The organism is Microbacterium martis, assembly GCF_047246685.1.
In the GTDB taxonomy this organism is placed as follows: domain Bacteria; phylum Actinomycetota; class Actinomycetes; order Actinomycetales; family Microbacteriaceae; genus Microbacterium.
On the sequence record NZ_JBFOKT010000002.1, the window covers coordinates 683230 to 796895 of the forward strand.

Annotated in this window: 109 protein-coding genes (2 of these 109 only partly in view); 79 read left to right on the plus strand and 30 right to left on the minus strand. The window is 70.1% G+C overall.

Going from position 1 to position 113666, the window contains the following annotated elements; genetic code table 11:
• From AB3M90_RS11220 to AB3M90_RS11320, 21 genes are all read left to right on the plus strand, one after another.
• Positions 1-476: the 3' end of an iron-containing alcohol dehydrogenase gene (locus tag AB3M90_RS11220; protein WP_412952023.1), read on the plus strand. The gene continues 715 nt to the left of window position 1, outside the view; the window shows 476 of its 1191 coding nt (coding positions 716-1191); its start codon lies beyond the left edge, outside the window; the stop codon is at positions 474-476.
• Between the two features lie 44 nt (positions 477-520).
• Entirely contained in the window at positions 521-655 is a 135-nt protein-coding gene (mpaA1, locus tag AB3M90_RS11225; RefSeq protein ID WP_412952024.1) for an MpaA1 family daptide-type RiPP, read from the plus strand.
• A 48-nt stretch (positions 656-703) separates the two neighbouring features.
• Positions 704-826, plus strand: a complete 123-nt coding sequence (locus AB3M90_RS11230; RefSeq protein ID WP_412952025.1) for a daptide-type RiPP — start codon at positions 704-706, stop codon at positions 824-826.
• Between the two features lie 55 nt (positions 827-881).
• Entirely contained in the window at positions 882-1007 is a 126-nt protein-coding gene (locus tag AB3M90_RS11235; protein WP_412952026.1) for a hypothetical protein, read from the plus strand.
• A gap of 58 nt (positions 1008-1065) precedes the next feature.
• Positions 1066-1857 carry a daptide-type RiPP biosynthesis methyltransferase gene (mpaM, locus tag AB3M90_RS11240; RefSeq protein WP_412952027.1) on the plus strand — a complete coding sequence of 264 codons (792 nt, stop codon included), beginning with the start codon at positions 1066-1068 and terminating at the stop codon, positions 1855-1857.
• Complete coding sequence (mpaP, locus tag AB3M90_RS11245; protein WP_412952028.1) at positions 1854-3575, plus strand: daptide biosynthesis intramembrane metalloprotease; 1722 nt, start codon at positions 1854-1856, stop codon at positions 3573-3575. The genes mpaM and mpaP overlap by 4 nt, the downstream gene beginning before the upstream one ends.
• Entirely contained in the window at positions 3572-4408 is an 837-nt protein-coding gene (locus tag AB3M90_RS11250; RefSeq protein ID WP_412952029.1) for a hypothetical protein, read from the plus strand. The genes mpaP and AB3M90_RS11250 overlap by 4 nt, the downstream gene beginning before the upstream one ends.
• 18 nt (positions 4409-4426) lie before the next feature.
• On the plus strand, positions 4427-5152 hold the full coding sequence (locus AB3M90_RS11255) for an ABC transporter ATP-binding protein (RefSeq protein ID WP_412952030.1): 726 nt from the start codon (positions 4427-4429) through the stop codon (positions 5150-5152).
• Positions 5149-5889: a hypothetical protein gene (locus tag AB3M90_RS11260; protein WP_412952031.1), complete on the plus strand. Its 741-nt coding sequence runs from the start codon at positions 5149-5151 to the stop codon at positions 5887-5889. The genes AB3M90_RS11255 and AB3M90_RS11260 overlap by 4 nt, the downstream gene beginning before the upstream one ends.
• On the plus strand, positions 5886-6602 hold the full coding sequence (locus tag AB3M90_RS11265) for a hypothetical protein (RefSeq protein WP_412952032.1): 717 nt from the start codon (positions 5886-5888) through the stop codon (positions 6600-6602). The genes AB3M90_RS11260 and AB3M90_RS11265 overlap by 4 nt, the downstream gene beginning before the upstream one ends.
• A gap of 39 nt (positions 6603-6641) precedes the next feature.
• A complete protein-coding gene (locus AB3M90_RS11270; protein ID WP_412952033.1) occupies positions 6642-7589 on the plus strand; it encodes an NAD(P)-dependent oxidoreductase in 948 nt (315 codons plus the stop codon).
• Positions 7586-8053, plus strand: coding sequence for a heme-degrading domain-containing protein (locus AB3M90_RS11275; protein ID WP_412952034.1), 468 nt, complete (start codon positions 7586-7588; stop codon positions 8051-8053). Before AB3M90_RS11270 ends, AB3M90_RS11275 begins: the two co-directional genes overlap by 4 nt.
• A 79-nt stretch (positions 8054-8132) precedes the next feature.
• Positions 8133-9122, plus strand: a complete 990-nt coding sequence (locus AB3M90_RS11280; RefSeq protein WP_412952035.1) for an aldo/keto reductase — start codon at positions 8133-8135, stop codon at positions 9120-9122.
• A 538-nt stretch (positions 9123-9660) separates the two neighbouring features.
• Positions 9661-19065: a hypothetical protein gene (locus tag AB3M90_RS11285; RefSeq protein WP_412952036.1), complete on the plus strand. Its 9405-nt coding sequence runs from the start codon at positions 9661-9663 to the stop codon at positions 19063-19065.
• A gap of 239 nt (positions 19066-19304) precedes the next feature.
• Complete coding sequence (locus AB3M90_RS11290; protein WP_412952037.1) at positions 19305-20954, plus strand: RecQ family ATP-dependent DNA helicase; 1650 nt, start codon at positions 19305-19307, stop codon at positions 20952-20954.
• Positions 20955-21073: 119 nt separating this feature from the next.
• A complete protein-coding gene (locus AB3M90_RS11295) occupies positions 21074-21655 on the plus strand; it encodes a helix-turn-helix domain-containing protein (protein ID WP_412952038.1) in 582 nt (193 codons plus the stop codon).
• A 38-nt stretch (positions 21656-21693) separates the two neighbouring features.
• Positions 21694-22794 (plus strand): ABC transporter substrate-binding protein, encoded by a 1101-nt coding sequence (locus tag AB3M90_RS11300; protein ID WP_412952039.1) that lies wholly within the window; start codon positions 21694-21696, stop codon positions 22792-22794.
• A gap of 43 nt (positions 22795-22837) precedes the next feature.
• The gene (locus tag AB3M90_RS11305; protein ID WP_412952040.1) at positions 22838-24181 is read left to right on the plus strand and encodes an amidohydrolase family protein; all 1344 of its coding nucleotides are present in this window, start codon (positions 22838-22840) and stop codon (positions 24179-24181) included.
• Positions 24178-24939, plus strand: coding sequence for an ABC transporter ATP-binding protein (locus tag AB3M90_RS11310; protein ID WP_412952041.1), 762 nt, complete (start codon positions 24178-24180; stop codon positions 24937-24939). The genes AB3M90_RS11305 and AB3M90_RS11310 overlap by 4 nt, the downstream gene beginning before the upstream one ends.
• Entirely contained in the window at positions 24936-25760 is an 825-nt protein-coding gene (locus AB3M90_RS11315; RefSeq protein WP_412952042.1) for an ABC transporter permease, read from the plus strand. Before AB3M90_RS11310 ends, AB3M90_RS11315 begins: the two co-directional genes overlap by 4 nt.
• A 13-nt stretch (positions 25761-25773) precedes the next feature.
• Positions 25774-26847, plus strand: a complete 1074-nt coding sequence (locus AB3M90_RS11320) for an aldo/keto reductase (protein WP_412952043.1) — start codon at positions 25774-25776, stop codon at positions 26845-26847.
• 64 nt (positions 26848-26911) lie between these two features.
• Here AB3M90_RS11320 and AB3M90_RS11325 read toward each other — a convergent pair whose 3' ends face one another.
• Together AB3M90_RS11325 and AB3M90_RS11330 are read right to left on the minus strand one after the other, a co-directional pair.
• Positions 26912-27691: a Pr6Pr family membrane protein gene (locus AB3M90_RS11325; protein ID WP_412952044.1), complete on the minus strand. Its 780-nt coding sequence runs from the start codon at positions 27689-27691 to the stop codon at positions 26912-26914.
• Between the two features lie 234 nt (positions 27692-27925).
• Positions 27926-28615, minus strand: a complete 690-nt coding sequence (locus AB3M90_RS11330) for an aspartate/glutamate racemase family protein (RefSeq protein ID WP_412952045.1) — start codon at positions 28613-28615, stop codon at positions 27926-27928.
• A gap of 215 nt (positions 28616-28830) precedes the next feature.
• Between AB3M90_RS11330 and AB3M90_RS11335 the strand changes: the two genes are divergently transcribed.
• From AB3M90_RS11335 to AB3M90_RS11360, 6 genes are all read left to right on the plus strand, one after another.
• The gene (locus AB3M90_RS11335) at positions 28831-29889 is read left to right on the plus strand and encodes an ABC transporter permease (protein WP_412952046.1); all 1059 of its coding nucleotides are present in this window, start codon (positions 28831-28833) and stop codon (positions 29887-29889) included.
• Complete coding sequence (locus AB3M90_RS11340) at positions 29886-30695, plus strand: ATP-binding cassette domain-containing protein (protein WP_412952047.1); 810 nt, start codon at positions 29886-29888, stop codon at positions 30693-30695. The genes AB3M90_RS11335 and AB3M90_RS11340 overlap by 4 nt, the downstream gene beginning before the upstream one ends.
• Before the next feature lie 40 nt (positions 30696-30735).
• Positions 30736-31701, plus strand: a complete 966-nt coding sequence (locus AB3M90_RS11345; protein ID WP_412952048.1) for a sugar ABC transporter substrate-binding protein — start codon at positions 30736-30738, stop codon at positions 31699-31701.
• Positions 31702-31774: 73 nt separating this feature from the next.
• Positions 31775-32212, plus strand: a complete 438-nt coding sequence (locus tag AB3M90_RS11350) for a hypothetical protein (protein WP_412952049.1) — start codon at positions 31775-31777, stop codon at positions 32210-32212.
• The gene (locus AB3M90_RS11355) at positions 32209-32937 is read left to right on the plus strand and encodes an SDR family NAD(P)-dependent oxidoreductase (protein ID WP_412952050.1); all 729 of its coding nucleotides are present in this window, start codon (positions 32209-32211) and stop codon (positions 32935-32937) included. Before AB3M90_RS11350 ends, AB3M90_RS11355 begins: the two co-directional genes overlap by 4 nt.
• An 11-nt stretch (positions 32938-32948) precedes the next feature.
• Positions 32949-33743 carry an SDR family oxidoreductase gene (locus AB3M90_RS11360; RefSeq protein WP_412952051.1) on the plus strand — a complete coding sequence of 265 codons (795 nt, stop codon included), beginning with the start codon at positions 32949-32951 and terminating at the stop codon, positions 33741-33743.
• 27 nt (positions 33744-33770) lie between these two features.
• On the opposite strand, the gene AB3M90_RS11365 is transcribed toward AB3M90_RS11360, so the two are convergent.
• Entirely contained in the window at positions 33771-34652 is an 882-nt protein-coding gene (locus AB3M90_RS11365) for an SMP-30/gluconolactonase/LRE family protein (RefSeq protein ID WP_412952052.1), read from the minus strand.
• A gap of 52 nt (positions 34653-34704) precedes the next feature.
• Between AB3M90_RS11365 and AB3M90_RS11370 the strand changes: the two genes are divergently transcribed.
• The 11 genes from AB3M90_RS11370 (at position 34705) to AB3M90_RS11420 (ending at position 45149) form a co-directional block, all read left to right on the plus strand.
• Positions 34705-35484 carry an SDR family NAD(P)-dependent oxidoreductase gene (locus AB3M90_RS11370; protein ID WP_412952053.1) on the plus strand — a complete coding sequence of 260 codons (780 nt, stop codon included), beginning with the start codon at positions 34705-34707 and terminating at the stop codon, positions 35482-35484.
• 75 nt (positions 35485-35559) lie between these two features.
• Positions 35560-36591, plus strand: coding sequence for a phosphoglycerate dehydrogenase (locus AB3M90_RS11375; RefSeq protein WP_412952054.1), 1032 nt, complete (start codon positions 35560-35562; stop codon positions 36589-36591).
• The gene (locus tag AB3M90_RS11380) at positions 36584-37318 is read left to right on the plus strand and encodes an HpcH/HpaI aldolase family protein (RefSeq protein ID WP_412952055.1); all 735 of its coding nucleotides are present in this window, start codon (positions 36584-36586) and stop codon (positions 37316-37318) included. The genes AB3M90_RS11375 and AB3M90_RS11380 overlap by 8 nt, the downstream gene beginning before the upstream one ends.
• On the plus strand, positions 37315-39189 hold the full coding sequence (gene iolD / locus AB3M90_RS11385) for a 3D-(3,5/4)-trihydroxycyclohexane-1,2-dione acylhydrolase (decyclizing) (protein ID WP_412952056.1): 1875 nt from the start codon (positions 37315-37317) through the stop codon (positions 39187-39189). The genes AB3M90_RS11380 and iolD overlap by 4 nt, the downstream gene beginning before the upstream one ends.
• Positions 39189-40070, plus strand: a complete 882-nt coding sequence (locus AB3M90_RS11390; protein ID WP_412952057.1) for a TIM barrel protein — start codon at positions 39189-39191, stop codon at positions 40068-40070. The genes iolD and AB3M90_RS11390 overlap by 1 nt, the downstream gene beginning before the upstream one ends.
• 56 nt (positions 40071-40126) lie before the next feature.
• Positions 40127-41452, plus strand: a complete 1326-nt coding sequence (gene hisD / locus AB3M90_RS11395; protein WP_412952058.1) for a histidinol dehydrogenase — start codon at positions 40127-40129, stop codon at positions 41450-41452.
• The gene (locus AB3M90_RS11400) at positions 41449-42237 is read left to right on the plus strand and encodes an SDR family NAD(P)-dependent oxidoreductase (protein ID WP_412952059.1); all 789 of its coding nucleotides are present in this window, start codon (positions 41449-41451) and stop codon (positions 42235-42237) included. Before hisD ends, AB3M90_RS11400 begins: the two co-directional genes overlap by 4 nt.
• A 1-nt stretch (position 42238) precedes the next feature.
• Positions 42239-43348, plus strand: coding sequence for a Gfo/Idh/MocA family protein (locus tag AB3M90_RS11405; RefSeq protein ID WP_412952060.1), 1110 nt, complete (start codon positions 42239-42241; stop codon positions 43346-43348).
• Between the two features lie 54 nt (positions 43349-43402).
• Complete coding sequence (locus AB3M90_RS11410) at positions 43403-44125, plus strand: FadR/GntR family transcriptional regulator (RefSeq protein WP_412952061.1); 723 nt, start codon at positions 43403-43405, stop codon at positions 44123-44125.
• A 350-nt stretch (positions 44126-44475) separates the two neighbouring features.
• Positions 44476-44721 (plus strand): hypothetical protein, encoded by a 246-nt coding sequence (locus AB3M90_RS11415; RefSeq protein WP_412952062.1) that lies wholly within the window; start codon positions 44476-44478, stop codon positions 44719-44721.
• Positions 44718-45149 (plus strand): hypothetical protein, encoded by a 432-nt coding sequence (locus AB3M90_RS11420; protein ID WP_412952063.1) that lies wholly within the window; start codon positions 44718-44720, stop codon positions 45147-45149. Before AB3M90_RS11415 ends, AB3M90_RS11420 begins: the two co-directional genes overlap by 4 nt.
• A gap of 156 nt (positions 45150-45305) precedes the next feature.
• On the opposite strand, the gene AB3M90_RS11425 is transcribed toward AB3M90_RS11420, so the two are convergent.
• Positions 45306-46490 carry an alcohol dehydrogenase catalytic domain-containing protein gene (locus AB3M90_RS11425; protein WP_412952064.1) on the minus strand — a complete coding sequence of 395 codons (1185 nt, stop codon included), beginning with the start codon at positions 46488-46490 and terminating at the stop codon, positions 45306-45308.
• Between the two features lie 186 nt (positions 46491-46676).
• Between AB3M90_RS11425 and AB3M90_RS11430 the strand changes: the two genes are divergently transcribed.
• Positions 46677-47111 carry an SRPBCC family protein gene (locus tag AB3M90_RS11430; protein WP_412952065.1) on the plus strand — a complete coding sequence of 145 codons (435 nt, stop codon included), beginning with the start codon at positions 46677-46679 and terminating at the stop codon, positions 47109-47111.
• Positions 47112-47120: 9 nt separating this feature from the next.
• Here the strand turns inward: AB3M90_RS11430 and AB3M90_RS11435 are convergent, their stop codons facing one another.
• Complete coding sequence (locus tag AB3M90_RS11435; RefSeq protein WP_412952714.1) at positions 47121-47942, minus strand: shikimate 5-dehydrogenase; 822 nt, start codon at positions 47940-47942, stop codon at positions 47121-47123.
• A 535-nt stretch (positions 47943-48477) separates the two neighbouring features.
• On the opposite strand from AB3M90_RS11435, the gene AB3M90_RS11440 reads away from it, so the two are divergent.
• Positions 48478-48684: a cold-shock protein gene (locus AB3M90_RS11440; RefSeq protein ID WP_175987918.1), complete on the plus strand. Its 207-nt coding sequence runs from the start codon at positions 48478-48480 to the stop codon at positions 48682-48684.
• Between the two features lie 92 nt (positions 48685-48776).
• Here AB3M90_RS11440 and AB3M90_RS11445 read toward each other — a convergent pair whose 3' ends face one another.
• Positions 48777-49442 (minus strand): HAD hydrolase-like protein, encoded by a 666-nt coding sequence (locus tag AB3M90_RS11445; protein ID WP_412952066.1) that lies wholly within the window; start codon positions 49440-49442, stop codon positions 48777-48779.
• Between the two features lie 144 nt (positions 49443-49586).
• On the opposite strand from AB3M90_RS11445, the gene AB3M90_RS11450 reads away from it, so the two are divergent.
• Complete coding sequence (locus tag AB3M90_RS11450) at positions 49587-49865, plus strand: response regulator (protein WP_412952067.1); 279 nt, start codon at positions 49587-49589, stop codon at positions 49863-49865.
• A 3-nt stretch (positions 49866-49868) separates the two neighbouring features.
• Here the strand turns inward: AB3M90_RS11450 and nucS are convergent, their stop codons facing one another.
• Both nucS and AB3M90_RS11460 read right to left on the minus strand, forming a co-directional pair.
• Complete coding sequence (nucS, locus tag AB3M90_RS11455) at positions 49869-50564, minus strand: endonuclease NucS (RefSeq protein ID WP_412952068.1); 696 nt, start codon at positions 50562-50564, stop codon at positions 49869-49871.
• Positions 50565-50573: 9 nt separating this feature from the next.
• Positions 50574-51800, minus strand: a complete 1227-nt coding sequence (locus tag AB3M90_RS11460) for an MFS transporter (protein ID WP_412952069.1) — start codon at positions 51798-51800, stop codon at positions 50574-50576.
• A 60-nt stretch (positions 51801-51860) separates the two neighbouring features.
• On the opposite strand from AB3M90_RS11460, the gene AB3M90_RS11465 reads away from it, so the two are divergent.
• Positions 51861-52925, plus strand: coding sequence for a LacI family DNA-binding transcriptional regulator (locus AB3M90_RS11465; RefSeq protein WP_412952070.1), 1065 nt, complete (start codon positions 51861-51863; stop codon positions 52923-52925).
• A gap of 51 nt (positions 52926-52976) precedes the next feature.
• Here the strand turns inward: AB3M90_RS11465 and AB3M90_RS11470 are convergent, their stop codons facing one another.
• A complete protein-coding gene (locus AB3M90_RS11470) occupies positions 52977-54476 on the minus strand; it encodes a hypothetical protein (RefSeq protein ID WP_412952071.1) in 1500 nt (499 codons plus the stop codon).
• Positions 54477-54603: 127 nt separating this feature from the next.
• Here AB3M90_RS11470 and AB3M90_RS11475 point away from each other — a divergent pair, with 127 nt between their 5' ends.
• From AB3M90_RS11475 to AB3M90_RS11505, 7 genes are all read left to right on the plus strand, one after another.
• Positions 54604-57561, plus strand: a complete 2958-nt coding sequence (locus AB3M90_RS11475) for a Na+/H+ antiporter subunit A (RefSeq protein ID WP_412952072.1) — start codon at positions 54604-54606, stop codon at positions 57559-57561.
• Positions 57561-58136, plus strand: coding sequence for a Na(+)/H(+) antiporter subunit C (locus AB3M90_RS11480; RefSeq protein ID WP_412952073.1), 576 nt, complete (start codon positions 57561-57563; stop codon positions 58134-58136). The genes AB3M90_RS11475 and AB3M90_RS11480 overlap by 1 nt, the downstream gene beginning before the upstream one ends.
• Positions 58133-59686 (plus strand): Na+/H+ antiporter subunit D, encoded by a 1554-nt coding sequence (locus AB3M90_RS11485; protein WP_412952074.1) that lies wholly within the window; start codon positions 58133-58135, stop codon positions 59684-59686. Before AB3M90_RS11480 ends, AB3M90_RS11485 begins: the two co-directional genes overlap by 4 nt.
• Entirely contained in the window at positions 59683-60276 is a 594-nt protein-coding gene (locus AB3M90_RS11490; protein WP_412952075.1) for a Na+/H+ antiporter subunit E, read from the plus strand. The genes AB3M90_RS11485 and AB3M90_RS11490 overlap by 4 nt, the downstream gene beginning before the upstream one ends.
• A complete protein-coding gene (locus AB3M90_RS11495; RefSeq protein WP_412952076.1) occupies positions 60273-60542 on the plus strand; it encodes an MrpF/PhaF family protein in 270 nt (89 codons plus the stop codon). The genes AB3M90_RS11490 and AB3M90_RS11495 overlap by 4 nt, the downstream gene beginning before the upstream one ends.
• Positions 60539-60928, plus strand: coding sequence for a monovalent cation/H(+) antiporter subunit G (gene mnhG, locus AB3M90_RS11500; protein ID WP_412952077.1), 390 nt, complete (start codon positions 60539-60541; stop codon positions 60926-60928). The genes AB3M90_RS11495 and mnhG overlap by 4 nt, the downstream gene beginning before the upstream one ends.
• 333 nt (positions 60929-61261) lie before the next feature.
• Positions 61262-61438, plus strand: a complete 177-nt coding sequence (locus AB3M90_RS11505; protein WP_412952078.1) for a hypothetical protein — start codon at positions 61262-61264, stop codon at positions 61436-61438.
• Between the two features lie 305 nt (positions 61439-61743).
• Here the strand turns inward: AB3M90_RS11505 and AB3M90_RS11510 are convergent, their stop codons facing one another.
• The 5 genes from AB3M90_RS11510 to AB3M90_RS11530 form a co-directional block, all read right to left on the minus strand.
• Positions 61744-62505 carry an alpha/beta fold hydrolase gene (locus AB3M90_RS11510; protein ID WP_412952079.1) on the minus strand — a complete coding sequence of 254 codons (762 nt, stop codon included), beginning with the start codon at positions 62503-62505 and terminating at the stop codon, positions 61744-61746.
• Between the two features lie 70 nt (positions 62506-62575).
• Complete coding sequence (locus AB3M90_RS11515; protein ID WP_412952080.1) at positions 62576-65248, minus strand: penicillin acylase family protein; 2673 nt, start codon at positions 65246-65248, stop codon at positions 62576-62578.
• 166 nt (positions 65249-65414) lie between these two features.
• Positions 65415-66860, minus strand: coding sequence for an argininosuccinate synthase (gene argG / locus AB3M90_RS11520; RefSeq protein ID WP_412952081.1), 1446 nt, complete (start codon positions 66858-66860; stop codon positions 65415-65417).
• Positions 66861-67010: 150 nt separating this feature from the next.
• Positions 67011-67427 (minus strand): PIN domain-containing protein, encoded by a 417-nt coding sequence (locus tag AB3M90_RS11525; RefSeq protein ID WP_412952082.1) that lies wholly within the window; start codon positions 67425-67427, stop codon positions 67011-67013.
• Complete coding sequence (locus AB3M90_RS11530) at positions 67411-67641, minus strand: AbrB/MazE/SpoVT family DNA-binding domain-containing protein (RefSeq protein ID WP_412952083.1); 231 nt, start codon at positions 67639-67641, stop codon at positions 67411-67413. Before AB3M90_RS11530 ends, AB3M90_RS11525 begins: the two co-directional genes overlap by 17 nt.
• A 98-nt stretch (positions 67642-67739) precedes the next feature.
• Between AB3M90_RS11530 and AB3M90_RS11535 the strand changes: the two genes are divergently transcribed.
• Positions 67740-68447 carry a ZIP family metal transporter gene (locus tag AB3M90_RS11535; RefSeq protein ID WP_412952084.1) on the plus strand — a complete coding sequence of 236 codons (708 nt, stop codon included), beginning with the start codon at positions 67740-67742 and terminating at the stop codon, positions 68445-68447.
• Positions 68448-68539: 92 nt separating this feature from the next.
• On the opposite strand, the gene AB3M90_RS11540 is transcribed toward AB3M90_RS11535, so the two are convergent.
• The 10 genes from AB3M90_RS11540 to AB3M90_RS11585 form a co-directional block, all read right to left on the minus strand.
• Positions 68540-69655: a hypothetical protein gene (locus AB3M90_RS11540; protein WP_412952085.1), complete on the minus strand. Its 1116-nt coding sequence runs from the start codon at positions 69653-69655 to the stop codon at positions 68540-68542.
• Entirely contained in the window at positions 69649-70416 is a 768-nt protein-coding gene (locus AB3M90_RS11545; RefSeq protein WP_412952086.1) for a tetratricopeptide repeat protein, read from the minus strand. Before AB3M90_RS11545 ends, AB3M90_RS11540 begins: the two co-directional genes overlap by 7 nt.
• A complete protein-coding gene (locus AB3M90_RS11550) occupies positions 70413-71606 on the minus strand; it encodes a vWA domain-containing protein (protein ID WP_412952087.1) in 1194 nt (397 codons plus the stop codon). Before AB3M90_RS11550 ends, AB3M90_RS11545 begins: the two co-directional genes overlap by 4 nt.
• Positions 71603-72589, minus strand: a complete 987-nt coding sequence (locus AB3M90_RS11555) for a vWA domain-containing protein (RefSeq protein ID WP_412952088.1) — start codon at positions 72587-72589, stop codon at positions 71603-71605. Before AB3M90_RS11555 ends, AB3M90_RS11550 begins: the two co-directional genes overlap by 4 nt.
• Positions 72580-73071, minus strand: coding sequence for a hypothetical protein (locus AB3M90_RS11560; RefSeq protein ID WP_412952089.1), 492 nt, complete (start codon positions 73069-73071; stop codon positions 72580-72582). Before AB3M90_RS11560 ends, AB3M90_RS11555 begins: the two co-directional genes overlap by 10 nt.
• Positions 73058-73945 (minus strand): DUF58 domain-containing protein, encoded by an 888-nt coding sequence (locus tag AB3M90_RS11565; protein WP_412952090.1) that lies wholly within the window; start codon positions 73943-73945, stop codon positions 73058-73060. The genes AB3M90_RS11560 and AB3M90_RS11565 overlap by 14 nt, the downstream gene beginning before the upstream one ends.
• Before the next feature lie 38 nt (positions 73946-73983).
• Positions 73984-74949: an AAA family ATPase gene (locus AB3M90_RS11570; protein WP_412952717.1), complete on the minus strand. Its 966-nt coding sequence runs from the start codon at positions 74947-74949 to the stop codon at positions 73984-73986.
• A 291-nt stretch (positions 74950-75240) separates the two neighbouring features.
• Positions 75241-76200, minus strand: a complete 960-nt coding sequence (locus tag AB3M90_RS11575; RefSeq protein ID WP_412952091.1) for a DMT family transporter — start codon at positions 76198-76200, stop codon at positions 75241-75243.
• Between the two features lie 115 nt (positions 76201-76315).
• Positions 76316-76975, minus strand: a complete 660-nt coding sequence (locus tag AB3M90_RS11580) for an MIP/aquaporin family protein (protein ID WP_412952092.1) — start codon at positions 76973-76975, stop codon at positions 76316-76318.
• 82 nt (positions 76976-77057) lie between these two features.
• The gene (locus AB3M90_RS11585; protein ID WP_412952093.1) at positions 77058-77789 is read right to left on the minus strand and encodes a Pr6Pr family membrane protein; all 732 of its coding nucleotides are present in this window, start codon (positions 77787-77789) and stop codon (positions 77058-77060) included.
• A 103-nt stretch (positions 77790-77892) separates the two neighbouring features.
• Between AB3M90_RS11585 and AB3M90_RS11590 the strand changes: the two genes are divergently transcribed.
• The 12 genes from AB3M90_RS11590 to AB3M90_RS11645 all read left to right on the plus strand — a co-directional run bounded on the left by AB3M90_RS11590 (position 77893) and on the right by AB3M90_RS11645 (position 90067).
• Entirely contained in the window at positions 77893-80043 is a 2151-nt protein-coding gene (locus AB3M90_RS11590) for an adenylate/guanylate cyclase domain-containing protein (RefSeq protein WP_412952094.1), read from the plus strand.
• 2 nt (positions 80044-80045) lie between these two features.
• On the plus strand, positions 80046-81470 hold the full coding sequence (locus AB3M90_RS11595; protein WP_412952095.1) for a mechanosensitive ion channel domain-containing protein: 1425 nt from the start codon (positions 80046-80048) through the stop codon (positions 81468-81470).
• A gap of 268 nt (positions 81471-81738) precedes the next feature.
• Positions 81739-82401, plus strand: coding sequence for a GntR family transcriptional regulator (locus AB3M90_RS11600; RefSeq protein ID WP_412952096.1), 663 nt, complete (start codon positions 81739-81741; stop codon positions 82399-82401).
• A 62-nt stretch (positions 82402-82463) separates the two neighbouring features.
• Positions 82464-83237 carry an MBL fold metallo-hydrolase gene (locus AB3M90_RS11605; protein ID WP_412952097.1) on the plus strand — a complete coding sequence of 258 codons (774 nt, stop codon included), beginning with the start codon at positions 82464-82466 and terminating at the stop codon, positions 83235-83237.
• A 25-nt stretch (positions 83238-83262) separates the two neighbouring features.
• Positions 83263-84048 (plus strand): NAD-dependent epimerase/dehydratase family protein, encoded by a 786-nt coding sequence (locus AB3M90_RS11610; protein ID WP_412952098.1) that lies wholly within the window; start codon positions 83263-83265, stop codon positions 84046-84048.
• Positions 84045-85034 carry a phosphoglycerate dehydrogenase gene (locus tag AB3M90_RS11615; protein ID WP_412952099.1) on the plus strand — a complete coding sequence of 330 codons (990 nt, stop codon included), beginning with the start codon at positions 84045-84047 and terminating at the stop codon, positions 85032-85034. The genes AB3M90_RS11610 and AB3M90_RS11615 overlap by 4 nt, the downstream gene beginning before the upstream one ends.
• Positions 85031-85837: a hydroxypyruvate isomerase family protein gene (locus AB3M90_RS11620; protein WP_412952100.1), complete on the plus strand. Its 807-nt coding sequence runs from the start codon at positions 85031-85033 to the stop codon at positions 85835-85837. Before AB3M90_RS11615 ends, AB3M90_RS11620 begins: the two co-directional genes overlap by 4 nt.
• Positions 85834-86502, plus strand: a complete 669-nt coding sequence (locus tag AB3M90_RS11625) for a hypothetical protein (RefSeq protein WP_412952101.1) — start codon at positions 85834-85836, stop codon at positions 86500-86502. Before AB3M90_RS11620 ends, AB3M90_RS11625 begins: the two co-directional genes overlap by 4 nt.
• The gene (gene otnK, locus AB3M90_RS11630) at positions 86499-87725 is read left to right on the plus strand and encodes a 3-oxo-tetronate kinase (RefSeq protein ID WP_412952102.1); all 1227 of its coding nucleotides are present in this window, start codon (positions 86499-86501) and stop codon (positions 87723-87725) included. Before AB3M90_RS11625 ends, otnK begins: the two co-directional genes overlap by 4 nt.
• A complete protein-coding gene (locus tag AB3M90_RS11635; protein ID WP_412952103.1) occupies positions 87722-88363 on the plus strand; it encodes a class II aldolase/adducin family protein in 642 nt (213 codons plus the stop codon). Before otnK ends, AB3M90_RS11635 begins: the two co-directional genes overlap by 4 nt.
• Positions 88360-89037 carry a substrate-binding domain-containing protein gene (locus AB3M90_RS11640; protein ID WP_412952104.1) on the plus strand — a complete coding sequence of 226 codons (678 nt, stop codon included), beginning with the start codon at positions 88360-88362 and terminating at the stop codon, positions 89035-89037. The genes AB3M90_RS11635 and AB3M90_RS11640 overlap by 4 nt, the downstream gene beginning before the upstream one ends.
• 43 nt (positions 89038-89080) lie before the next feature.
• Positions 89081-90067, plus strand: a complete 987-nt coding sequence (locus tag AB3M90_RS11645; RefSeq protein ID WP_412952105.1) for a nucleoside hydrolase — start codon at positions 89081-89083, stop codon at positions 90065-90067.
• 8 nt (positions 90068-90075) lie between these two features.
• On the opposite strand, the gene AB3M90_RS11650 is transcribed toward AB3M90_RS11645, so the two are convergent.
• Positions 90076-90522 (minus strand): cytidine/deoxycytidylate deaminase family protein, encoded by a 447-nt coding sequence (locus AB3M90_RS11650; RefSeq protein ID WP_412952106.1) that lies wholly within the window; start codon positions 90520-90522, stop codon positions 90076-90078.
• A 93-nt stretch (positions 90523-90615) separates the two neighbouring features.
• Between AB3M90_RS11650 and AB3M90_RS11655 the strand changes: the two genes are divergently transcribed.
• The 10 genes from AB3M90_RS11655 to AB3M90_RS11700 all read left to right on the plus strand — a co-directional run bounded on the left by AB3M90_RS11655 (position 90616) and on the right by AB3M90_RS11700 (position 100836).
• Positions 90616-91932 carry an MFS transporter gene (locus AB3M90_RS11655; protein ID WP_412952107.1) on the plus strand — a complete coding sequence of 439 codons (1317 nt, stop codon included), beginning with the start codon at positions 90616-90618 and terminating at the stop codon, positions 91930-91932.
• A gap of 58 nt (positions 91933-91990) precedes the next feature.
• Positions 91991-92947, plus strand: a complete 957-nt coding sequence (locus AB3M90_RS11660) for a nucleoside hydrolase (protein WP_412952109.1) — start codon at positions 91991-91993, stop codon at positions 92945-92947.
• A gap of 179 nt (positions 92948-93126) precedes the next feature.
• Entirely contained in the window at positions 93127-94413 is a 1287-nt protein-coding gene (locus tag AB3M90_RS11665) for an adenylosuccinate synthase (protein ID WP_412952111.1), read from the plus strand.
• A gap of 7 nt (positions 94414-94420) precedes the next feature.
• Complete coding sequence (locus AB3M90_RS11670; RefSeq protein ID WP_412952112.1) at positions 94421-95530, plus strand: lactonase family protein; 1110 nt, start codon at positions 94421-94423, stop codon at positions 95528-95530.
• A 95-nt stretch (positions 95531-95625) separates the two neighbouring features.
• A complete protein-coding gene (locus AB3M90_RS11675; RefSeq protein WP_412952114.1) occupies positions 95626-97062 on the plus strand; it encodes a dihydrolipoyl dehydrogenase family protein in 1437 nt (478 codons plus the stop codon).
• A 147-nt stretch (positions 97063-97209) separates the two neighbouring features.
• Positions 97210-97512, plus strand: a complete 303-nt coding sequence (locus AB3M90_RS11680; RefSeq protein WP_412952116.1) for a DUF427 domain-containing protein — start codon at positions 97210-97212, stop codon at positions 97510-97512.
• Positions 97513-97576: 64 nt separating this feature from the next.
• Positions 97577-98464: an ABC transporter ATP-binding protein gene (locus AB3M90_RS11685; RefSeq protein ID WP_412952118.1), complete on the plus strand. Its 888-nt coding sequence runs from the start codon at positions 97577-97579 to the stop codon at positions 98462-98464.
• Positions 98461-99141, plus strand: a complete 681-nt coding sequence (locus tag AB3M90_RS11690; RefSeq protein WP_412952120.1) for an ABC transporter permease — start codon at positions 98461-98463, stop codon at positions 99139-99141. The genes AB3M90_RS11685 and AB3M90_RS11690 overlap by 4 nt, the downstream gene beginning before the upstream one ends.
• Positions 99138-99866, plus strand: coding sequence for an ABC transporter permease (locus AB3M90_RS11695; RefSeq protein ID WP_412952122.1), 729 nt, complete (start codon positions 99138-99140; stop codon positions 99864-99866). Before AB3M90_RS11690 ends, AB3M90_RS11695 begins: the two co-directional genes overlap by 4 nt.
• A gap of 46 nt (positions 99867-99912) precedes the next feature.
• Positions 99913-100836 carry an ABC transporter substrate-binding protein gene (locus AB3M90_RS11700; protein ID WP_412952124.1) on the plus strand — a complete coding sequence of 308 codons (924 nt, stop codon included), beginning with the start codon at positions 99913-99915 and terminating at the stop codon, positions 100834-100836.
• Positions 100837-100954: 118 nt separating this feature from the next.
• Here AB3M90_RS11700 and AB3M90_RS11705 read toward each other — a convergent pair whose 3' ends face one another.
• Positions 100955-102133 (minus strand): AI-2E family transporter, encoded by a 1179-nt coding sequence (locus AB3M90_RS11705; protein ID WP_412952126.1) that lies wholly within the window; start codon positions 102131-102133, stop codon positions 100955-100957.
• Between the two features lie 60 nt (positions 102134-102193).
• Here AB3M90_RS11705 and AB3M90_RS11710 point away from each other — a divergent pair, with 60 nt between their 5' ends.
• On the plus strand, positions 102194-102493 hold the full coding sequence (locus tag AB3M90_RS11710) for a chorismate mutase (protein ID WP_412952128.1): 300 nt from the start codon (positions 102194-102196) through the stop codon (positions 102491-102493).
• Positions 102494-102515: 22 nt separating this feature from the next.
• Entirely contained in the window at positions 102516-103676 is a 1161-nt protein-coding gene (locus AB3M90_RS11715) for an ROK family protein (RefSeq protein WP_412952130.1), read from the plus strand.
• Positions 103677-103721: 45 nt separating this feature from the next.
• On the opposite strand, the gene AB3M90_RS11720 is transcribed toward AB3M90_RS11715, so the two are convergent.
• From AB3M90_RS11720 to AB3M90_RS11730, 3 genes are read right to left on the minus strand one after another with little or no spacing between them, the layout of a single operon-like run.
• Positions 103722-104651, minus strand: coding sequence for a carbohydrate ABC transporter permease (locus AB3M90_RS11720; RefSeq protein WP_412952132.1), 930 nt, complete (start codon positions 104649-104651; stop codon positions 103722-103724).
• A 2-nt stretch (positions 104652-104653) separates the two neighbouring features.
• A complete protein-coding gene (locus AB3M90_RS11725) occupies positions 104654-105622 on the minus strand; it encodes a carbohydrate ABC transporter permease (protein ID WP_412952134.1) in 969 nt (322 codons plus the stop codon).
• Between the two features lie 31 nt (positions 105623-105653).
• Positions 105654-106898 (minus strand): extracellular solute-binding protein, encoded by a 1245-nt coding sequence (locus AB3M90_RS11730; protein WP_412952136.1) that lies wholly within the window; start codon positions 106896-106898, stop codon positions 105654-105656.
• 319 nt (positions 106899-107217) lie between these two features.
• Between AB3M90_RS11730 and AB3M90_RS11735 the strand changes: the two genes are divergently transcribed.
• From AB3M90_RS11735 to AB3M90_RS11755, 5 genes are read left to right on the plus strand one after another with little or no spacing between them, the layout of a single operon-like run.
• Entirely contained in the window at positions 107218-108117 is a 900-nt protein-coding gene (locus AB3M90_RS11735; protein WP_412952138.1) for an SIS domain-containing protein, read from the plus strand.
• A gap of 22 nt (positions 108118-108139) precedes the next feature.
• Positions 108140-109129, plus strand: coding sequence for an ROK family protein (locus AB3M90_RS11740; protein ID WP_412952140.1), 990 nt, complete (start codon positions 108140-108142; stop codon positions 109127-109129).
• On the plus strand, positions 109126-110070 hold the full coding sequence (locus AB3M90_RS11745; protein ID WP_412952142.1) for a 1-phosphofructokinase family hexose kinase: 945 nt from the start codon (positions 109126-109128) through the stop codon (positions 110068-110070). Before AB3M90_RS11740 ends, AB3M90_RS11745 begins: the two co-directional genes overlap by 4 nt.
• Before the next feature lie 10 nt (positions 110071-110080).
• Positions 110081-110938: a class II fructose-bisphosphate aldolase gene (locus AB3M90_RS11750; RefSeq protein WP_412952144.1), complete on the plus strand. Its 858-nt coding sequence runs from the start codon at positions 110081-110083 to the stop codon at positions 110936-110938.
• Positions 110935-111711 carry a DeoR/GlpR family DNA-binding transcription regulator gene (locus AB3M90_RS11755; RefSeq protein WP_412952146.1) on the plus strand — a complete coding sequence of 259 codons (777 nt, stop codon included), beginning with the start codon at positions 110935-110937 and terminating at the stop codon, positions 111709-111711. The genes AB3M90_RS11750 and AB3M90_RS11755 overlap by 4 nt, the downstream gene beginning before the upstream one ends.
• Before the next feature lie 301 nt (positions 111712-112012).
• Here AB3M90_RS11755 and AB3M90_RS11760 read toward each other — a convergent pair whose 3' ends face one another.
• Positions 112013-113666, minus strand: partial view of a CHAT domain-containing protein gene (locus AB3M90_RS11760; RefSeq protein WP_412952148.1) — the 3' portion only. The gene runs 872 nt beyond the window's last position; 1654 of the gene's 2526 nt are visible here — the last part of the coding sequence; the start codon falls outside the window, past its right edge; its stop codon occupies positions 112013-112015.

Consider the following 113666-nt stretch of genomic DNA (forward strand, 5'->3'; position numbering starts at 1 on the left):
CCGGCCTCAGCGGCGGGTTCGACGACGGGCTGCGCGAACGGCTCGCCGTCGCCTCGACCGAGACGCACACCGGATGGGCCCTCACGGGGCGTGCGGCGTACGCCGCCAAGCACTGGTACCTCGCGAACGAGCTCTCGTCGGTCGCACGAGCCGGAAAGGTCCCCGTGACCCTGATGCTGCTGCCGGCGATCTGGCAGCGCATCCTCACCGGAGACACGCGCTGGGGAGACGCCGAGCGCCTGCGCCGGCTGTGGCGGATCATCTCCCTGCGCCTCTCGCTCTCGGCGGATCCCGTGCGAGGAGCGGTCGAGTGGACGGGTTCGTGGGCGATGCCCGACCTGCGCCTCTCCGACGGCGCGATCGTCTCGGCCGCACGCAGCTGCGCCCAGGTGTGGGGCGGTGATCGTCCCGCGCTTCGCGGACTGACGGAGGACGACGTGCTCGACGTCTACACAGCCTCAATCCGAGGGAGCTGACAAGGGTGCGCCCTTGCGGAGAAGAGAGAGGGGGTGAATCGCCAATGCTCGCACAGCCGGAAACCGGATTCGCATTCGAAGAGATCGACGCCGTCGACGCTCCCAGCGCGGACAGCTTCTGGTGGGGGATGTGGTCGGGTCTCGCCGTCGTCACGACGGGCGTGATCATCGCCACGTAGCCGAACCAGATGTTCTGCACGCTGAAGACACCGGAGGGGGGTGAACGGATGGAACTCTCGCAGCAGCTTCGCTTCGAAGAGATCGAGGGCATGGAAGCCCCCGACTCCGACTTCTACGTCGGCTTCAAGCTCGCGATCGTGCTCGGACTCATCGCAGTCGCCGCGACCTGATCGCGCGAGCGGGATCCGTGCGCGAATGCATCCAGAAGACGACAGGAGGTGAAAGATGCAGAAGCAGGAAATGGGCCTCTGGTTCGAGGAAGTCGACGAGGCAGACGCCCCGATGAGCCCCGAGGAATGGGCCTTCAACATCATCACGTTCGGAGCGGCGCTGGTCGCCCTCGCCACGTGATCACCGGTGGGCGATCACCTGGCGTGGTCGCCCACCCACCCCTCGACGAAGGACCATCATGAACGAAAGCGCCTCATCGCGCCTCGCCGCCATCCTGACCGGCGGCGAGCCCCCCGCCGACCTGTACTCGGTCGAGGGATCGCGGCTCTACGAGCGATTCGCCGAGTTCGACGACTCCGAGCAGCGCGAGCTGCTGCGACGCCTCGCCGCCACCGAAGGCGACATCCTCGAGCTCGCGTGCGGCGGCGGTCGCCTCGCACTGCCGTTCCTCGCGCTCGGGCGGCCGGTCGTCGGCATCGACCTGTCGGAGGAGATGATCCGCATCCTCCAGGACCGCTACGACCGGCTGCCGCGCTCCCGTCGCCGCGTTCCCCTCACGGCCGTCGTAGCAGACATGCGGAATTTCGAGCTGAGGCGCCTGTTCGGCGCGATCGTGCTCGCCACGACCTCGATCTTCCTGCTCGACGCCTCCGATCGCGAGCAGCTGTTCGCCGCCGTGCGCCGTCACCTCGCGCCGGGCGGGCTGTTCTTCGTCACCGTCTACGAGTCGTCCCTCGAAGTCGGTGCCTCGTCCACCCGCCTCGTTCCGCTCACCGGCGACGTGCCGGCAGTCGCGCTGCTGAGCGATCAGGTTCGCGAAGACGGCAGAACACGAGAGGTCACCGCGCTGCAGATCTCCCGCGACCACGACGGTGCGCTCGACGTCGCCGCGTTCTCGTCGGTCGTGCACACCGCCTCGAAGGAAGAGCTCGACGACGAACTCGTCCGTGCGGGCTTCACCCACGTCGAATCGATCGCACTCTCGGGCGGCGATGCCGGCGGACTCCGCATCAGGGGATACTCCCTGTGAAGGCGAAGACCCCGGTGGAGCCCGAGATCTCGCTCACCCCGTCGTGGACCGAGCTCCGCCCGCGATTGGCGGACGGGGTCAGCGTCGATGCGCCTCTCACCGACGGAGCGCCCTGGGTGATCGCTGCCGGCGGGGTGCCGCGCGCACGCGTCGGTGCGGACTTCGCCCAGCTCGCCGCGCTCTTCGACGGAGAGCGCACGGTGAAGGAGGCGGTGGAGGAGGCGAACGTCACAGCCGACTCCGCGCAGGCGATCGGCGTGGTCGAGGCGCTCGCGAAAGCCGGACTCCTCCAGGTCGAGGCGGCGGCGGCCGGCCGGGGGAGGCGTCGTCGCCGTGACGACTCCCGATCGCGTCTCACGTTCCGGCCGCCGCTGACGGTGCAGTGGGTGCTCTTCGACCCGGCATCCTTCGCGCGTCGGGTCGCGCGACCCTTCCGATACCGCGCCTTCCGCGTCACGACCGCCGCCGCCGTGGCCGTGCTCCTGGTGCTGGCGACGGCATCGCTCGCGGTCGAGGGGAACGTGATCGTGAGCGCGCTCTCGACACCGGTCTCGCTCGAGCTCTTCGCGTGGCTGATCGGGGCCGTCATCCTCACCGGCTGCGTCCACGAGCTCAGCCATGCGGTCACCCTGGCCGCGCTGGGCGGCCGGCCGACGCGCATGGGGATCATGCTGTTCTATTTCATGCCCGCGTTCTTCTGCGACGTCACCGACGGCTGGCGGATGGGCGCGCGCTGGCGCCGGGCGGCGGTGGCGCTCGCCGGACCGGGCCTGCACCTGCTCCTGGCGAGCGTGGCGTTCGCGGCGCTTCTCCTCCCGGCATCCGCGGAGTTCCGGACGTTCCTCGCGCTCTATGGCGTCGCCTGCCTGGTCGCCGTGGTGGCGAACCTGCTCCCGTTCATCAAGCTCGACGGCTACCTCGCGCTCGTGGCGATCACCGACCGTCCCTACCTCCGGGCGTCCGCGATGGCGGCGACGAGCCGATCCCTCGCGAGGCGGCTCTACGGCGCCGACATCGAACCAGAGGCCCCGCGGGAGCCGGCGGCGATGGCGATCTTCGGCGCGGCCTGCATCCTGTTCCCGATCGCGATGTTCGCGTGGGCGGCGATCCGCCTGCAGCCCGCGTTCGTGGGGATGGGGTCGTGGATGGCGGCGATCTATCTGCTCCTCGTCGTCGCCTTCGTGGCGGTGACGGCGCGTCGGCTGGTGCGGTTCGTGGCGGCCGCGCTTCGGCACGGGGCGCACGTCGGTCGCACGATCCTGGCCTCGGTCGGGGTGCTCGCCGTCGCATCCGCGGCACTGCTCGTTCCGGTGCCGGCCACCGCGCACCTCGGCTTCGTCGCGAGCGACGGGCGTGTGCTCCTCGTCTCGTCGACCGCATCCGCGCTCGAATCGCTGCCGCAGGGCGATCCCGTGCGCCTGTTGTCGAACGGCATCGTGCTGCGCCCCGAGATCGGCACCGCCGAGCTCGCGCCCGGGCCCGCGGAGCCGGCGCGCGTCGACGCCCCGGTCACGGCGCTGGCGCCCGTGTCGATGCCGGATGCCACGGCCGAGGCCTGGGGCACACCCCTCGCACAAGTGGAGTCGACCGGCGCGCTTCCCGCCGGCGGTGCTGCCGAGGTCGGGTTCGAGCGGTCTCTCGCCCTCGGCGCGTACCTCTTCGATCTGCTCCTCCGCGAGCCGTCGCGGGCGATGCTCGAATCGGGAGACGCACGATGACCGCCGCGGCCACCGTCGGCGCCGACGCCGGCCGGCGACTCGCCACCGCCCTCACGCGTGCCTCGTCGCACTTCGAACGGCAGATGGTCGATGCGCCTCTCATCGGGTGGCACGGCCGAACGGGCGGCGTCAGGGTGCAGGACTCGCGGGGAGAGGACGCCTGGCTCCGCGTGGTGGTCGCCCGCCCCGAGCTCGCCCGTGGCGACTGGTGGAACGGCAACGTCGAGGCCTCGGCGATCGACGGCGTGCGACGCCCGGCGGTGCTCGCCTGGCACGAGTGGGCCGAGGGCCCGGTGAGCGTTCGTGCCGAGCTCATGGAGCTGCTTCCCGGGACCGTGTGCTCGCCGACGCCCGAGCTGCACCGCGGCCTCGACCTCGACGATCGCTGGTGGTCGGAGCTCGACGAGGGCCTCGCGCGGCTGGCCGCGCACCCGACCGAGCGCCGGAGCACCACGGCCGAGTCGATCGCGCACCGGAGCCACGTGCTCTTCGGCGCGCGCCATGACCTCTCCGGCGTGGAGTGGACCACCGCCCACGGCGACCTGCACTGGGCCAACCTCTTCGCGCCCGAGTTCGCCCTGCTCGACTGGGAGGCGTGGGGTCTCGCGCCCGCCGGGAGCGACATCGCCGGACTGTACCTGCACTCGCTGCTCGTCCCCGACGTGGCGAACGCGATCCTCGAACGATTCCCCGATGTCTTCGCGTCGACCTCGGGTCGGATCGGGCTCGTCTTCCACGCGTCGCGGATACTGGCGCGTGCCATGGGAGGTGATTACCCCGACCTGATCGACCCCGTCCACGAGGCTGTCCGCCGATTCGCACCACAGACGTAGCAACAAGGGAGACCGGGCGTGAGTACAGACGCTGTCGCTTTCAACGATTTCACCCGAGCCTTCGGGGGCCGGAAGGCCGTCGCAGACCTCACCTTCTCATTCGAGCGAGGCCGCATCGTGGGCCTGCTCGGCCCGAACGGGGCGGGCAAGAGCACGGCGATGCGGGGATTGGTGGGCCTGCTCCGGCCGACCAGCGGTTCGGCAGAGGTGTTCGGCAAGCGCTTCGCCGAGTTGAAGGACCCGGCGCGGACCGTCGGCGTGCACATGGACGGGCTGGGCTTCGAGACCGGCATCACCGGTCGGCGGCACCTCGAGATCCTGTCGATCGCCGCCGGGATGCCGAAGGGCAGGCCGGACGAGCTCCTCGAACTCGTGGGCCTCGAGGGCGAGGGGCACAAGCGGGTCAAGCGCTACTCCACCGGGATGCGGCAGCGCCTCGGCCTCGCCGCGGCACTGGTGGGCGACCCCGAGCTGCTCGTCCTCGACGAGCCGGCGAACGGTCTCGATCCCGAGGGCATCCGCTGGCTCCGCGGGTTCCTCCGAAGCCAGGGCGACGCGGGACGCTCGATCCTCGTGTCGAGTCATCAACTCGGCGAGCTCGAGCAGATCGTCGACGACATCGCCGTTCTGAAGAAGACGCTGCTCTACTTCGGCTCGCTCGCCGGACTGACCGGATCGGGGGAGCACACCCTGGAGGATCGCTACCTCGACCTCGTCGCCGGCGTGAGCGGAGGCGGCCGATGAGTGCGGTGATGCCGCGTCAGCTGAGGTCGGATCTCGTGAAGGCGATGTCGGCGCCGACCCTGATCACGCTGTCGTCGCTGGTGATCGTCGTGCCCGTGCTGATCGTCTTCATGACGGGACTGATCGACCGGCTCCGCTTCGACGACGCCGCGACTGCCACGCAGACCCTCCTCGCGATCGGCGTCTCGGGCGCCCTCGGCTGCGCCTTCTACGGCAGCTATCTCGTCACGCGCGACGAGTACTACCGGGGCATGGACCGCAACTTCCTGATGGCGCCCGCGTCGATCGTCTTCGCGTCGCGGGTCATCGTGGCGGCGATCGTCGGAGCCGGGCTCGCGATCGTCGGGTTCCTGGTGTGGTCGGTGGTGACGGGATTCATCCTGGCCGATCGCGGCGCGTCGTTCGTGTTCTCTCCGGAGGTCGCCGCGCTCGCCCTCGGCGACGTGGTCGCCGGCGCGGTGGCCGCCGTCATCGGATGCAGCGTGGGATGGGTCGTGCGCAACTACTACGTCACCGTGGTGGTGCTCCTCGTGCTTCCGGCCATGGTCGCGCCCCTCATGCTCGACCGCGCCCGCGACGTCGAGCGCTTCCTTCCCGTCGGAGCCGTGGCCGGACTGGGCGGCGTGCAGCTGGACGGCCTCCTGGGCCAGGTCACGGCGGGACTCGTGCTCGTGGGGTGGGCGGCGCTCTTCGTGGCGGTGGCCTGGCTGGTGCTGCGACGTCGGGTGAACGCGTGATGGTCGGCCGCGCGGCGCGGATCGAGGCGATCCGCCTCCTTCGCGATCCCACGTTGGCGGCCTGCGTCGGCATCGCCGTGCTGCCCGTGATCGCGCTGGTGGCCGGCATCCCCGAAGCCGTGCCGCGCGAGCAGCTGGCCGACGCGCTGGAGGGCCCGATGCGCATGTCGCTGCTGGCGAATGTCGCGCTGCTCGGGGCGGCCTTCGGCGCAGTGCGCACGGCGGCCGCGTTCCATGCCGGGGTCGTCGGACGCGATGCCCTGGTGCTGCACGCCGGCCCGCCGTTCTGGACCCGGGTCGTCGCGACGGCGGTCGGCGCCGGCGCGGTGGGCGGGGCCATGGGGGTGTTCGCCCTGCTGGGGACGAGCGTGCTCAACGGACTGCACGTCTTCGGCCCGGCATCCCTCGCGGCTGCGGTCGTGGTCGCGGCCGGCGCCGGCGTCTGGGGCTCGGCCATCGGAGCGCTGGTGCGCTCGCCGCTCGCGGCCCTGCCTATCGCGATCGTGTCGCTGAGCCCCGCGATGTTCCTGTCGACCGTCGTTCCCGACGTCGCGGCGGTACTGCCGCTGAGCAGCGCGCTGCACGCCGCCGGGAGCCCTCTCGGAGACAGCTGGATCGGCCGCGACGGCAGCGCGGCGATCGCCCTGCTCTGGCTGATCGTCGCGCTGGGAGCGGCGTTCCTCACCTACCGGAGGAGATCGCTGCTCGCCTGACCGTCGCGTAGTCTCGCTCACACGAGGAGGCACGCCGGTATGAGCGGACGCACGGTCGGATTCATCGGACTCGGGATCATGGGCGTTCCCATGGCCACCAACCTGGTGGCCGCGGGTGTCGACGTCGTCGTGTGGGCGAGGAACCCCGAGCCGGTGCGGACGCTGACGGATGCCGGCGCCCGAGCGGCCGACGACGCCGCCGGCGTCTTCGCCGTGACCGACACGATCATCCTCATGCTGCGCGACGAACCCGCCGTCGACGCCGTCCTCGGTCGGGGGACCGAGGACTTCGCCGCACGGATCGGCGGTCGCACGATCGTGCAGATGGGGACCTTCACCACCGCGTTCTCCGCGGCGCTCGCCGACGAGGTGACTGCGGCGGGAGGGCGATACGTCGAGGCGCCGGTGTCGGGGTCTCGCGGTCCGGCCGTCGCGGGAACCCTCGTGGCGATGCTGGCCGGCGACGACGACGCGATCTCGTCCGTCGAGCCGCTGATCGACGCGATGTGCGCCCAGCGGTTCCGCTGCGGCCAGGTGCCGTCGGCGCTGTCGATGAAGCTGGCCGTGAACACCTTCCTCATCACGATGGTGACCGGTCTCGCCGAGACCTTCCACTTCGCGGCCCGCACCGGAGCCGACGCCGAGGTGCTGCGCGAGGTGCTGGCGGCGGGGCCCATGGCATCCGTCGTCTCGAACGCGAAGGCGGCGATGCTGCTCGCCGGCGATCTCGCTCCCCAGGCGGCCATCGCCGACGTCGGGAAGAACGCCCGGCTCGTCGAAGACGCCGCGCGGGCGGCCGGGGCGGCGCACCCGCTCATCCGTGCCAGTCGCGAGTTGTACGACGAGGCGATCGCCGACGGACGTGGAGGGCTCGACATGATCGGCGTCATCTCCGCGCTCGAGGCGCGGGCATCGGCGGGCGGCACCGCGACCGGGACGCGACCGTCGCCCGCATCGGACAGCGGGTCGGGAAGAATGACGGGATGAGCACTGACGACTGGCTGGCCCGCCTCGAGGCCGAGCAGACCGACCTCGTCCTCGAGCACTTCGATCGTCGCGATGCGTGGCTGCTCGGCAGCGCCATCGCCGAACGGGCGCTGACCGAGTCGCTGCCGATCGTCGTCGATGTGCGCACGGCATCCGGCATCCTGTTCCACGCCTCGATGCCGGGCGCGACGAGCGACAACGACGAGTGGGTGCGACGGAAGTCGTCGCTCGCCTTCCGTTTCGAGACGAGCAGCGCTCTCCTGGAGGCGCGGGCGGCCGCGGGCGCGCGCGACATGTTCGCCGACGGATGGCTCGATCCTGCCGAGTACGCGCTCGCCGGGGGAGCGGTGCCGGTGCGCGTGCGAGGCGTCGGCGTCGTCGCGATCGCGACCGTCTCGGGTCTACCGTCGGCCGACGATCACGCGGTCGTCGTACAGGCTCTGCGCGGCCTCCGTCAAGCCTGATCCGCTTCTTCGCCGACCGCCGCCCCGCCGTGCGAGGGTGGATCCGACGCGCCTGCCGCGCGGGAGAGGGAGCAGACGGATGCTGGAACCGACCGACGACGTGAGACTGGGGAAGACCGGACTGCGGATCTCACCGGTGGTGCTGGGGTGCATGAGCTTCGGAGCACCCGACCGCGGCACGCACCGCTGGTCGCTCGACGAGGAGAACAGCCGACCGCTCATCCGTCAGGCGCTCGAGGCCGGCATCACGACGTTCGACACCGCCGACGTCTACTCCGACGGCACGAGCGAGGAGTTCGTCGGCCGCGCGCTCGCCGACTTCGCCCAGCGCGACCAGGTCGTCATCGCCACCAAGGTGCACGGGCGCATGGGACCGGGCGCCAACCAGGCCGGTCTCAGCCGGGCGCACATCTTCTCCGCCATCGACGCCAGCCTCCGACGCCTGGGCACCGACCACGTCGACCTCTATCAGATCCACCGCTGGGATCCCGAGACGCCGATCGAAGAGACCATGGAGGCGCTGCACGACGTCGTCCGCTCGGGCAAGGCGCGCTACATCGGCGCGTCGTCGATGTGGACGTGGCAGTTCGCGACGGCGCAGCACACGGCGATCGTCAACGGCTGGACCCCGTTCGTCGCGATGCAGGATCAGTACAACCTGCTGCAGCGCGAGGAGGAGCGGGAGATGCACCCGTACTGCCTCGACACGGGTGTCGGAGTGCTGCCGTGGTCTCCGCTCGCCCGCGGTCGTCTCACCCGGGACTGGGATGCCACGACCGCGCGGACGGCGACCGACGAGTTCGGCGCCACGCTCTACCGCGCCGAGGAGGACTCGAACCGCAGGATCGTCGAGGCTGTCGCCCGAGTCGCCGCCGAACGCGGCGTCTCGCGTGCGCAGGTCGCGCTGGCGTGGGTCGCGCAGCAGTCGGCGGTGACGGCGCCCATCGTCGGCGCGACGACGGCGCAGCACATCGAGGATGCCGTCGCCTCGACCGGCATCCGCCTCGAACGCGAGGAGCTGGCACAGCTCGAGAGCGCCTACACGCCCCGCGAGCCCGAGGGCTTCTGACCCGTCCGCGCCCCGCCCGCCGGCCCCGCTCGCCGGCCCCGCTGGCCGGCCCCGCCGCCCGCGCCTCGCCGGCCGCGGTGGAGGGAGGAACACGCCGGTGAGAGGGGCGAGTTACCGGCGTGTTCCTCCCCTGAGCGCAACGGAGGGGCGGGGTGCGGGCGGGTTACCGGCGTGTTCCTCCCCTGAGCGCAACGGAGGGGCGAGGGTGCGGGCGGGTTACCGGCGTGTTCCTCCCCTGAGCGGCAACGGAGGGGCGGGCGGAGGGACGGGGCGGGCGGAGGGGCGGGGCGGGCGGCCCGGCGGCGGGGGCGCGTGGGCGCGAGGTAAACGACGGATAACATTCGGGTGAATGAGATTGCGCCCGATATACCGGTATCCCTAGAGTGTCCGGTGGGGAGGGACTGCCGGTGCCTTCCGGACGGCCCGAACCGTGCGTGAAATACCGGCATGCGGGTGTGCGACGAGCGCGCCCTTCGCTTCGCCATGTTCGTCGCATTCGCGCTCTCGGGAGCGACTGCTCTCCGACAGGTGGAATTTCATGACCGACGTTCGCCGCGCCAGCGTGACCGCTCCGCGCCTCCGTTCGTTCCTCAGCGCGATGATCGCGACCGTGCTCGTGGCGTCGATGGCGGTGTTCGCGCCGACGGCGGCGTTCGCCGCTCCGCCGACCACCAGCACCGGCGGCGAGTTCACCGGCATCACGGTCGACGTCTCCGGCGGCAGCGTGCTCGCGTCGGGCAGCGGCACCGTGAGCATCGATGCGAGCAATGCCACCACGGGGAACCTCTACAACGCGAGCGCCGTGGCCGTACTTCCCCTCGGGGTGACCTACGTCGCCGGATCGTCCCGGCCCGGGGCGCCCAACGCGGTCGGAGAGCCCGAGATCCGCACCTGGGTGCCCGATCCCGAGTTGCCCGAGCAGACCGTGCAGGTGCTCGTGTGGTCGAACGTCGCCGACCTTCCGCGCGGCGCCGAGCTCGACCTCTCGTTCGACATCGTCGCCGACGACGCGCTGCACCCGGTCGGATCGACCTTCACCGTCGACGCCGGCGTCTACGCGAACGGCAACGAGCGCATCGTCCCGAAGGTGACCATTCCCACCGACGGCCGGGCGCCGATCGTCACCGATGCCTCGGCCGGCGGCGACGACGCCACCGACGTCACCATCGCGGCTCTGCGACTGTCGAAGGTCAACAGCGACGCCGAGGCCGAGGTCTATCGGGGCCCCGACAACGCGACGCGCTACTCCCTCACGGTCGTGACCGCCGCCGAGGCCGGCAGCGACGACGTCATCGTCGTCGACCGCGTTCCCGCCGACTACCAGGTGACCGCCTGCGACCTCGGCGACGCCCGCTTCTCGTGCGACATCGAGATCGTCACCGACGACGGTCAGGTCTTCACGCAGCTGACGTGGAACCTCGGCGCGGTGGGCGCGGGGCAGAGCATCACGCTGACCTACGAGGCGTTCGTCGGTCTGCAGCGGATCACCGCTCCCGACGGCATCCCGAACGGCGCGCCGACCCGCCCGGGCGAGACCGGCAACGGCGTCGACAACACGGCGACGGCGACGGGAACCTACACCGGCGCCGTCGCCCCTGAAGCGACGACCTCGGTGAGCGTCACGGCGCGCGCCGGTGTCCGCGTTCTCGACCTCGGTGTGGTGAAGACCGCCTCGCGCGGAGACTTCTTCGCCGGCGAGATCGTCGACTTCACCCTGCACGTCCGCACCAGCCAGTACGTCACCTCCGACGAGATCGTGCTCACCGACGTCATCCCCGACGGACTCTGCCCGGTCGTCCCCGCGGGCGTGCCGACGAGCGGCACCTGGCCGGCCGACTGCCCGGCGCCCGGTGGGGGAACGGTGACGGGTGGCACGATGACCGCCGCCACCGCGAACGGCGACGGCACGTTCACCGTCACGTTCACGGTCGACGCGTCCGCGCTCGCCGAGGACGAGGATGCCGACATCACCTACGGGGTGTACATGCGCGGCGAGTACCGCGACGGCTCGCGCACCTCGAGCGGCGACGTCTCGAACAACGTGGTCGAGATCGCGGGCGACGTCTCGCCCGCCGCGACCAACACGGTCGACGCCGGTACGGTCGCCTCGACCAACGGCTCGTCCGCCAGCCTCGCCACCGGCTCGCTCTCGATGACGAAGACGGTGTGGACGAACCCCGATCGCCGTCCGATCGTGGCCGCCGGCCCCCTCGACGGCACCGACGTCACCTGCAACTCGGCGCCGGCCGGCGAGTTCGTCGACGCGAACGGTCCCCGCCTGCAGCTCGGCGACCTGGCCTGCTTCCGCATCAGCGTCGACTTCACCGACGGCTCGTCGACGCGCGACGCCATCCTCACCGACTTCCTCCCGGCAGGCACCGAGCTGGTCGAGTGGGGCGACGGCCCGAGCAACGACGTGCTGATCGTCGAGTCGCCCGACGGCGACGCCCAGTGGCTGCTCGGCACGCTCAACGCCAACGGCTCGCGCTACGTGGCCCCGGGCGCCACGCTCGAGATGGACCTGCTCGTGCGCGTGACCGAGGTGCCCGCCGCCGACGAGGCGATCGACATCACCGGCAACCTCGCCAAGCTGCGCTACACCTCCGGTGATGGTCGGGTCATGGCCGCCCGCGACGACGTCGACCTCACCCTGGCGCCCGTCACGCCGCTCGAACTGGCGAAGACCGTCGACGGCAGCTCATCGATCGTCGTGCAGGAGCAGCAGGAGGTCACCTACGCCGTCACGGTGACCCACGCCGGCGACGCGGCCTCGGGCAACGACTACCCGCTCGAGACCGTCGACGTCGCCGACGCCCTGCCCGCCGGATTCGTCTGCGACGACATCTCGTCGACGATCGCCGCTCCGCTGTCGTGCGACGACGACGGTCCGGTCGACGGACGCTCCCAGCTGTCGTGGGCGCTGAGCGGGTCGGCCCTCGGCGCCGACGGCCGGTTCACCCCCGGGGAGACTCTCACCCTCACCTACACGCTCGTGATCCCGGCACCGCTGTCGATCAGCACCGCACACGAGAACACCGCAGCGGTCACGCGTTACACCGCCGCGACGACCGACGGCACGAGCGGAGGCTCCGACCAGGTCGTCTTCTACCCGGCCGAGCGCCTGGGCGCCTTCCCCGCCGAGACCGCGAACGCCCCGACCGCAAGCGACAGCGCCACGGTCGAACTCGGCGACGCCTCGGTCGCCAAGGCCGTCACCCGGACCGGCATCACCGCCGCCGGCAACGACGCGCTGAGCCAGGCGACCATCGGCGAAGAGGTCGACTACGTCTACAGCGTCACGATCCCGGCGCGCACCAGCGTCTTCGGCGGCGTGCTCGACGACGGCCTTCCGCTGGGTGGCCGCCTGCAGACCATCGCCGGTCCGGCGGGCCTCCCGACCGTGTCGGGAGTACCGGCGTCGGACGTCGCAGAGGGCTGCACCGCCGACGCCGCCGAGTTCCGCATCTGCGCCGACGGCACGCTGCTCTTCCCGACGACGTGGACGAACACCGCCGACGCGCCCGTCACCATCTCGGTGACCCTGCCCACGCGCGTGGCCGATGTCGCCGCCAACGTGAACGGCGCCGACATCCCCAACACCGCGCTCTTCCGCAGCTCCGACACCGCCGGCGGCTCGCTGGTCTCGCGCGACACCGCCACCGCCGGCGTGCTCGTCGCCGAGCCCGGCATCAGCGTGGCCAAGACCTCCTCGTCGTCGGTCGTGTCGGGAACGCAGGTCATCTCCTACACCCTCACCGCGCAGAACGCGGCCGGCCGCGCGCCCCTCTACGAGCCCGCGATCGTCGACTGCCTTCCCAACGCCCTCCAGGTGAACACGCTGCCGGCCGGCACGCCGGCCCCCGTCCCCGGCGACGGGACGAACGGATGCCCGACGGGATACTCCGTCCTCGACTTCGCTCTGACGAGCCCCATGCTCGGCGGTACCCAGCAGTCGGTGACCTACAGCGTCACCGTGCCCTCCGCCGCCCCGGCCGGGCAGGCCTACACCAACACGGCGACGCTCCGAGGCTCGTCGCTTCCCGGCACCTCGGCGTTCGAGCGCTCGTACACGGCGACCGCCGACCGCACGGTCACCGTCAACCGCCCGACGGTCGTCAAGACGTCGTCGCAGGGCGTCACGGTCCCCGGTCAAGACGTGACCTGGACGGTCACCGCGACGATCCCGGCGAACACCGAGTACTTCGACGCGACGTTCATCGACGCCCTTCCCGCCGCCCTCGGCCCGGCGGCCGACGGGCGCTGGACGGTCACCTGCGGCGGCGGCGACGCCACGTGGCGGGCCGACTGCCTCCCGGCCCAGTTCCTCCCGGCCGCCGGCGGCTCGCCCAACACGTTCGGCGTGTTCCTCGGCAACATCGCACCGTCGGCGACGAGTCGCACGGTCGTGCTCACGCTGACCACCCTCCTCCCGGCCGGAACGTCGGTGAACGACAACGGGCGGCTCACGAACACCGGCGCCCTGCGATGGAACCGCACCGACAAGGCCGACCCGACGACCACCGGCGCGTCGTGGGACGACGACCAGAGCGCCGTCGCGAGCACGACGGTGCGGCATCCGCTCGTCGGCGTCACCAAGTCGGTGAGCGACACCACGCCCGCGCAGGGTGAGGTCTTCACCTACTCGGTCACCGCGACCGCCAGTGCCGCGCGCACCGTCCCCGCGTTCAACGTCTCGATCGTCGACTCCGTGCCGAACGGCATCGTGGTGCTCGGCGCCGACAACAGCCCCCTCGCGAACGGCGAGAGCACGTCGAGCGGCGGCGTCTGGAACCAGACGGCACGCACGCTGACCTGGACCGTGCCGAGGCTCGACGTCGGCGCCGCGGCATCCGTCACTCGCACCTACCCGGCCCGACTCGCCCCGGCATCCGCCCTCAGCGGCGCGGCGCTGACCAACAGCGTCGCACCCGCCGCCTGGACGTCGCTGGCCACGGCGGGCCGGACGTACGGACCGGGCACGGCCGCGACCGCCGCCGTCACGCCGCAATTCCCGAAGATCGACGCCGGCAAGACCCAGGTCACGCCGTCGAACCCCGTGTACATCGGCGAACCGGTCACCTTCCGCGTCACGATGACCAACGTCGGCGGCGCCACCGCGGCGTCTCTCGATGCGGTCGACACGCTCCCGACGGGCTGGAGCTACGTGCCGGGCAGCGCGACGGTCACGGTGCGCACCGGCGCGCCGGTCGCCACCGCACCCACGATCACGGGCGTCGTGCTCCGCTGGTCCGACGTGGGCGGCGCGAGCGTGAACCTGCAGCCCAACGAGGTCATCGTCATCACCTACCAGGCGGTGGCGGCGGACGACGTCCGCATCGGTCTCGACTATGCGCACCGCAACTCCGTGACGGCGGCGAACGTCGAAGACGCCACCGGAGGCACGACCTACGGCTCGGTGACCGACGGATACATCGGTCGTACGGCCGCGGTCGACGCCCGCATCGCGGCAGCCGACCTCTCAATCACCAAGGTCGCCAACGACGACTTCGTCGCGGGCGCGACGGGCACCTACACCCTCACGGTGCGCAACAACGGTCCCGACCCGGCCGCAGGCGTGCAGGTCGTCGACCAGGCCGATCTGCCCGCCGGCGTCACCCTGCTGGGCGCGACCGGCGCCGGCTGGGCGTGCGATGCTCCCGTCGACGGCGCGCTCTCGTGCGTGCGCTCGGTCACGACCCAGACGCTCGCGGCGGGGGCCACCTGGACCCTCACGGTGAGCGCGGCGATCGCCGCCGACGTCGCCGACGGCACCGAGATCCCGAACAGCGCCACCGTCACCTCGGACACCGAGGACCGCACGCAGGCGAACAACGAGGATGCCGATACGGCGGTCGTGCGCGGAAGCGCCGACCTGTCGATCGTGAAGCGTTCGAGCGACGAGGCCATCGCGGGTGGCGACATCGACTGGTCGATCACCGTCACCAACCTCGGGCCGTCGGTGTCGCGCGGCTCCGACGCCGCCCCGATCGTCATCACCGACGAGCTGCCCGACACGGTCTCGGGCGTCGAGGTCGTCAGCGCGACCGACGGCGTGGACTGCGCGGTGGCCGGCGGCACCCTCACCTGCGAGATCCCGTTCACTCTGGCGGTCGGCGGCTCGGTCGCCGTATCGCTCTCGGGAACGGTGGACTCCGACGTCGCTCCGGGTGCGGAGATCGCCAACACGGCCGTCGTGACCCCGGTCACCACCGACCCGGTCTCCACGAACAACAGCTCGACGAGCGAGACCCCGATCGACGTGGAGGAGGCGCTCACGATCGAGAAGTCGGTCATCGCGCCGGCCGACGGCGACGTCGTTCCGGGCGAGACGATCACCTATCGCATGGTCGTCTCCAACGCCGGGCCGTCGGACGCCCGAGGCGTCAGCGTGCTCGACGCACTGCCGGCGGGTCTGACCTTCGACTCGATCGTCGCCGGTGGCGACGACTGGACCGCCACGACCGAGGGCTCCGGCGTGCGCTTCTCTCTCGACGGCACGGTGCCGGCGGGTGGGTCGGCGCAGTTCGACATCGTCGTCGCGGTCGGCCCGGGCGTCGAAGGCGATGTCACCAACACCGCCGTCGTCTCCTCGACCTGGCGTGCCGATCAGGACACCTCGTCGGCGACGCTCGGCTCGGATGCGATCGCCGACCTCGCCATCGCGAAGTCCATCGACGTGACGCAGATCGTCGCGGGCGCCGCCGATGTGGCGACCTACACCCTCTCCGTCGACAACCTCGGTCCGTCCGACGCGGCAGGGCCGGTCGTGGTGACCGATCTGCTGCCCGCGGGCGTGCGGGTGGCCGATGACGTGCCCGACGAGTGCGACGTGACCGAGGTCAGCGGCCGGCAGCAGGTGCGCTGCGTCGACGCCGACGGCATCGACGTCGCCGACGCGGCCTGGGTGATCGAGATCCCCGTGCTCGTCGACGCGGCCGTCACCGTCGGCACGCTGACGAACACGGCGACCGTCGCCGGTCCGACGGCCGACTCCGACCCGACGAACAACACCGGGTCGATTCCGGTCACGGTGCTGCAGCGCGCGTCGCTCGACGTCAGCAAGCAGGCCGCCGATGCCGCCGTCGCCGGAGGCGACGTCACCTGGACGGTGACGGTCACGAACAACGGCCCGTCCGACGCCCAGACGGTGTCGCTCACCGACGTGCTCGACCCGCGCCTCACCCTGGTGAGCGCCTCGTCGACCACCGACGGCGTGTCGTGCTCGGGCGCGCAGACCCTGGTCTGCTCGCTGGGAGTCGTGCCGGTCGGCGAGTCGGTCGAGATCACCGTCGTCACGACGGTCTCGTCGACGGTCGTGGACGGCGCCGTGATCCCGAACTCCGCGACGGCCACGTCGACGACGATCGACGCGGCCACCGGCCTTCCGGCGACCGATGACGGCGACGACTCCGTGACGATCGGAGCCGAGAGCACCCTCACCCTCACGAAGGACCCCGGCTCGGGGCAGGTCGACGCGGGTGACGTCGCGACCTACGACATCGTCGTCGGCAACGACGGACCCTCGGATGCCGCGGCGCCCGTGACCGTCGTCGACACGCTGCCCGCGGGGCAGACGTTCCTCGCGGCGACGTCGGCGGCGGGACCCGCCGAATGGGACTGCAGCGTGAGCGGCCAGACCGTCACCTGCGTGCTCGAGGCCGACGACGCGCCGGTCTCGCTCACGGCCGGTGCCTCGGCGCCGACGCTGCAGATCGCCGCGACCGTGTCGGCGAGCCTCGCGCCGACGACCCTCACCAACGTCGCCTCGGCCTCGTCGCCCACCTCGGCGACCTCGCCGAGCGACGACGCCGAGATCGACGTCGTCACACGCGCCGACCTCGAGCTGACGAAGTCGCACGTTCCCCAGGCGGATGCCGTCGCGGGACTCGACTTCACATGGAACCTCCGGGTCGAGAACCACGGTCCTTCCGACTCCGTGGCCACCGCCGACGATCCGATCGTCGTGACCGACACGCTCCCCGCGGGTGTGACGCTGGCGTCGTCGCCGACCTCGGGCGGAGCGGACACGGTCTGCTCGGTCACGGGCGACGACGACGGCGAGCAGATCGTGGAGTGCGCGCGCACGACCACGCTGCCCGCCGGTGAGTCGGTGGAGATCGACCTGCACGTGATGCTCGACCAGTCGCTGTCGGGCGACCTCACGAACACGGCCTCGGTCGCACCCGGCCTCACGCCGCAGCCCGACACGCAGGTGTATCCCGACACCGACAGCGACACCGTCGCGATCACCGAGGTGGCCGACCTGGCGCTCGCGAAGGACCTCACCACCGCGACCCTCGTGGCCGGACGAGAGGCCACCTGGACGATCTCGGTGCAGAACCTCGGACCGTCCGACTCGGACGCGACGGCCGATGACCCGATCTCGGTCGTCGACACCCTTCCCGAGGGCGTCGTCGGAGCCACGGCATCCGGCGATGGCTGGGTCTGCGAGCCGATCGACCCCGCGGCCGACGGGCGAGACCGCATCGAGTGCCTGCGCGCGACCACGCTGCCCGTGGGCGCCGCCCCGGTGATCACCGTGACGGGCACCGTGGCCTCCGACGTCCGCGGCTCGCTCACGAACGAGGCGCTCGTCGCGCCGGGCCTCACGGCTCAGCCGGTCGACGACGCCGGCGACGACGAGGACTCGGCCACGGGCGTGGTCACCGAGAGCGCCGACGTGTCGATCACCAAGGCGATCATCGACACGGTGGTCGCCGGGGCGACGGGCACCTACCGGTTCCAGATCGTGAACCTCGGGCCGTCGGACGCCCGCGACATCGTCGTGCGCGACGCTCTGCCGGCCGGCCTCTCGTTCGCCGGGATCGCCGACACGACCGAGAACGACGGATGGACCTGCACGCCCGACGCGACCGATCCTCGCGACGTCGCCTGCGTGCTCGACGAGCCGTTGCCGGCGGGTGCCACCACGGTGCTCGACATCGTGGTGAACGCCGAGCAGCAGCTGCAGGGCGACCTGACGAACGTCGTCACGGTCGAGTCGTCGACTCCCGATCCCGACCTCGCCAACAACGAGTCGCGGGTGGTGGGTCTGCTCGCGGAGCGTACCGACCTCGCGATCGTGAAGGCCGCCGTGGGCGACCCGATCGTGGGCGGTCAGATCTCCTTCACGCTGACGGCGACCAACAAGGGCCCGTCGACGGCGCGCGGTGTCGTGATCACCGATGCGGTCCCCGCTCAGCTGCGCGTCGACGCGGTCACGGTCGACGGCATGCTCTGCACCTCGGCGCCGATCGAGGAAGAGCCGACCGTGGTGACATGCGTGCTCGACGAGCTCGCGGCCGGGGCGAGCGCCCCGATCGTCACGATCACCGCCACCGTGCTGCCCGACGCGTATCCGGCGATCTCCAACACGGCCACGATCGCCGCGGCGACGCCCGAAGATCCCGCGACGACGGCAGACAATTCGTCGACCGTGACCCTCACGGTCCCGCCGCAGAGCGAGCTCGTCATCACGAAGGAGCTCACCCGCGGACTCGAGGCCGGCTTCGGCGGCGAGTACACGATCACCGTCACCAACCAGGGGCCGACGGCCGACCCGGGTCCGATCACGGTCACCGACCGGATGCCGGCGGGCCTGAGCTTCGTCTCGGCCACGGTCGACGGCACGGCGGTGGAGTGCGTGGTCGATGGGGCGGATGTGCGGTGCGACGTCGGGCCTCTCGACGTCGGCCAGACCGCGACGCTCGTTCTGCAGGTGCACGTGGCCGACTCGGTCACGGGAACGGTCGTCAATACGGCGACGGTCCTCTCGGCCGCCGACCCCGACGCCGATGCGATGGTGGCGGAGGCGAGCGGTGAGGTCGACCGCACGCGACTCGCGCTCACCGGTGCCGCACCGTGGGGCATCCTGGCCCTCGCGCTGATGCTCCTGCTGGCCGGAGGCCTGCTCGTCCTCCGCGCACGTCGCCGCACCGCCTGAGATATCGACCGCGAACCGCCGGCGGCTGCGGAGCCGCCGGCGGTTCGGGTGCGTCCCGGCATCCGTTCGTATGCCGAGCGTGCGGTCGTGCCCCGGCATCCGTTCGTACGCCGGCGGGCCGTGGTATCTCCGCGGGCGGTGGAGGTCAAGGTCCTCGCGGCGGCGGCGTCGGCCGGGTTGAGTGGAGGCTTCCCCACGAACCACCCGAGCGACCCGAACGACCCGGAGGACGAACCCGCGTGAGCACGAACCCGACCCTTGCCGACGCTCGACGGACCGCGCGCGAGGCGTTCGGCTGGGACTCGCTCCTGCCCGGGCAGGCCGAGGCGATCGTTTCGGTGGTCGGCGGGCGCGATACGCTCGTCGTCTTCCCGACGGGTGCGGGGAAGTCGGCCGTGTACCAGATCGCCGGGCTCGAACTCGGCGGGGTGACGCTGGTGATCTCGCCGCTGCTCGCCCTGCAGCGCGACCAGGTCGCCTCGATCGACGCGGCACCCGACGCGCCCGCGGCGGTCGCGCTGAACTCCAAGACCTCAGCCCGTTCCGAGCGGGCGGCGTGGGCGGCGATCGAGGGCGACGACCCCGTCTACGTCTTCCTCGCTCCGGAGCAGCTGGCGCGCGACGACGTGCTCGCCCGCCTGGGCTCGGCCGACGTCCGCCTGCTCGTCGTCGACGAGGCGCACTGCGTATCGGCCTGGGGTCACGACTTCCGCCCCGATTACGCCCGCATCGGCGACGCGGTCGCCGCGCTCGGTCGCCCTCCGGTGCTCGCACTGACCGCCACGGCGTCGACGCCGGTGCGTTCCGACATCGTCGATCGTCTGGGAATGCGCGACCCGCACCTCGAGGTCCGGGGGATGGATCGTCCCGAGATCCATCTCGCGGTGAGGCGCCATGAGAGCGGCGCCGAGAAGCGGCGCGCGGTGATCGACGACGTCGCGGCGGCCGACGGGGCGAGCCTGCTCTACGTCGCGACGCGCCGTGAGACGGGCGAGTACGCCGCCGAGCTGGCGGAGCGGGGGCGCCGCACCGCCGCCTATCACGGCGGGATGAGCGCGAAGGACCGCGACGCCGTGCACGCGGCGTGGTCGGCCGGACGTCTCGACGTCGTGGTCGCGACCTCGGCCTTCGGAATGGGGATCGACAAGCCGGATGTGCGTCTGGTCGTCCACGCCGACGTGACCGAGTCGCTCGATGCGTACGCGCAGGAGATCGGCCGAGCGGCGCGTGACGGGCGCCCGGCTCGCGCCGTGCTGCACTATCGGCCGGAGGACTTCTCGGTGCGGTCGTTCTTCGCCGGCGGTCGCGCGGCGCCGTCGGCCGTCTCCGCCGTGTGGGCGGCGCTCTCGCAAGCCGACGGCCCGGTGCGCGCGAAGGCCGTCGGCGAGGCCGCCGGGGTGTCGGCCCGCACGGCCGCGCGGGTTCTGGGCGTGCTGGTGACGATCGGTGCAGCGACGTCGACGACCAAGGGCTTCGCGGGCGTCGGCGACCGCGCCCGTGACGAGGTCGTCGAGGCGGTGCGCGACGAGGAGGAGGCGCATCGCCGCATCCGCGAGTCCCGCATCGCCGTCATGCGCGGGTATGCCGAGGCGGTGCGCTGCCGGCGCATCGCGCTGCTCGACTACTTCGGTGTCGATGCGGCGGAGGCGTGCGGCGCATGCGATCGCTGCGACGCCGCGTCGAGGGGCGACGTCGATCCCGCCGCGGTCGCACGGGGCACCGGTGGCGACGACCGGCTCGGTCCCGACGACGCCGTCGAGCACGCCGAGTGGGGTGCGGGAACGGTCGTCAGCGTGGAGGACGACCGGATGACGGTGTTCTTCGAGAGCCAGGGCTACAAGGTCGTCGCCCGCGAGGCGCTGGAGCGCGGCATCCTCGACGTCGCCTGACGGCTCACCCCCCGGGTGCCGATCCCCGAGGAGGGTGACAGGAGGGCGGACTCGGCACTTGAGTGAACAAATGTTTACTTTCAGTTGACATATGTTTTGCCTGAGCATAAGTTGTTCACGTGTCCACATCAGAAACGCCCAATCCAGAGCAGCATGTCCTCGGGGAGCGACTCCACCGCTTCCGGAAGAGGAGCGGCTGGTCGTTGCGCGACCTGGCCGAGCGGGCCGAGGTCAGCGTGGGATACATCAGCCAGGTGGAGCGCGGCAAAGCGGAACCCAGCATCGCGGTCCTGCGGCGTCTCGCTGCCGCGCTCGGCATCGACTGGATCGACCTGTACCAGGCGGAGGAGATCTCGGGGCAGCTCGTACGTCGAGCAGAGCGCCCGCACTTCTCCCTGAGCACGGGTCAGGAGCACTACGCCATCACGCGGTCGCCGATGAGTGACGTGGAGGTGGGAGTGGTGGAGTACAGCCCCGGAACGACTGCCGGCGGCGATGACTACACGCACGGCGATGTCCACGAGGTGCTCGTCATCCTTCGAGGCGAACTCGAGTTCACCCTGGACGGCGTGAGTCACCAGATGCACGAGGGCGACAGCATCGAGTTCCGCTCCAGCCGCCCTCACATGATCCGGAACGTGAGCGACGAGGTCGCCGAGGCTCTCTGGATCAGCAACCCCCCGGCCGGTCTCGCTCGGTGACGCGGGAACCCCGAACCAAGAGATGAAGGAGTTCTGGAATGTTTCGTAAGCAGATTCTGATTCGAGCGGCGTTCGTGCTCGTCGGTGCCCTGAGCGTCGGGTCGCTCGCGGCATGCGGAAGCGACAGCAGTCCTGAGGAAGGTGCTCCGGCGAAGGTCAGGTTCGGGGTTCCCACGAACCTCGGCATCAACCACACCCCGCTCGGAGCGGCCATCGGCCTGGGCTACTTCGAGGAGGAAGGCCTCGATGTCGAACTGGTGATCACCGGCGAGGAGGGAATCCAGGGTGTGGCGACGGGGCAGATCGACATCGGAACCTTCACGCCCGATCGCATCTATCAGGTGATCGAACAGGGAGGGCCTCAGAGCGACCTGGTGATGGTCTACAACTACCTTCGTGGACCGACCGCGAGCATCGCGGTGCTGGACGAAAGCCCGATCCGGGAGCTGGAAGACTTCGCCGGCGCGACATTCGGAGCGAGCGACGTGGCATCAGCCAACCTGCTGATCAGCGACGCGATCGTCGGTACGGTCGGCTTGAAGTATCCCGAAGACATCGGACACCTCGGGGTGGGAATCGGTCCCGCGGCACTGCAGGCGCTCGTCGGCGGCGAGGTCGACGCCTTGTCCCTCTGGGATACCGAGTACGCGGCGATCGAGGCTCAGGGGATCAAGCTCCGCTACTTCTCGGTTCCCGAACAGGAGGCCCTGTTCTCGACCACGGCGTTCACCACGACCGAGTACAAGGAGCAGAACCCGGAGATCATCGAGGCCTTCGGCCGGGCGGTGGCGCGGGCGACCCTCTTCACCATCACCAATCCGGAGGCGGCGCTGGGTGTGATGTACGAGACCTTCCCCGAGCTCCGTCAGGCCGGCGTCTCGGAAGAGGAGCAGCTCGAGGTCGACCTCATCGCGCTCAACGCCCGTCTCAAGCTGCTGGAACTCGAAGACGGGATGCAGTGGGGCGAGTACAACCCGGACAACGTCGAGATGTGGATGGAGTTCGGGGCCGACAACGGGATCATCCCCGCGGCGATCGAGGACTGGGAGTCCACGTTCACCAACGAGTTCGTCGATGCATACAACGACTTCGATCCGGCGGTCGTCGAGAAGCAGGCTCAGACCGCAGGAGCCGAGTAGATCTCGCCGAGATCACTCGATCAGGAAAGGCAAGAAGGACAGAATGACGCTCACATCCGATCTGACCTACACCGATGGTGTTCCCGGCATCGACCATCACTCCCACGCCGGCTACATCAGGCCCGGCGCGAGACCTGAGGGAATCGATGCCACCGAGCGCGAGATGGCACTCGACCACGTCGAGGCGCAGATCCCCAGCGACGACTTCCTCGCCTACGTCGACGCGGAGCGCGAGGGCGATCATGAGACCGTGGCCGCGCTCGAGGAGCGCCACTCGATCGCGAAGCACTTCGAGGACGGCGTGCTCTTCCACTCGACGTCGATGCACTCCGTGTCGCTCCTCGAGGGCGCTCGCGCGATGTACGGCGAGATGTCGTACGACGAGTACGCGCAGGAGAGCCTGCGTCGGCGGCTGACCGACCCGGTCGGTCTGTACGACGAGGCCCTGAAGAAGGCCGGGACACCGATGGTGCTCACCGATGTTCCCGAGATCGACGGCGCGCAGTGGTCGCGGGACGTCTACAAGCCGATCGCCCGCCTCGACCCGTATCTCTTCCCCTTCGGGCATCCCCGGTGGGTTCGGCGCGGATCGGATACTCCCCGCTTTCGGAGGATCTTCTCCGCCGTGCTCCAGCGACAGCTCGACATCGCTGGCCTGGTCGCACCGCCCAGCGAGGTGGCGGACTATGTCCGATTCGTCCGGGAGTCCATCGGCCGCCGGCAGTCCGACGGATTCGTCGGGTTGAAGATCGCCTCCGCGTACGTCAGGTCGCTTGACTTTCAGCCTGTGGCCCAGAGCGACGCGGCCGCGATCTACTCCTCATTCGCCAACGGCACCGAGGTGACCGAAGAGGCCTACAAGGTCCTGGCGGACTACCTGCTGTTCGAGATCGCGCAGATCGCGCTCGACCTCGAACTGCCGATTCAGGTGCACACGGGCGTCGGACACTCGGAACCCGGTCTACGCGTGGCGGACGCCGATCCGCTCCTGCTTCAGAACTTCCTCGACCAGCCGCGATTCAACCGTCTGAAGGTCATCCTGATCCACGGCGGATTCCCGTTCACCGACCACTTGACCGCCCTCGCGTTCGGGCACGGGAACGTCTACCTCGACATGTCGCTCATGCCGCAGATGCATGGTGCTCTCCTCGGCCGAGTGCTCGAGGACTGGCTCACGTATCTCCCCGGAAACCGCGTGATGTTCGGCACGGACACCGGCAATGCAGAACATCACGTCTCCAGCTCGAACCGGGGCCGCCGGGCGCTCGACCGCGTGCTGCAAGAGGGGGTGCGTGATGCCTCCTGGTCGGCCAAGCAAGCGGCGTGGCTCGCCGGTCGCGTGATGCATCAGAACCTCGCCGACGTCTACGGGGTGAGTCTGCCATGACGAACCTCGTCGATGTGAAGAACCTCGGCGTCACCTTCCCGAGTCGGTCTGGTGAGGTCGTCGCCCTCTCCGACGTCGGTCTGCAGGTGGAGCAGGGCGAGTTCATCTCGCTGCTGGGACCCAGTGGGTGCGGCAAGACGACGCTGCTGCGAGTACTTGCCGGGCTCACACGTCCGACGTCCGGCACGGCACTGATCTCCGGACAGCCCATCTCGGTCGGCCGAGGTGATGTCGGGGTCGTGTTCCAACGACCCGTTCTGCTGCCCTGGCACAACATCATCGACAACGTCCTCCTACCGGTCAGGCTCGCCGGCCGGGTCTCGAAGGCCCAGCGTTCGCATGCGCTCGACCTGCTGAAGATGGTCGGACTGGGCGAGTTCGCCGAGGCGTATCCGAGTCAGCTCTCCGGAGGCATGCAGCAGCGCGCAGCCATCTGTCGCGCTCTGGTGAACGATCCGAAGATGCTGCTGATGGACGAGCCGTTCGGCGCGCTCGACGCGATGACTCGCGACTCCCTCAACGTGGAGCTCAATCGCATCTGGCGTGAAACCGGCAAGACCATCCTGCTGATCACGCACTCCATCACCGAGGCGGTGTTCCTCTCCGAACGGATCGTGATCATGAGCCCGCGACCGGGCCGGATCGTCGCCGAGCTCCCGGTGGAGCATGGCAGGATCCGCGAGCTCGCGATGCTGGACAGCCCGGAGATGAGCAGGCTCTCCGCACGAATCCGTACGTACTTCGAGGTGGAGAGATGACCACGACGACCCACGCCACCATGGCCACCACGACGATCGCTTCGGGTCGACGGAGCCGGCTGATGGAGAGCCCTACCGCCCGGACCACGGCTTTCGTCCTGTCCCTGCTCGTTCTTCTGGGCTTGTGGTTGCTGGTACCGGTGATCACGGCTGTCCCGTCCTACGTCATCCCGCCTCTGCCCGAAGTGGTGAGCGCGCTGACCGATCCTCAGGCCTGGCCCACGTACCTCACCAACCTGCAGGCGACGATGACGGCGGTCGCGATCGGCTTCGTCATCGGAGTTCTCATCGGTCTGGTGCTCGCGATCGTGCTCTCCGAGATACCGGCTCTCTACGCCGTGGTCTTCCCGTACATCGTCGCGATCGAGGCGATACCGAAGGTCGCGCTCGCGCCGCTGTTCGTCATCTGGTTCGGGTACGGACTGCCGTCGAAGATCGTGATCGTCGTGCTTCTGGTCTTCTTCCCTGTTCTGGTCAACGCGGTGCACGGCCTGCGAGAGGTCGACCCTGACCGAGCCGATCTCTTCCGCGCGGCCGGTGCCTCGCGGACGCAGATCCGTCTGCGGCTGGCTCTGCCCACCGCTCTCCCGAGCATCTTCAGCGGTCTGGAGCTCGCCGTGTCGGGCGCGATGGTGGGAGCGATCGTGGGAGAATTCGTGGGCGCGCAGCAGGGACTCGGGGTCATGGTGCTCATCGCGCAGTCGCGGCTCGACACCGCCGGCGTCTTCGCGATACTCATCCTTCTCTCCACCATCGGCATCGCGCTGAACCTGCTGGTCCGTTTCATCCGGCGACGCGTTGTGTTCTGGGTCGCGTCGTGAGAGATCGAGCATCATGACCGGATCACCATCCGTGCTGGCCGACACGGCCGAGGACGGTCTGGGACGAACACCGTATGCGGCCCGGTCCGATCGATACGACCGGACGGCGTATCGACGGGTCGGCGGATCTGGTCTCGTCCTCCCGCCCATCTGCCTGGGGCTTTGGCATAACTTCGGGCTGGACACCGACTTCGAGCGCAAGCGTGCGCTCATCCTCGGAGCGTTCGACCGTGGTATCACTCATTTCGATCTGGCCAACAATTACGGTCCACCGCCGGGATCGGCAGAACTGAGCCTCGGCACCCTCCTGCGATCGAGCCTCCGGCGCTACCGGAGTGAGCTGGTGATCTCGACGAAGGCCGGGTGGCCGAACTCGCCGGGACCGTACGGATCAGGAGGCTCGCGCAAGCACCTCGTGGAGAGCCTCGACGAGTCCCTCGCGCGCATGGGGCTGGAGCACGTGGACATCTTCTACTCCCACCGGTTCGATCCGGATACCCCGCTCGAAGAGACGATCGGCGCGCTCGCCGACATCGTGCGGCAGGGGAAGGCGCTGTACGCCGGCATCTCGTCGTACTCTCCGCGTCGCACGCGAGAGGCGCAGGAGATCGCGGCACGACACGGCGTCCCGCTCGTCATCCATCAGTTCGCGTACTCGATGCTCAATCGCTGGGCGGAAGACGCGTTGCTTCCCGAACTCCAACGCCTGGGGATGGGGTCGATCGCGTTCACTCCGTTGGCGCAGGGCATGCTGACCGACAAGTACCTGAGTTCGTCCGGTCGGACGACATCGCGTGAAGAGAGCCTGCCGGACGAGTTCCTGACAGAAGAGAACCTCGCCCGTGTGCGGAGTCTTCGCGAGATAGCGATGCGACGGGGACAGAGCCTGGCTCAGATGGCGCTCGCATGGGCTCTGCGGCCCGGGGCGGCCAGCTCGGTCATCATCGGTGCATCGCGCCCTGAGCAGCTCGACGAGAATCTCGCGGCCCTCGATGCAGCGCCTTTCGGCGAGGATGAGCTTCGAGAGATCGACCACTACGCGGTCGACGCGGACATCAACACATGGCGGGCGTCGAGCGAACTCTGATTCCGAGACGTCGAGTGCTTCGCCGCACGAACGTGTCCGGGAGAAAGGGCACGTGCCGGCGGCCTCATCGGGACGATGAGGGTGCGACCTGATGGCGGCTCGCGGTTCGGTGGACGATAGTGCCGAGCGCGCGGTCCACCGCGACGTAGACGAAGCCGACGGCGACCAGCGCGGCCGTCAGAGCGACGATCCAGAGGGTGACGCCGTCGAGTCCGAGCGTCTCGAGGTTCATGAAGGGGTACGGGTACTTCTCTCCGGGCGTGAACTCGCCGCCGAGGCCGCCGTACACGAAGGCGAAGGTCAGGTAGGCGTAGGGGATCAGGGTCCAGAGCAGGGGGTCGAACCAGCGGAACGAGCCCTTCGCCACGAACAGCAGCCAGTCGACGATCAGCAGGCACGGCGTGACGATGTGGATGAGGTTGTCGGTGAGGGAGAAGATGTCGCTGTCGCCGGCGTCGACCCGCGTGGGCACGAGCACGATCAGGTAGATGAGCATCGTGACGGTGATGGCCATCATCACCGCGCCACCCCAGCGCGCCCCGGCGGTCGAGGTGCCGCGCGGCCCGTCGTGCCGGAGGTCGCGTGCGGTGCGGACGATGAGCAGCAGCATCCATCCGAGGCACAGCAGGTTGCTGAGCATCGTGTAGAACAGCAGCGTCGACGCATCGGGATCCCCGAACGCGATCCCGGCGTAGCGGAGGATGCCGGTCAGGATGAGCACGGCCGCCAGGACGCGGAACACCAGCGCCGCGGGTCGCGCGTTCACGGCCGCGCCCGATAGCAGGGCGGGTTGCGGATGCGGACCGGCGGATGCCGCGGGCGAAGGAGAACGATGGCGCGGCATCCTTCGAGGCTACGCGCCGTGCCGGGCCCGCGCTCGCGCTCGCGCCCGCGGTCACGCCCGTCGCGTCTCGCGGTCGCGTCCATCCGTGCTCGTGTCACTGCTCAAGGGAGGAACACGCCGGTGCATTCGCGCGTTCCCCGGCGTGTTCCTCCCTTGAGGGGGTACGGCAGTGCGAGGGTGGGGTGCGGGGTGTGGGGTGTGGAGTGTGGGAGACGGGGGGGAGGTGAGAGCGGGTCAGTGAAGTGCGGCGTCGACGGCGGCGTGCGCGTGCAGGAGCGCGGAGGGGAAGACGGGAACAGGACTGTCGTCAGGGCCGACGAGGAGCTCGATCTCCGTGCACCCGAGGATCACTCCTTCGGCGCCCTCGCCGATCAGACGCCGGATGACGCCGCGCATCGCCTCGCGGGATCCGTCGTCGATGACCCCGTGCACCAGTTCGTCGTAGATCGCGCGGTGCACGAGTGCGCGGTCCGCGGCATCCGGAACGACGACCTCGATGTCGTGTTGCGCGATCCTTTCCCGGTAGAACGGCTGCTCCATGGTGAAGGCCGTCCCGAGAAGGCCCACCCGCGTGAGGCCCTGCGCGGCGATGGCGGCGGCCACCGCGTCGGCGATGTGCACGACCGGGATGCTGATCGCCGCCTCGATCTGCGCGATGACCCGGTGCATCGTATTGGTGCAGAGGATGAGCAGGTCTGCTCCCGCCTCTTCGACGCGGCGGGCATGCTCGGCGAGGAGCTCGCCGGCGCCCTCCCAGTCGCCGGCACGCTGCAGCGGTTCGATGTCGGCGAAGTCGACCGAATCGAGGAGGATCGGCGCGGAGTGCAGACCGCCGGCGACCTCGCGGACGCGTTCGTTGACGGCACGGTAGTACTCCGCGGTGGACTCCCAGCTCATCCCGCCGAGCATGCCGATGGTCTTCACGTCGTTCCCCTCTCCTCTGTGACCATCCTCGCACCCGCTGGCGGGTGCGAGCTCGCCCGAGCGCTCGCCGCATCCGCCCCGGCATCCGCCCCGCTGGGGGGAGGAACACGCCGGTGCGTCCGCGTCTTTCCCGGCGTGTTCCTCCTTTGAGCGGGGGCTGCGGGCGACACAAATGACCCTTGCGTCCAGTGACTAAGTGATTATATCTTTGGCATGTGACGAATTCGACGACGAAGTCCGATGGTGGGCACGCATCCACGGAGACCAACACCATCCCCCTCCAGCAGCCCCGGGGAGCGGCGCGTCTGGGATTGAGCATCCTCGGACTCGGTCCTGTGCTGATCCTGCTGCTGCTCGCCATCGCCATGTCGATCGCGACACCGCTCTTCTTCACCGAGCGCAACATCCAGAACGTTCTGCTGCAATCGTCGGTGATCGCGCTGCTCGGGGTCGGTCAGCTCCTGGTCATCCTCACCCGCGGCATCGACCTCTCGGTCGGCTCCATCATCGGACTCTCCAGCGTCATGGGGGGCATGACGGCGACCTGGTCGTTCGCGAACGGGCTCAGTGTGGTCCTCGCGATCATCGTCACCGGTGTCGTCGTCGGATTCCTGAACGGCTTCCTGTTCGTGAAGGGTCGCATTCCGCACCCGTTCATCGTCACCCTCGCCATGCTGTCGATCGTGCGCGGCGTCGCGCTGACGCTTTCCGGCGGCTCGCTCTACACCGACATGCCGCCGGTCGTGCTGTGGGCCGGTCAGGGCTACCTCGGGCCCGTTCCGGTGCCGGCTCTGATCGTGGCCGTCGTGGCCGGCATCATGTGGTTCCTCACCACACGCACCCAATGGGGGCGATGGATCTATCTGGTCGGAGGCAACCCGGAGGGTGCCCGCCAGGTCGGCGTCCCCGTGAACAAGGTGCTCATCAGCGTCTACGTGGTCTCGGGACTGTGCGCCGCGCTCGCCGCGATCGTCTCCTCCGGCCGAACGGGAACCGGCGACCCGAACGCGGGCACCGGGCTCGAGCTCGACGCCATCGCCGCAGTGATCATCGGCGGGGCATCGTTCTTCGGCGGTCGCGGATCCGTGGGCAACGTCATCGTCGGAGCGCTCACGATCGGTGTGATCCGCAACGGGCTCGACCTGATCGGCGTGAACTCCTTCCTGCAGCTGATCATCATCGGCGTCGTCCTGCTCCTCGCCGTCCTTCTGGATGTCTTCCGCACTCGCCTCGAAGGCAAGCTGCGCCTCGCCCGATCGGAGAAGCTCGCATGACCAGCCCCGTCGAATCCGCCCAGGGCCGCACCTTCAGCGGCATCCCCGCCCTCCAGGTGACCGACCTCACCAAGAGGTTCGGCGGCGTCGCCGCTCTCGGCGGGGTCTCGCTCACCGTCCACTCGGGCGAGGTCGTGGCCGTTCTCGGCGACAACGGCGCCGGCAAGTCCACGTTGATCAAGTGCATCAGCGGCGTGCACCGCCCCGATGGGGGCACGGTCGCGATCGACGGGGAGATCGTCGACATCAGGGACCCGCAGTCGGCGCGCGGCCACGGCATCGAGACCGTTTTCCAGGACCTGGCGCTGTTCGACAACCTGCGCCCGTCGGCCAACTTCTATGCCGGCCGCGAGATGACCTCGCCGCGCTGGCTGGGTCCGCTCGGCATCATGCGGTCGCGGTCGATGAACGACGAGACGCTCAAGGTCATCGAGCGGCTGCAGGTCTCGCGCATCGACCCGACCGCGATGATCGGGCTGATGTCGGGCGGGCAGCGGCAGGCGGTCGCTTGCGCACGTGCCTTCGCCTTCGCCAGCCGCGTCGTCATCCTCGACGAGCCGACCGCCGCCCTCGGATTGCGGGAGACGGCCAACGTGCTGCGCCTCGTCAAGCGGCTGGCCGACGAGAACGTCGCGGTGATCCTGATCTCCCACAACCTCGACCAGGTCTCGGAGGTCGCCGACCGTGCCGTCGTGATGCGTCGCGGACGCATCGTGGGCGAGGTCAGCCCGACGCCGGCGAACCACCCGCAGATCGTCTCCCTCATCGTCGGAAGCCTCGACCAGACCGGCACCGCCGCCTACTGAACCACCCGTCACCACTGCACTACATCAAAGGAGATACACAGTGAAACTCACCCGCAAAGCCGCGGCACTCACCGCCGCGCTCGTCGCTGTCAGTGCTCTCAGCCTGTCGGCCTGCTCGAGCGACGGAGGCTCGGGCGCGGCTCCCTCCAGCGAGGAGAAGCCGAACATCGCCGTGATCTGGAAGGACGGCTCGTCGCCCTTCTGGCTGGCCGCGAAGCAGGGCTCCGAAGACGGCAAGGCCGCCCTCGGCGACAAGGCCACCGTCACGATCAGCGCCGGCAACAGCGAGACCGACGTGGCCAGCCAGATCGCCAAGGTCGAGAACGCGATCACCGCCGGCGCCGGGGCCATCGTCATCGCGCCCTCGGCCCCCGACCAGCTGAAGCCCGTCCTCACCAAGGCGATGGAGCAGGGCATCGAGGTGCTCCTCGTCGACACGCCCATCGAGGGCTTCGACGCCACTTTCATCGGCACCGACAACAAGGCCGGCGGTGCTGAGGCCTTCGCGTCGATGGCCGAGGCCCTTCCCGACGGCGGCAAGATCGGCCTGATCGGCGGAGCTCCGGGAGTGACGTCGACCGACAACCGACTCGCCGGCTTCCAGGAGGCGGCCGAGGGCTCGAACTTCACTCTGCTCGAGCCCCTGGCCACGCAGTCGTGCGACCAGGCGTCGGGCGTGAAGAACGCCGAGAACCTCATCACGGCGAACCCCGATCTCGCGGGCATCTTCATCGCCTGCGGCCAGCCGGCCCTCGGAGCCATCCAGGCCATCAAGTCGGCGAACCTCAGCGGCGAGATCACGGTGGTCGGCTTCGACTTCGACAAGGGGGCGGATGCTGCCCTCGATGACGGATCGGCCTACGCGTTCATCTCGCAGTTCCCAGACAAGATGGGCTCGATGGGCGTGGAATCGGCGTACACGGTGCTGACCGGAGGATCGATCGAGAAGAGCATCGACACCGGCGTCGCAGTCATCACGAAGGACAACGTCGACGAGTACCGCTGATCGAAACGGCGGCTGCGGTTCGGGAGACCGAGCCGCAGCCGCCGCTCCGATCCCAAGAGAAGGAAACCGGTCCATGAGCCCATCGCCCGACGGGACGCACGTCTCGATCGATCACCTCGACCGAATCGCCGTGCTCTCGATACACCCCGATCGCCATCCCGATCGTCAGCCCGGGGCCGGAGCGACGTTCGACGCGCTGGTGAGCGAACCGATCGTCGAGACCATTGAGGCGCTACGCCAGGAGAGGATGCAGAGCGGGGCCGGCAGGGTCTGCCTGCTCCATCTCGACGACGGATCGGTGCCGCCTCCTTTCGCCGAAGCCCTCTACGAGTCGCTACGCGGAGTGTGCGGATCGCTGACCCTCGAATCGGTCGGAACCGATGCCCGGATCACCCTGATTCGGGCGGCATCCCGTGCCGACGCCGACACCACCATCGCGTTCCTCGCCGGCGACCCGGCAGCGTTCGTGGCCGGCGCGACGATCGACCTCGTTGCCGGAGGAGCGCGATGACCGCTCTGGTGACCGGCGCGGCCGGTGCGATCGGTGCCGCGATCGTCGAGCAGCTGGTGGCCGCGGGCCATCGGGTGGTGGCGCAGGATGTGTCTGCGGAGCGCCTCGAACGCCTCAGCGGCGAGTCCGTCGTCGTCGTCCCCGGCGATCTGCGCGATGAGGCACTACTGGCCCAACTGGCGCGGATGCCGGAACTGGCGGATCTCGACCGCGTGATCGCCGCCCACGGCATCGAAGGTTCGGGCGATCTCGCATCGACGACCCCCGACCGGGTGGCGCGCATCATGTCGATCAATGCGGCCGCCGTGGTCGACCTGCTCGGCGCCGTCGAGGATCGTCTCGCCGCGAACGCCGGGTCGTTCGTGGCGGTGTGCTCGCAGGCGGGACTCATCGCCGAGAAGGACAACATCGCCTACTGCGCCAGCAAGTTCGCGCTCGTCGGCTGGGCACGCGCGGAGGCCCCGCGATTGGCCGGCATCGGGCTGAAGCTGCGCCTTCTCTGCCCTGGCTGCACCGAGACGCCGATCCTTTTCGACGCGCTGGCGAACATGGCCGCGATCGAGGGCGTCCCCTACGACGACGTCGTCGCGCGGCGTCTTCACTCGATCCCGACGCGGACGTTCGCGTCTCCCGCGCAGACGGCGGCTTCCGCCTGCTACCTCGCCGACCCGCTCCAGCCGCGGCCGGCGATCTTCGCCGCCACCGGTGGGGAAGTGCTCTGGTGAAAGGACACCCCATGCACACTTCGGTCACTCCGCTCCTCGCCGGATGCCGTGTGTTCGTCAGCGGCGGCACCGCGGGTGTCGGCGCCGCCATCGCCCGGGCGGCCGCGCGGGCGGGTGCGAGCGCCGTCACCGTCAGCGGCCGCGGCGCGGAGGTCGGTGAGGCGATCGCCGCGGAGCTCTCGAGTCTCGGTGCCGACGGACGCTACATGCGGACCGACCTGGCCGATCTGGCGACGACGCGGACGACGTTCGAAGAAGCGGTCGCACTCATGGGAGGCCTCGACGTGCTTGTGAATGCGGCCGGACTGACCGACCGCGGCTCGATCCTCGACACCTCGGAGGAGCTCTTCGACCGCCATGTCGCCGTCAATCTCAAGGCGCCGTTCTTCCTCATGCAGGCGGCCGTGGAGCCGCTGCGCGATGCGGGCGGGGGAACGATCGTCAACATCATCTCGTCGGCCGAGCTCGCCGGCCCGCCGCACCTCGCGCCGTACGTCGCAGCGAAGGCGGGGCTCGCGGGGCTGACGAAGAACGTCGCGAACGCGCTCGCGCGCGACCGCATCCGTGTGAACGGGGTCGACATCGGCTGGACGGACACCGAGGGAGAGGACCGGACGCAGCGCCGGTTCCACGGCGCAGGCGATGATTGGCGAAACCAGGCGGGCAAGACCCTTCCTCTCGGCAGGCTCGGCGACCCCGACGAGATCGGCGACTTCGTCGTGTTCCTCGCCTCGCCCCGATCGGGCGTCGTGACGGGGTCGATCATCGACTGGGACCAGCTGATTCCCGGCGCCTACAGCTGGTGAGCCGGTGAGCCTGGCCCGCGCCCGGGCTCAGAGCGCGCACTCGTTCGCGGGGAGCCCGCGATGACCGGGCACCGCGAGGGCGAGCAGGGCGCCCGCCGGCTCCCGGCTCAGCTGCTCCTCTGTGAGCTTGATGCGGGCCGACGTGACGAACAGCGTGTCGAGGTCGGGTCCGCCGAAGGCGGGGCACGTCGGATTGGTCACGGGCAGCGCGATGTGATGGGTGAGCTCTCCCGAGGGGGAGTAACGACGAACGGCACCACCGCCGAAGAGCGCGAGCCAGACGCCGCCGTCCGCGTCGACGGTGAGACCGTCGGGCAGCCCGTCGCGCTCGTCGATCACGGCGAACGGACGCCTGTTCGAGATCGAACCGGTGCGGATGTCGTAGTCGAGCACGTCGACGCGATAGGTCGTGCTGTCGACGAAGTAGAGCCGCGTGTCGTCAGGTGACCAGGCGAGGCCGTTGGAGAGAGTCGTCGGGGCGATGGCGACCGACACCTTCCCATCGCCGTCGAGGCGGTACAGCGCCGCCTGATCGGGCGTGCGCAGCCTCGACATGGTCCCGGCCCACAAGCGGCCGGCGGTGTCGCTGCGGCAGTCGTTGAGCCGGTTCGCCTCGGTGTCGAGCTCGACGTCCCACGTGCGCTCGATCTGCCCGTCCCGGTCGTACGCGCGCAGCTGCCCACCGACCGCCGCGATCATGCCGCCCCGGCGACGAGGAACCACCGCGCTCACCTCGCCACCGAGGTCGATCGCGTCTTCGTGGCCTGCCAGCGGATCGAAGAACTTCACGCGCCCCTCGGCGATGTCCACGGTGACGAGCCGCTCGACCGAGCGCCACCATGCGGTCCCCTCACCCAGGGTGCTGGGCGACTGCGGGGTGAGAAGGATGTCCACGGGAACGGCGCTCATAGTGTCCTATAGTGATCTAATCACTGAGGGTAATCAAGATCGGAGTACCACCGTGACCGACACCATCCTGGCCGGCAGCGTCGCCGTCGTCACCGGCGGCAGCCGCGGCATCGGGTTCGCCACCGCCGCCCGGCTCTGCGAGTCCGGAGCATCCGTCGCGTTCTGCGGGCGGGCGGAAGATGTCGGCCGCGATGCCGAGCGCCGCCTGCGTGATCTCGGACATGACGCGGCGTTCTTCCCGTGCGACGTGGCGGACGAGTCCAGTGTCGAGTCTTTCCTCGGGGCGGCGAGGCAGCGTTTCGGCGACGTCGACATCCTCGTCAACAATGCGGGGGTGAACGCCATCTTCGACGCCGCGACGATGACGATCGCGCAATGGGACGAGTTCTTCGCGGTCGACCTCCGCTCGGCGTGGCTCACGGTGAAACACCTCATCGACGGCATGAAGGAGAGGCGGCGCGGTTCGATCATCAACGTCTCCTCCCTCCACGGATTCGCCACCACTCCGAACTTCTTCCCCTACGCGGCGGCCAAGTCGGGACTCGTGGGGCTCACGCGCAGCATGGCCCTGGATTTCGGGGAATGGGACATCCGGGTGAACTGCGTGGCTCCGGGGTTCGTGCGCACTCGGCTGGTGCAGGAGAGCATCGATCGGTTCGACGACCGGGCGGCTGCGGAGCAGGCCATGGTGCGCGGAGTAGCCCTCGGGCGTATCGCGGAGCCGTCTGAGATCGCCGAGGTGATCCACTTCTTCGCTTCTCCGGCCTCGAGCTACGTGACCGGTGCGTCACTTCTCGTCGACGGTGGGCTCACCGCTCGCCGAGCCGGATAAGCCATCCTCTTGATGTCAGGTGACCGAGTGATATAATCTCTACGTGTGGACCTGAACTCAGCGTGGAGCGGCCAGATGACGAAACGACCCCCGGCACCGACGCCGGAATCCCGGCCCGTGGTGCTGATCACCTGGCCGGACTTCGACGTCGCTCTCCCGGGCGGCCGGACGGACCTGGAGCGGGCCGGCCTCGAGGTCCGTTACGCGCCGCGACTGCGTGAGCGCTCTCCCGACGAGCTCACCGACCTCCTGTGGGGAGCCGTGGCCGCGATCGTCTCGACCGATCCCTTCACCGCGGAGGTGCTGGCCGCGAGTCCGCAGCTGCAGGTCATCGCTCGGGTGGGCGTCGGCTTCGACTCCATCGACGTCGACGAGGCGAATCGGGTCGGGGTGATGGTGACGACCACGAGCGGGGCCAACGAGACCACGGTCGCCGATCACACCCTCGCCCTCATGCTGGCCGCGACGCGCCGCATCACCGAGCACGACCGTAACGTCAAGGCCGGCAAGTGGCTGCGTACGGGCGACCAGATGTCCTGGCTCCTCACCGGGGCCACGGTCGGGCTCGTCGGCTACGGGGCGATCGGTCGGCTCGTCGCGCAGCGGCTGCGCGGATTCGACACCCGCATCCTGGTGAGCGATCCCGCGTTCCACGGCGACGGTCACGTCGAGGCGGTGTCGTTGGAGGACCTCCTCGTGCGATCCGACATCGTGTCGCTGCACGCCCCGCTGCTTCCCTCCACGCGCGGACTCATCGGCACGCGGGAGATCGGGCTCATGAAGCGGACGGCGATGATGATCAACACCGGCCGCGGCGGCATCGTGAGCGAGAGCGCGCTGGCGGTCGCTCTGCGTGAGCACCGCATCCGGTACGCCGGCATCGACGTCTTCGACCGGGAGCCGCCCGGATCGTCCGACCTGCTCGCCCTCGACAACGCCGTCCTCACACCGCACGTCGCCGGTGTCAGCGAAGCCTCCGTCGCCGAGATGGTCGAGCGCGCCGCGATGTCGGTGCTCGACACGGTGTCGGGCCGCGTGCCGCGCAACGTCGTCAACCCGCAAGCAGTCCCCGCGTGGGAGAGTCGCAGAAAGACCTCGAATGCCTGATCTGCCCCAGACCCGTATCGGCACCGTCCTGACTCTGCGCGGAGCGGTCTCGGCCGAGCTCTTCGCCGAACCGTTCGATTTCGTGTGGATCGACCTCGAGCACGCCGCACTGAGCAGCGCCGATGCCCAGGACATGATCCTGGGCGCCCAGGCGGCCGGCACCGCAGCCTTGGTGCGGCTGCGCTGCGACGCGTTCTCGTCGATGACGCATGTGCTGGATGCCGGTGCCGACGGCATCGTCCTCGCCGACGTGCCCGACGCCGACACCGTCCGGGAGGTCGTCACCCGGATCACGCATCCGCCCCATGGCGTCCGCGGGTGGGGCCCGCGGCGTTCCGGTCTTCGCGGACGCACACGAGGGCGAGCCCCTGCCACCCCCCTGTTGTGGACGCAGATCGAGAGCCCGGCCGGGGTCGAGGCGGTCGAGCGGATCGCAGCCGTCCCCGGTGTCGACACGGTCGTGGTCGGGACCGCCGACCTCTCGCTCGCGCTCGGCGTACCGCAGCGGTTCGACGCGCCCGAGCTCCTCGCCGCCGTCGACCGCGTCCGAAGCGCGGCCATCGCTCACGGCACGGAGTTCGGCGTGGCCGGGCCGCTGACGACCGCGCCGCACGACCTCGTGCGTGCGGCGTCGATCCTCTGTCACAGCACCGATGCGCGAATGGCGGCCTCCGGTGCGGATTCCGCTGCCGCCACCCTCCGCCAGCACGCAAAGGAGAACTCATGAACCGCAGAGACACGGTCCGTCTCACCACTTCGCAGGCCGTCGTCCGCTGGCTGCAGGCCCAGTACTCCGAGCGCGACGGCGAGACCCGCCGTGCGATCCCCGGCATCTGGGGCATCTTCGGCCACGGGAACGTGCTCGGCATCGATCAGGCGATCCAGCAGGACGGCGGGCAGCTGCCCCTGTTCCAGCCGAAGAACGAGCAGGCGATGGTGCATGCGGCGATGGGCTACGCCAAGGCCAGTCGCCGTCTGGCGACCTACGCGTGCTCGGCATCGATCGGTCCGGGCGCGCTGAACATGATCACCGGGGCCGGCACGGCGACGACGAACCGGCTGCCGGTTCTGCTGCTCCCCTCCGACACGTTCGCGAATCGTAGGCAGGGCAACGTGCTGCAGGAGCTCGAGCATCCGGTGGACGCCGATCTCACGGTCAACGACGCGTTCCGACCGATCAGCCGCTTCTTCGACCGGATCGCCCGCCCCGAACAGCTGCTCACCGCTCTGCCGCGGGCGATGCGCGTGCTGCTGGATCCCGCCGAGACGGGTGCCGTGACGCTCTCGCTTCATCAGGACGTGCAGGGAGAGGCCTACGACTACCCGGTCGAGTTCTTCCGCGACCGCACGTGGCACGTCGCCCGCCCGCCCGCCGAGACGGCGCAGCTGCACCGGGCGGCCGAGCTGCTCCGGCGTGCGGAGCGCCCGCTGATCGTCGCGGGCGGCGGTGTGCGGTACTCCGAGGCGGAGGAGATCCTGCAGCGATTCGCCGGACGGCTCGGGATCCCGGTCGTCGAGACATCGGCAGGCAAGGGCGCTCTCCCGGGAGACTTCGCCTTCGCTGTCGGCGGCATCGGAGTGAACGGTACCCGCGTGGCGGCAGAGCTCGCCCGCGATGCCGACGTGGTGCTCGCGGTCGGCACGCGCCTGACCGACTTCACCACCGGATCACACTCGATCTTCCAGCATCCCGAGGTGCAGTTCATCGGCCTGAACGTCAATGCGGCCGACGCACACAAGGTCGGCGCGACTCCGGTGGTGGCGGATGCTCGCGACGCTCTGACGGCGCTCGACGACCTGGTCGCATCCGTGCGCGGTGCCGCTGCGCCCGAGCCGCTGCGCGAGAGGGTCGACGCCTGGGAGCGAGAGCTCGCGGACCACATCGTGTCCGCCCCGGGCGATCCGGTCACGCAGGGCGAGGTGTGGGCGGAGCTCAACGCGACCGTCGGCGCCGGCGACTGGGTCGTCGCGGCCGCGGGCTGGCAGCCGGGAGACATGCTCAAGCAGTGGAAGACCCCGGCCGGATCGTTCACGCACATCGAGTTCGGGTTCTCGTGCATGGGTCACGAGATCCCGGCCGGTCTCGGCATCCGACTGCACGAGGGGCCTGACGGCGAGGTCATCGTGGTGATCGGCGACGGGACCTATCTGATGAGCCCCACCGAGATCGTCACCGCCGTGCAGGAGCGTCAGAAGCTGACCATCCTCGTCCTCGACAACAGCGGCTACCAGTCGATCTCGCGGCTACAGCTCGGCAACACCGGGTACACCACGGGCAACGAGCGTCGCTACCGCGGGGCGAGCGGTCTGCTTCCCGATGGGGACGTCGTGCCTGTCGATTTCGCCGCGAACGCCGCCTCGATGGGTGCCGTGGGGGTTCGAGCCCACACGCGCGTCGAGCTGGCGGAAGAGCTGGCCCGAGCCCGCGAGCGCGCCGAGACGACCGTAATCGTCGTGCCGGTCGCCGATGACCGTCCCCTTCCCGACAGCGGCGTGTTCTGGGATCTCGGCGTTCCGCTCGAGGCGACGGATGCCGGCACCGCCGACCGGGTCGCCCGGTTCGCCGAGCGCCGCTCCGAGCAGCAGAGGTATTACTGATGCCCGTGCGTCTCGCCTCGGCCCCCACGTCGTGGGGCATCGACTTCGCCGACACGCCGGCCAACCCGCCGTGGCAGCGCGTTCTCGACGAGATCGCCGACTCGGGCGCCGGTGCCCTCGAACTCGGTCCGGTCGGGTACCTCCCGGAAGACGCGGCGACCGTGCGACGCGAGCTCGAGACCCGTGGTCTGCGTGCTGTCGGCTCGTTCGTGTTCGACGATCTCCACACTCCGGCGGAGCGAGCCCGCGTTCTGCAGAAGACCGAGCGCACCTGTCGGATGATCGCGGATGCCGGTGGCTCGGTGCTCGTCATCATCGACCAGCCCGGCGACGAGCGCGCTCCGACCGCGGGCCGTTCAGCCGATGCCGCGCGGCTCGACGCGGACGGCCGCGACCGGCTCGCCGAGACGCTGCGCCAGATGGCGGGGGTGGCCGTGCGCCACGGCCTGCGCCCGGCGGTGCATCCGCACGCGGGTGGTTTCATCGAGTTCGACGACGAGATCGACTGGGTCGTGGAGGCGACCGAGCTCGACCTCTGCCTCGACACCGGGCACCTGTTCTACGCCGGCATCGACCCGGTCGACGCCATCGAGCGGTACCGCGACCGTATCGCCCACATACACCTCAAGGACGTCTCGCTCGACGCCCGCCAGACGGTCGTCGACCGCCGGATGGGCTTCTGGGAGGCCGTCGCGCTGCCGATCTTCTGCCCGATGGGGAAGGGCGGCGTCGACATCGCGGCCGTGCTCGCGGCGCTCGACCGAATCGGCTACGACGGCTACGCCGTGCTCGAACAGGATCGTGTCCCGGGCGTCGGCGATCCGCTCGATGACGTCCGCACCAGCCTGGCCACCGTCCGCGCCGCGGGCACCACGTTCTGAGCACCCCCCGAGCACCCCACGCAACCACTCACCGCACGCAACGAAAGAGAGCCCCGATGGTCCCGCACCGCCACCTCAAAGAGGCATCCAGCACCGTCGATGCCGCCGCGACGGCCGCGAACGTGAGCGATGTCGTCGCCGGCGTCATCGCCGACATCCGCGAACGCGGCGACGACGCCGTCCGCGAGTACTCGGCGCGGTTCGACAACTGGAGCCCACCGCATTTCCGTCTGTCCGCTGAGGAGATCGACCGCATCATCCGCGACGTCCCCGGCACCGTCATCGACGACATCAAGACCGTGCAATCGAACGTGCGCGACTTCGCGCAGAAGCAGCGCGACTCGGTCGCCGACTTCGAGACCGAGACCCTTCCGGGTGTGTTCCTCGGTCAGCGCACGGTGCCGGTGCGTGCGGTGGGGGCCTACGTGCCCGGTGGTCGCTATCCGCTGGTCGCATCCGCGCACATGACGGTGGTCACCGCGAAGGTCGCGGGGGTCGAGCACGTCACCGCCTGCACACCGCCCATCCGTGGTGAGATCCCCGCAGCCACGGTGGCGGCGATGCATCTCGCCGGCGCCGACGAGATCTTCCTTCTCGGCGGCGTGCAGGCTGTCGCGGCCATGGCCCTCGGAACCGAGAGCATCACTGCCGTCGATGTGCTGGCCGGTCCCGGGAACGCGTATGTCGCCGAAGCGAAGCGCCAGCTCTTCGGCCGCGTCGGGATCGACCTGTTCGCCGGTCCCACCGAGATCCTCGTCGTGGCCGATGAGAAGGCCGATCCTTTCATCGTGGCGGTCGATCTGCTGTCGCAGGCGGAGCACGGTCCGGATTCCCCCGCCATTCTCATCACCACCTCCGCGGAGGTGGCGGAGAAGACCGTGCGACACATCGAGGAGCTGCTCCCCGGCATGCCGACGAAGGACTTCGCCGAACCGGCGTGGCGTAACCACGGTCAGATCATCGTGGTCGACGGCTCCATCGACGACGCGTACCGGCTGGCGGACACGTTCGCCGCCGAGCATGTCGAGATCCTCACCGACGCCCCGCGCCGAGCCCTCGAGGTCATGCGCGATTACGGTGCGCTCTTCCTCGGCGAGGGCACCACGGTCTCCTACGGCGACAAGGTCATCGGCACGAACCACACGCTCCCGACGCGCGGCGCGGCGCGGTACACGGGCGGCCTCTGGGTCGGCAAGTATCTCAAGACCGTGACCTACCAGGAGGTGACCGACAGGGCGTCGAGCGCCCTGCTCGGCGAGCTCTGCGGTCGGGCCAGCCGGGTCGAGAAGTTCGAGGGCCACGCCCGCGCGGGCGACGTGCGGGCGGCGAAGTACAACGGCACGCCGCTGTCGTGGGCGCCAAACGCGGAGTTCGTGGGATGACGGCACCCCAGCAGCCGGCCATCGGCGACCTCCGCGGACGCACTGCCCTCGTCACCGGGGGCGGCAGCGGCCTCGGGCGCGCCATCGCGTGGGCGCTGTCGGACGCTGGCGCCCACGTGATCGCGGTCGGGCGGGACGAGTCGCGTCTCGACGCGGTCGTGCGAGAGCTGCATGACGCGGGCGGGTCGGTCCGCGCGGTGGCCTGCGACATCTCCCTACCGCGGGAGGTCGACGTGCTCGCCCGTGCACTCCCGGACGACGTCTCGATCCTCGTCAACAACGCGGGGGTGGGAGGACCCGTGGCCGACCTCGTCGACATCGACCCTGCGACGTGGGACGAGGTCTTCGCCGTCAACGTCCGCGGCACGTACCTGATGTGCCGCGCGCTGCTCCCGCGTATGGTCCGGGCGGGGCGCGGCGACATCGTCAACATCGCCTCCGTCACCGGCAAGCGACCACTGCGGAGCCGCACGCCGTACGCGGCATCCAAAATGGCCGTCATCGGTCTCACGTCGACCCTCGCATGGGAGGTCGGACCCCTCGGCATCTCTGTGAACGCGCTCTCCCCGGGACCGGTCGTCAGCGATCGGATGCGAAGGAACTTCGCCCTCGAGGCGGAGCGCAGCGGGCGCAGCTACGACGACGCCGAACGGGAGTTCGTCTCGCGCAGCGCGCTGCAGCGCATGATCACGGAGTCGGAAGTCGGGCGCGCCGTCGTGGCCGTCCTCGGGATGCCGGGCCTCACCGGGTCCGACATCGATCTCTCAGCAGGAATGGTGGCATGACATGAACAACCCCACGGATGCTATCCGCATCGGCGTCGTCGGGGGCGGCCTCATCGCACAGGCGGTGCACCTGCCCAACCTCGCGGCCAATCCGCGCACGGAGCTGGTCGCGCTCGCCGACCCCAGCGCCCTGGTCGGGAAGGGGCTCGCCGTCCGCTACGGCATCCCTCGCACGTATCTCGACTGGCGGGCGATGCTCGACGGCGAGCGCCTCGACGCCGTGGTGGTCTGCTCACCGCACTCGACGCACGCCGCCATCGTGCTGGCGGCGATCGACCTGGGCGTGCACGCCCTCGTCGAGAAGCCGCTGTGCATCGATCCCGCAGATGCGGTCGTGATCGCCGAGCGGGCCGGTGCGGCCGGTGTGGTGGTGCAGGTGGGCTACATGAAGCGATACGACCCGGGCTTCGAGAGCTTTCTCGACGCCCTTCCGCCGACGGGCGACGACGTGCATCTCATCGACGTGACCACCTTCGATCCCTGGATGTCCCGCGAGCCTTTCGTGCGGTGGGACGAATTCGTCCGGGGCGACGACATCGATCCCGCCCTGCTCCAGGGCTTCCGCGCGGAGGAGGCGGCTCAGGTCGGAGCCGCCGTCGGGGCCGACGATCCCGACACCGTGCGCGCTTTCAGCTACACCTTCCTCGCGTGCCTGGTGCACGACATCAACCTCGTCTCAGGGGTCCTCGACCGGTGGGGCGTCGGCGCCACGGCCGAGAGCAGCCACGCCTGGGCCGACGGGAACGCCGCGACAGCGGCCCTCCGCCTCGACAACGGCGCGGTCTGGCGCAGCACCTGGCTGCTGCTCCCCGAGCAGCAGGAGTTCGAGGAATCCGCTCGGGTCTTCTTCCCGGGCTCCATCCACGAACTCCGATTCCCCGTTCCGTACCACTCCGAGGTCGCGACCGAGCACGTCGTCCGTGGGAGCGGCAACCGGGGAGAGGTCGAGCGGACCGAGAGGCGGTTCGTCTCCGACAGCTACGTCGCCGAGCTGAACGCCTTCGTCGACGCCGTGGCCGGTGCGCCGACCAATCGCACGCCGCCGGAGCAAGGCGGCAGGGACATCGCGCTGCTGCGCGACCTGTTCCTCGCGAGAGTCGGCTCGGCCTAGGAGGTCTGATCACAAAATCATCGGATGAGGCGCATGCGAGGATATTCTGGGAACATGAGCCGACTGCACCGTGACGTGATGGGCCAGCTGACCGGCGCCATCGTCTCCGGCGCCCTGCAGCCGGGAGCTCTGCTACCTCGCGAAGTCGACTTGGCGGAGGAGTACGGCGTCAGCCGGGGGACCGCACGCGAGACCATCAGGGCGATGGAGGAGCGCGGTCTCGTCCAGGTTCGTCACGGCGTCGGCGCGATCGTGAACGAGTCCGCCGGATGGGATCTCCTGGCACCCGAGGTGCTGCGCGCGCTGCTCACGACGGCCGAAGGACCTCAGGTGCTGGGGCAGTACATCGACACTCGACGGGTGATCGAGGTCGAGGCCGTGTCGATCGCCGCCGAGCTCGCCACCGATGACGACGTGGCGACGATGCGCGCCGAACTCGCCGTCATGGAAGAGGTGGCGGCGCTGTCGGCGCAGGGGAATCCCGCGGCCGAGCAGAAATTCCACGAGGCCGACCTGGCCTTCCATCAGACGATCTTCGCCGCGGCGCGCAACCAGGTGCTGGCCAGTCTCGTCCGTCGCATCCACGAGGCGCTCTACGTGGCCCGTCTCGCCCTGGCCCGGCCGCAGTTCCGCGTCGAACGCGCCCTGCCCGAGCATGAGGCGATCTTCCACGCCATCGAGGCGCATGATCCCGAAAGGGCGCGCCAGGCGATGACCGCACACCTCGACACGGTGGCGACCTACCTGCTCGAGTCCTACGCCGAACGGCATCCCTGACCGGAACCGCCCGGTGCGCGCGCCTCACACGCGGCTCGGGCGCCGCTGGGGGGAGGAACACGCCGGTGCGCGCGCCTCACACGCGGCTCGGGCGCCGCTGAGGGGAGGAACACGCCGGTGCGCGCGCGCTTTCCCCGGCGTGTTCCTCCTTTGAGCGGGCGCGAGCGGGCGCGGGCGCGAGCGCGCGGGCGCGGGCGCGACGGGGCGAGGACGCGGGCGCGGGGGCGGGCGTGGCGACGGCGACGGGGCGGCACCGCGGGGTACCGCCGCGGCGGGCGTCTGTCAACGGACCTGTGCTGCGGCGGCATTCGACCGATCCTGTGATCTCACCACGACGAGAGGAGCGCATCATGTCGAACCCCCAGGAATCGGCCAGCATCACCAACCCTCTGCTCCCGGAGGAGGAGGACCAGGTGGAGTCGACCGACTTCTCCGACGGGACGCTGCCGACCGACACCGAGCAGCCGGAGTCGCAGGGCGATGAACCCCTCGACGCCGAGCTCGGCGACGACGGTCAGGGCGACCTCGCACCGGAAGACGCGGCCGGTCAGCACAGCGGCGACGCCCCCGTCGACCTTCGGGACGGCACCGAATGAGCGACGCCCGCGAGCAGGAGTCGCGCTCGGCGAACGTCGCTTCGGCGGCGGAATCCGACGCGCAGTCGCGCATCGACGAGCACCTCGAGGCGCGGGAAGGCGACGGCGACGGCGAGCTGCTCGACGTCGGAGACACTCCGGCGGGCGGCGCCGGAGCCGACTCGGGCGTCGCGGCGGCCGTCGGCGTCGACGAGGCGACGGAGGAATCGGCCAAGGCCGAGCTCGACTCCTACAACTCGGAGTTCAACGACGAGCCCGGCATCGGCAACCGCTCAGCCACGGGAAGCCGCTCCGCCAGCAGCAGCCGCACGCGCGAGAACGACCGCTCGCGCGAGAACGACCGCTCGCCTGAGAACGACCGCTCGCCCGAGAACGAACGCTCGCCCGAGAACGAACGCTCGCCCGAGAGCGACCGCTCCAAGGGTTGAAACACCACTGCGGGGTCGGAGAGGAGCCCGTCACACCCTCCGTGGCGCGTCTCTCCGACCCCGCAGGCCTGTGTCCCGCCGCCGCCTCAGCCGCCGCCGCGCCAGCCAGCCGCCGCGCCAGCCGCCTCAGCCGCCAGCCGCCCGGCCCTCGACGGATCAGACCGTCGACGGATGCAGGACGACCTTGATGCAGCCGTCCTCCTTCTTCTGGAAGGTGCTGTAGAGCTCCGGCGCGTCCTCGAGGGGCGCGTTGTGGGTGGTCAGGTCCATCACGCCGAGCGGGTCGGAGATGTCCTCCACGAGCGGCAGCAGCTGATCGGTCCAGTTCTTGACGTTGCACTGTCCCATGCGCATGGTGATCTGCTTGTCGAACAGGGTCTTCATCGGAATGATGTCGGCATCGCCCGCATAGACGCCGCTCAGCGACACCGTGCCGCCGCGCCGGACCGTGTCGATCGACGCGTAGACCGCCGCGAGCCGGTCGATCCCCGCCTTGTCGAGCGCCTGGCGCGCCACCGCGTCGGGCAGCAGCCCGACCGCCTTCTGCACGAACTCGACGCCGGAGTTGCCGTGCGCCTCGAGGCCGACGGCATCCACCACCGAATCCGCTCCCCGCCCCTCGGTCAGGTCGCGCAGCTCCTCGACGATCGTGTCGGTCAGATCGAACGTCTCGATGCCGTGCCGCTCGGCCATCGCGCGCCGCTCGGGCACCGGGTCGACGGCGAGCACCCGGTAGCCGCGGTGCCGCCCGATCCGCGACACGAACTGGCCGACGGGCCCGAGTCCCATCACGGCGAGGGTTCCGCCCTCCGGCACCTGCGCGTACTCGACCCCCTGCCACGCGGTCGGAAGGATGTCGCTCAAGAAGAGGTACCGCTCGTCGGGGAGGTCGGCGCCGACGAGCACGTGGTTGTAGTCGACCAGCGGCACGCGGAGGTATTCGGCCTGCCCGCCCGGCACCTGGCCGTACAGCTTCGTGTAGCCGAACAGCGACGCCCCGCTGCCGTACTCGCGCACCTGCGTCGTCTCGCACTGCGACTGGAGTCCCCGCCGGCACATGAAGCACTCGCCGCACGAGATGTTGAAGGGCACGACGATGCGGTCGCCGACGCGGAGGTTCGTCACCGCCGAGCCGACCTCGACGACGACGCCCATCGGCTCGTGCCCGAGGATGTCACCACGATCGAGGAACGGGCCGAGCAGTTCGTACAGATGCAGGTCGGATCCACAGATCGCCGACGAGGTCACGCGGATGATCGCATCGGTCGGCTGCTCGATGACGGGATCGGGAACCTCCTCGACCACCACGTTCCGCTTGCCCTGCCAGGTCAGTGCCTTCATCGTGCCTTCTCCTCATCGGTCGCTCACGGGTCTCGGTCGATGTCACCCTTCCCTGCTTCGGCGGAGGCGAACAGCGGGTTGACAGGTCGCGGGTGGAGGTGCCGCGCTTGTCAAGCACCTCGCCCGACGCGCTGGCTGTCGCGCACGATGGTCGGAGAACCACGATGGTCGGAGAAGGGAGACGACATGGCGACCAACACGCGTGCGATGGACTGCACGCCCGACGACGTGTTCCGCGTGCTCGCGAACGGATGGCTCTATCCGACCTGGGTGGTCGGAGCCAGCCGGATGCGCGATGTCGATGCCGCCTGGCCCGGCCGGGGCGCCGAGCTGCACCACTCCTTCGGGGTGTGGCCGTTCCTCCTCGACGACACGACCCAGATGAAGGAGTGGGACCCGCCTCACCGCGCGGTGCTGCGCGCGAGGGGATGGCCGGTCGGCGAGGCCACGGTGACCATCCGCGCGCGACGGCAGGGATCCGGCTGCGTGGTGCGCATCGATGAGGATCCGGTGAAGGGCCCGGCCACTCTCATCCCGCGATTCCTGACGACGCCGATGCTGCGCTGGCGCAACGTCGAGACGCTGAACCGGCTGGCGTTCCTCGCCGAAGGGGGCGCGTGAGGGGCGCCGTCAGGCCCCGGCCCGCATGAACTCCTCGGCGGCGAGCACCTGTTCGTCGGACGGGCGGATGCCGGTGTAGAGCACGAACTGCTCGAGCGCCTGCAGCGTCGCGACCTCGGAACCGGTGATGACGGTCTTGCCGGCCGCGCGTGCGGCGGCGATGAGCGGGGTCTCGGCCGGAAGAGCGACGACGTCGAAGACGACGGATGCCGCGGCGATCTGCGCGGCGTCGAAAGACAGCTCGTTCTCCTCGGCTCCGCCCGCCATCCCGATGGGCGTGACGTTCACGAGCACGTCGGCGGTCTTCCCGCCGGCATCGCCCGTCCAGGCGAAGTCGTAGAGCTCGGCGAGGGCGCGCCCGGCGGACTCGTTTCGGGCGACGACGGTGACCTCGGTGAACCCGGCGTCGCGGAACGCCGCCGCGGTCGCCTTGGCCATGCCGCCCGATCCGCGCAGGAGCACCGTCGACGCGGCGTCGAGGCGATTGCGCTCGATCAGCCGGGCGATCGCGGAGTAGTCGGTGTTGTAGGCGGTGAGCCGCCCGTCGTCGTTGACGATCGTGTTGACGGAGTCGATCGCCGTGGCCGAGGCGTCCATGCGGTCGACCAGGGCGATGACCTCCTCCTTGTACGGCATCGAGATCGCACAGCCACGGATGCCCAGTCCGCGCACGCCCGCGATCGCCTGGGCGAGGTCGGTGGGGGCGAACGCCTTGTAGATCCAGTTGAGCTCGAGCGCCTCGTAGAGGAAGTTGTGGAAACGCGTGCCGTTGTTGCTCGGTCTCGCCGAGAGCGAGATGCACAGCGTCATGTCCTTGTTCAGCATCGTCACCGCCTCAGGGTACCGGGGGGCGGCGACGCCGCGCTGCGCGGCATCCGTCGACCCCCGCGTCTCCGCCACCGGACCGGCCCCGTGGCGGAGAGCGCACATCCTCCCTTAGTGTGAAGGTGCATGCACAAGGGGATCGATCGTCTCCGTCTTTCCCCAGAAGACGGGCAGCCTTCCCCAGAGGCAAGACGATCCGTGCATGCGATTGGGCCCTCTCGAGTAGTTCAGTCCCCAATGGACTATTCGAGGGGGCCGCTGTCGTTCATCTTCCCACCGATTTTCCGTATTGTCCCCCAAAAGGGGGACAACAGCGTCGAAAAGGGGCTAGGCTGTCTCTGACGCACCCTCCGGTCGTCTTCGGCCCTCATCGCTCCCCCCGCGGTGAGGGCCACACCATTCTTCGGGCGCGCAACGCCCGCTCGTGCAACATTTGGATTACCTTCTCGCCGGTGCTATACCGCTCGGCCGCTCCTCCACTAGCGTTAGCGATGTCGGGGCATACCTGCGTCGGCTTCTTCATCAGCAGAACAGGCAGTACATGAGCACCCAGGGCACGGTCAAGTGGTTCAACTCGGAGAAGGGCTTCGGCTTCATCTCCCCCGACGACGGCGGCGCTGATGTTTTCGCGCACTACTCCGCCATCGAAGCAACCGGCTACCGGTCTCTCGACGAGAACCAGCGAGTCGAGTTCGACGTCGCGCAGGGCCCCAAGGGCCTGCAGGCAGAGAACATCCGCCCGCTCTGAGAGCGGACGATCTCAGAACTCCCCGACCGGATGCGCCCCGTGCGTCATCCGGCGGGGAGTTCTGTGCTTTCCTGCCCGCCCGGTAGCGCCGATCAGGTCAGCAGCAGCGCACGCAGTTCGTCGACGGATGCCGCGCGGTACGCGGCTTCGTCGCCCTCGTGGTGATCGCTGAAGCCCCATTCGACGAAGATCACCGGCACGCCGTTCGCTCGTCCGCCGTCGACGTCGTGATGGCGGTCGCCGATCAGCACCGGGTGGGAGGTGTCGGCGCCGAGCCCGCGCAGACGTCGCAGCGCTTCGGCGACGATGTCGGTCTTCGACGCCAGGGTCGACTCGTCGGGCGTCGCGCCGACCGTCGTGAGGAACGCCGGGCGCAACCCGAAGTGGTCGATCAGGGCGTCGACCTGGATCTCGGGCTTCGAGCTCGCCGTCGCCTGCGGCACACCCGCCGCGTGGATGTCCTCGATGAGCTCGACCATGCCCGGATAGGTCGCGGCGTCGGTCGTATAGCCGTCGGCCCGGCCGAGCGTGCGGTAGAACGCGACGGCTTCCGCCGACTCGGAGGGCGACATGCCGGCCTGATCCTGGAACGAATCGAACATCGGCGGCCCGATCCAGTGCACGAGATCCTCCCGCGTCGGCGCCGGTCGTCCGAAGTGGGTCAAGGCGACGTTCAGGCGGCGGAGGATGCCGACGGATGCGTCGACGATGGTGCCGTCGACGTCCCACAGCACGCAGGAGTAAGGAGAGGAGGGCACGCCTCCAGCCTATGGGTCGGTCGGCGAGCGCCCGCTCGTCCTGCACAGGTGTGCAGCGATGGCCGTTCTCCCCAGTTCTCGGCCTCGCCGAAGACGTCGCCCTAGAGTGGTGACAGCGGGGAGTCTGCGCGTGAGAATGGGGGCATGTTCGTGTCGGTCGAGGTCATCACGACGATCGCGGCAGCGGTGTCGATCGTCGTCGCGTTCGCCGGCCTCCTCGGATGGTTCATCCGACGGCTGGATGCGCGGTTCGACCGAGTGGACGCGCGGTTCGACCGGGTGGAGCTGCGGATCGACCGGGTGGAGCTGCGGATCGACCGGGTGGAGGACCAGCTGAGCGGTTTCCGGCACGAGCTGACCGAGGTGAAGATCGCCGTCGCGCGCCTCGAGGGTCCGCATCCACGGCTCATCACCGCTCGCTGAGCCTCAGAACAGCCTCGGGATGCCCGACTCGATGCCCTTCATGTCGTCGTAGTCGAGCACGAGGCAGCGGATGCCGCGGTCCTCGGCGAGCACGCGCGCCTGGGGCTTGATCTCCTGAGCGGCGAACACGCCCTGCACGGGGGAGAGGTGCGGATCGCGTCCGAGCAGCTCGAGGTAGCGCGTCAACTGCTCGACTCCGTCGATGTCGCCGCGACGCTTGACCTCGACGGCGATGGCCGCACCGTCGGCATCCCTCACCAGCAGGTCGACCGGCCCGATGGCCGTCGGGTACTCGCGCCGCACGAGCGTCGCGCCCTCCGAGATGCGCTCCACCTGCTCGGCGAGGAGCCGCTGCAGATCGGCCTCCACCCCGTCTTTCTGCAGGCCGGGATCGACGCCCAGCTCGTGCGAGGTGTCGTGGACGACCTCGTAGATCTGCACCCGCAGGGCGTCGCCGGTCTTCTTGTGCGTGACCCGCCAGACCTCGACGACGCCCGCGCTCGCCTCTTCCTCGCCCGGCGCCTCGGTGGTGAGGGTGCACGGCGGGCTCATCCAGTTCAGCGGTTTGTAGCTGCCCCCGTCCGAGTGCACGAGCAGGCTGCCGTCGCCCTTGTGCACCAGCAGTCGTGTGGCGAGGGGCAGATGGGCGTTGAGCCGGCCGGTGTAGTCGACCGAGCAGCGGGCGATGACGAGACGCACCCGATGAGCCTACTTCGTCGTCGCCACCTTCTCGTCTTCCCGCAGCGGGCGCGCGGCGCCCGAGAAGAGGCCCGAGGCCACCACGAGGGCGACGAGGATGAACAGCGTGTTGAGGAGTCCGATGTGCTCGCTGATGACGCCGAGCACGGGCGGGCCGCCGAGGAAGGAGATGTAGCCGATCGTCGCGGCGGCGCTCACCCGCGCCGCGGCCTTGGCGGGATCGTCGGCGGCGGCCGACATGCCCAGCGGGAAGCCGAGCGAGGCGCCGATGCCCCAGAGCGCCGCGCCGATGAGGACCAGCGGCAGGCTCGGCGCGAGGATGAACAGCACGATCCCGGATGCCGCGGCCACGGCGAGCGTGCGCAGCACGATCACGCGTCCGAAGCGATCGACGAGCGGTCCTCCGAAGAGCCGCACGACCGTCATGCCGACCGAGAACACGGCCAGCGAGACGGCGCCGCTGCCCTCGGCGAAGCCGTGTCCCTGCTCGGTGCCGAGGGCGATCCAGTCGTTCGCGCCGCCTTCGGCGAACGACATGCCCAGCATCACGACGCCCAGCAGGTACGTACGGGGCTCGCGCCACGCCTCGAGCGCGGTGTGCAGGCGCTCGCGGAAGGCGGGCTTCTCGTGATCGGCCGGATCGAGGGCCGCTTCGCGGTCGGGCACCTGGAAGAAGCATACGATCGCGATCACCAGGATGAGCCCGCCGATGATGCCGGCGTGCGTGGCGACGTTCACGGAGAGGCTGGCCGCCAGTGCGCCGATGCCCGCTCCGATCACCGTGCCGAAGCTGAACAGGGCGTGGAACACGGGAAGGATCGTCTTGCCCATCTGCTGCTCGATCGCCGTGGCCTCGACGTTCATCATCACGTCGACGCAGCCGTTGCCGAAGCCGAACAGCACCATGCCGACGAGGACGATCGGCACCGACCCGAACACGTTCGCGCCCAGGCCGACGAGCGCGATGCCCACGGCGAACATGATCATCGACAGCAGCATCCCGCGCCGGGCGCCGGTGCGCGCCATCACGGCGGGACTGGTCGAGATGCCGATGATCGACGCCAGCCCCATGCCGAGCAGGATCAGGCCGACCTGTGCGTTGTCGAGTTCGAGCGCCTCCTTGATGGAGGGCACGCGCGATGCCCAGGTCGCGATCGAGATGCCGCTGGCGAAGAAGATGGCGAAGATCGCTGCGCGCCAGCGCACGAACTGCGAACGGGAGAGGGCGATGTCCATGTCGGACAGCCTATCGAATCGATTCGACTGTTCGGTACCGGATCGGGTTATCCTCGGAGTATGAGCAGCACGGACGCGCCCCGTCGAGCCACCATCGCCGATGTGGCGCGCGAGGCGGGCGTCGCGACGTCGACGGCATCCGTCGTCTTCAGCGGCAAGGCGAAGGTCGCGGCGGCCACGCGCGACCGAGTGCTCTCCGCCGCCGCCGAGCTCGGGTACGCCGGGCCCGACCCGCGTGCCGCATCGCTGCGCCGCGGACGCAGCGGCATCGTCGCGGTCGTGCTGGAGGGGCATCTGCGCACCGCGTTCCTCGACCCCGTGACCACCGCGATGATGGACGGGCTCACCGACGGCCTCGCCGACCTCAGCTCCGGCATCCTCCTCATGCGCGACGAGGCCGGAGACGACGCCGCCGCCCTCGCGAACGCGCCCGTCGACGCGGTCGTGCTGATCGGATGCTCGGGGCGGGCGCGGGCCTCGCTGGAGATCGTGCGGGCTCGCGGGCTGCCCGTCGTCGTGATCGAGGGCGAAGCGGGGGAGGGGATTCCCCGCATCACCCTCGACAACGCGGCGGCCTCGGCGACCATCGCCCGGCACGTGCGCGACCTCGGTCACCGCGACGTCGCCCTCGTGACGCTTCCGCTCGACAGCGACCGCGAGCGCGCCCCGGTCACCGATGCGCGCTTGGCCGCAGCCACCGTCGACGTCACGGTCGAGCGCCTCACCGGTACGAGGGAGGTGTTCCCGGACGCCCCCGCGGTGTCGGCGTCTGGCAGCTTCATCGACGAGGGCGTGCGGGTGGGACGCCTGCTTCTCGCCGACCCGGCCGCGCGACCGACGGCGGTGTTGGCGCAGAGCGACCTGCTGGCCGTGGGAGTGATCCGCGCGGCGGAGGAACTGGGGCTGCGGGTGCCCGACGATCTCTCGGTCGCCGGGTTCGACGGCATCGCGGTCGACGGCATCTCCGACGTCACGCTCACCACCAGCGTGCAGCCGGCCGTCGAGAAGGGACGCGCCGCGGGCGAGCAGGTGGCGCGCATGCTCCGCGGCGAGCGGGGCGTGACCCAGCACTTCACCTGTCGGTTCCGCGCCGGGACGACGACGGCGCCGCCCGCGAACCGCTGATCCCGGCCGGCACGGGGCACAGGACGCCGGCATCGCTCCGGCCGGCGCGCGTCACGACCGTTGCGGTCCGAGCGGCAGCGTGGTGCCGTCGAAATCGAGGATGCGGTAGCGGCCGCACGTGATCACCCGCTCGGGGACGGCCGCGACCGGAAGCTCCCACGGCACCGTCTGCGCGTCTTCGACGAGGAACGACACCGCGCCGACGTCGAAGTCGTGGCGGTTCACGAGCCAGGCATAGCCGTTCAGCCGGTGATCGACCTGAACGAGACGTGCCGGATCGTCGAGGTGCAGTTTGGGCAGCCGCACCGTCCAGAACTGCCCCGCCCCGGTGCGTCCCGAGGCGTCGACCCAGTCGGTGACGCAGGAGAGGTCGCGGTCGGGTGCAGCGGCGGCGGTGGCCAGGCGCGGCACGGCGAGTGCCCCCAGCACGGTGACGAGCACGGCGGTCGCGGCCACCGCCGTGCGGACGAGTCGACGGGGCAGCGGCCGGGCGTGGGGCGCCGCGACCAGTGCGAGAACCGGGGCGAAGGCGACGGGCTGCAGGTACCGCGCCGCGTTCGTACCCAGCGCGACCGCGCCGATCACCACGAGCATGGGCACGAGCCACGCCGCCGTCGCCACCAGGCGCGGCCCGGGGTCGCGGAGCTTCACCGTGCCGATGAGGCCGCCCGCGACCAGCGCGAGCGACAGGGCCGAGCCGATCGCCCCGGCCGGCGCCGCGAGCCGCTCGCCGAGGAGCCCGGTGTACGAGGCGAGCGATTCCGCCCACAGCTCGGGTCGCGCGTAGCCCGCGCCCGAGTTGGCGATCCATTCCGCGAAAGGAATACGCGCGAGGAAGCCCGCCACGGTGCCGCCGAGCAGCACGGCGGTCAGGGTCAGCATCCGTCGCCTGCCGGTCGGGTGATGAGCCTCGACGAGGAGCACGATCCCGACCGGCACCGTCGCCCACGCCGCAAAGAGAGGATTCGACAGCGTGGATGCCGCGGCGATCGCGCCGAGCGCCACCAACGGCGTGACGGTCGCTCGAGTCCGATCGATCATCCGCCGGAGCAGCCCGATCGAGAGGACGACCGCGACCACGGTGGCCGCGTAATACGTCGTGGTGAGCTGGAGTGAGGCGAGCTCGAGGGCGTCGCGCGACGCGGTCGTGTCGGTGGCGGCGAGCACGCCGAACACGGCCAGGGCGAGCAGCGACCAGGCGACGGGCGCCCGACCGCGACGGTGGCGACCGGCCGCCAGGCGCAGCGCGCCGTAGAGCGCGAGGAGGTTGCCCACTGCCGCGATGGCGAGCAGGGCGTCGACGGGCAGCGGCAGGACGGCGTCGAGCGCTACGAACCCGGCCGACTCCGGCAGGAACAGCACGCTCGACATGGCCCAGTCCTGCGGCACTCCGGCGAGGATCGAGCGCGCGAGGAGCGCCACGATCAGCGAATCGCCATCGCGGAACAGCAGCGCCGAGCGCGCGGATGCCGCGACCTGACCGGCCACCGTCGCGGCGATCGCCAGCGCGCCGAGCCAGCCGGCGACCTCTCGTACCCAGACGCGCTGCATGACCGCTACTCTCCCACGCGCCGGATCGATCGACGCTCGTGACCCTGACGGTTTCCTCACGCCGGTAAACTGGACGGACACCCGCCCGCCTGTGCCATCCGGCCGACGAGCCCTGAGGGAGCCGCTCATGCTGATGCTCCTCGCCGTGTTCCTCCTCGGATCGCTCCTGATGCCGGTCCTGGTGCGCTGGCTGGGGTCGCAGGCATTCATCATCGCGGCGCTCATTCCGGCAGCGGCATTCGCCCACGCGCTGGTGCGCACACCGCAGGTCATCGACGGCCCGGCGCCCTTCGCCGCGGTGCCCTGGATCCCGCAGCTCGGCCTCGAGCTGTCGATGCACATGGACGTGCTCGGCTGGGTGATGACCCTGATCGTCACCGGCGTCGGGGCGCTCGTGCTGCTCTACTGCCGCTGGTACTTCCGCGACGAATCCGCCGGCATGGGCGCGTTCGCGGGAGTACTGCTCGGGTTCGCGGGTGCCATGTACGGACTCGTCCTCACCGACGATCTCGTGATGCTCGTGATGTTCTGGGAGGTGACGAGCATCCTCTCGTACCTCCTCATCGGCCACTACCGTCGCCGGGCGACCAGCCGCCGCGCCGCCCTCCAGGCGCTGCTCGTGACCACGCTCGGCGGTCTCGTGATGTTCGTGGGCGTGGTTCTCCTCGTGGTGGATGTCGGCACGTCCAGCATCCGCGAGCTCCTCGAACTCGCCCCCACCGGGCCGATCGTCGATGCCGCGATCGTCATGCTGCTGATCGGCGCGATCAGCAAGTCCGCGCTCTTCCCGTTCCACTTCTGGCTGCCCGGGGCCATGGCCGCCCCGACCCCTGTGAGCGCCTACCTGCACGCCGCGGCCATGGTGAAGGCGGGCATCTACCTCATCGCGCGCTTCGCTCCGATCTTCGCCTTCAGCGCACCGTGGCGTCCGATCGTCATCACGCTCGGCATCCTCACCATGCTCCTCGGCGGACTGCAGGCGCTGCGCGAGACCGACCTCAAGCGCATCCTGGCGTTCGGCACGGTCAGCCAGCTCGGATTCCTCGCGACGGTGATCGGCTACGGCACGCAGGCGGCGGCGCTCGCCGGGCTCGCCCTCGTCATCGGTCACGCCCTCTTCAAGTCGGCGCTGTTCCTGATCGTCGGGGTGATCGACCGCCAGCTCTCCACGCGTGACATCACCGAGCTCTCCGGCGTGGGGCGCCAGGCGCCCGTCATGGCCACGGCGGCATTCATCTCGGTGGCATCGATGGCCGGCATCATCCCGACCATCGGCTTCGTCGCCAAGGAGTCGGCGCTCACCGCCCTCCTCGACGATGCGCAGGGCGGTTCGGTGTGGGGCCTCGTGGCGATCATCGGCGTCACGCTCGGTTCCATGCTCACAGCGGCATACGGCATCCGATTCCTGTGGGGAGCCTTCTGGACGAAGCGCGACGAGCAGGGTCAGCGGATGCCGGACACCGCCTGGCCCGATCCGCCGGTGGGGTTCCTGTCGGCCCCGATCATCCTCTCCGGCATCACGCTCGCGTCCGGCATCGGCGCCCCCGCGATCGACGTCGCGCTGCACGAGTACGCGATCACCGCGGCTCCCGGCCTCGACGCGGCGGGCGAGCCCGTCGAAGGTCCCGGCCATCTCGCCCTCTGGCACGGGCTGGAGCCCGCGCTCGGCATCTCGATCCTGACCCTGGTGCTCGGCGCGGCGGTCTTCGCGCTCAGCATCCGTCGCGCGTGGGATCGGCGTGCGCGCATCCTGCCGTTCACCGCCGCAGACGTGTACTACCTCGTCGTGCGCGGGATCGACCGGCTCTCGGTGCTCAGCACGACCCTCACGCAGCGCGGCTCGCTGCCGGTCTACGTCGGAACGATCTTCGTCGTCCTCGTCGCGGCCGAGGTGACGGCCCTCATCGCGAGCGACGTCGACCGCTACAACCTCTCGGCCTGGCACACGCCGGCGCAGATCGCGGTCGCCCCGATCATGGCGGTCGCCGGGGTGTTCGCGGTGCGGGCGCAGAAGCGGTACACCGGCGTCGTGCTCGTGTCGGTCACCGGACTCGGTATGGTGGCGCTCTTCGCGACCAGCGGCGCGCCCGACCTGGCTCTCACACAGATCCTCGTCGAGACCGTCACGCTCGTCACCTTCGCCCTCGTGCTGCGCCGGCTGCCCGCCCGCATGGGCGAGCACAACGCCTCGGTCAGCCGTATCCCGCGCGCGCTCCTCGCGATCGGCGTGGGCGTGACCATGGCGTTCGTCGCCGTCGTCGCGACCCAGTCCCGGATCGCCGAGCCGATCTCGGAGGCGTTCCCGACGCTCGCCTACGAGATCGGCCACGGCAAGAACGTCGTCAACGTGGCGCTCGTCGACCTGCGCGGGTGGGACACGATGGGGGAGCTCTCAGTGCTGGTGCTCGCCGCCACCGGAGTGGCGTCGCTCGTCTTCGTCACGCATCGGGCCGACCTGCTCGCGGCGACCACGGTCCTTCCGCGGGCCACCCGCACCGCGGCGCGCAGCCGTCCGCTCGTCGAGACGACCGAGGGCATCCGGTTCCAGACGTCCGAGAACGAGAGCAGTCCGCGCGCGTGGCTCGTCGGGGGTCAGAAGATGAAGCCCGAGAACCGGTCGATCCTCCTCGAGGTGATCGTCCGCATCCTCTTCCACACGATCATCGTGGTGTCGATCTTCCTCCTCTTCGCCGGTCACAACCTCCCGGGGGGCGGATTCGCCGGCGGACTCGTCGCCGGCATGGCGCTGGTGATGCGCTACATCGCAGGCGGACGCTGGGAGCTCGGAGCGGCGGCCCCGACGGATGCCGGACGCCTGCTGGGCACCGGCCTGATCCTCGCGGTCGGCACCGCCGTCGTGCCCCTGTTCTTCGGGCTCGCGCCCCTCACCAGCTCGTTCTGGGAGTGGGAGATCCCCGGCATCGGCCACGTCGAGGTCGTGACGTCGACGATCTTCGATGTCGGCGTCTACCTCGTCGTCATCGGGCTCGTCCTCGACGTGCTGCGCAGCCTCGGCGCCGAGGTCGATCGGCAATCGGCCATCCGGCTCGCGGCGAGCACCTCACCGGCAGGGGGGCGCGGCTGATGGACGTCTCGCTCACCCTCATCGTCGTCATGGCGGTGCTGTTCGCCTGCGGCGTGTACGCGATGCTCGAGCGCAGTCTCACGCGGGTGCTCATCGGGTTCCTGCTGCTCGGCAACGCCACGAACCTGCTGCTGCTCATCGTGATGGGCGTTCCCGGCGGTGCGCCCTTCTTCGGCACCGAGGGCGGCATGAGCGACCCGCTCCCGCAGGCGCTCACCCTCACCGCGATCGTCATCACGTTCGCCGTCTCGGCGTTCCTGCTCGCACTGATCTACCGCTCCTGGCAGCTGGGTCAGGCCGACACCGTCGAAGACGACGAGGCCGACATCGCCCTGCGCGAGCGCACCGACGCCGACGAAGACCTCATGGACGACGAGTCGGAGACCGACGAGAGCGAGGCGACCACCGACTTCGTCGGCGTGCAGACCGCGCCGATCACGGTTCTCCAGATGCGCGACCACGCCTCCATCCACGACGACGCGCCGTTCGACGCGCCGGATGCCCCGCGCGACCCGGATGCCCCGCGCGGCCCGGATGCCCCGCGCGACGCGCGTGATCCGGAGGGCCGACCGTGACCGCACTCGTCCCGCTCCTCGTCGCCCTGCCGCTGCTCGGCGCGGCGCTCACCCTCGTCTTCGGGCGCAACGCCCGTCTGCAGGTCTTCGTCACCGTGGCCACCCTGGCGATCGTCTCGGTCATCGCGGCGGTGCTGCTCGTCGTCGTCGACGCCGGATCCCCGCTCGCCGTCTCGGTCGGAGGATGGCCCGTTCCGTTCGGCATCGTGCTGTACGTCGACCGCCTCGCCGCGCTCCTCGTGCTCGTCTCGAGCATCGTGCTGCTCGCGGTCCTCCTGTTCTCGATCGGCCAGGGCGTCGCCGACGGCGCCGACGAGACCCCGATCTCGATCTTCAACCCGTCGTACCTCATCCTCGCCGCGGGCATCTTCAACGCGTTCATCGCCGGCGACCTCTTCAACCTCTATGTCGGCTTCGAGATCCTGCTCGTCGCCTCGTACGTGCTCATCACGCTCGGGAGCACCGAGTCGCGCATCCGCACCGGCGCGGTCTACATCGTCGTCTCGCTCGTGTCGTCGATCATCTTCCTCGCCTCGATCGCCATGATCTACGGCGCTCTGGGCACGGTGAACATGGCGCAGATCGCCGAGCGGATGTCGGAGCTGCCGCAGGAGACGCAGCTGGTGCTGCACCTCATGCTCGTGGTCGCCTTCGGCATCAAGGCCGCCATCTTCCCCGTCTCGTTCTGGCTGCCCGACTCGTACCCGACCGCCCCGGCCCCGGTCACGGCGGTGTTCGCGGGCCTGCTGACGAAGGTCGGCGTCTACGCGCTCATCCGCACCGAGACGCAGCTCTTCGCATCGAACAGCATCGACACGCTGCTGCTCGTCATCGCTCTGGCCACCATGGTCATCGGCGTCCTCGGCGCCGTCGCCCAGGCGGAGCTGAAGAGGATCCTGTCGTTCACCCTCGTCAGCCACGTCGGCTACATGATCTTCGGGCTCGCGATCGCCACCCCGGCGGCGATCGGCGCGACCGTCTACTACATCGTCCACCACATCGTCGTGCAGACGACCCTGTTCCTCGCGGTCGGACTCGTCGAGCGCCGCGCCGGCAGCACCTCGATCCTGCGGGTCAAGGGACTGCTCAAGGTCGCCCCCGTCATCGCCGTGCTCTACTTCGTGCCGGCGATCAACCTCGGCGGACTCCCTCCCTTCTCCGGGTTCATCGGCAAGTTCGCGCTGTTCGAGGCCGCGGCATCCGTGGGCACCCCGCTGATGATCGTGCTGATCCTGGGCGGCATCCTGACCTCCCTGCTCACCCTCTACGCCCTCATGCGCGCCTGGAACCTGGCCTTCTGGCGGGAAGAGGAGGACTCGACCGAGACCGAGGTGCGCATCTCGCACCTCACCGGCGCGCCGGCCGCCGACGAGCAGCAGACCACCCGCCGCATCCCGAGGATCATGACCGTCGCGACCGGAGGGATGGTCGCGGTGAGCGTCGCGCTGACCGTGTTCGCCGGCCCCCTCTACGCCCTGTGCGACCGCATCGGCGCCGGACTGCTGCAGCCCGTCAGCCTCGTGCAGCTGGAAGACGAGGTGAACGGATGAGAGACACCCGCCGTCACCTGTGGCGAGACATCCGCGTGCAGCTGCCGTTCCTCGCCTGGCTCGTCGTTCTCTGGATGCTGCTCTGGGCGCAGTTCACCGTGCTGTCGTTCCTGACCGGCCTCGTCGTCGCCGTGTTCGTGACCCGCGTCTTCCGACTGCCGACCGTCGCCCTGTCCGGCCGCATCAACCTCTGGTACGCGGTGATCTTCACGCTCTCGTTCCTGTTCGCGGTGCTGCGCGGCGCGCTCGCCGTCACCATCCAGGTCTTCGACTTCCGTCGCCAGCCCGGAGCCGCCATCATCGCCGTGCCGCTTCGCTATGCCGACGATCTCGTGATGACCCACGTGGCCGTCACCTCGTCGCTCATCCCCGGCTCTCTCATCGTCGAGGCCGACCGCGACCGTCGCATCCTCTACCTGCACGTGATCGGCGTGCGCACCCCTGACGACGTCGAGCACCAGCGCGAGCACGTGCTGCTCTGGGAGCAGCGGATCGTGCGTGCACTGGGCGACCCGGAGCAGTATCGTGCGCTCAAGGCCGATGAGCGCGCCGGTCGTCTGAGCCGGCTGACGAAGGGCGGTGGCCGGTGAGCATCCTCCTCATCGTGATCATGGCGGTCTTCGGTGTGGCCGCCGTGCTGGCGGTCATACGCATCATCCGCGGACCGTCGATCCTCGACCGCGCCGTGGCCTCCGACGTGCTGCTCACCGAGGTGATGTGCGTGCTCGGGGCCGAGATGGCGATCAACGGTCACACCCGCAACATCCCGGTGCTGCTAATCATCGCCGCCGTCGGCGTGTTCGGGTCGATCTCCGTCGCCCGCTTCGTCGCGCGAAGGGACAACACCACGCCATGAACGTGTTCGGACTGCTGATCCCCGACGCCGTCGTCGACGCGACGGTGCTCGTCCTCATCCTGATCGGCGCGGTGCTGTGCCTGTCGGCCGCGGTCGGGCTGCTCCACTTCCGCGACGTGCCCTCCCGCCTGCACGCGGCCACGAAGCCGCAGGTGCTCGGGCTGCTGCTCATCTGCCTGGCGATCGCGCTGTCGCAGCGGTCGGTCGGCGGCATCCTGCTGGGCCTGGTGCTGGTAGCGCCGGTCGTGCTCATGCAGTTCGCGACGGCGCCGTTGTCGGCGCACATGGTCGGGCGGCAGGCCTACCGCAACGGCACGACCGACGAACGCGGCCTCGTCGTCGACGAGCTGGCCGAGTCGAAGCAGACCCCGCCCGCGGCCGGCTGACCCCGCGCGGGGGCGGGGTGCCGGGCTCGCGCGACTTGCGGGGCTCGCGGCGCTCGCGGCTTGCGGCGCTCGCGGCCGGACCCCTCTGCTCGAAGGAGGAACATGCCGGTGCGATCGCCTCCCTACCGGCGTGTTTCTCCCTTGAGGGTTCGGGGAATGCTGGGCGACGCGGTCCATCCCGCCGTGCACGTGGCTGAAAGGAGGAACACGCCGGTGCGATCGCCTCCCCACCGGCGTGTTTCTCCCCTGAGGTTCGTGGGAGGGGCGGTGGGGTGGGGGTGCCGGGCGCGGGGAGGGCTGGACGAAAGCTGGTGCCCGGTCTATGGTCGGGGCATGAGCGGGTTCTGGATCTTCCTCGGCATCTGCATCGCCGCGGGCGCGGTGGTGCGGCCATGGGTCGGACGGCCGAGCAAGCGCCCCGAGCCCGACGGATTCACCGTCGACCCCGCGCTCAGCGAGGCGATGGGGCGGGCATCGGCCGAGCACGTCCGCTCGCACGTCCGCTACTGAGCTGCATCGGGCCGCCCTCCGCGACCTCGTGCCCTCCCGCTGCGACCATGGCCCGACCGCTCGAAGGAGGAACACGCCGGTGCGGTCGCCTCTCTGCCGGCGTGTTTCTCCCTTGAGGGTTCGGGGGTGTCGGGCTCGTGGCGCTCGTGGCGGGGCGGCGGTGCTCGAAGGAGGAACACGCCGGTGCGGTCGCCTTCCCACCGGCGTGTTTCTCCCTTGAGCGGACACGCGCGTGGGCGCACGCGGGCACGCGGGCGCGCGGGCGCACGCGGGCACGCGGGCGGGCGAGCGCGGGCGCGACCCGGTCAGAGGGCGGCGGCGAACTCGTGGATCAGCCGCGCGGCGGGCGCGGAGTCGCTGATCAGCGTGCCGTGACCGTGGTCGGGGATCACCTCGAGGTCGGCGCCGGGGATCGCGTCGATGATCTCCCGGCACCACGTCATCGGGGCGAGCGGGTCGTCCTCGCCGCGCAGCACGAGCACGGGGCACTCGATGCGGGCGAACGCGTCTTCGGGCTCGTGCACGATCGTGGCGCGCATCTTGCGGAACAGGTGCGGGCCGCCGCGCAGATACTCGCGCGCACCGCGCCAGATCACCAGCGGCCGCTCGCCCACCAGGTCGGACAGCAGGTACCGCGCCTGCGCCGCGATGTTCCGCGCCGCCTTGTTGACGGTGGGTCCGGCGAGCACGACGCCCTCGACGAGCGACGGATGCCGCGCCGCGAGCTCGGCTGCGATCTGACTCCCCATCGAGTGCCCGATCGCCACGATCGGCCCGGAGTCGACGTGGCGCAGGTACGCCGCGACGAGGTCGGCGTGCCGCTCCATGGTGAGGGTGCGGGTGGGCTCGGGGGCCTCGCCGAAGCCCGGCAGGTCGAGCGCGATCACCCGGCCCTGCAGCCGCTGCACCACATCGAGGTAGACGCTGCGCCCCATGCCGATGCCGTGCAGGAGCAGGAAGGTGCGTTCCCCTTCGCCGAACGTCTCGGCGATCAGCGTCGCCCCGGCATGCTCGAACTCGAGCAGGGTGACGGGCGTCCCCTTCGGGGCGAGATAGCTGGAGAACACTCGTCAACGCTAGTCGAGCTCGCTGCACGATCGCCTGAGCCGACGGCTCCGCCGGCATTCACTCGAGATCTCAGTCGCCCGGACTCAGCACGAGCGTGTGCACGGCGGCGTCGGCGACGGCCTCGGCCGACGACGCCCACGGTCGCTGGATCCCGGCGGCCCAGTCGGCCGTCTGGTCGATGTAGTGCTCGTGGAAGGCGTGACCGGATGCGCCGGTGAGATGGATCCACGTCGAGGCGTCGAGGTCGGAGAGGTCGATCACCATGCGCATCGAGGGCACGGTGGTCGTGGCGTACGAGGTGCCCAGCTCCCATCCGGTCGCGTTTACGACCGACGCTCCGCCGCCCACGGGGAAGGGCCCGCGGTTGAAGAGCGCCTCGACGGGGGCGATGCCCGATGAGCCCAGCGTGTCGCTGGTGAGGGTGATGGCATGCAGGTCGCCCCAGTTCCAGTGGGTGACGGTGGTGCCCTGGAGGGCCGCGAGCTCGTCGTAGGCGTCTTCCGCCGAGCGTGCGAGCATCTCGTCGCGTCCGTCGACGTCGAGCTGCGGGTTGCTCCACAGCGGGTCGGACGGGTCATCGAGCATCGCGCCGACCACCGTGAAGAGCCGACCCTGGCCGTCGATGGGAAGCGGATGCTGTCGCTCGGCGAAGATGTTCTGCACGAGGCGCGACCACAGCACGTTGGCGTAGGCCGCTCCGGCGGACGACGCGGTGTTCTGCGCATCCCACGACCGAAGCAGCTCGACGGCGGCGCGCGGCCCGGCGCCCGAGACGTCGACGTCGACCAGGGCGGCCGCCAGCTTCTTCCCGATCCACATCTCGTCGTCCATCTGGATCTCGCGCATGTCGTCGGCCGTCAGCGGAGCGGCCGCGGCTCGGCGTTCGAGAAGGTGCGCGATGCGCGCCGCCCGGTAGCCGTAGTCCCAGTCGCGGGAGAGGAAGTACTCGTAGTCGTCGGTGACGATGGCGTTGTTCGCGGTGACGATGTATCCCGAGTCCGGGTTGTAGGCGACCGGCAGCTCGTCGAACGGGATGAACCCGGTCCAGTCGTAGCTGCTGTCCCACCCGGGCTGCGGCATCCACCCGTCGCCGGCGCCGCGGATCGGCAGTCGCCCGGGGGTCTGGTAACCGATGTTGCCCTCGGTGTCGGCATAGACGAGGTTCTGCGCCGGAACGTCGAAGAGGGCGGCGGCAGAGCGGAACGAGTCGAAGTCCTTCGCGGTCGAGAGGGCGAAGACGGCGGTCGCGGTGGTTCCGGGGTCGAGCGCCGTCCAACGGAGGCTGACCGCGTACTCGGCGTCGTCGCCGGTGCCCTCCGTCGCGTCGGCGGGGATGCCTGCCGCCGCGGCTCCGCCCGCGTCGAGACCGGGGAGCGGATCGTCGGCGATGGCGGTGAAGTCGTCGGTGAGGCCCGAGATGATCGGGCCGTGCACGGTCGAGCGGATGGTCAGCTCGATGTCGTCACCGCCCGCGACCCGGATCGTCTCGGTGCGCTCCTCGAGGGGCACGAGTGCGCCGTCGCGCCAGTACTGGTCGCCCTCGATCCGCTCGATGTAGAGGTCGGTCACATCGGTGGTGAGGTTCGTGAACCCCCACGCGATGCTCTGGTTGTGCCCGATGACGACGCCCGGAAGACCCGAGAACGAGAAACCGCCCATGTCGAACGGGCAGTCCTCGTCGACCGTCGCGCACCTCAGTTGCACCTGGTACCAGACCGAAGGCAGTGAGGCGCCCAGGTGCGGGTCGTTGGCGAGCAGTGGCAGGCCGGTCTCGGTGAGGTCGCCCGAGACGACCCACGAGTTCGATCCGATCCCTTCGCCGACGTCCCCCACGAGCGCGCTCGCGGCCTCGATGACGCTCGCGGTCTCCTTCCAGTCGATGCGGACGGACGCCTGCTGCACGTCGGGCTCGCGCGTCGACGACGAGAACGCGGCGGCCGCGGCATCCGTCTCCACGGCAGGCACGGTCGAGATCTCGGGAACGATGACGGGGTTCTCGTCGAACGGGTATCCGGGGTAGAGCTGCTCGAGCGTCGCGGGGATGTCGGCCGCGGCGTCCGGTCCGGCCGCAGCGAGCCCGGCTGCGAGCAGGGCGCGCTCCGTCTCGTCTTCGACGTTGCCGCGGAGGTCCCACGCCATCGCCTTCAGCCAGGCCACCGAGTCGGCCGGTTCCCACGGCTCGGGCGCATACTCGGGGTTCTGTATGCCCAGGACGGCATACTCCAGCGAGAGCTCGGCCCCGGAACGCGAGGCGAGGTAGGCGTTCACCCCGTCGGCGTAGGCCTCGTAGTACCCGAGCGTCACGTCGTCCATCGCCGCGACCTCGGCCTCGGCGACCTCGCGCCAGCCGAGCGTCCGCAGGAAGGCATCGGTCGCCGCCTGCGACTCGCCGAACATCTCGGCCACCCGCCCCGCGGTCACATGACGACGGAAGTCCATCTCGAAGAACCGGTCCTGCGCGTGCACGAAGCCCTGGGCGTAGAAGAGGTCGTCGGTGGTGTCGGCGGTGATGGTCGGGATGCCGCTCGCATCGCGCTGCACCGTGACCTCTGCCTCGAGCCCCTCGAGCTCGATCGTCCCCTCGGTCTGCGGGAACGAGCGCTGGATCGTCCAGGCGACGAAGAACGCGGCGGCGACGGCGACGACGACGACGGCGGCCACGGTCAGGAAGGCGATGCGGCCGATGCGAGCCCCGAGCGACGGGCGTGCGGGTGCGGCGGTCGCCGTCGGGTCAGTCGTCATCGTTGAACGCTCTCTCGGGTTGCAGGTGGAACTCAGTCCCACCGAGCCCCAGTGCGCGTTTCAGGTTTCGCGCCCTCGCATCATACCCATGACCGCCGTCACGCCGCCGACGGATTCCCGTGTCGACGGCCGTGCGACCGATCAGCCGATGAGGCTCCCGCTGACCTCAGTCGGTGCCCGAGTCGAAGGCCGCGCCCTCGGACGCGGAGTCGACCGCGTCAGCCAGGGTCTCGTCGGTCTCCGACACCGACCCGTGCACCGACTCGGTGATCTCCGCCGACTCGCCCGCCGTCACGCGGCCGACGAGCTCGCCCGTCGCGCCACCGACCAGGCCGAGGCCCGCGTACTGCTCGAGGCGGGCGCGCGAGTCGGCGATGTCGAGGTTGCGCATCGTGAGCTGTCCGATGCGGTCGACCGGTCCGAAGGCGGCGTCGCCGACGCGCTCCATCGACAGCTTCTCGGGGCCGTACGACAGGTTCGGCGAGACGGTGTCGAGGATCGTCCAGTCGTCGCCGCGGCGCAGACGGATCGTCACCGACCCCGAGATCGTCGACCCCACCCAGCGCTGGATCGACTCGCGCAGCATGAGCGACTGCGGCTCGAGCCAGCGGCCCTCGTACATGAGGCGGCCGAGGCGACGGCCCTGCTCGTGGTAGGTCGCCAGCGTGTCTTCGTTCAGGATGCCGTTGACGAGGCGCTCGTACGCGATGAAGAGCAGCGCCATGGCCGGAGCCTCGTAGATGCCGCGCGACTTCGCCTCGATGATGCGGTTCTCGATCTGGTCGCTCATGCCGAGGCCGTGGCGTCCGCCGATCGTGTTGGCCTCCTGCACCAGGGCCACGGGGTCGGTGAACTCGACGCCGTTGATCGCGACGGGGCGGCCGCCCTCGAACGTCACCGTGACGTCTTCGGCCTCGATCGCGATCGACGGGTCCCAGAACTTCACGCCCATGATCGGGTCGACGGTCTCGAGCGACACGTCGAGGTGCTCGAGGGTCTTCGCCTCGTGCGTCGCGCCCCAGATGTTCGCGTCGGTCGAGTACGCCTTCTCGGCGGAGTCGCGGTAAGGGAAGTCGTGGGCGACGAGCCAGTCGCTCATCTCCTTGCGACCGCCGAGCTCGGTGACGAAGTCGGCGTCGAGCCACGGCTTGTAGATGCGCAGGCGAGGGTTGGCGAGCAGGCCGTAGCGGTAGAACCGCTCGATGTCGTTGCCCTTGTAGGTCGAGCCGTCGCCCCAGATGTCGACGCCGTCTTCGCGCATCGCGCGCACCAGCAGCGTGCCGGTGACGGCGCGGCCGAGCGGCGTGGTGTTGAAGTAGGTCTTGCCGCCGGAGCGGATGTGGAAGGCACCGCACGAGAGGGCGACGAAGCCCTCCTCGACCAGCGCGGTCTTGCAGTCGATCAGACGCGACGCCTCGGCGCCGTACTCGAGCGCGCGGCCCGGGATCGATTCGATGTCGTCTTCGTCGTACTGACCCAGGTCGCCGGTGTAGGTGAACGGCACCGCGCCCTTGTCGCGCATCCAGGCGACGGCGACGGAGGTGTCGAGTCCCCCGGAGAAGGCGATGCCGACGCGCTCGCCGACGGGCAGGGACTGGAGGACCTTGGACATGCTTTCCAGTCTAGGACGGGCGGCGTGTCGCCCCGGAATGCGTGACGCGGGCGTCAGCGGGGCGTCGGCCCTGCCGAGACCGGCTCCGCCTGTCGTTCCTCGCTGCGGACGGATGCCGGTTCGGCCAGCATCCGCCTCTGATGCGCGGCATCAGATCAAGCGCGCGTCGACCTGGAGGGCCGCGTATGTCGGGATCGCTCGACGATCACACGACAGCAGCGGCTTTCCGGCTGCTCGCGCGGCCAGAGCCACCAGGCCGTCGTACACGGCGGCCCCTGCAATTCCCGCATCGGCGAAGGTCGCCACTGCGTTCAGGGCGTCTTCGGTGGGAAGCGAGACAGATGCCGGGAAGGCGCGCGCGATGACCTGCGCGGCGAGCCCGGGGCTGAGGCGAGCGTCGCCGGGCAGACGCGTCAACACCGAATACGTCTCGACGAGCGCGTGTCCGGCGAGGCCGCGCGTCAGCCCTCGCGTCGCGTCTCGCGCGGCCCGGTGTGCGGGGTGCGAACCATCGACGAGCGCGACCGCTGCGCTGGTGTCGAGCAGAACGTCAGCGCTGGTCGGCAAGGCGAAGCTCTCGGATGTCGTCGGCGGTGAGTGCTGGCCCGCCGGTGATGATCAGTAGGTCGTCTTCTTCGACGACTTTGCCACGGGCTTCGACTTCTAGCCGTACCCCTGTGCCATCGATGATGAGGTCGACGGGTCCGGGAAGAATGCCGAGGCGCTCACGGATCTGGGCCGGGATCACGATTCGACCTGCCTTATCCATGGTGGTGCGCATGCCATCACCCTACCATGGGAATGGTTGCCGGAGACCTCGATTCATGGGATCGCCGAGGTCCCGCACTCATGGTGGGAGAGTGTCCACGGAGGTCGTACATGGGCGAAGCGGTGCTGTGGGGTGTGGTCGCCGCATCCCCCCTGTTCGTGGGAGCGGCGCTCGCCATGCTGCGGGTCTGGCCGCCGCGCTGGCTCGGTGTCGTGCTCGGTTTCGGAGCCGGGGCGCTGATGGCGTCGATCGCCTTCGAGCTCTGGGAAGAGGGGCTGGAGCGGGGCGGTGCCGTCCCGCTCGTCAGCGGAGTCGCGGCCGGGGCCCTCGCGTACTACATCGCCGCGCGCGTGCTCGATGCCAGGGCGGCGAAGAAGAAGGGCGAGGCGGGTGGCGGTCAGCTCGCCGTCGGCGCTCTGCTCGACGGCATCCCCGAGCAGCTCGTGCTGGGGATCGGTCTCGCATCGAGCGAGCCGGTGAGCATCGCCCTCGTCGTCGCCATCCTCGTCTCGAACCTGCCGGAATCGATCGGGTCCGCCGCGGACCTGCGTGAGGGCGGCATGGCGAAGAGTCGCGTACTGCTGCTCTGGGCGGGCGTGGCCGTGATCTGCGCTCTCGCCACCGTCGCAGGGTTCGCGCTGGCCACCGTGACCGGTGACGCCTTCCGGACGGCGGCGAGCGGCTTCGCCGCCGGCGCGCTGCTCGTGATGCTCGTCGACTCGATGGTTCCCGAGGCCCAGTCCAAGGCGAAGGACTCGACCGGCCTCGCCACCGTGCTCGGATTCGCGCTCGCCGCAGGCCTGTCGTTCGCCGGCTGAACAGCGTCCGGCATCCTGCCCCCCGCCTTCCGATCGCACCTGATGTCGCCTGATGCACGCCGAGCGCGCGGGAGGGGGAATGCAGAGGCCGCTCAGCCGAAGCCGGGGTACTCGTCGAGGCGCGACTCGAACTCCGCGCGATCGGCCTCGCTCAGCACCCCGCTCGCGATCACTACGAGCTGCAGCCCCTCGAGCGGCTCGCCCGTGCGGGCGCTCTGCGCCTCGCGCGCGACGCGGAAGCTCCCGTCGTCGTCATGCGACAGGTCGTCGATGGTCGCATAGAACCGCAGCGGGTCGGGGAAGTTCTCGGTGTAGTACTCCCACGTGTCCTGCGTGCGCGGGTCGTCGCTGCCGTAGAGCTTGGCGATCATCGATGGGTCCATGCCCGAGATCGCCGGGTCGTTGAAGGAGTACAGGTCCCACAGCCCGTGATCGACCACGACCTCGTCGATCACCTCCATGACCTCGAGCTTGCGCTCGTAGTCCTGGATCGGTTCGTTGGTCGCCCACCCGACGGTGGTGAACTCGACCAGCATCGACTCTCCGCCGTACCCGTTGCGCTCGGGGCGAAGGTCTTCGTCGCCCACCGCGACCCACGTGTACCCGAACTCGTCGGTCAGCCGCGTCCGGATCTCGGCGAACAGTTCGTCGGCCTGCGCGCGCACCTCTTCGAGCGACTGCTGCGCGAGCGTCTGCTGCGGGTCGGTGCCCTTGATGCCCGGATACGCCTCGGCATGCCGCTGCTCCTCGCTCTTCACGCCCTCATAGCTGCCCGAGGCGGAGGTCTGCAGGGCGCTCACCCCGCCGACCGTGGCGACGTTGACGAGGATCGTCACGACGAGGGCGATCGCCCCCAGCATCCGCCCTCGGGCCGACAGCAGCGCGGCGACGACGACGGCCACGACGACGAGCTGCAGAGCCAGCATCGTGACCCCGTAGAGCAGGTCGGTGCCGCCGGCGACCAGCATCCAGAGAAGGATCAGCGCGAACAGCACGGCGACGACAAGGGCGATCCAGCCGAGGATGCCGGGCGACGGCCTCGCGTCTTCCGGCGGCGCGGACGTTCCGGCGACCGGCGGGGGCGCCGGGACGGATGCCGGTGGCTGCAGACGCCGCGCGCCGCGGTATCCGCCGGGCGGCGGCACGGGCGGCGCGCCCTCGGTGCCGGCGATGTAGCGGGCCCGCTGCTTCTCGTGATCCATCACCATGGCTTGTCCGTTCCCGTGCCGCCGGGCTCGTCTCCCTGCTGCTGGTCGCGCTCCTGCGTGCCCTGCTCGAGCTTGTCCTGCAGATCCTGCAGCTTGTCGTCGGACGGCTGGGGCTGCTCCTGCGACGGCTGCTCGTCGGGCTGCGGTTGGGGCTTCTGCTCCTGCTCCTGCTGCTTCTGCTTCAACCGCTGCTCGGTGCCGTCGAGCGAGTCGGACATGTCGCGCTCCGGGTCGGACGACCGCTGCTGCGCCTCGTCGCTGTGGCACTCCTCGGGGGTCTCGACCGTGATGGTCAGCGCCTCGCCGTACAGCTGGGCGGCCGTCGCACCGTCGCCGTCGGCCCGGGCGGCATCGCCCATGCGCTCGACGACGAGCGCGAGGTTGATGCGCACACCGCACACGTCGAGCCCCGTGGCCAGGTCGAGCGCCTCCTCGAGCTTCGCCCTCGCCTCGGGCAGCTGCTCGGCGGCGGCGAGGGCGGTACCCACGTTGAACGGCGCCTTGAAGGACTCGAAACCGTTGAGGAACTCCTGCCCACGGGCCGACGCCTCAGAGCCCGCGTAGTCGTCTGAGACGTAGGCGGTGATCGTCTGATGTGCGAACGCGTACATGCTCAGCAGCTTGCCGACGAGGAGGAGGGCGGCGAGCGTCAGCGGCAGAGTGCCGATCGCGATCCAGCGACGGATGCTGCGCCGCCGGCGATTCGACCGCAGCAAGGATGCCGCCGCCTGGGCGCCTGAGCCTGTCGAAGGGTCTGTCATGAGGCACCGCCTTCGCGCGCGTCGGGCGGCGTCTCGGTCGTCGAGCGGGAGGGGCGAGACGAAGCGCCGGGGAACGGCGGCGTCTCGGTCGTCGAGCGGGCGGGGCGTGACGAAGCGCCGCGCAGTCGTGCGATGAGCATCGTGGCCCGGGCGAGCTCGACGCCGATGAGCATGAGGATCACGATCGCGGCGATCCAGTAGAGCTCGATGACGTCGCCGACCTCGCCGGAGTCGGCGTAGTCGGTCGTGGTCGACGGCGCTTCGGGGAGCGAGGGCGCGGTATCGGCCGTGCGGTGCTCGTAGGCGACGCCGAGCTGTTCGGCGACCGCCTCGAGATTCGTCTTGTCGATGACCGACAGGGCGTCCTGCCCCTGGTACTCGATGTACCCCTCGTCGGACGATCCTGCCGAGTCCACGCCACCGCTCGTGATGCGCATGGGGCCGCCGTCGGCCGTGCCGTAGCCGAACACGGCCCCGCCGTCGGTGTACTCGGCCGCGGCATCGAACGACTCCGGCGGGGTGTCGACGGTCTGCTCGCCGTCGCCGAAGTAGAACACCATCCGCGAGCGGCCGGGCGACGACTCGGCCGCAGCGGCGAGGGTCTCGCGAAGCAGAGGCGCCGCGATGCCGATCGAGCTTCCGCGGGACTGACGGGTGACCTCGGGGCGCAGCACGTCGAGCGACCCGATCAGGGCCGTCGTGTCGGTGGTCAGCGGCATCCGCAGTTCGGCGGCCGCGTCGGAGGTGACGAGAGCGAAACGCGCTCCGGGGTACTCCTCGACGATCGCGCGCACGTCGTCGCGGACGCCGTCGATCCGCGGCCGGCCATCGGCCCAGTCCTCGGCCACGATGCTGGCGGTGGTGTCGACGACGAGCACGATGTCGGTGTCGGTGGCGAGGGTCCGCGTCGCACCGCCGGGGATGCCGGGGCGCAGCAGCATGACGACGCAGGCCAGGATCATCACGAGTCGGAGCACCCAGAGCACGCGGGTCGGCGCGGACCCGGATCGCTTCGGGCGCGCTTCGACAGGCTCAGCGACCCATTGGGCTTGGGTCCCTGAGCCCGCGCCCTGGGTCCCTGAGCCCGTCGAAGGGCCCGAAGGCCGCACGACCAGCCAGACGGCGAGCGCGATCGCCGGCGCGAACAGGAGCACCAGCAGCAACGGGTGCAGGACGGGGTCGAGGATCACAGTCTCACCCTCCACAGCACAGCGGTCAGCGAGAGCAGGGCGATCGACAGCACCACGATCCACGGATCGGGGGTGTCGGTCCACACGACCTGCGCTTCGCCGCGCAGCTCGGTCGCCTCCTGCTCCTGCACCTCGGCGATGATGTCGGCGACGGTGGTCGTGTCGCGCAGGCCGTAGGCGGCGCCCCCGGTGATCTCGGCCGCTGCGGCGAGCTCGGCGCTGACGGCGGCATCCTTCCCCTGCACGGGGTTCAGGGCGAACACCCGCACGCCGTTCGCCCTCGCGTATCCGGCGGCCTCGTCGAGGGTGACGATCGAGGCGCCGTTGATCTCGTTGTCGGTCGCGAAGACGACCGACCGCGACCTCTGATCGTCGGGGCGGTCGAAGGCCATCGTGCACGCGGCGAGGCCGTCGCCGATCAGCGAGGCGCCGTCGCCGTTGAGCGTGCCGATCCAGTGCTCCGGGATCTCGTCGACGTAGTCGAAGCTCTCCTTGATGCGGGCGATGTGCTCGCGCACGAACTCGTAGTCGTCGGTGAGGGGGAAGATCTGCACCGGCGAGCTGTTGAAGATCGTCAAGCCGATGCGCTCGCCCTCGAAGCCCTCGAGCAGCTCCTCGAAGACGGTGAGGACCTCGACGTCGACCTCGGTCATCGACCCCGACACGTCGAGGCAGAGCATGATGTCGCGGCTGGTGTTCACCGGCTGGATCGTCTGCGACGACATCGGCCGCGCCGCCACCACTCCGGCGACGATCGTCGTCGCGACCCCGAGGAGAAGGATGCCGCACAGGGCGAGCACCCGCCGCTGCAGCGCTCGCCGGAAGCTGGGCAGGGAGCGGAGGCGCTCGGCGCGCGCGATGCGCGCCCGGTCGGCAGTGCCGGGTCGTATGCGGTGGCGGAGGCCGAGGACCAGACCCACCGCGACCGCGAGGAGCACGACCGCGACCGCCGCGACGATCATCCAGACGTTCGCTAGTGCCATGTGCGCACCACCGTCCGCGCGGCCTCGGCGCCGGCGATCGGATCGATCGGCGGCCCCGGTCGGAAGATGCTCGGGTAGTAGTGCCGGCCCAGCGCGTCGATGAGCGCGGGGTGCACGCCGCGGGCGCGGAGGTCGTCGAGCGCGAGGACCGGCGCTTCCAGACCGCTGTACTCGTTGACGAACGTGCGCACGACCCGGCTCAGCTCGAGGTTGGCGTTGCGGGCCGACAGGGTTCGTCCGCGATAGTCCGCCTCGATCGTCGCGATGCGATCGAGGTACTCGGTGCGCAGCTGCGAGAGCACGTCGACCGTCGATGGCCAGGGCGGCGTCGCGCCCCCCGCGCCCGGCAGGCCGCGGCGCGGGCGGGTGAGCACGATGACGAGCCAGGCGCCGGCGATCAGCAGGAGCAGGATGCCGACGGCGAGCAGCATCCATCCCCATCCGTACTGCGCGGGCGGGTAGAGCTCGTCAGATCCCGGCATGAGATCTCCGATCGAGCATGCGGAGCAGCTGCGGCACCGCGTCGTCCTGCCCGTCGACGACGGCGTGGCTGATCTCGAGGCCTTTCAGCGTCTCGGCGAGGTGCGCGGCATCGGCCCGGGTGCGGGCGTCGAGCTCGCGCAGGATGCCGTGGTCGCCCTGCACGAAATCGGGAACGTCCCAGCGGGTGTCGACGTCGCTGCGGGTGACCCTCGTGCGGTGGTCGAGCACCGGGTCGGCGTCTCTCACCGTGAGCCACAGCACGTCGTGCTGCGCGCGCAGACGGCGCAGCATCCGTTCGGTGTCGTCGGTGAGCGGCGCCTCGTCGGTGATGACCACGGCGATCATGCGGCGGGAGATCGTGCGGGTGACGTACGACAGCAGGGCGTCGCGGTCGCTCGGTGCGCGGCTCTCGTCGATGGCCCGGTCGAGGGTGCGGAGGGCGTGCTCCAGGGCGCCCTCGCTCCGGCCCGGCGCGCGCCGTCGCACGCGCTCGCCGTCTCCGTAGACCATCGTGAAGTCGTCGCCGTGACGCAGGGCGAGCACGCCGAGGACACCGGTCGCGAGGATCGCGAGGTCTTTCTTCGACCGCTCGTCGTGCGCGAGTGCGGTCATCGAGCGGCCGGTGTCGACGATGAACATGATGGTGTGCATCCGCATCGCGCGATGCCGACGGACAAGCGGCGCGTCGTGCCGGGCGGTGGCGCGCCAGTCGATGTCGCGCACCTGATCTCCGTACTCGTAGGCGCGCAGGTCTTCGAAATCGAGACTGCGGCCGTGCAGCAGCGACGCGTAGGCGCCGTCGAGCGCGTGCAGCGACCTGCGTGACGAGTGGATGAAGAGCTTGCTCTTCACCTGGGTGATCAGGCTGGGCATGGGCGCTTTCCGGCTCGGTCCCTGAGCGTGTCGAAGGGTCAGGGGGTGGGGACGACGGCGAAGATCTCGTCGATGATCTCTTCGCTGCGGATGCCCTCGGCGTCGGCCTCGAACGTGAGGAGCACCCGGTGGCGCAGCACGAGATGACGCAGCGCGCGGATGTCTTCCGGGAGCACGTGGGCGCGTCCGTTCAACAGGGCGAGGGCGCGTGAGGCCTGGAGGAAGGCGATGCTCGCCCGCGGGCTCGCACCGTACTTGATGAGCCGTGCGCGGTCCTCGCCGATGTACGGCGCCGGATTGCGGGTGACGTAGGCGATCGACACGATGTAGTTGCGGATGGCGGGGTCGACGTAGATGCGGCTCGCGACGTCTTGCAGCAGGTGCACGTCGTCGAGGGTCACGGCGCTGGAGACATGGCGGTCGGGATCGAGCACACCCGAATCGATGCGGCTGAGGATCTCGAACTCCTCCGCCGGGCTCGGGTACTCGACGATCTCCTTCAGCAGGAAACGGTCCATCTGCGCCTCGGGCAGCTCGTACGTGCCCTCCTGCTCGATCGGATTCTGCGTCGCGATCACCAGGAAGGGCTTCGGCAGCGGATGGATCTCGCCGCCGATGGTCGTCTGATGCTCCTGCATCGCCTCGAGCATGGCGCTCTGCGTCTTCGCGCTCGAGCGGTTGATCTCGTCGAGCAGCACGAAGTTCGCGTGCACGGGGCCCAGGATCGTGCGGAACGAGCCGGTCGCCGATTCGTAGATCTGACTGCCGGTGATGTCGCTGGGCAGCAGATCGGGCGTGCACTGGATGCGCTTGAACTGCGCCTTCACGGTGTCGGCGAGGGTGCTGGCCGCGGTGGTCTTGGCGAGCCCGGGGACGCTCTCGAGGAGGATGTGCCCGCCGGCGATCAGTGACACCAGCAGGCTCGTGCGCAGACGCTCCTGGCCGACCATCTTCGCCGAGTACGAGTCGGAGACGACCCTCAGCACCTCCGCGGCGCGCGCCATCTCGGCGCCCGACGGCGCCTCGCCCTGGGTCCCTGGCCCTCCCGCCTGGGTCCCTGAGCCTGTCGAAGGGGCCTGGGTCCCTGGCCCTCCCGCCTGGGTCCCTGAGCCCGTCGAAGGGCCCTGGGTCCCTGAGCCTGTCGAAGGGGCCGGAGGCGCCGGGGGAGGAGGAGGGGCGGAGAACGCCTGCGGCTCCGGCGCTTGGGGCTCGTTCATCGGTGTCTCCCTCGGTCGCACACGGAGGCGCACGTCATGGCGGCCCCCGCCGACCAGCGTAATCGCATCGTCGCGCGCTCAGCGCCGGGGTGGAGACGTCGACCCCTCCGCCGCTCGGCCCCATCGCATTCGGGTGATCAGCACTCCGAGCAGGCACAGCGCACCGCCGAGGAACATCAGCGGCGTCGGCACCTCGCCGAGGATCGCCCACGACAGGAGGATGGCGATGGCGGGCACGACGTAGGTCGTCGCCGAGGTCTGCCCGGCGGTGCTCCGCTGCAGGACGTAGGCCCAGGTGGTGAACGCGATCGCGGTGGGGAAGACCCCGAGGTACACAACCCACAGCGTCGCGTCGAGCGGTGCCGACTGCAGGTCGTCGGCCAGAGGGGCGACCCAGGGCAGAAGCGCGAGCGTGCCGGCCACGGCACCGAGCCAGGTGAGCGTCGCGGGTTCGGCGCCCGCGCTGAGCAGGTGCTTCTGCAGCAGGGTGCAGCCCGCGTACATCACGGCGGCGAGGAGCGCGAGCAGCAGGCCCGCGATGTCGGGGCCCGCATCGGTCGACGACGTCGCCCCGATCAGCACGACACCGAGGAAGGCGATGGGAGCCCCGACGATCAGCGGTCGCGGAAACCCTTCGCGCAGGAACAGTCCGCTGAAGACGACGACCATTAGCGGCGCGAGGTTGACGACCATCGCGGCCGTGCCCGCGTCGAGCGTGCGCTCGGCGCTGTTCAGCGCGAGGTTGTAGACGCAGAACCAGCCGATGCCCCACACCGCCACCAGCCAGAGATGACGACGCTCGGGAAGGCGGATGCCGTGCCGCACGGCGATGACGGTGAGCACGGCCGCTCCGACGGTCATCCGCAGCAGGGCCATCGCGCCGGGATCGAAGTGCGGCCCGGCCCCGCGGATGCCGATGAACGCCGAGGCCCAGAGCACGACCGTGACGAGCGCGGCGGCGAGGACCAGTGGTCCCCGTGACCGCGCCGGCGGCCGATCGACACCGGGCGCGGTGCGGCGATTCACGGTGTCGGGCATGATGCGATCCTGGCACCGGCATCCGACCCCGGCCATGCCACGGACGGACAGCCGTCGTCGCTATCCCGCCAATCCCCCGCCGGCGACTCGGGCCGCCGGCGGGAGTCGGGGCCGCTCAGCCGGCGGTCTCCTCGGCGGCGATCTTCTTCGCGTCGTCGGAGTTGAGCAGACGGAACAGCAGGGCGGCGATGATCGCTCCGACGACCGGGGCCGCGAAGTACAGCCAGAGCGAGCCCCACGCGAAGTGCCCGCTGACGGCGAGGCCGAGCGCGACCGCGGGGTTGAAGCCGCCGCCGGAGATGGAGCCGACGGTCGCCGCTCCGACGAACACGGTGCCGCCGATCGCGAGCCCGTAGAACGAGTTGCCCGCCGTGTCCTTCGAGGTCGCGCTGTTGAGCACCACCCACACGAGGATGAGGGTGAACAGCGTCTCGACGAGGAACGCCGGGCCGACCTCGACGACCATGGCCTTCTCGCCCGCGGGCCAGACCGTCAGCGCGGCGAGTGCCGCCAGCGCGCCGCCGACGAGCTGCGCGACGAGGTAGGCGACGAAGTCGACGACGCTCAGGCCGCCGCGCAGGAAGACGCCGACCGAGACGGCCGGGTTCAGGTGCGCACCCGAGATGTGTCCGGTCGAGTAGACGAGGACCATCAGGGTGAAACCGATCGCGAGCGGCGTCAGCGGACTGCCGCTGTTGACGGCGGCGATGATGGCGAGGACGAACAGGAAGGTGGCGAGCGCCTCGGCGATCGCCTTGCGTGCAGTACCGGACATCGGAGAACCCGTTTCTTGACTCAGGTCAGGGAGCGATCCCCTCGATCGCCCCGCCGCAGGACGGCGACCGCCCTGTGCGACGTCAATGTATCGGCTGTGAGGCCGCGCTGTCACTCATCATGTCGTCGACCGCTGCGCGCCGTCGCCCGACCCACACCACGAGCGCCGCCGCTCCGATGATGATGGCGGCGATCAGGAGCACGTACAGCGAGACGGCGATGTAGCCGCCCTCCTGGCGCGGATCGAGGAACGGATACGGGTACCACCAGGTGTTTCCGGTCGACGGCGCGATCACGAGGTTCGCGCGGATCAGCGTGTAGACGACCCAGACGATCGGGAAGATCGCCGCGATGCCGACCGTGCCCCAACCGACCGACCGGCGACGCGGCGCGAAGAGCACATCGGCGAGCATGACGATCGGGATGACCACGTGCAGCACCTCGTTCGACCAGCCGACGGTCGAGCCCTGCGGCAGAGCGATGCCCCGGAGCAGGGTGTTGTAGACGACGCCGGTCACGATCATGTAGGTGCTGGCGCAGATCAGCAGGGTCGCGAGCCACCGCGGCTCGACGGCGGAGCGGTTCTTCTGCGACAGTGCCCAGATGCCGCCGGCGGCGAGGGCGACGGCGGCCAGCACGTTCGACTCGATGGTGAAGAAGCTGAAGAAGTTGGCGATGACGGTGGGCAGGTGCGATCCCCACTCGGTCTCATCGGCCAACGCGATCTGGAGCGTGCGCACGAGTTGGGCGACGATCGCCGCCACGGCGAGGACGGATGCTGCCAGTCGTGCGTAGGGCCACCAGGTCGTCGTCATTTCGCCTCCGCGGTCACTGTAGCGAAACCCGACCGTAGACCGCAGCACCGATATATCGATATGTTCATCGCGTAACGCGAGCACGCGCATGGCGGAGGGGCAGATGAGCGACGGCGATACCAGCACGGCGGCGAACCCGCCCCGGAGGATCCGGCGCCTGCGCGGCGGTCTCAGCATCCAGTCGAAGCTGCTCATCATGCTGCTGGCCGTGAGCCTCGCCTCGTCGGTGGTCGTCGGGGTGATCGGGTTCATCAGCGGTCGCGACTCGCTGCGCGATTCGGCGATCGAGCAGTTGACCACGATCCGCGAACTGCGGTCCACCGCGATCGAGAACGAGTTCGCCGCGATCCAGCGCGGAGTGCTGCTCGACTCCCGCAACGACAGCGCCATCGAAGGCGCCACCGCTTTCGTGAACGCCTTCGCCGAGTTGCAGGCGACGGAGCTCTCGCCCGAGGCCGCGCAGACGCTGGATTCCTACTACTCGGACTCGTTCGTGCCCGCCCTCGAGGCGCGGTCGGGGCTCGACTACGACCCGTCGGCGTTCCTCCCGGCGTCGCCCGCGGGCCGCTACCTGCAGTCCCTCTACACGGCCGGCCGCGCCTACGACGACTACGACGCCGGGCTCGCCCTCGTCGATGCGGGCGACGACAGCGCCTGGACCCGAGCCAACATCCAGTACGGACCGTACTTCACCGGCCTCGTCGACACCCTCGACTACGAAGACGTGCTGCTGCTCGACACCGACGCGAACGTCGTCTTCAGCGCGTACAAGAGCGTCGATCTCGGCGTGAACATGCAGGAGGAGCCGTATGCGAGTTCGGCACTGACCGGCGCCTACGAGGAGGTCATGCGCAACGGCTCGCTCGACGAGGTCGTCACCACCGACTTCGAAAGGTACCTGCCCTCGCTCAACGTGCCGACCGCCTGGGTGGTCTCTCCCATCGGCTCGGCGACCGAGATCATCGGGGCGCTGGCGATCCAGGTGCCCATCGACCAGATCAACCGGGTGATGACCGGTGACGAGCGCTGGGCGCAGCAGGGTCTCGGCGAGACCGGCGAGGTGTACCTCGCGGGTCAGGACGAGCTGATGCGCAGCACGTCGCGGCTGCTCTCCGAAGATCCGGAGCAGTATGAGAAGACCGTCGTCGAGAACGGCACACCGGTGGGAGTCGCCGAACGCATCGTCGCCGTGAACGGCACGGTGCAGCTGCAGCCCGTCGACGACTTCGCCGTGAAGGAGGCGCTGAAGGGACGCACCGGCACGGCGCTCGCCGCCGAGTACACCGACCCGAACAGCCTCGTGGCCTATGCGCCTCTCGACATCGCGGGGCTGAACTGGGTCATCGTCGCGCACATCGACCAGGACGAGGCGTTCGCCCCGGTGAACGTGTTCACCCGGAACCTGCTGCTGTCGACGCTCGGCATCCTCATCGCGGTCTCCCTGCTCTCCCTCGCTCTCGCGCAGATCTTCACCCGTCCCGTGCACCGGCTGGTCGGCGCGGTGCATCGCGTGGCGGAGGGCGATCTCGACGTGCAGGTGCCGCAGGGCTCACGCGACGAGTTCGGCGACCTCGGCAGCGCCTTCAACGACATGGCATCGAGCCTGCGGATCAAGCAGGAGCTCATCGAGGAGCAGCAGAGGGAGAACGAGAAGCTTCTGCTTACCCTGATGCCCGAGAGCGTCGCGGCGAAGTACAAGCAGGGCGAAGAGGCGATCACCGAGGCGCACGAGAACGTCTCGGTCGTCTTCGCCGAGCTGGTCGGCTTCGACGACCTGGCGCGGGGGATGCCGGCCGAGCAGGAGATCGCGCTCCTCAACACGCTCATGCGCGGATTCGACGAGGCGGCGGAGAAGGCGGGAGTGGAGAAGGTGCGCACGCTGCGCGGCGGATACCTCGCGTCGTCGGGGCTCACGGTCCCGCGCGTCGACAACATCCGCCGTGCCGTCGACTTCGCGCGGAACCTGCGCGCGGTGATCGAGCGCTTCAACGCGCAGAACGGCACGCAGATCGGGCTGCGCGCCGGCGTCGACACGGGAACCGTGACCAGCGGGCTCGTGGCCCGCACCAGCCTCGCCTACGACCTGTGGGGCGACGCGGTCAGCCTCGCCTACCGGGTGCGCTCGGTCACCGGTGAGCCCGGCATCTACGTCAGCCAGACGGTGCGCGATCGCACCCAGGAGCTGGTGACCTACGCCGAGGCGGGCACCGTCGAGACGCAGGGCAGGACCGAGACCGTCTGGAAGGTGGTCTGAGGGTGGACGACGCCTTCCGCGACGGCTGGGCCTGGTGGGTGATCGGGCTCGCCCTGGGCGTGCCCGTGCTGCTCGTCGTGCTCACCGAGGTCGTCGCCGCGCTCTCGCGGCGCAACAGCCCTTTCGCGAAGCCGTTGCGGATGCTGCGCAACTGGGTCGTTCCGGCGGGCGCGCTGTTCGCGCTGCTGGCCTTCGCCATCCAGTCGCCGGCCGAGCAGGTGTGGACCCGCGTGGTGGCCACCGTGTTCGGATTCCTCGTGATCCTCGTCGTCCTGTCGTCGTTCAACGTGGCGCTCTTCGCCAACGCGAAGGTCGGGTCGTGGCGCGAACGCATTCCGACGATCTTCGTCGAGATCGCCCGCCTGGTCCTCGTCGGGGTCGGGCTCGCGCTGCTCTTCTCCTGGGTGTGGGATGCCGACGTCGGTGGTCTCTTCACCGCGCTGGGCGTCGGCTCCATCGTGATCGGGCTGGCGCTGCAGAACGCCGTCGGTGGGGTGATCTCGGGTCTGCTGCTGCTGTTCGAGCAGCCGTTCAAGATAGGAGACTGGCTCGATGCCGCCGGAGTCAGGGGTCGTGTGGTCGAGGTGAACTGGCGAGCGGTGCACATCGAGACCGGCGCCGGCATCCAGATCGTGCCCAACTCCAACCTCTCGGGAGCCGCGTTCACCAACCTCAGCCAACCGGAGGGACCGCATTCGGCCGAGACGACCGTGAAGTTCTCGACCGACGACCCGCCGCACGAGGTGATGGCGCTGCTGATCGAGGTCGCCGACGCCCTGCCGACGAAGCTCGCGGGAGAGCAGGCGACCGTCGACTACGCGGGTGCCGGCTCCTACGCCGTGTCGATCCCCGTGGCCGGTCCGGCCGATGCCGCGCGCACCCTGTCGGTGTATCTGTCGTGGCTCTGGTACGCCGCTCGCCGCCATCGCTTGGCCCTCGACGGCGACGCGACCGATCCGCTCGCCGAGCCGCAGCGGCTGGAAGAGGCGATGCGGACCGTCGCGCCGACCCTGCACCTGAAGGACGACGACATCGAGGCCGTCATCACCGGTGCGCGTCTCGAGCGGTACGGCGTCGGTGAGACGGTACTCCCGAGCGGTGTCGTGCCCGATGAGGTTCGGGTGGTGCTGTCGGGGCGGGCCGTGCTCGCGCTCGAAGTCGACGACGGTCGCGTCGAGTTCGCCGCCGCCGAGCAGGGTGACCTGATCGGGCAGACCGCCCTGACGCGCGAGCGCACACAGGCGGTGACGGTGGCGGGTGAGATCCTCACCGTGGTCGTGCTGCCGATGGACACGGTCGACTCGCTGATCCGCACGCGACCGCGCCTCGCCGCGGAGATCGGCGAGTCGCTCGAGCTCAAGCGCTCCCTCGCCGCCGCGCGGATGGCGGAACTCGGCATCGCGCGCAGCGTCATCGGCGAGCGCTGACGGGGGCGCGCCGGGTCGGATCGTCAGTCGAGCAATCGCGCGCATCCCGTGCTTGCGTGCGGAGGAGCGGACGATCATGCGTCGGCGTGCGCCCATGCGGCCAAGGCTTCGCGAAACGCCTCCGAACGGTTCAGGTGTTCGCGGCGTGCGCGGTCCATGACGGCCCGCGACGGCATCCGTCGTGATCCCGCCGGGTCGCCGCCGGAGCAGCCGGGCGTCGGGAGGGGCGACCGGTAGTCTTCGAGGGACGAACCGTGAGGGGGAAGACGTGGCCCGGCAGACGACGAAGCAGCCGATCGCCGACCGCATGTACCAGGTGCTGCTGCACCAGTTCATGTCGGGTGAGCGCGCTGCAGGACAGAGCCTGAACATCGGCGCCTTGTCGCGCGAGCTGGATGTCAGTCAGACGCCGCTCCGCGAGGCGCTCGCGCGACTGGAGCACACCGGCCTCGTGCAGCGCGAGGCGCTGCGGGGCTACCGGGTCGCTCCGGTGATGACGCGCGACGAGGTGGAGCAGCTGGGGGAGGCCCGGGTGCTGATCGAGCCGCGGCTCGCATACGAGGCGGCGCAGCGGGCGACGCCGGAGTTCTTGGCGGGGCTGCGGGCGGCGGTCGAGGAGTTCCGGCAGTCGGCCGAAGTCGCCGACACCGAGACGGAGGCGTTCGACCTCTACTGGCGCAGCGACGACCGGTTCCACATGATGATCGCCGCGCAGTCGGGCAACGCGTTCCTCGAGATGGCGTATGCCGCCCTCGGCGGCCAGATCCAGCGGTTCCGGCTCTTCTCGAAGTTCGGGCGCACGGGAGCCGTCACCGCGGCGCCGGAGCACGACGCGGTCTACGCCGCGATCGCCGCGGGCGACGCGGAGGGGGCGGCGGAGGCGATGCGGAGCCACATCATCGGCGCGACGAAGAGGCTCCTCGAAGCCTGACGAGGCGGGTGGACACCCCCGCGATATCGCTATACTATAGTCGCAACGCGGGAGGAACCATGGTGTCGACGACGAGAGCCGAAGCAAGCGGGTCATCCGGCTACGTCGCGCATCCGCTCGTCGAAGGGTTCCCCGGGAAGTCGAGCTCCCACGGCGCCTTCGGCTGGAGCAGCCTGTGGCTCCTCGATGACGGCATCCGCCGCGTGCTCGTCGACGCCGGGCAGCCCGCCTATATCCCGCTCATCCACGCGGGCCTCGAACGGCACGGGCTGACCACGGATGACATCACCGACGTGCTGCTGACCCACATGCACTGGGACCACGTCTCGAACTTCACGATGTTCGGCCAGGCGACCACCTGGGTCGGCGAGAGCGAGCTGCGCTGGGCGGCCGATCAGCCCGCCGGCACCGCCTTCATCCCCGACCTGCACGTGCAGGAGCTTCTCCGTCGCACCGACAGGGTGGAGCGCATGAGCGCAGGACGCGAGATCGTGCCCGGCATTCATGCCATCGACAGCGCCGGGCACACGCCGCACCACCTCGCGTTCTATCTCGAGCGCTCCGAGGAGCAGCGGGTGTTCGCGGGCGACGCGGTGAAGAACGCCTACGAACTGACGACAGGACGCGTCGATTCGACACTGGATGCCGAGGCCAGCGCCGCCTCGATCACGGCGCTGCGCTCGCTGCTCGTCGACACGGGCGCCACCCTCGTGCCCGGTCACGATGTGGCGCTGCGGTGGCAGGACGGCGAAGCGCTGCGCCAGAATCCGCAGCGCGCGGCGATCGCATTCTTCGCCGGTGCGACGACGGGCGAAGAGGACCGGAGCATCGGCTGAGCCGGTGCCCGAGGAGAGGACGACGATGACCACCGTGCTGTACACCGGCGGAACGGGCCGGATGGGCCGCGTGATCCGCGAGGGCCTCGCGGGCCGCTACGACCGGGTCGTGCTCTTCGCGCGCTCCGCGCCGGACGAGCCGCTCCTCCCCGGCGAGGAGGTCGTGGTCGGCGACCTCGTCGACCTCGATGCGCTCGTCGCGGCCGCCGAGGGCGTCGACGTCATCGTGCACCTGGGCGGCATCGCCGACGAAGCCTCGTTCGACAGCATCCGCCGGTCCAACATCGACGGCACCTATCACGTCTACGAGGCCGCGAAGCGGGCCGGGGTGCGCCGCGTCGTGTACGCCAGCTCCAACCACGTCGTCGGATTCCACCCGGCGAGCGAAGTGCTCGACGAGAGCGCCCCGCTGCGCCCCGACACCTTCTACGGCGTCTCGAAGGCCTTCGGCGAGGCGATCGCGAGTCTCTACCACGACAAGTGGGGCGTCGAGTCGGTGCTCGTGCGCATCGGCACCTTCCGCCCGGCCCCGGAAGACGCGCGTCAGCTCGCGCTCTGGCTCAGCTGGCGCGACGGGGTCGAGCTCTTCCGCTGTGCGATCGAGAGCGCCCCGGTCGGCTGCCAGGTCGTCTACGGCTGCTCGGCCAACACCGACCGCTGGTGGAACGGCGACGCGGGCTGGGCGGCCATCGGCTACGTGCCTCGCGACGATGCGGCCGACCACGCCGAGGGTGTCGACCGCGACGCCCCTGCCCCCACACTGCACGGCGGCGCCTTCGCCGCATCCGACTACGAAGGAGGGATCTGGTGACTTCGATCGATTCGCCCGACGTCCTGATCACGACGGCGTTCCTCGAGCCCGGCGACGAGGTCGACCGGATGCTGCGCGCTGAAGGCCTCACTACCCGGCACGAACCGGAGCTCGCGCAGGTCGCCCCCGAGGAGCGTGCGCGGATGCTGTCCGGAGTGCGCGCCATCATCGCCGGCACCCGGGCGCTCGGCGAGGACGAGTTCGCGCTCGCCCCCGAGCTGCGCATCGTCGTGCGCACGGGCGTCGGCTACGACAGCGTCGACGTGGCGGCTGCCACCGCCCGTCGCATCCCCGTGTGCGTCACCGCCGGTGCCAATCGTCAGGCCGTGGCCGAGCACGTGTTCGCCCTGGCGCTGGCCTGCGCCCGTCGCATCCCCGAGAACATCGGCAACCTCGCCGCCGGCACCTGGCAGCAGCTCACCGGTCGCGAACTGCGGGGCGCGACGCTCGGCATCCTCGGACTGGGCTCCATCGGCAAGGCCGTCGCCACGATCGCGACCGGCTTCGGCATGGACATCGTGGCCTACGACCCGTACTTCGACGCCGAGTTCGCGGCGGCCCACGGCATCCGTCGCCTCGAACTGGATGACCTGCTGCGCGAGGCCGACTTCGTGACCCTGCACCTCTTCCTCGACGAGTCGACGAGGAATCTCATCGACGCCGAACGCCTGGCCGAGATGAAGGCCGACGCGGTGCTCATCAACACCGCGCGCGGCGGGATCATCGACGAGGACGCCCTCGTCGACGCCGTGCGCGAGGGCCGCCTCGGCGCGGCCGCCCTCGACGTGTTCGCCGACGAGCCGCTCGACCCGGCCAGCCCGCTGCTGCACATCCCCGGCATCCTCGCCACGACGCACGTGGCCGGGGCGACCCGCGAGGCGCGCGGCGAATCGGGACGGATGGCCGCACGCAACGTCATCGCCGCCCTCGGCGGCGCCGATCCGACCTTCGTCGTCAACCCCGGCTACGACGCGGTGCCCGCATGATCGTGCAGACGTCGGCCGGGCCCCTGCGCCTGGCCGCGAATCTGAAGTGGCTCTTCACGGAGGTGCCGTTCGCGCAGCGCTTCGCCGCCGCTGCCGAGGCGGGGTTCACGGCCGTCGAGTTCGCCTCGCCCTACGAGCTCTCGCCCGCCGAGGTGCGCCAGCTGCTCGACGACGCCGGGCTGGAGCAGATCCTCATCAACACGCCGCCGGGCCCCGCGCGATCGGCCACAGCCTCGGGTGCGGCATACGTTCCCGGCGCCGAGCAGGAGTTCCGCGACGGCGTGCTGCGCGCCCTGGAGTACGCGGCGGTGCTGGGCACGCGCGTGATCCACGTCATGGCCGGCATCCGACCGGCCGACGTCGACCCCGACCGGGCGTTCGCGACCTACGTGCGCAACATCTCGTGGGCGGCCGACCAGGCACGCGGCACGGGCGTGCGACTCGCGCTGGAGGCGATCAACAAGCGGGATCAGCCCGGGTTCGGCCTGGCCTCGATGGAGACCGCGGCCGCTGTCGCTGAGGCGGTCGATCCCGATGTCGTCGGCGTGCTCTTCGACGTCTACCACGCGCAGGTCGACCGAGGGAACGTGATCGAGCGCTTCGAGCAGCTGCGCCCCGTCGTCGCGCATGTGCAGGTCGCCGACAATCCCGGACGCGGAGAGCCCGGCACGGGCGAGATCGCCTACGAGCGCGTGCTCGCGCGGATCGCGCAGAGCGGCTATGACGGATGGATCGGCTGCGAGTACGCGCCCGTCGCCGGCACCCGCGAAGGACTGTCCTGGATCGAGAGGATCGTGCGATGACCGACCCGAAGATCGCGCTCATCAGCGCCACGCCGCTCGCGATCGCGCCCGCTGCGGCCGCGATCGCCGCGGGCCTCCCCGAGGCGACGGTGTGGAACCTGCTCGACGACCGGCTGCTCGCCGACGCCCGCGACCAGGGCGGCATCGACGCACCGCTCGCCGCTCGTATGGATGCGCTGATCGACCTCGCGCTCGCCGGCGGCGCCGACGGCGTGCTGCTCACGTGCTCCCAGTTCGGCGACCGTGCCGACCGGCGCGACCGCGACGCCGACGGGGTCGCGGTGCTGTCGGCGGACGGACCGCTGTTCGCCGCGGCAGTCGCCGCCGCCCCGAACCGCGTACTGCTCGTCGCCTCCCTCGAGTCGGCCGCGAGCGACAGCGGAGAGCGCCTGGGCCGGGCGTTCGCCGACGCAGGCTCGGCGGCGCAGGTCCAGGCCGTCGTGGTCCCCGCCGCGGCCTCGCCGCTTCCGGCATCCGCCCTCGTCGACGCGCTCGCCGACGCCATCGCCGACATCGACGAGCCGTACGACCTCATCGTGCTCGCCCAGTACTCGCTGGCGGATGCCGCCGCAGCCCTGGCCGAGCGCTACGGCGTTCCGGTGCTCGACGGCCCGAGCGCCGCCGCCCGCGAGCTGTCCGCGGCGCTGCGCGAGGAACGCCGATGATCGGGGTCATCGCCGACGACGTCACCGGGGCGACCGATGTCGCCGCGGCTCTGCGGCGGGCGGGTCTGCGCACGCTCCTCGTCCTCGGATCGGAGATCCCCGACGATGCCGCCCCGGCCGACGGCATCGTCATCGGTCTGAAGACCCGCTCGCTTCCGGCCGCCGAGGCCGTCACGCAGAGCCTCGCCGCGCTGTCCGCCCTGCGCGGGCGCGGCGCCGACCGCATCTACGTCAAGTACTGCTCGACCTTCGATTCCACCGCAGAGGGGAACATCGGTCCGGTCACCGAGGCGGTCGCCGACGCCCTCGGCGTCGACCTGGTCGTGACGACACCGGCGGCGCCCCTGCACGGCCGCACTGTCTATCGCGGCCATCTCTTCGTCGGCGACGTGCTGCTCGCCGAGACCCACATGCGCGATCACCCCGTGACCCCGATGCGCGACTCCTCGGTGCCGCGCCTGCTCGCCGCGCAGTCCGCGGGGCGCGTAGGACTGCTGCCGCTCGAGACGGTGCGCCAGGGAGCGGATGCTGTCGCCGAGGCGATCCGCACGGCCCGCGCCGACGGCATCCGTCACCTCGTCGCGGATGCCGCCGAAGACGCGGACCTGGCCGTCGTGGCCGCCGCCGTCGACGGCGAACCGCTCGTCGCCGGATCGGCCGGTCTCGTCGGAGCGATCGCGCTGCGCGACACGGTCAGCGGCTCGACGGCCCCCGCTCCGCCGGCCGGCCGCACCGCGATCATCGCGGGCAGCTGCTCCCGTCGCACCCTCGAGCAGATCGACCGCTTCGTCTCCACCGGTGCGCCGGCGTACCGCGTGGCGGCCGAGCCCGGCGATTCGGCCGACGACCTCGCCGCGCGAGCGCTGGAATGGTGGGACCGGCAGCCGGCGGACTCCGCGGCCCTCATCTACTCGTCCAGCCCCGCCTCGGAACGCCGCGACGACGTGCCCGGAGCCGGCGAGCTGTACGAGCGCACCGCCGGCCTGGTCGCCGCACAGCTGGCCGATCGCGGCATCCGGCGCATGCTGATCGCCGGCGGAGAGACCTCCGGCGAGGTCATCCGCTCCCTCGGAACCGTCGTGGCGGAGGTGGGCGAGGAGGTCGCCCCCGGCGCCCCGTGGATCCACGACGCCGCGAGCGACGTGCACCTGATCCTCAAGTCCGGCAACTTCGGCGACCAGGACCTGTTCGTCGAGGTCGCACGACAGGGAGGCTCGGCATGACCGTCGTCGACCCCCGCCGAGCGATCGAGCGCGTCGCGCAGTCGATCCACCGCCGCGGGCTCACGCACGGCCGCACCGGCAACCTCGCGGTGCGCGACGGCGACCGCGTGCTGCTCACGCCCACGGGCGTGAGCCTGGCCGACGTGTCCGCCGACGAGCTGTCGGTCGTCGGTCTCGACGGCACGCACCTCGACGGCCCGAAGCCGACGAAGGAGGCGTTCCTGCACGTCGCGGTGCTGAGGATGCGCCCTGACGCGAACGCCGTCGTGCACACGCACTCCGTCCACTCCGCCGCCGTGTCGTGCCTGGCCGACGTCGACCCCGCGAATCCGATCCCGCCACTCACCGCGTACTACGGCATGCGGGTCGGGATGCTGCGGATGCTCCCCTACTTCGCCCCGGGCGACCCGGCGGCGACCGCCGCGGTGGAAGAGGCGGCGCGCGCGACGCACGCGCTGCTGCTGCGCAACCACGGACCGGTCGTCGCCGGCACTGATCTCGACGCGGCCCTCGACGCGGTGGAAGAACTCGAGCACACCGCGCAGCTGTTCCTCCTCACGCGCGGCCTCGCCACGGCTCCCCTCACCGACGCGCAGCTGCGCGCGCTCTCCGCTCCCTCCGGAAGGACCACCCCGTGATCACGCTGTACAGCGGATTCGTCGTCGAGAAGTCCCTCGTCGAACACATCATCCCCGCCTTCGAGCGCGCCACGGGTGCGCGCATCCAGACGACCTTCGCGCCGACCACCGTGCTGCTCGACCGCATCGCCGAGGGCGATCGACCCGACCTGGTGCTCGGAGTGTCGGCCTCGGTGACCGGGCTCGCCGAGCAGGGAGTGCTCGATCCGTCGCAGATCGCCGAGATCGCGGTCTCGTCGGTGGGATTCGCGCGCCTTCCGAGCACGCCGGGTCCGGCGGACGACTCGGCGAAGACCTTCCTCGAGTATCTGCTTCACGCGCGCGCCGTCGCGTACACGCTCAGCGGCGCCAGCGGCATCCATTTCATGAGGATGCTGCGCGAACGCGGTCTGCTCGAGCGCATCGACGAGCGCGCCGTGCGGTGCGAATCGGGGCTCACGGCCGAGGCCGTCCTCGATGGGCGCGCCGACGTCGCGATCCAGCAGGTCAGCGAGCTGCGTGCGGTCACCGGCGAACAGATCGTCGAGCCGATCCCGCACGACCTGCAGTCGTACGGACGCTTCGCCATCGGCGCCAGTCCCGCTGCCGGTGACGACGCGCGGCGCTTCGTCCGGCTGCTCACCGAGCAGCCGGCGCAGGACGCGTTCGCCGCTGTCGGGCTGTCGCGTCCCTGACCGCCGCCCGATCCGTGACCCCCCATCCTCGAGGAGAGAACCGATGAGAAAAGTCGTGGTCGACACCGACACCGGTGTGGACGATGCGTTGGCCCTGATGCTGCTGGCCGCCGATCCGGAGGTCGAGATCCTCGCGGTGATCAGCGTGTTCGGCAACACCACCGGCGAGCGCGGCGCCGACAACGCCCGCTACGTGCTCGACACGTGCGGCCGCACCGACGTGCCCGTCTATCGCGGCGCGGACGCCCCGCTCCTGCAGGAGCTGCGCATGAATCCCGGCATCCACGGCGAGGACGGCTTCGGCAACACCGGGCTGCGTCCCGACCGATCGGTGCCGGCCGAGCCCCGCGGTGTGCCGGTGCTGCTCGACCTGCTCGATCGGCATGACGGCGAGATCGACTACCTCGCCCTCGGCCCGCAGACGAACCTCGCGATCGCCCTCGAGGCCGAGCCCCGTCTGCTCCAACGGCTGCGGTCGACCACGATCGTCGGCACGCTCGGCCCCGCGCTCTATCACGACACCGCGCCGTGGGAGGATCGCCGATTCCGCGTCTCACGCGACCCGAACGTGTCGTTCGACATCGACGCCGCCCGCATGGTCGCTCAGCACGAGGGCGATGTCACCTGGTGCGGCCCGTACGTCACCCGCCAGGCGCTCGTCCCGGAGGACTTCTTCCTCGACATCGCCGCGTCGACCGGCTTCGCGCCGGCGCAGCTCATCACCGAGATCAGCCGCGACTACGCCGGGTTCTACTCCCGCTCGTACCCGCAGCCGGAGGGCCGCCGCGTCATGGGCATCAACGACAGCATGGCCGTGGCGAGCCTCCTGCATCCGGATCTCGTGACGGGCGCGGTCATGCGCCCGCTCGAGACGTTCCTCGACCCCGACACCGGCGACCGCTACCTCGCCGGCGTGCACCCGGTGAAGGACGAGACCAGGCCGATCCACCGTGTCGTCTTCGACATGGACTTCGACGGCGTGCTCGAGCGCATCGGCGAGGTACTGCGGCGCCCGCTGCCCTGGCGCTGAGCCCCGGATCAGCGCGCTCGGTGCATTGGGTGCGCTTCTGCCTCATCGTACGAGCGGGCGCGCACCCAAGGCATCGGCAGCAGGTCGTCGGCGGCGACCGACACGACGTGACCGTGGTCGTCGGCGATGGTGCGGATGCCGGGGGCGACGGCGGGCACGAGCTCGCGGCACACGCCGCACGGGTTGACCACGGTCGCCGTGCCGTCGGCGCGCAGGCCCACCGAGACCATCGTCTCGATCGTCTCCTCGCCGGCGATGCGGGCGTTGGCGAGCGCCGAGCTCTCGGCGCAGACCATCACGCGCGATGAACGCAGGCTGAGACCGAGGTGGATCTCGCCGGACGCCCCGCGAGCGGCCGCGGCGACGCGGTGGAGGTCGGCGTCGTGCACGCGCACGAGCAGTTCGGATGCGGCTTCGATGAGGCGACGATCGGCGTCGTTCAGCGGAGTTCTCATGTTTCACCTTACCTGTTGCGATCCGGGACTGCTGCTATAGTATAGTCGCAGGAAGTCGATCATCCCCTCTCGGGGACAGAGCAAGGGAGCTCCATGAGCACGGAAGAAGTCGTGGCCACCGCGCCGCCGCAGCTGACCGGAAAGGCCAGCGCCACCGAGCGGAAGAACCTCCGCGCTCTGAGCTGGGGGCATGCCCTCGAATGGTATGACTGGGCGATCTTCGGACTGCTGTCGGTCTATCTCGGTGCGACGTTCTTCCCCTCTGACAACCCGCTCGCATCCACCCTGAACGCGCTCGCCGTGTTCGCCGTCGGATTCGTCGCGCGTCCCCTCGGTGGCGTCGTCTTCGGCTTCGTGGCCGATCGCTTCGGACGTCGGAAGATCATGATCTTCGCTGTCGGGGCCGTGGCACTGGGCAGCTTCATCATCGGCGTGCTGCCCGCCTACGAGACCATCGGCGTCGCCGCGCCGATCATCGTCGTCCTCGCGCGCCTGCTGCAGGGAGTCTCCGCCGGCGTCGAGGCGCCGCTCGGCACGGCCTACGCCATCGAGCTGGTGCCGAACCGCCCCGGATACGTGGCCGGCTTCTTCGCGTTCTTCAACAACCTGGGCAACCTGCTCGCACCGCTGTCGATCTTCTTCATCAGCTGGATCCTCGGGCCGGAGGCCTTGGCCGCCTACGGCTGGCGCATCCCGTTCCTGGTGGGTGGGGCGTTCGGCCTGATCGTGCTGTACCTGCGTCGCACACTGCCCGAGACCCTCGACACCGCGGCGATCCGCACGGTCGGCGCCGTCCCGACGAAGAACAACTCCGTGTGGCGAGACGTGCGCACCTACTGGCTGAGCGTGCTGGCCACGGTGTTCATCGTCGGCGCCATCCAGGCGTACAACTACACGTGGATCGCCGGCCTGCCGAACCTCGCGAACGGCGCGTTCGGCGAGGACCCCACCGCCGTCTTCGCCATCACGACCGGCATGGGCGTGTTCCTCACCGTCGGAGCACTCGTGCTCAGCCGCATCCTGGATCGCTTCCCGCTCTCCCGCTGGTTCGTCATCGCGCGCCTGCTCGCCATCCCGACGATCTTCCTCGCCCTGCTGTACTCGCAGCCGGGTGTCGGCACTCTCGCCGGGGTGATGTTCGGCGGCGCCATCGTGCTGCTGCTCAACATGACGATCTTCGTCGTCGTCTCCAACTCCCTCCTGCCGCAGCACATCCGCGGCACGGCGCTCGGACTGGGATACGGCCTCGGCGTCGCCATCTTCGGCGGCACGGCCTCGTACCTGCTGCTGTGGCTGCAGAGCCAGGGGATGCTGTGGGTGTTCCCGGTGTACATCGCCACCCTCTGCGCGATCAGCGTCGTGCTCTACATCCTCGCGAAGAAGCGCAACGGCCTCTTCGTGGGCAAGTGACGCGCCGGCGGCACCCCGCACCCGCGCGTCAGCGCCCCGCACGACAGAAAGCAAGGACATGGAACGACTGATCATCGACACCGACCCGGGAATCGACGACGCGGGAGCGCTGTTCTGGGCGCTTGCGTCAAACGCCTTCCAGATCGAGGCGCTGACCACGGTCTTCGGCAACGTCAGAGTCGAGACAGCCACCGCGAACGCCAGGAAGATCGCGACCCTCGCCGGTCGTCCCGACCTGCCGATCTGGCAGGGCGCCGCCCGTCCTCTGGTCGGAGAGCCCCACTACGCGGAGCACATCCACCGCCCGGGCGGGGTCGGGTACTGGGAGTACCCGGACCCGGCTCCCGACGCCGAGGTGCCGACGGATGCCGTGCTCCGCATGATCGACACGGTCATGTCGTCGCCCGGTGAGGTCACCATCATGGCGCTCGCGCCGCTGACCAACGTCGCGCTGGCGATCAAGCTGGAGCCGGCGTTCGCCCGCTCGGTGCGCCGCATCATCTACATGGGCGGGGCGGCCCTCACCTGGGGGAACGTCACGCCCGTCGCGAGTGCGAACATCTACAACGACCCCGAGGCCGCCGAGATCGTCATCAAGTCGGGCGCCCCGCTCACGCAGGTCGGACTCGACGTCTCGCGCAGCTTCGCCCTCTCGCCGGACCATGTCGCCGCCCTGTGGGAGTCGCAGTCGCCGATGGGCCGCGCGCTCTGCGAGATGATCGGCTACCCGGACCGCCACGACGACACCACCGAGATGCCGGAGTGGAAGACCGAGGGCATGCACCTCAACGACGTGCCCGTCGTCGCGTACGCCCTGAACCCCGACTGGTTCACCGTGCGCCGTCTGCACGTCGACGTGGAGCTGCACGGAGAGCACACCCGCGGGCAGACGGTCGTGCAGATGGTCGACCGGTGGGGCGGAGAGCCGAACGTGGACGTGCTCTTCGACATCGACGGCACGGCCGTCGCCGACGCGCTGACCGCCTCGGTCACGGCGTTCCGGCCCGCCGGCTGACGCATGACCGCGCGAACGTCGCAGAACGACGCGAATGTCGCACGTTTTCCGCGGATCTCTGCGACTTTCGTGCTGTTCTGCGACGCAGGCCCGTCTGACCCGTCCCGATAGGATGGGACCGCCCGCAGAGGGCCAGCTCATCGGCCGGTGGAAGCCCGGCGAAAGCAGGGGGGACACCCATGCCAGGAATCGTGATCGTCGGCGTGCAGTGGGGCGACGAAGGAAAGGGCAAGGCCACCGATCTTCTCGGTGAGCGCACCGACTGGGTGGTGAAGTTCAACGGCGGCAACAACGCCGGGCACACCGTCGTCGTCGGCGACGAGAAGTACGCGCTGCACCTGCTGCCCTCCGGCATCCTGTCTCCGGGGGTCACGCCGGTGATCGGCAACGGCGTGGTCGTCGACCTCGAGGTGCTCTTCTTCGAGCTCGAGGCGCTGGCCGCTCGTGGCATCGACGTCTCCCGTCTGCGGGTCAGCGCGAACGCGCACATCATCACGCAGTACCACCGCACGCTCGACAAGGTCACCGAGCGCTTCCTCGGCAAGCGGATGATCGGCACCACCGGGCGCGGCATCGGACCCGCCTACGCCGACAAGATCAACCGCGTCGGCATCCGCGTACAGGACATCTTCGACGAGAACATCCTGCGTCAGAAGGTCGAAGGCGCGCTCGACCAGAAGAATCACCTGCTGGTGAAGATCTTCAACCGCCGGGCGATCACCGCCGACGAGGTCGTGGAAGACCTGCTGTCGTACGCCGACCGGCTGCGCCCGATGGTCGCCGACACCGGCTACCTGATCGACCAGGCGCTCGGGCGCGGCGAGGTCGTCGTCTTCGAGGGCGGCCAGGCGACCATGCTCGACATCGACCACGGCACCTACCCGTTCGTGACGTCGTCGTCGGCGACCGCCGGCGGCGCCGCGACCGGCTCCGGCGTCGGCCCCGGTGCCCTCGACCGGATCGTCGGCATCGTCAAGGCCTACACGACCCGCGTGGGCTCCGGCCCGTTCCCGACCGAGCTGTTCGACGAGCAGGGCGAGTGGCTGCGCAAGCAGGGCTTCGAGTTCGGCACGACGACGGGGCGTCCCCGCCGGGTGGGCTGGTACGACGCCCCGATCACGCGGTACGCGACCCGTATCAACGGCATCACCGACCTGGTGCTCACCAAGCTCGACATCCTCACCGGGCTCGAGCGCGTGCCGGTGTGCGTGGCCTACGACGTCGACGGCGAGCGCTTCGACGAGGTGCCGGTCAACCAGACCGACTTCCACCACGCGAAGCCGATCCTGGAGTACTTCCCGGGCTGGAGCGAGGACATCTCGACCGCCCGTACCTTCGACGACCTGCCGCAGACGGCTCAGGACTACGTGCTTGCGCTCGAGAAGATGAGCAACACCCGCATCTCGGTGATCGGCGTCGGCCCCGAGCGCGACCAGGTCGTCGTGCGGCACGACCTGCTCGACTGACCCGCGCATGACCAGGTTCTGGCTCGGCGGCTACGGCCCCGCGATGGACGGCTCGGCCGAGGGCATCGGCTTCCTGGCGGGAGACGCCGGCCGCGAGGCCTTGACGCTCTCGTACCGCGGCGCCGTCGCCGAGGCGCCGTCGCCGTCGTGGCTGGCGCAGCATCCGTTCCTCGACGTCGTCTACGCCGCGTTGGAGGGGGATGCCGCCGTGCAGGCCTACGCGCGCACCGGCGACGCCGCCCTGATTCCGATCGGCGAGCGCGTCGCGGTGGGCACGAGCGTCTGCCACCTCGCGGTCGCACCGAACGGCTCGTCGCTGGTGGCCAGCTGCTACGGAGACGGACGCGTCGTGCGCATCGGCCTCGACGGCGCCGGTCGACTCGCCCCCGCCCGACCGGATGCCGCGGCGGCGCTGCGCGCGGCCCTGTTCGGCGACGACGATCCGGATGCCGCACCCGCGACCCCTCCCGGCGACGGCGTCGCAGCGGTCGACCCGCACGCGGCCGGCGGAGAACGGGTCTCGCACGCCCATGCCGCGGTATTCCTCCCCGACGGACGCGTCGCGACCACAGACCTCGGCTTCGACCTGGTGCGCATCTGGCGGGTGCCGGCCGACCAGGGGCTGATCCTCGATCACGAGGTCGTCCTTCCGCGCGGCACGGGGCCGCGCCACCTGGTGCTGCACCCCAGCGGGCACCTCCACGTGGTCACCGAGTACTCGTGCGAGGTGTTCACGCTCGGGCCCTCCCCCGACGGCACGTGGAGCATCGTGTCGTCGACCGTCGCCACCCCGATCGCGCAGGTCGGCGTCGACTTCCCGGCCGAGCTCGCCCGCACCCGCGACGGACAGTTCCTCTACACGGCGCTGCGCGGCAGCAACACGATCGCCGCGCTCCGCGTGCGCGGGGGTGGCGACGCGCTCGAGCCGATCGCCCTCGCCGACTCGGGGGTCGACTGGCCGCGCCACCACCTCGTGCACGAGGGCAAGCTGCTCGTCGCGGGGCAGCGCTCCGACACGGTCACGCTGCTCGACCTCGATGAGCGCACGGGCGCGCCCCTCGGCATCCGTCACCAGGCGCCGGTGCCGACGCCGACGCACTTCCTCCCGGTGCGCTGACCGCGCGCGACGGGTCGGGCGGCCGCATCGGGAACAACTCGCCCGTGACTCGGCGTTGCTCATGAGCGAGACTGAGCGACGGAGAGGTGCGACGCATGAGTGCTGCCGAGAAGACCGACGAGTACGACCTGATCGTCCTGGGCGGAGGTGCCGTCGGCGAGAACGTCGCCGACCGGGCCGTGCAGGGCGGGCTCACGGCGATCATCGTGGAGGACGAGCTGGTCGGGGGCGAGTGCTCCTACTGGGCGTGCATGCCGTCGAAGGCGCTGCTCCGCCCGGCCCAGGCGCTGCGCGCCGCACAGCACGTGGGGGGAGCATCGCAGGCGGTGACCGGCACCCTCGACGTGCGGGCGGTGTTCGACCGCCGCGACTCGTTCACCAGCAACTGGTCCGACGACGGACAGGTGAAGTGGCTCGATTCCGCCGGCATCGACCTCGCCCGCGGGCACGGCCGCATCTCGGGTGAGCGCGAGGTCACGGTGACCGGCGCCGACGGCGCGACGCGTGTGCTGCGCGCGCGTCACGCGGTGGCCGTGAGCACGGGATCGGATGCCGTCATCCCGCCGATCGACGGACTCCGCGAGGCCGCTCCGTGGACCAGTCGCGAGGCGACGAGCGCCGAGGAGCTCCCCGACAGTCTCGCGGTCATCGGAGGAGGGGTCGTCGCGGTGGAGATGGCGACCGTGTACGCCTCGCTCGGCTCCCGGGTCACCCTCGTCGCCCGCGGCGGGCTGCTCGCGTCGATGGAGCCGTTCGCGGGCGAGCGCGTCGCCGCCGGACTGCGTGAACTTGGCGTCGACGTGCGCACGCAGACCGGCACGACGTCGGTCCGTCGTGGCGACGACGGCGTCACCCTCACGCTCGACGGTGGCGAGCAGATCTCCGCCGACGAGGTGCTGGCCGCTACCGGGCGATCGGCCCGCAGCGACGACATCGGGCTCGAGGTCGTGGGCCTCACCCCCGGAGACTGGATCGAGACCGACGACACGATGCGGGTTCCCGGGTCGGAGTGGCTGTACGCCGTGGGCGACGTCACCGCGCGGGTGCTCCTCACGCATCAGGGCAAGTACCAGGCCAGGGCCGCCGGCGATGTGATCGCGGCCAGGGCCACGGGCCGAGAGGTCGACGACGCCCCGTGGGGTCGCCACGTCGCGACGGCCGATCACGCCGCGGTGCCGCAGGTCACGTTCTCCTCCCCCGAGGTGGCGTCGGTGGGACTGACCGCAGCGGCCGCCCGCGATGCGGGGCACGAGGTGAAGGTCGTCGACTACGACCTCGGCGCCGTGGCCGGGGCCGGCGTCTACGAAGACGGCTACGAGGGGCAGGCGAGACTGGTGATCGACACCGGCCGCGACGTCATCGTCGGTGCCACCTTCGTCGGGCCGGAGGTCGCCGATCTGGTGCAGGCGGCGACGATCGCGGTCGTCGGCGAGGTCCCGATCGCGCGGCTGTGGCATGCGGTGCCGGCGTATCCGACCATCAGCGAGATCTGGCTGCGCCTGCTCGAGACCTACGGGCGCGATTCCGCCTGAATCCGCCGGAACCGACGGACAATCCGATCCCCACGCGGCGCCGAACGAGAGAAGAATGTTTCTTTCCTTGACGCCCGATCCGCCGCGGTCCGACCCCGACGTCGGATCCCTCTTATACGCTCGAACAAGATCCGAGGAGGTACGACCATGAAGGCTGTACTCGCAGGAACCGTCATCGCCGAGGCCGACGAGAGCGATCTCGTCCGCATCGAGGGGAACTGGTACTTCCCTCCGGCATCCGTCACGCCCGGGGCGCTCGTCGAGAGCCCGACCCCGTACACGTGTCCGTGGAAGGGGGAGGCGCAGTACTGGTCGGTGCAGGCCGGCGACGCGCTGCACGAAGACCACGCCTGGTCGTACCCCACCCCCTACCCCTCCGCCTTCGACCGCGTCGGCACGGACTTCTCCGGCTACGTCGCGTTCGACCCTCGCGTGCAGATCTCCGAATGACCACGGTCTGCCGGCGCCGGGGCGCCGATGCACGTCTCGTCGATCGACCGACTGGAGAGTAGTCATGATCGAATTCCGCCACGTCACCAAGCGCTTCCCCGACGGCACGCTGGCCGTCGACGACTTCAGCCTGGTGCTGCCGTCGCGGAAGACGACCGTGTTCGTCGGCTCGTCGGGCTGCGGCAAGACCACGCTGCTCCGCATGGTCAACCGCATGGTCGAGCCGACCTCGGGCGAGGTCGAGATCGACGGCGAGAGCGTGCTGGGCGGCGACCCGGTGGCCCTGCGCCGTCGCATCGGCTACGTCATGCAGAACTCCGGCCTCATGCCGCACTTCACGGTGATCGACAACGTCGCCACGGTGCTGCGCCTCACCGGGGTGAAGAAGTCGGCCGCCCACCAGCGCGCGCGCGAGCTGCTGACCACGGTCGGCCTCGACCAGTCCCTCGCCGAGCGCTACCCGAGCCAGCTCTCGGGCGGGCAGCAGCAGCGCGTGGGCGTGGCCCGCGGGTTGGCCGCCGACCCGAACATCCTGCTCATGGACGAGCCCTTCGGCGCCGTCGACCCGATCGTCCGCGCCGACCTGCAGCAGGAGACGCTCCGGCTGCAGCGCGAGCTCGACAAGACGGTCGTGTTCGTCACGCACGACATCGACGAGGCGTTCCTGCTCGGCGACCAGGTCGTGATCCTCGACAAGGGCGCACGCATCGTGCAGGTCGGCAGCCCGAGCGAGATCATCGAGAACCCCGCCGACGACTTCGTCGCGTCGTTCATCGGCGCCGATCGCGGCCGCCGGGCGCTCCACCTGAAAGAGACGCCGCAGGGCACTGTGGTCGTCGATTCCGAGGGGCGCACCCAGGGCGCGATCGTCGCCGATGCCGAACGAGCAGACGGGCCGCTGGCCGGTCCGGATGCCGCGGCGCTCGATGCCGTGCAGGGCGGCGCCGCGTGAACTGGGTCGTCGACAACCTCGGTCTGATCCTCGAGCTCACGCTGGTGCACCTGCGCCAGAGCATCATCCCGATCGTGCTCGGCTTCGTGCTCTCGCTGCCGCTCGGCTGGATCGCGTGGCGGTACCGGCTCGTGCGGGGTCCGATCATCGTGCTCACCGGACTCCTCTACACGATCCCGTCGCTCGCGCTGCTGATCCTGCTCCCGTCGGTGGCGGGCTATTCCGCCCGCAGTGAGACGAACCTCATCATCGCGCTGACGATCTACGCGATCGCGATCCTCGTCCGTGCGGTCTCCGACGGGCTCGACTCGGTCGACGACGACGTGCGCCAGGCGGCCACGGCGACCGGCTTCGCGCCGTTCCGCCGGTTCTGGGCGGTCGAGTTCCCGCTCGCGGGACCGGTGATCCTCGCCGGTCTCCGCGTCACCGCGGTGAGCACCATCTCGCTCGCGACCGTCGGCATCCTCATCGGTGTCACCAACCTCGGCTACCTGTTCACCAACGGCCTCGATCGTCGCATCATCGCCGAGGTCTTCGCGGGCATCATCGCCGTGGTCGTGATCGCCCTCCTGATCGACCTGGCGCTGCTGCTGCTCGGCCGCCTGCTGATGCCGTGGACGCGCGCGGCCACGCGCTCGACCGCCGCGCGTTCCCTCGCGGTGGGAGCCCCCGCATGAACCTTTTCCTCGAGGCGTTCGCCTGGATGGCCGCTCCCGCCCAGTGGACGGGCAATTACGCTCTGCCGAAGCTGCTGCTGGAGCATCTGACGCTGACGGCGGTGTCGGTGCTCATCGCCGCCGCGATCGCCGTCCCGGCCGGGTGGCTCATCGGTCACACGGGCAAGGGGCGCGAGATCGCCGTCGCCATCTCGGGGGCGGCGCGCGCGATCCCCGCGTTCGGCCTCATGATCCTCCTGGTCCTCCTGCTCGGCGTGCTCCGCGTGCCCGAGGCGGCCGTCATCACATTCGTGCTCCTCGCGATCCCGTCGCTCCTCGCCGGCGCCTACACGGGCCTCGAGGCGATCGACCGCCGGGTGCTCGATGCGGCGAAGGCGATGGGCATGACGGGGTGGCAGGTGTTCTGGAAGGTCGAGGTGCCGCTCGGGCTGCCGCTGCTCGTCGGCGGCATCCGTTCCGCCCTCCTGCAGGTGATCGCCACGGTGACGATCGCGGCCTACGTGAACCTCGGCGGCCTGGGGTATCCGATCATCCAGGGAATCCCGCTGCAGAAGTTCGATCAGGTGCTCGCCGGAGCGATCCTGGTCGCCGTGCTCGCCCTGCTGGTCGATCTGCTGCTCGCCGCCGCGCAGCACGCCGCCGTTCCCGCCGGTCTGCGCGAGCGCCGGCCCCCGCGGCGACGCGAGCGCGCCGCCGCCCCGGCCGCCGCATCCGCCGCCGCCTGACCCACGACCCGTCGTTCCACACAGCAGTCCAGAGAAGAGGAAGTCCATGTTCACAGCACGACGCAAGCGCACCGTCCTGGCCGTCGGCCTCATCGCCGCGGCGACCATCGCCCTGTCGGCCTGCGGCTCGAGCAACCCGCTCGACGAGCCGACCGACTCGAACGAAGGCTCGGGTGGCGGCGACACCATCGTCATCGGCTCCCAGGCGTACTACTCCAACGAGATCATCGCCGAGATCTACGCCCAGGCGCTCGAGGCCGACGGCCACACGGTCGACCGTCAGTTCAGCATCGGCCAGCGCGACGCCTATATGCCCGACGTCGAGTCGGGCGCCATCAACGTGTTCCCCGAGTACACGGGCAGCCTCCTCGAGTTCATCTCAGACGACGAGATCGACGTCACGAGCCCCGACGACGTGTACGCCGCCCTGCAGGACGCGCTGCCCGAAGGCCTCACCGCCCTCGACTTCGCCGAGGCCACCGACCAGGACTCCTACACCGTGCTCAAGAGCTTCGCCGACGAGAACGGCCTGACGAGCATCGGCGACCTGGCGAAGGTGACCTCGCCGGTCACGATCGGCGCGGCGCCCGAGTTCGAGCAGCGGCCGTACAGCCCGGCGGCCGCCAAGGAGGTGTACGGCGTCGACCTCGCGTTCTCGGCCACCGGTCCGACCACTCTCGAGTCGCTGCTGGCGGGTCAGATCCAGGTGGCCGACATCTACACCGCCGACCCCGCCTTCCAGACCGAGGACATCGTGGCTCTGGAAGACCCGGAGAACCTGATCATCTCGTCGAACGTCGTGCCGATCGTCTCGAGCGACATCGCCGACGAGGTGTCGGATGTGCTGAACGCGATCAGCGCCAAGCTCACGGGTGACGAGCTCGTCGCGCTCAACGTGCAGAGCACGGTCGACCAGAAGTCGGCGTCCGACATCGCCAAGCAGTGGCTGGCCGACAACGACCTCGGCTGAGTCGCCGCCGCTCTTCCCCGCCGAGACCCCCGGCTGCCGCCGAGACCCCGGGCTGCTGACGTCAGCAGCCCGGGGTCTCGGCGCGAAACCGGGGTCTCGGCGGCGAGAGAGAGCGCGGCTACACGCGGGAATCCTGGCGGGGCACCCAGACCTGCTTGATGATGATGAGGAGGGATGCCGTCACCGGCACGGCGACGAGCGCACCGAGGAGCCCGAGCAGCGTTCCGCCGGCGAGCGCGCCGATGACGACGAGCGAGCCGGGGATGGCGATGGCGCGGTTCATGACCCGCGGGGTGAGCACGTACGCCTCGATCTGCATGTAGATCAGGTAGGCGACCGCGAAGACGAGTGCACCGATCGGATTGGTGAACAGGGCGATGCCCGTGCCGATGATCCAGAACAGCACCGGTCCGACGAGCGGGATCAGCGTGATGCAGAAGGCGACCGTCGCCATGAGAGGCGGGAAGGGCAGCCCGAGGAGCAGGTAGAGGAGGAGGGTGAAGACGGCGTTGCAGAAGGCGAGCACCACCATCCCCATCACGTAGCCGCCGATCGAATCGGTGATCTGGTCGGTGATGTCGGAGGCGCGCTGCCGATCACGAGCCGGCGCGAGGCGCAGCAGGCTGCTCTTGATGGTGCTGAGGCTCGCGAGGAAGTACAGCGTCAGCACCAGCACGATGATCGTGCCCGAGATGCCCGTGGCGATCGACGCGCCGATCCTGAGGGCGCCGCCCCCGATCGTGGCGAGGTTGCCCACGTCGGAGAGGAACCGCTGCACCTCGCCGATCAGGTCTTGGAACTGCTCGCCGAACCGGTCTGCGAGCGTCGCGTAGAGGTCGCTCTTGGTGAACTCCTTGACCATCGACGGAACCGAGGCGACGAAGCTCGAGATCTGCTCGACCACGATCGGGATGACCATCCACAGCAGCAGCCCCACGACGACGATGAGCCCGAGGATCACGACGACGACGGCCATCACGCGTCTCATGCCGCGGCGCTCGAGGAAGCGCACGGCCGGGTCGAGGCCGAGCGCCGCGAACAGGGCGAGGGCGATGTAGATGAGCACCGTCGAGAGGTTCGCGAGGGCGAGCCCGAGCAACACCGCGCCGAGTCCGCCGAGCGTGACGAGGAAGCCGAAGACGAACGGACGATCGATGCGCGTCCACGCCGGGCCGCGGCGGACGGCACCAGGTGCGGGATCGACCGCAGGGGAAGGGGGCTCGGATGCCGGCGAGGAGGAGGACTCGGATGCCGTCGCGGCGACGGGCTCGGACGCCGGCGGCTCTGCGGTGCTCATGTGCTCACGATAGCGTCGGCACCCCGCGGGCGAGTGCTGCAGCGGCCCTAGAGTAGGGGCATGAACGCCGCTGAAGACCCGCAGGCCGAACTGCTCCGACTTCGCGCCAGCATCGACAACATCGACGCCGCGCTGATCTTCATGCTGGCCGAGCGCTTCCGCGCCACGCAGCAGGTCGGTCACCTCAAGGCCCACCATGCGATGCCGGCATCCGACCCGCGTCGCGAGGAGCAGCAGGTCGCGCGCCTGCGGGCTCTCGCGGAAGAGGCGCATCTCGACCCCGAGTTCGCCGAGAAGTGGTTCAACTTCGTGGTGGCCGAGGTCATCCGCCATCACACCGAGGCCGCCGAGGGGCGGTGACGATCGCGCCGAACGGAGCGAGATGCGGAACACGGATGACGGGCTCGACACGCAGTCCTCGCTGCGCCGGTCGAACCTGCGCCGGGCGCTGCAGCTCGTCTTTCGCGAGTCGGGTTCCCAGACCCGCGCGGGCATCGCTCGGGCGACGGGCCTGACCGCGGCGACGGCGTCATCTCTGGTGGCCGAGCTGCTCGACGAGCGGCTGATCGTCGAGGGCGAGCAGGCGGCCAGCACGGGAGGGAAGCGGGCCACCACGCTCACCGTCGACGGCCGGCATCATCAGATCGTCGTGCTCGTGCTCCATCCCACCAGCGCCCGCATCGCGCTGATGGCGCTCGACGGAGCGGAGGTCGAGTCGCGCACGCTCGAGTACACCGTCGACGAACGCGATCGCGCCCTCGACGACGCCCTCGCCATGGTCGCGGATGCCGGGGGCGATCGCCTGCTGGCGGCGGGAGTGCAGATCCCCGGGACGACCGACGGCCGCTCGGTGCTCGAGAGCGTGCAGCTCGGCTGGCACGGTGTCGCGCTCGCCGACCGGTTCGAGCGGATGCTGCGCGTGCCCGTCCTGCTCGTGAACGACGTCGACGCCGAAGCGGTGGCCGAGGCGGGCATGGACGAGGCTCCGTCGGGCTACCGCCTCTTCCTTCACATCGGCGGCGGCATCGGCGCCGCGGTGACGCTCGACGGCGAGCTCGCGCCCGGGCCCCGTCACCGCGCCGGTGAGATCGGCCACGTGCAGGTCGTGTTCGGCGACACCGCGCGGCCGTGCCGGTGCGGGCAGCGGGGCTGCCTCGAGTCGGCAGCCGCGCTCGGCGCGATGCTGGGGGACGACTTCTCGGACGCCCTCGACGAGGATCAGCTCCGCGACCTGGTCGCGAGGGCCGATCCGCGGGATCTCCACGAGGGCGCGCGGGCACTGGCGCGGGCGATCAAGCTCCTCAGCGCTCTGCTCGATCCGACCGAGGTCGTCATCGGAGGCCCGGCGACCGTGCTCGGCGATCGTTTCCTCGCTCTCGTGCGTGCCGAGGCCGACTACCCCGCGCGCGGCACCGCGCACGTGCCGGTGCGCTACGCCGACACGCGCGTTCCGGTGGGTGCGGGCGCGGCGCAGGCCGCCCTGACCGCGACGCTCGGCGTGCGATGGAGTCCGCAGCAGCTGCTGCCGCATCCGTCGTCCTGATGCCGGACGCGGGTCGCGACCGGCCCGGCGGATCGGGATGGCGGGTTACTTCACGCTGCCGGCCGTGAGGCCGCCGACGAGGCGCTTCTCGATGAGCATGAACAGGATGACCACGGGCAGGATCGCGACGATCGAGACGCCGAACACGTACTGCCAGCTCGTCTCGTACTGACCCACGAACTTGGTGAGCGCAACCGACAGCGGCTGGTTCTTGTCGGTGGACAGGATGACGAGCGATGCCGCGAACTCGTTCCAGCACGCCACGAACGTGAACACGATCGCGGTGACGATGCCGGGCCAGACGAGGGGGAGGTTGATCTTGAACAGCACGGTGAAGCGGCCGGCGCCGTCGATCTGCGCGGCCTCGTCGACCTCTTTCGGGATGCCGGCGAAGAACGAGTGCATGATCCACACGGCGAACGACAGGTTGAAGGCGGCGTTGATGAAGATCATCGCGGCCCAGGTGTCGCCGAGGCCGAGGGTGGTGAACTGCCGGAACAGGCCCGAGGTCAGCACGGCCGGCTGCAGCATCTGCGTGACGATCACGAGGAACAGGAAGACCATACGGCCGGGGAAGCGGAATCGCGCGGTGTAATAGGCCGCCGGCAGCGAGACGAGTAGCACGAGCAGCGTCGCGAACACGGCGATGATGATCGTCGAGATCAGGTTGTAGGGCAGGGGCGTTTCGGGGGTCGACCACATCGAGATGTAGTTCTCCCAGTGCCACTCGGTCGGCAGGTAGGTCGGATCGACGGAGCGGATCTGAGGCTTCGTCTTCACACTCCCGAAGAACATGATCAGGTACGGCAGCACGAAGATCGCGAGCACGAGGAAGCCCGCGGCGGTGCGCAGGATGACGCGGGGGAGCGTGACCTGGTCTTCGGTGTAGCGGCGCTTGCGTCGGTCGAGCGGCGCGGCGCCGCGGCCGGAGCCGGGCTCGGCGGTGGTGAGGAGGGCGGTCTCGGTCACGGTCATGATCAGACCTCCTTCATGGGCTTGACGGTCTTCACGTAGATCGCGACGATCACGATGACGATGAGGAATGCGACCACCGACAGGGCGCTCGCGACGTCGACCTTCTTCTGAAGCTCGATGTACTTGAAGATCATCGTCATGATCGTGTCGGCGCCGTAGCCCGGGATGGATCCGGTCATCACCTTGAGGATCGGCAGCGAGTTGAAGACGTTGATGATGTTGATGAGGATCGCCACCGCGAGGGCGCTCCGCAGCTGGGGGAGGACGATCGACCAGTAGGTACGGGCGGGGCCTGCGCCGTCCATCTTGGCGGCCTCGATCGCGTCGGCGGGCACCGACTGGAGCCCGGCGAGGATCGTGTAGGTGGTGAACGGGAGCGACACGAAGATGGCGATGACGATCGACCAGACGAATGCGGTCGTGGGGTTCTTGGTCCAGCCGTAGCCGACGGAGTCGTCGGACAGCCCGATGTCGTAGAGGAACTTGTTGAACACCCCGAAGTACGGCTCGAGGCTGTAGTAGAACACCATGGTCGTCATGACGACGGATGCCGCCCACGGCACGATCACGGCCATCCGCACGATCTGCCGGCCGGGGAACGCCTTGTTGAGGATCTGCGCGAGCCCGAGCGAGATGATCACGGTGAAGGCGACGACCGTGACGACCCAGACGATGGTGCGCAGGAAGATGGGCCAGAACTCCGCGAAGGCGAACACGGTGGCGAAGTTGTCGAGGCCGACGGAGCCCTTGTCGAGCCCCGACAGCGAGATGTCGCGCGTCGAGTTGTAGAACATGACGCCGGCGGGGAAGAGCACCACGCCGATGATGAGCACCAGCGCGGGCGCAATCCACGGCAGCGCCTGGAGGAGGTCTCTGCCGCCGGAGCGACCGCGCGGCGCGGCATCCGGTGTGGTGCGGGGGCGGCCGTCGGCCGCCCCCGCGAGGTTCGAGGACTCTGTCGTCTGGCTCATGGGAATACCCGAACCTCTCCGTTCGGCGGACTCAGCCCGCGTCGACCTGGGCCTGGATCTCGGTCAGCACGTCCTGCGCCGGCTTCGACTGCAGCTGGCCGAAGAGCGACTTTAACGCACCGTCGGTGGCCGACCACTTCGGGTTCGTCGACGGGTAGAACTGCGCGTCGGGGAGCACCTCGAGGAACGGCGCGAGCGCCTCCTCGCTCGACAGCTGCTCGGAGCCCGACTTGGTGACGGGGAGGAAGCCCTCGGCCTGCACCCACGGCACGTACACGTCGGCCGAGTAGTAGTAGTCGAAGAACTTACGTATCGCCTCCTGCTTGTCGCCGTCGTTCTGGAAGGCCATGAGCTGGTCCATCACGCCGAGCGTGAAAGGCGAGCCGTCCTTCGTCGGGATCGGGACGATCGAGTAGTCGAGCTCGGGGTTGTTCTCGGCGATCTGGCCGACCGTCGGCGGGAGGCCGACCTGCATGCCGATCTTGCCCTGGATGAAGATGTCCATCAGCGGCGAGCGCTGCGTGGAGCCGGGGTCGGCCTGCGTCGCGCCGGCGTCGATCATCTTCTTGATCTGCTCCGCGCCGGCGAGGTTCTCCGGGGTGTCGATGGTGATCTCGGAGGCGTCTCCGAACGATCCGCCGCCACCCCACAGCCACACGGCGGCCTCGGCCTGCGCCTCTTCGGAACCGAGCGGCATGCCGTACCCGGCGACGCCGCCGCCGAGGGCGGAGATCTTGGTCGCGGCGTCGAGGAGCGAGTCCCAGTCGGTCGGCGCCTCGGCGCCCGCCTGCTGGAGGAGCGTGTTGTTGACGAACAGCGCGCGCGCCGACGCGATCAGCGGCAGCGCGTAGGCGGTGCCGTCGACCTCGGCGTTCTTCAGGAACGACTCCTGGAAGTCGGAGTAGGTCTCCTCCGAGACGACGTCCTCGACCGGGTAGAGCAGCTCGTCGCCGACGAAGCCCGCGAAGGGGCCGCCGTTGTAGATGTCGGGGGCCTCGTTCGCCTGGATCTTGGTCGAGACGACCTTCTCGAGGTTGTCCCACGACTGCACCTCGAGCTCGACCTTGATGTCGGGGTTGGCCTTCTCGAACCCGTCGATCACCGTCTCCCAGTTGGCCTTGGTGCCGTCGGAGTAGCTGGGGACGAGGAGGTCGAGCGTGGTCGAGCCCTCCGCGTCGCCGCCGTCGCCGGACGATCCGCCGAACCCGCACGAAGCGAGCGAGAGCGTGGCGACGGCCGCGATGGCGGCGGCACCGAACCGCAGTGACTTCTTCATGTGTATCGCATTCCTCACTGTGAGTGTCCGCTCCGCAGGCGGTGATCGTCTCCGGACGGGATGGTGCACAGTCGCAAGCACATCACGCGACGGTGCGTGTGACCGCGCCGCCGGGTGGCGATGCGGACCTCCGAGTTGGGGGCTCGGGTTTCCGATGGCGGTGCTCGCCATCGGGCGGTGAAACTCGTTCCGATTATTTGTCAGGCGAACAAACTAATCAAGCCGAACTCGATGAGGATGTTCGTAGTAGGCATAGTATGATCGAATCGACCAAATAAGAATCACAACTTTGCAACTTCCGTCCACGAGAGGTACATCCATGACCGGCACGCTCCCCGGTGCGCACATGCGCGAAGAACTCCACACCCAGCCCCGGACGTGGGCCACCGCCGCCGATCTGACCGCTGAGCAGCGCACCCTGCCCGCGGCCGGAGCGCGGATCGCCGTCGTCGGCTGCGGCACCTCCTGGTTCATGGCGCAGTCCTACGCCGCGCTGCGCGAGAGCTCGGGGCAGGGCGAGACCGACGCCTTCGCGGCATCCGAGGCGTTCGTCGACCGCGGGTACGACGCCGTCGTCGCCCTCACCCGATCGGGCACCACGACTGAGGTGCTCGAGCTCGTCGACCGCATCAAGGGGCGCGTGCCGACCATCGGCGTCATCGGCGACGCGTCGTCGCCGCTGGTGTCGCTCGTCGACGAGGCGATCCTGCTGCCCTTCGCCGACGAGCAGTCGGTCGTGCAGACCCGCTTCGCGACCACCGCCCTCGCGCTCTTCCGCGCCGCACTCGGACACGACCTCACCGCCGCGATCGCCGACGCCACGGCCGTGCTCACCGAAGCCGACGACGACGCCGACCTCCGCGAGGCCGAGCAGTACACCTTCCTCGGCCGCGGGTGGACGATCGGTCTCGCTCACGAAGCCGCCCTCAAGCTGCGCGAGTCGTCGCAGTCATGGACCGAGTCGTACCCGTCGATGGACTACCGCCACGGCCCGATCGCCATCGCCGCGCCCGGCCGCGTCACCTGGCACTTCGGCGACGCGCCCGAGGGACTGGCCGACCAGGTGAGCGCCACCGGTGCCCGCTTCGAGCATCGGGCGATCGACCCCATGGCCGACCTCGTGCGCCTGCACCGCGTCGCGCTCGACCGCGCGCTGAGCCGCGGCCTCGACCCCGACCAGCCGCGCAACCTCACGCGATCCGTCATCCTGGATGCATGACCGATCACTCCCGGAGCCGACGATGACCGGATCTGACGCGGCATCCGTCGCCGACGGCGGGCGCGGCACGGCGGGCGGAACGCCGGCCTCCCCGCCGATGCTCGGCGCCGGAGCGGCCGTGCTCGCGTTCGACGTGGGGGGCACCGACATCAAGTCGGCCCTGTTCGACGAGCGCGGCACGGCGCTCGGACTGCGCCGGACGCCGACCCCGGTCGCCGACGGCGACCGTACCTCGGTGGTGCTCGACCGTCTCGATTCGCTCGCGGCCGAGCTCCGGGCGGCGCATCCCGACGTCGTGCCGCAGGCGGCCGGCCTCGTGGTGCCGGGGATCGTCGATCCGGATGCCGGGCTCGGCGTCTTCGCCAGCAACCTCGGCTGGCACGACGCGCCGTTGCGCGAGCTCGCCGCGAAGCGCCTCGGGCTGCCGGTGGCGTTCGATCATGACGTGCGCGCGGCCAGCTGGGCCGAGCGCCGGCTCGGCGGTGCTCGCGACTACGCCGACGCGGTCGTGCTGGTGATCGGCACGGGCATCGCGGGTGCCATCCTCGTCGGCGGCGCGCCGTACACGGCAGGGGGCTACGCCGGTGAGATCGGCCACTCGCCCATCGCCGACGGTCCGATCTGCCCGTGCGGGGCGCGCGGCTGCCTCGAGGCCGTCGCCTCCGCCGGGGCCATCGCGCGGCGCTACCGCGATGCGACAGGAGTCGCCCCCGACGGAGCGAAAGACGTCATCGCCCGAGCGGCCGCCGGCGACCCGGTCGCCGCCGACATCTGGAACTCCGCGCTCGACGCCCTGGCCCTGTCGCTGGCGCAGCTCACCGCGGTCGTCGCCCCGCAGGCCGTCGTCATCGGCGGGGGACTGTCGCGCGCGGGCGGCGCGCTCTTCGACGAGCTCCGCACCCGCCTGGCCGCCCGCCTCAGCTTTCACCGCCTTCCCGTCCTGGTTCCCGCCGAGCTCTCAGGCAACGCGGGACTGATGGGCGCAGCGCTCCGCGCGAGGGGGCTCGCATGATCCTCACCATCACCCCGAACCCGGCGCTCGACCTGACCTGGCGGGTCGACCGACTCATCGAGGGCGGAACCCATCGCGCCGACACCGGAGCCGCCCGAGCCGGCGGCAAAGGCCTCAACGTCGCCCGCGTCGCCCACGCCGCCGGCGCAGAGGTCGTCGCGATCACCACCGCCGGCGGGCGCGTCGGCGAGGAGCTCGCCGCCGAGCTGCGCGCGAGCCGCGTGCCGCACGCCCTGGTGCCGGTGGCCGCCGAGACCCGCCGCAGCATCGCCGTGGTCGACGAGACGCTCGGCGACACGACGATCATCAATGAGCGCGGCGTCAACCCCGCCGACGCCGAGTGGGCGGCACTGCTCGCCGAGGTGGTCGATCGGCTTCCCGCCGCACGCGTGCTCGTGGTGTCGGGCAGCCTGCCCCCCGGTGCGCCCGACACACTGCTGCCCCTGCTCATCGGCGTCGGCGCCGACGCGGGAGTGCCCGTCATCGCCGACACATCGGGGGCCGCTCTGCTGCAGGCGGCGGATGCCGGCGCCACCGTGCTCAAGCCCAACGCGGCCGAACTCACCGACGCCACCGGCATCCTCGACCCCGTCGAGGGCGCACGCTCTCTGATCTCCCGCGGCACCGAGCTGGTCCTGCTGTCGCTCGGCGCCGACGGGATGCTCGCGGTCACGGCATCCGATCTCCTGCACGCCCGGCTCGATCAGCCGCTCGCCGGCAACCCCACCGGGGCCGGCGACGCGGGAGTCGCCGCCTGCGCCGTGCTGTATGCGGAGGGCGTGCGCGATCCCGAGCGGATCCTCCGCCGCGCGACGGCCTGGTCGGCGGCGGCCGTGCTCATGCCGCTCGCCGGAGACATCTCCCCCCGATGGACCGACCTCGAACAGCAGCTGCGCGTCTCGCGCCCCGATCCCGACTCCTTCCGGCCCGCTTCGTCCTGAAAGGACCCCCGTGACCCTCGTCTCCGCCCGCGAACTCGTCGCCGCCGCATCCGCCACCGGCACCGGCATCGGCGCGTTCAACGTGATCCATCTCGAGACCGCCGAAGGGCTCGTGCGCGCCTCCGAACTCGCCCAGCTGCCCGTCATCCTGCAGATCTCGCAGAACTGCGCCGACTACCACGGCGGACTCGAGCCCGTCGCGCTGGCCACGCTCGCGCTCGCCCGGCGTGCGCAGACGCCGGTCGCCGTGCACCTCGACCACGCCGAGCGACCCGAACTGGTCGACGAGGCCGTCTCGCTGGGGTTCGGGTCGGTGATGTTCGACGGCGGCGCCCTGCCCTACGACGAGAACGTCGCCCTCACGGCCGAGGTCGCCGCCCGCGCCCACCGGTCAGGCGTCTACGTCGAGGGCGAGCTGGGCGAGGTCGGCGGGAAGGACGGCGCGCACGCGCCCGGCGTCCGCACCGACCCCGACGAGGCTCGGGCCTTCGTCGCCGCCACCGGTGTCGACGCGCTCGCCGTGGCGGTGGGCTCGTCGCACGCGATGACCGACCGCACCGCGTCGCTCGACCTCGACCTCATCGCCCGCCTGCACGAGGCCCTTCCGGTGCCGCTCGTGCTGCACGGGTCGTCGGGGGTCGCCGACGCGGTCATCGCCGACGCCGTGCGGGCCGGCATGACGAAGATCAACGTCTCGACGCATCTGAACGGCTTCTTCACGCGCGCCGTGCGGGCGAGGCTCGATGCCGACCAGCGACTGGTCGACTCCCGCAAGTACCTCGCTCCCGCGCGCGATGCGCTGGCCGACGAGGCCGCGCGGATGCTGCGCCTGTTCGCCCTCGCGAGCGCCGACGCGGTGGCGGGATGAAACGAGCGGCGCGGCTGAACGCGATCCTCGACCGGCTCGCCGAGACCGGAGAGGTCACCATCGACGAGCTCGTCGCGCTGTTCGGGGCCTCAGCGGCCACGACCCGACGCGATCTCGACAGCCTCGCCGAGCAGCGCCTGCTCACCCGCACCCACGGCGGCGCGGTCGCGCAGACCGTGGCCTACGAGCTGCCGATCCGGTACAAGAGCCATCTGCGCACGCACGAGAAGGAGAGCATCGCGCAGGTCGCGGCCGCGCTCGTCGCACCGGGAATGGTGGTCGGACTCTCGGGAGGCACGACCACGACCGCGATCGCCGCCGCGCTGGCCGCCCGCGACGACCTCGCCGCCGACGGCGGGATCACGGTCGTCACGAACGCCGTGAACATCGCCGGCCAGCTGGCCACGCGGCCCGACATCAAGGTCGTCGTGACCGGCGGGGTGATCCACTCGCGCAGCTACGAGCTGGTCGGCCCGTTCGTCGAGCAGCTGCTGCGCGGCGTGCGTCTCGACATCGCCTTCATCGGTGTGAACGGCATGGATGCCGCCGCCGGGGCCACGACGCAGGACGAGCGCGAGGCCGCCGTGAACCGCATGATGGCCGAACGCTCGCGACGCGCCGTCGTCGTCACCGACGGCAGCAAGCTCGGGGTGGCGGCCTTCGCGACGGTCGGGGGCGTCGAGCTCTTTCCCACGGTGATCACCGACTCCGGGGCCGATCCCGACGCGATCGCCGCCCTGCGCGACGCCGGCCACGAGGTGCTGACCGCCTGACGGGGATGTGCTGATCGCCGGACGGCCGGGGTGCTGATCGCCGGACGGCCGGTGGGGGTCGGGCGCACCGGAAGGCCCCGGCGTCCCCAGATCGCCGAGGCCCTGCGAGGATGCCGCGGCCCCCCAGCCGCGACACCCTCGGAGCAGATGGTGTCGTGTCGTGATCCGCGCTCCCCAGCGCGCGGATGTTCCCCGTCGACGGCGCCTCCTCGCATCCCGGTTCCCGAGACCCTTCGCCTGGCACCTTCTGAAAGACAGGAGCGACGGGGGCCCACTCTGATACATCGAATGGAGAAACTCGTCAGAACCCGTTCCCGTGGCAGTGGAACGGCGCGCGCAGACCCGTCGATTCGGCGGCCGACGCCAGCGCGACCACCGGGGCCTCGCCGCGCGCCAGGCCGGCGTGCACCGCGCTGAGCAGTTCGCAGGCGATGTCGTCGGGCACGGCCACCGGCGCCGCGATGACGCAGTCGGCCCCCGCGTGCAGCCAGACCCTCGTCATGCCCAGCGCCTCCTCGCCCCAGCGCACCGAGGAACGCCCGAGTTCGCACGCCGACAGGACGACGGTCGCCGGCACCTGCGGGATCAGATCGACGTCGTAGCCGAACAGGGTGCCGTCGGCCAGCTCGAAGCCCGAGAAGAGGGGGTTGTCGACGGCGTGCCGGCCGTGCGCGGCGATGTGCAGGAGGTCGACGTCGGCCGCGAGGCCGGTGACGGCGGCGACCGTCGCGTCGGAGCCTTCGAGAATCCGGGCGGGGCCGGTGACGATGCGGGCGCCGGGGTCGGCCTCCGGGTCGGTGGTGTCGGTGTGGGGGTCGGGCCGCCAGGCCGCTGCCGCCGCCCGCACCTCCTCGCTCGCCCGCGGCACGCGCGGGCCTGTCGCGAAGCCCACCCGCACCGACACGCCGCCTTCCGGCGCTGCAGAACGCGTTCCGGACAAGTCGTTCACCGCCAGCCAGCGCGACGCCGAGGTCGCCAAAGTGAACGGCATGCCCGACAGGCCGGGCAGCATCGCCCAGGGCACCCCGCCGAGCACGCCGGGGACCGTGATCACCAGCTTCCGCGCGCGCGGAGCCGCCGTGCGCACCGGCATCACGAGCCCGGCGTCGAGCAGGCGCAGTCGCGCCGCCAGCGTGCGCTCGGTCACGGCCCCCATCCGTCCTCCCCGGGTGAGAGCCGCCATGTCGAGGTCGGCCCGGAGCCCGTCGAGCGCCGAGCGCACCGCCGGCCAGGCCAGGTCGACGATGCCCGCCCCCGTGTCGGTCAAGACGACAGCGTGCAGGTCGCTGCCGGTGAAGACGTACGAGAGCAGTGCGGTGTCGTCCGCGAGCGCGGCCGTCGCGTCGTCCAGCCCCCGCCGATGTCGCGCTCCGCCTGACCCCGTCGCCGCCCACTGCCGCTCGCGCACGCGGTCGCGGAGCCGCTGCACTCGCGCATCCGTCGTCCAGTCCTGACCGGCCAGATCTGCGCGCAGCATCCGCAGCTCGGCGAGATCGTCCGCGAGCGCGTCGTCGTGCGGCGGACGCACCGGGGCGACCTGCTGGCTGAGGTGGCGGGCTCGCTCCGACCATTCGAACAGCACGGCGGGGTCGTGCAGTCGGGCGGCCGCGGCGAGGCCGATGAACATCAGATCGCTGCCGTGCATCGCGACCGAGGCCTGAAGGTCGAGGGCGCCGAACGACTGCTGCCACGCGGTGAGCAGGTCGAGTCCGTCGGCCGCGGCGCGCAGGGCGTCGCGATCGCGGCCCCTGCCGACCGCCCGTGCGGCCCGCACCTCGTGCGCGCGCAGCCGAAGCGGAGTGGGGGATGCCGGGTCGATGCGCGGCATCCGTCCACCGCCGTCTCGCCGCGCGCTGAGCCGCAGCGCGGTGGCCTCGGTGCGGAAGCCGCTGCGCTCGAGCGCCTTCGCGATGCGGATGTATTCCGCGGGCTCCACCGGGTGCGTCGGTCGCACG

Bases quoted from the DNA above. Each gene is read 5' to 3' on its own strand.
- AB3M90_RS11725 (WP_412952134.1), bottom strand. From the start codon at position 105,622: ATGAGCCAGACGACAGAGTCCTCGAACCTCGCGGGGGCGGCCGACGGC.
- AB3M90_RS11700 (WP_412952124.1), top strand. From the start codon at position 99,913: ATGTTCACAGCACGACGCAAGCGCACCGTCCTGGCCGTCGGCCTCATC.
- AB3M90_RS11755 (WP_412952146.1), top strand. From the start codon at position 110,935: ATGAAACGAGCGGCGCGGCTGAACGCGATCCTCGACCGGCTCGCCGAG.
- AB3M90_RS11635 (WP_412952103.1), top strand. From the start codon at position 87,722: ATGACCGTCGTCGACCCCCGCCGAGCGATCGAGCGCGTCGCGCAGTCG.
- AB3M90_RS11555 (WP_412952088.1), bottom strand. From the start codon at position 72,589: ATGGCACTAGCGAACGTCTGGATGATCGTCGCGGCGGTCGCGGTCGTG.
- AB3M90_RS11375 (WP_412952054.1), top strand. From the start codon at position 35,560: ATGACGAAACGACCCCCGGCACCGACGCCGGAATCCCGGCCCGTGGTG.
- AB3M90_RS11535 (WP_412952084.1), top strand. From the start codon at position 67,740: ATGGGCGAAGCGGTGCTGTGGGGTGTGGTCGCCGCATCCCCCCTGTTC.
- AB3M90_RS11625 (WP_412952101.1), top strand. From the start codon at position 85,834: ATGACCGACCCGAAGATCGCGCTCATCAGCGCCACGCCGCTCGCGATC.
- AB3M90_RS11260 (WP_412952031.1), top strand. From the start codon at position 5,149: ATGAGTGCGGTGATGCCGCGTCAGCTGAGGTCGGATCTCGTGAAGGCG.
- AB3M90_RS11620 (WP_412952100.1), top strand. From the start codon at position 85,031: ATGATCGTGCAGACGTCGGCCGGGCCCCTGCGCCTGGCCGCGAATCTG.
- AB3M90_RS11645 (WP_412952105.1), top strand. From the start codon at position 89,081: ATGAGAAAAGTCGTGGTCGACACCGACACCGGTGTGGACGATGCGTTG.
- AB3M90_RS11580 (WP_412952092.1), bottom strand. From the start codon at position 76,975: ATGTCCGGTACTGCACGCAAGGCGATCGCCGAGGCGCTCGCCACCTTC.
- AB3M90_RS11665 (WP_412952111.1), top strand. From the start codon at position 93,127: ATGCCAGGAATCGTGATCGTCGGCGTGCAGTGGGGCGACGAAGGAAAG.
- AB3M90_RS11270 (WP_412952033.1), top strand. From the start codon at position 6,642: ATGAGCGGACGCACGGTCGGATTCATCGGACTCGGGATCATGGGCGTT.
- AB3M90_RS11570 (WP_412952717.1), bottom strand. From the start codon at position 74,949: ATGGCGCGCGCCGCGGAGGTGCTGAGGGTCGTCTCCGACTCGTACTCG.
- AB3M90_RS11515 (WP_412952080.1), bottom strand. From the start codon at position 65,248: ATGACGACTGACCCGACGGCGACCGCCGCACCCGCACGCCCGTCGCTC.
- AB3M90_RS11660 (WP_412952109.1), top strand. From the start codon at position 91,991: ATGGAACGACTGATCATCGACACCGACCCGGGAATCGACGACGCGGGA.
- AB3M90_RS11400 (WP_412952059.1), top strand. From the start codon at position 41,449: ATGACGGCACCCCAGCAGCCGGCCATCGGCGACCTCCGCGGACGCACT.
- AB3M90_RS11575 (WP_412952091.1), bottom strand. From the start codon at position 76,200: ATGCCCGACACCGTGAATCGCCGCACCGCGCCCGGTGTCGATCGGCCG.
- AB3M90_RS11390 (WP_412952057.1), top strand. From the start codon at position 39,189: ATGCCCGTGCGTCTCGCCTCGGCCCCCACGTCGTGGGGCATCGACTTC.
- mpaA1 (WP_412952024.1), top strand. From the start codon at position 521: ATGCTCGCACAGCCGGAAACCGGATTCGCATTCGAAGAGATCGACGCC.
- AB3M90_RS11380 (WP_412952055.1), top strand. From the start codon at position 36,584: ATGCCTGATCTGCCCCAGACCCGTATCGGCACCGTCCTGACTCTGCGC.
- AB3M90_RS11705 (WP_412952126.1), bottom strand. From the start codon at position 102,133: ATGAGCACCGCAGAGCCGCCGGCGTCCGAGCCCGTCGCCGCGACGGCA.
- iolD (WP_412952056.1), top strand. From the start codon at position 37,315: ATGAACCGCAGAGACACGGTCCGTCTCACCACTTCGCAGGCCGTCGTC.
- AB3M90_RS11420 (WP_412952063.1), top strand. From the start codon at position 44,718: ATGAGCGACGCCCGCGAGCAGGAGTCGCGCTCGGCGAACGTCGCTTCG.
- mpaM (WP_412952027.1), top strand. From the start codon at position 1,066: ATGAACGAAAGCGCCTCATCGCGCCTCGCCGCCATCCTGACCGGCGGC.
- AB3M90_RS11430 (WP_412952065.1), top strand. From the start codon at position 46,677: ATGGCGACCAACACGCGTGCGATGGACTGCACGCCCGACGACGTGTTC.
- AB3M90_RS11425 (WP_412952064.1), bottom strand. From the start codon at position 46,490: ATGAAGGCACTGACCTGGCAGGGCAAGCGGAACGTGGTGGTCGAGGAG.
- AB3M90_RS11695 (WP_412952122.1), top strand. From the start codon at position 99,138: ATGAACCTTTTCCTCGAGGCGTTCGCCTGGATGGCCGCTCCCGCCCAG.
- AB3M90_RS11250 (WP_412952029.1), top strand. From the start codon at position 3,572: ATGACCGCCGCGGCCACCGTCGGCGCCGACGCCGGCCGGCGACTCGCC.
- AB3M90_RS11310 (WP_412952041.1), top strand. From the start codon at position 24,178: ATGACGAACCTCGTCGATGTGAAGAACCTCGGCGTCACCTTCCCGAGT.
- AB3M90_RS11365 (WP_412952052.1), bottom strand. From the start codon at position 34,652: ATGAGCGCCGTTCCCGTGGACATCCTTCTCACCCCGCAGTCGCCCAGC.
- AB3M90_RS11320 (WP_412952043.1), top strand. From the start codon at position 25,774: ATGACCGGATCACCATCCGTGCTGGCCGACACGGCCGAGGACGGTCTG.
- AB3M90_RS11735 (WP_412952138.1), top strand. From the start codon at position 107,218: ATGACCGGCACGCTCCCCGGTGCGCACATGCGCGAAGAACTCCACACC.
- AB3M90_RS11710 (WP_412952128.1), top strand. From the start codon at position 102,194: ATGAACGCCGCTGAAGACCCGCAGGCCGAACTGCTCCGACTTCGCGCC.
- AB3M90_RS11325 (WP_412952044.1), bottom strand. From the start codon at position 27,691: ATGCCGCGCCATCGTTCTCCTTCGCCCGCGGCATCCGCCGGTCCGCAT.
- AB3M90_RS11470 (WP_412952071.1), bottom strand. From the start codon at position 54,476: ATGCAGCGCGTCTGGGTACGAGAGGTCGCCGGCTGGCTCGGCGCGCTG.
- hisD (WP_412952058.1), top strand. From the start codon at position 40,127: ATGGTCCCGCACCGCCACCTCAAAGAGGCATCCAGCACCGTCGATGCC.
- AB3M90_RS11350 (WP_412952049.1), top strand. From the start codon at position 31,775: ATGAGCCCATCGCCCGACGGGACGCACGTCTCGATCGATCACCTCGAC.
- AB3M90_RS11730 (WP_412952136.1), bottom strand. From the start codon at position 106,898: ATGAAGAAGTCACTGCGGTTCGGTGCCGCCGCCATCGCGGCCGTCGCC.
- AB3M90_RS11685 (WP_412952118.1), top strand. From the start codon at position 97,577: ATGATCGAATTCCGCCACGTCACCAAGCGCTTCCCCGACGGCACGCTG.
- AB3M90_RS11670 (WP_412952112.1), top strand. From the start codon at position 94,421: ATGACCAGGTTCTGGCTCGGCGGCTACGGCCCCGCGATGGACGGCTCG.
- AB3M90_RS11280 (WP_412952035.1), top strand. From the start codon at position 8,133: ATGCTGGAACCGACCGACGACGTGAGACTGGGGAAGACCGGACTGCGG.
- AB3M90_RS11410 (WP_412952061.1), top strand. From the start codon at position 43,403: ATGAGCCGACTGCACCGTGACGTGATGGGCCAGCTGACCGGCGCCATC.
- AB3M90_RS11490 (WP_412952075.1), top strand. From the start codon at position 59,683: ATGAGAGACACCCGCCGTCACCTGTGGCGAGACATCCGCGTGCAGCTG.
- AB3M90_RS11235 (WP_412952026.1), top strand. From the start codon at position 882: ATGCAGAAGCAGGAAATGGGCCTCTGGTTCGAGGAAGTCGACGAGGCA.
- AB3M90_RS11360 (WP_412952051.1), top strand. From the start codon at position 32,949: ATGCACACTTCGGTCACTCCGCTCCTCGCCGGATGCCGTGTGTTCGTC.
- AB3M90_RS11355 (WP_412952050.1), top strand. From the start codon at position 32,209: ATGACCGCTCTGGTGACCGGCGCGGCCGGTGCGATCGGTGCCGCGATC.
- AB3M90_RS11405 (WP_412952060.1), top strand. From the start codon at position 42,239: ATGAACAACCCCACGGATGCTATCCGCATCGGCGTCGTCGGGGGCGGC.
- AB3M90_RS11720 (WP_412952132.1), bottom strand. From the start codon at position 104,651: ATGACCGTGACCGAGACCGCCCTCCTCACCACCGCCGAGCCCGGCTCC.
- AB3M90_RS11465 (WP_412952070.1), top strand. From the start codon at position 51,861: ATGAGCAGCACGGACGCGCCCCGTCGAGCCACCATCGCCGATGTGGCG.
- AB3M90_RS11675 (WP_412952114.1), top strand. From the start codon at position 95,626: ATGAGTGCTGCCGAGAAGACCGACGAGTACGACCTGATCGTCCTGGGC.
- AB3M90_RS11655 (WP_412952107.1), top strand. From the start codon at position 90,616: ATGAGCACGGAAGAAGTCGTGGCCACCGCGCCGCCGCAGCTGACCGGA.
- AB3M90_RS11505 (WP_412952078.1), top strand. From the start codon at position 61,262: ATGAGCGGGTTCTGGATCTTCCTCGGCATCTGCATCGCCGCGGGCGCG.
- argG (WP_412952081.1), bottom strand. From the start codon at position 66,860: ATGTCCAAGGTCCTCCAGTCCCTGCCCGTCGGCGAGCGCGTCGGCATC.
- AB3M90_RS11565 (WP_412952090.1), bottom strand. From the start codon at position 73,945: ATGCCCAGCCTGATCACCCAGGTGAAGAGCAAGCTCTTCATCCACTCG.
- AB3M90_RS11715 (WP_412952130.1), top strand. From the start codon at position 102,516: ATGCGGAACACGGATGACGGGCTCGACACGCAGTCCTCGCTGCGCCGG.
- AB3M90_RS11480 (WP_412952073.1), top strand. From the start codon at position 57,561: ATGGACGTCTCGCTCACCCTCATCGTCGTCATGGCGGTGCTGTTCGCC.
- AB3M90_RS11340 (WP_412952047.1), top strand. From the start codon at position 29,886: ATGACCAGCCCCGTCGAATCCGCCCAGGGCCGCACCTTCAGCGGCATC.
- AB3M90_RS11475 (WP_412952072.1), top strand. From the start codon at position 54,604: ATGCTGATGCTCCTCGCCGTGTTCCTCCTCGGATCGCTCCTGATGCCG.
- AB3M90_RS11650 (WP_412952106.1), bottom strand. From the start codon at position 90,522: ATGAGAACTCCGCTGAACGACGCCGATCGTCGCCTCATCGAAGCCGCA.
- AB3M90_RS11230 (WP_412952025.1), top strand. From the start codon at position 704: ATGGAACTCTCGCAGCAGCTTCGCTTCGAAGAGATCGAGGGCATGGAA.
- AB3M90_RS11745 (WP_412952142.1), top strand. From the start codon at position 109,126: ATGATCCTCACCATCACCCCGAACCCGGCGCTCGACCTGACCTGGCGG.
- AB3M90_RS11545 (WP_412952086.1), bottom strand. From the start codon at position 70,416: ATGACAGACCCTTCGACAGGCTCAGGCGCCCAGGCGGCGGCATCCTTG.
- AB3M90_RS11450 (WP_412952067.1), top strand. From the start codon at position 49,587: ATGTTCGTGTCGGTCGAGGTCATCACGACGATCGCGGCAGCGGTGTCG.
- mnhG (WP_412952077.1), top strand. From the start codon at position 60,539: ATGAACGTGTTCGGACTGCTGATCCCCGACGCCGTCGTCGACGCGACG.
- otnK (WP_412952102.1), top strand. From the start codon at position 86,499: ATGATCGGGGTCATCGCCGACGACGTCACCGGGGCGACCGATGTCGCC.
- AB3M90_RS11440 (WP_175987918.1), top strand. From the start codon at position 48,478: ATGAGCACCCAGGGCACGGTCAAGTGGTTCAACTCGGAGAAGGGCTTC.
- AB3M90_RS11680 (WP_412952116.1), top strand. From the start codon at position 97,210: ATGAAGGCTGTACTCGCAGGAACCGTCATCGCCGAGGCCGACGAGAGC.
- AB3M90_RS11305 (WP_412952040.1), top strand. From the start codon at position 22,838: ATGACGCTCACATCCGATCTGACCTACACCGATGGTGTTCCCGGCATC.
- AB3M90_RS11610 (WP_412952098.1), top strand. From the start codon at position 83,263: ATGACCACCGTGCTGTACACCGGCGGAACGGGCCGGATGGGCCGCGTG.
- AB3M90_RS11585 (WP_412952093.1), bottom strand. From the start codon at position 77,789: ATGACGACGACCTGGTGGCCCTACGCACGACTGGCAGCATCCGTCCTC.
- AB3M90_RS11285 (WP_412952036.1), top strand. From the start codon at position 9,661: ATGACCGACGTTCGCCGCGCCAGCGTGACCGCTCCGCGCCTCCGTTCG.
- AB3M90_RS11560 (WP_412952089.1), bottom strand. From the start codon at position 73,071: ATGCCGGGATCTGACGAGCTCTACCCGCCCGCGCAGTACGGATGGGGA.
- AB3M90_RS11540 (WP_412952085.1), bottom strand. From the start codon at position 69,655: ATGGTGATGGATCACGAGAAGCAGCGGGCCCGCTACATCGCCGGCACC.
- AB3M90_RS11315 (WP_412952042.1), top strand. From the start codon at position 24,936: ATGACCACGACGACCCACGCCACCATGGCCACCACGACGATCGCTTCG.
- AB3M90_RS11590 (WP_412952094.1), top strand. From the start codon at position 77,893: ATGAGCGACGGCGATACCAGCACGGCGGCGAACCCGCCCCGGAGGATC.
- AB3M90_RS11740 (WP_412952140.1), top strand. From the start codon at position 108,140: ATGACCGGATCTGACGCGGCATCCGTCGCCGACGGCGGGCGCGGCACG.
- AB3M90_RS11460 (WP_412952069.1), bottom strand. From the start codon at position 51,800: ATGGACATCGCCCTCTCCCGTTCGCAGTTCGTGCGCTGGCGCGCAGCG.
- AB3M90_RS11300 (WP_412952039.1), top strand. From the start codon at position 21,694: ATGTTTCGTAAGCAGATTCTGATTCGAGCGGCGTTCGTGCTCGTCGGT.
- AB3M90_RS11415 (WP_412952062.1), top strand. From the start codon at position 44,476: ATGTCGAACCCCCAGGAATCGGCCAGCATCACCAACCCTCTGCTCCCG.
- AB3M90_RS11530 (WP_412952083.1), bottom strand. From the start codon at position 67,641: ATGCGCACCACCATGGATAAGGCAGGTCGAATCGTGATCCCGGCCCAG.
- AB3M90_RS11275 (WP_412952034.1), top strand. From the start codon at position 7,586: ATGAGCACTGACGACTGGCTGGCCCGCCTCGAGGCCGAGCAGACCGAC.